General features: G+C 51.1%; 104 protein-coding genes, 1 tRNA gene and 3 pseudogenes (1 of these 108 running past the window's edge). 41 read left to right on the forward strand and 67 right to left on the reverse strand.

The genetic code is table 11. The annotated features are described in order from the left end of the window. Window positions 1–89: 89 nt before the first annotated feature. A pseudogene (locus tag IE074_RS05055) lies at window positions 90–533 on the reverse strand (tripartite tricarboxylate transporter TctB family protein); the annotation flags it as partial. A gap of 274 nt (window positions 534–807) precedes the next feature. Here IE074_RS05055 and IE074_RS05060 point away from each other — a divergent pair. Both IE074_RS05060 and IE074_RS05065 read left to right on the forward strand, forming a co-directional pair. Continuing rightward, entirely contained in the window at window positions 808–1,503 is a 696-nt protein-coding gene (locus IE074_RS05060) for a response regulator transcription factor (protein ID WP_189384356.1), read from the forward strand. 15 nt (window positions 1,504–1,518) lie between these two features. Beyond that, window positions 1,519–2,907: a HAMP domain-containing sensor histidine kinase gene (locus IE074_RS05065; protein ID WP_189384357.1), complete on the forward strand. Its 1,389-nt coding sequence runs from the start codon at window positions 1,519–1,521 to the stop codon at window positions 2,905–2,907. Window positions 2,908–3,011: 104 nt separating this feature from the next. On the opposite strand, the gene IE074_RS05070 is transcribed toward IE074_RS05065, so the two are convergent. From IE074_RS05070 to petA, 6 genes are all read right to left on the reverse strand, one after another. Then, window positions 3,012–3,087: transfer RNA gene (locus IE074_RS05070), tRNA-Thr, on the reverse strand. 89 nt (window positions 3,088–3,176) lie between these two features. Continuing rightward, on the reverse strand, window positions 3,177–3,596 hold the full coding sequence (locus IE074_RS05075) for a ClpXP protease specificity-enhancing factor (RefSeq protein ID WP_189384358.1): 420 nt from the start codon (window positions 3,594–3,596) through the stop codon (window positions 3,177–3,179). A gap of 4 nt (window positions 3,597–3,600) precedes the next feature. Then, a complete protein-coding gene (locus tag IE074_RS05080) occupies window positions 3,601–4,212 on the reverse strand; it encodes a glutathione S-transferase N-terminal domain-containing protein (RefSeq protein WP_189384359.1) in 612 nt (203 codons plus the stop codon). A gap of 138 nt (window positions 4,213–4,350) precedes the next feature. After that, on the reverse strand, window positions 4,351–5,202 hold the full coding sequence (locus tag IE074_RS05085; protein WP_189384360.1) for a cytochrome c1: 852 nt from the start codon (window positions 5,200–5,202) through the stop codon (window positions 4,351–4,353). Window positions 5,203–5,215: 13 nt separating this feature from the next. Further along, window positions 5,216–6,604 carry a cytochrome b gene (locus tag IE074_RS05090; protein ID WP_189384361.1) on the reverse strand — a complete coding sequence of 463 codons (1,389 nt, stop codon included), beginning with the start codon at window positions 6,602–6,604 and terminating at the stop codon, window positions 5,216–5,218. A 53-nt stretch (window positions 6,605–6,657) separates the two neighbouring features. Next, entirely contained in the window at window positions 6,658–7,299 is a 642-nt protein-coding gene (gene petA / locus IE074_RS05095; RefSeq protein ID WP_189384362.1) for a ubiquinol-cytochrome c reductase iron-sulfur subunit, read from the reverse strand. 123 nt (window positions 7,300–7,422) lie between these two features. Here petA and mscL point away from each other — a divergent pair, with 123 nt between their 5' ends. Beyond that, window positions 7,423–7,884: a large conductance mechanosensitive channel protein MscL gene (mscL, locus tag IE074_RS05100; RefSeq protein WP_189384363.1), complete on the forward strand. Its 462-nt coding sequence runs from the start codon at window positions 7,423–7,425 to the stop codon at window positions 7,882–7,884. 53 nt (window positions 7,885–7,937) lie between these two features. On the opposite strand, the gene IE074_RS05105 is transcribed toward mscL, so the two are convergent. Further along, window positions 7,938–8,714: a Nif3-like dinuclear metal center hexameric protein gene (locus tag IE074_RS05105; protein ID WP_189384364.1), complete on the reverse strand. Its 777-nt coding sequence runs from the start codon at window positions 8,712–8,714 to the stop codon at window positions 7,938–7,940. A 13-nt stretch (window positions 8,715–8,727) separates the two neighbouring features. Between IE074_RS05105 and IE074_RS05110 the strand changes: the two genes are divergently transcribed. Further along, window positions 8,728–9,951, forward strand: a complete 1,224-nt coding sequence (locus IE074_RS05110; protein ID WP_189384365.1) for a S1C family serine protease — start codon at window positions 8,728–8,730, stop codon at window positions 9,949–9,951. Window positions 9,952–10,031: 80 nt separating this feature from the next. Here IE074_RS05110 and tatC read toward each other — a convergent pair whose 3' ends face one another. The 22 genes from tatC to IE074_RS05220 all read right to left on the reverse strand — a co-directional run bounded on the left by tatC (window position 10,032) and on the right by IE074_RS05220 (window position 30,779). Next, entirely contained in the window at window positions 10,032–10,808 is a 777-nt protein-coding gene (tatC, locus tag IE074_RS05115; protein ID WP_189384366.1) for a twin-arginine translocase subunit TatC, read from the reverse strand. Continuing rightward, window positions 10,808–11,218, reverse strand: coding sequence for a Sec-independent protein translocase protein TatB (gene tatB, locus IE074_RS15025; RefSeq protein ID WP_189384367.1), 411 nt, complete (start codon window positions 11,216–11,218; stop codon window positions 10,808–10,810). Before tatB ends, tatC begins: the two co-directional genes overlap by 1 nt. Window positions 11,219–11,287: 69 nt before the next feature. After that, window positions 11,288–11,512 (reverse strand): Sec-independent protein translocase subunit TatA, encoded by a 225-nt coding sequence (gene tatA / locus IE074_RS05125; protein ID WP_169293169.1) that lies wholly within the window; start codon window positions 11,510–11,512, stop codon window positions 11,288–11,290. Between the two features lie 97 nt (window positions 11,513–11,609). Next, complete coding sequence (locus IE074_RS05130; protein ID WP_189384368.1) at window positions 11,610–11,963, reverse strand: phosphoribosyl-ATP diphosphatase; 354 nt, start codon at window positions 11,961–11,963, stop codon at window positions 11,610–11,612. After that, window positions 11,960–12,352: a phosphoribosyl-AMP cyclohydrolase gene (gene hisI, locus IE074_RS05135; protein WP_189384369.1), complete on the reverse strand. Its 393-nt coding sequence runs from the start codon at window positions 12,350–12,352 to the stop codon at window positions 11,960–11,962. The genes IE074_RS05130 and hisI overlap by 4 nt, the downstream gene beginning before the upstream one ends. Next, window positions 12,349–13,152: an imidazole glycerol phosphate synthase subunit HisF gene (gene hisF / locus IE074_RS05140; RefSeq protein ID WP_189384370.1), complete on the reverse strand. Its 804-nt coding sequence runs from the start codon at window positions 13,150–13,152 to the stop codon at window positions 12,349–12,351. Before hisF ends, hisI begins: the two co-directional genes overlap by 4 nt. Beyond that, a complete protein-coding gene (gene hisA / locus IE074_RS05145; protein WP_189384371.1) occupies window positions 13,149–13,898 on the reverse strand; it encodes a 1-(5-phosphoribosyl)-5-[(5-phosphoribosylamino)methylideneamino]imidazole-4-carboxamide isomerase in 750 nt (249 codons plus the stop codon). Before hisA ends, hisF begins: the two co-directional genes overlap by 4 nt. Before the next feature lie 164 nt (window positions 13,899–14,062). Continuing rightward, window positions 14,063–14,743, reverse strand: coding sequence for an imidazole glycerol phosphate synthase subunit HisH (gene hisH, locus IE074_RS05150; RefSeq protein ID WP_189384372.1), 681 nt, complete (start codon window positions 14,741–14,743; stop codon window positions 14,063–14,065). A 15-nt stretch (window positions 14,744–14,758) separates the two neighbouring features. Beyond that, window positions 14,759–15,346: an imidazoleglycerol-phosphate dehydratase HisB gene (gene hisB / locus IE074_RS05155; RefSeq protein ID WP_169293163.1), complete on the reverse strand. Its 588-nt coding sequence runs from the start codon at window positions 15,344–15,346 to the stop codon at window positions 14,759–14,761. Between the two features lie 18 nt (window positions 15,347–15,364). Beyond that, a complete protein-coding gene (gene hisD / locus IE074_RS05160; protein WP_189384373.1) occupies window positions 15,365–16,663 on the reverse strand; it encodes a histidinol dehydrogenase in 1,299 nt (432 codons plus the stop codon). A gap of 83 nt (window positions 16,664–16,746) precedes the next feature. Further along, on the reverse strand, window positions 16,747–17,412 hold the full coding sequence (gene hisG / locus IE074_RS05165; protein ID WP_189384374.1) for an ATP phosphoribosyltransferase: 666 nt from the start codon (window positions 17,410–17,412) through the stop codon (window positions 16,747–16,749). A 1-nt stretch (window position 17,413) separates the two neighbouring features. After that, on the reverse strand, window positions 17,414–18,670 hold the full coding sequence (gene murA / locus IE074_RS05170) for a UDP-N-acetylglucosamine 1-carboxyvinyltransferase (protein WP_189384375.1): 1,257 nt from the start codon (window positions 18,668–18,670) through the stop codon (window positions 17,414–17,416). Next, window positions 18,663–18,905: a BolA family protein gene (locus IE074_RS05175; protein ID WP_189384376.1), complete on the reverse strand. Its 243-nt coding sequence runs from the start codon at window positions 18,903–18,905 to the stop codon at window positions 18,663–18,665. The genes murA and IE074_RS05175 overlap by 8 nt, the downstream gene beginning before the upstream one ends. A 1-nt stretch (window position 18,906) precedes the next feature. Beyond that, entirely contained in the window at window positions 18,907–19,692 is a 786-nt protein-coding gene (locus IE074_RS05180) for an ABC transporter permease (RefSeq protein WP_189384377.1), read from the reverse strand. After that, the gene (locus IE074_RS05185) at window positions 19,692–20,477 is read right to left on the reverse strand and encodes an ABC transporter ATP-binding protein (protein ID WP_189384478.1); all 786 of its coding nucleotides are present in this window, start codon (window positions 20,475–20,477) and stop codon (window positions 19,692–19,694) included. Before IE074_RS05185 ends, IE074_RS05180 begins: the two co-directional genes overlap by 1 nt. A 63-nt stretch (window positions 20,478–20,540) precedes the next feature. Further along, window positions 20,541–21,155, reverse strand: coding sequence for an MlaC/ttg2D family ABC transporter substrate-binding protein (locus IE074_RS05190; RefSeq protein WP_189384378.1), 615 nt, complete (start codon window positions 21,153–21,155; stop codon window positions 20,541–20,543). A 209-nt stretch (window positions 21,156–21,364) separates the two neighbouring features. Then, the gene (locus tag IE074_RS05195; protein WP_189384379.1) at window positions 21,365–22,183 is read right to left on the reverse strand and encodes an MlaA family lipoprotein; all 819 of its coding nucleotides are present in this window, start codon (window positions 22,181–22,183) and stop codon (window positions 21,365–21,367) included. A gap of 73 nt (window positions 22,184–22,256) precedes the next feature. Further along, entirely contained in the window at window positions 22,257–22,733 is a 477-nt protein-coding gene (mlaD, locus tag IE074_RS05200) for an outer membrane lipid asymmetry maintenance protein MlaD (RefSeq protein ID WP_189384380.1), read from the reverse strand. A gap of 67 nt (window positions 22,734–22,800) precedes the next feature. Further along, window positions 22,801–23,577 carry a lipid asymmetry maintenance ABC transporter permease subunit MlaE gene (gene mlaE, locus IE074_RS05205; RefSeq protein WP_189384381.1) on the reverse strand — a complete coding sequence of 259 codons (777 nt, stop codon included), beginning with the start codon at window positions 23,575–23,577 and terminating at the stop codon, window positions 22,801–22,803. Continuing rightward, complete coding sequence (locus IE074_RS05210; protein WP_189384479.1) at window positions 23,574–24,410, reverse strand: ABC transporter ATP-binding protein; 837 nt, start codon at window positions 24,408–24,410, stop codon at window positions 23,574–23,576. Before IE074_RS05210 ends, mlaE begins: the two co-directional genes overlap by 4 nt. Window positions 24,411–24,548: 138 nt before the next feature. Next, window positions 24,549–26,015, reverse strand: a complete 1,467-nt coding sequence (locus IE074_RS05215; protein ID WP_189384382.1) for a glutamate synthase subunit beta — start codon at window positions 26,013–26,015, stop codon at window positions 24,549–24,551. A gap of 18 nt (window positions 26,016–26,033) precedes the next feature. After that, window positions 26,034–30,779 carry a glutamate synthase-related protein gene (locus tag IE074_RS05220; protein ID WP_189384383.1) on the reverse strand — a complete coding sequence of 1,582 codons (4,746 nt, stop codon included), beginning with the start codon at window positions 30,777–30,779 and terminating at the stop codon, window positions 26,034–26,036. A gap of 289 nt (window positions 30,780–31,068) precedes the next feature. Between IE074_RS05220 and dbpA the strand changes: the two genes are divergently transcribed. Beyond that, on the forward strand, window positions 31,069–32,448 hold the full coding sequence (gene dbpA / locus IE074_RS05225) for an ATP-dependent RNA helicase DbpA (RefSeq protein ID WP_189384384.1): 1,380 nt from the start codon (window positions 31,069–31,071) through the stop codon (window positions 32,446–32,448). 34 nt (window positions 32,449–32,482) lie between these two features. Here the strand turns inward: dbpA and glpK are convergent, their stop codons facing one another. Both glpK and IE074_RS05235 read right to left on the reverse strand, forming a co-directional pair. Beyond that, on the reverse strand, window positions 32,483–33,976 hold the full coding sequence (glpK, locus tag IE074_RS05230; protein ID WP_189384385.1) for a glycerol kinase GlpK: 1,494 nt from the start codon (window positions 33,974–33,976) through the stop codon (window positions 32,483–32,485). 95 nt (window positions 33,977–34,071) lie between these two features. Beyond that, window positions 34,072–34,773, reverse strand: coding sequence for a hypothetical protein (locus IE074_RS05235; RefSeq protein ID WP_189384386.1), 702 nt, complete (start codon window positions 34,771–34,773; stop codon window positions 34,072–34,074). A 120-nt stretch (window positions 34,774–34,893) separates the two neighbouring features. Between IE074_RS05235 and fghA the strand changes: the two genes are divergently transcribed. Both fghA and rpoH read left to right on the forward strand, forming a co-directional pair. After that, entirely contained in the window at window positions 34,894–35,733 is an 840-nt protein-coding gene (gene fghA, locus IE074_RS05240) for an S-formylglutathione hydrolase (protein ID WP_189384387.1), read from the forward strand. A gap of 142 nt (window positions 35,734–35,875) precedes the next feature. Then, on the forward strand, window positions 35,876–36,754 hold the full coding sequence (gene rpoH / locus IE074_RS05245) for an RNA polymerase sigma factor RpoH (protein ID WP_189384388.1): 879 nt from the start codon (window positions 35,876–35,878) through the stop codon (window positions 36,752–36,754). 292 nt (window positions 36,755–37,046) lie between these two features. Here rpoH and IE074_RS05250 read toward each other — a convergent pair whose 3' ends face one another. The 6 genes from IE074_RS05250 to IE074_RS05275 form a co-directional block, all read right to left on the reverse strand. Further along, window positions 37,047–37,868 (reverse strand): OmpA family protein, encoded by an 822-nt coding sequence (locus tag IE074_RS05250; protein WP_189384389.1) that lies wholly within the window; start codon window positions 37,866–37,868, stop codon window positions 37,047–37,049. 397 nt (window positions 37,869–38,265) lie between these two features. After that, the gene (locus tag IE074_RS05255) at window positions 38,266–38,892 is read right to left on the reverse strand and encodes an SCO family protein (protein ID WP_229793898.1); all 627 of its coding nucleotides are present in this window, start codon (window positions 38,890–38,892) and stop codon (window positions 38,266–38,268) included. A 16-nt stretch (window positions 38,893–38,908) separates the two neighbouring features. Further along, entirely contained in the window at window positions 38,909–39,802 is an 894-nt protein-coding gene (gene cyoE / locus IE074_RS05260; protein WP_189384390.1) for a heme o synthase, read from the reverse strand. Continuing rightward, window positions 39,799–40,815 carry a COX15/CtaA family protein gene (locus tag IE074_RS05265; RefSeq protein ID WP_189384391.1) on the reverse strand — a complete coding sequence of 339 codons (1,017 nt, stop codon included), beginning with the start codon at window positions 40,813–40,815 and terminating at the stop codon, window positions 39,799–39,801. The genes cyoE and IE074_RS05265 overlap by 4 nt, the downstream gene beginning before the upstream one ends. 3 nt (window positions 40,816–40,818) lie before the next feature. After that, on the reverse strand, window positions 40,819–41,454 hold the full coding sequence (locus IE074_RS05270; protein ID WP_189384392.1) for an SCO family protein: 636 nt from the start codon (window positions 41,452–41,454) through the stop codon (window positions 40,819–40,821). Continuing rightward, a complete protein-coding gene (locus IE074_RS05275) occupies window positions 41,447–42,232 on the reverse strand; it encodes an SURF1 family protein (RefSeq protein ID WP_189384393.1) in 786 nt (261 codons plus the stop codon). Before IE074_RS05275 ends, IE074_RS05270 begins: the two co-directional genes overlap by 8 nt. Window positions 42,233–42,260: 28 nt before the next feature. On the opposite strand from IE074_RS05275, the gene IE074_RS05280 reads away from it, so the two are divergent. Next, on the forward strand, window positions 42,261–42,464 hold the full coding sequence (locus tag IE074_RS05280; RefSeq protein WP_189384394.1) for a twin transmembrane helix small protein: 204 nt from the start codon (window positions 42,261–42,263) through the stop codon (window positions 42,462–42,464). A gap of 70 nt (window positions 42,465–42,534) precedes the next feature. Here the strand turns inward: IE074_RS05280 and IE074_RS05285 are convergent, their stop codons facing one another. From IE074_RS05285 to coxB, 5 genes and pseudogenes are all read right to left on the reverse strand, one after another. Next, a complete protein-coding gene (locus IE074_RS05285) occupies window positions 42,535–43,410 on the reverse strand; it encodes a cytochrome c oxidase subunit 3 (protein ID WP_189384395.1) in 876 nt (291 codons plus the stop codon). A 36-nt stretch (window positions 43,411–43,446) separates the two neighbouring features. Next, complete coding sequence (locus tag IE074_RS05290; protein WP_189384396.1) at window positions 43,447–43,671, reverse strand: DUF2970 domain-containing protein; 225 nt, start codon at window positions 43,669–43,671, stop codon at window positions 43,447–43,449. Window positions 43,672–43,686: 15 nt separating this feature from the next. Beyond that, complete coding sequence (locus IE074_RS14800; RefSeq protein WP_229793899.1) at window positions 43,687–43,794, reverse strand: cytochrome oxidase small assembly protein; 108 nt, start codon at window positions 43,792–43,794, stop codon at window positions 43,687–43,689. Between the two features lie 28 nt (window positions 43,795–43,822). Next, the gene (gene ctaD, locus IE074_RS05295; protein ID WP_189384397.1) at window positions 43,823–45,418 is read right to left on the reverse strand and encodes a cytochrome c oxidase subunit I; all 1,596 of its coding nucleotides are present in this window, start codon (window positions 45,416–45,418) and stop codon (window positions 43,823–43,825) included. Window positions 45,419–45,511: 93 nt separating this feature from the next. After that, window positions 45,512–46,315, reverse strand: a pseudogene (gene coxB, locus IE074_RS05300) (cytochrome c oxidase subunit II); the annotation flags it as partial. A gap of 221 nt (window positions 46,316–46,536) precedes the next feature. On the opposite strand from coxB, the gene IE074_RS05305 reads away from it, so the two are divergent. The 6 genes from IE074_RS05305 to IE074_RS05330 all read left to right on the forward strand — a co-directional run bounded on the left by IE074_RS05305 (window position 46,537) and on the right by IE074_RS05330 (window position 52,863). Beyond that, entirely contained in the window at window positions 46,537–47,352 is an 816-nt protein-coding gene (locus IE074_RS05305) for an NUDIX hydrolase (RefSeq protein ID WP_189384399.1), read from the forward strand. A gap of 19 nt (window positions 47,353–47,371) precedes the next feature. Beyond that, a complete protein-coding gene (locus IE074_RS05310) occupies window positions 47,372–48,007 on the forward strand; it encodes a PhaM family polyhydroxyalkanoate granule multifunctional regulatory protein (RefSeq protein ID WP_189384400.1) in 636 nt (211 codons plus the stop codon). A gap of 98 nt (window positions 48,008–48,105) precedes the next feature. Then, window positions 48,106–49,482 (forward strand): bifunctional UDP-N-acetylglucosamine diphosphorylase/glucosamine-1-phosphate N-acetyltransferase GlmU, encoded by a 1,377-nt coding sequence (gene glmU, locus IE074_RS05315; protein ID WP_189384401.1) that lies wholly within the window; start codon window positions 48,106–48,108, stop codon window positions 49,480–49,482. Then, on the forward strand, window positions 49,479–50,879 hold the full coding sequence (locus IE074_RS05320; RefSeq protein WP_189384402.1) for an MFS transporter: 1,401 nt from the start codon (window positions 49,479–49,481) through the stop codon (window positions 50,877–50,879). The genes glmU and IE074_RS05320 overlap by 4 nt, the downstream gene beginning before the upstream one ends. A gap of 8 nt (window positions 50,880–50,887) precedes the next feature. Further along, window positions 50,888–51,670, forward strand: a complete 783-nt coding sequence (locus IE074_RS05325) for a glycosyltransferase family 2 protein (protein ID WP_189384403.1) — start codon at window positions 50,888–50,890, stop codon at window positions 51,668–51,670. Between the two features lie 128 nt (window positions 51,671–51,798). Continuing rightward, complete coding sequence (locus IE074_RS05330) at window positions 51,799–52,863, forward strand: glycosyltransferase family 4 protein (protein ID WP_189384404.1); 1,065 nt, start codon at window positions 51,799–51,801, stop codon at window positions 52,861–52,863. On the opposite strand, the gene IE074_RS05335 is transcribed toward IE074_RS05330, so the two are convergent. Further along, window positions 52,850–53,314, reverse strand: coding sequence for an Lrp/AsnC family transcriptional regulator (locus IE074_RS05335; protein ID WP_229793900.1), 465 nt, complete (start codon window positions 53,312–53,314; stop codon window positions 52,850–52,852). The two genes, IE074_RS05330 and IE074_RS05335, sit on opposite strands and share 14 nt — an antisense overlap. A gap of 169 nt (window positions 53,315–53,483) precedes the next feature. Here IE074_RS05335 and glmS point away from each other — a divergent pair, with 169 nt between their 5' ends. From glmS to IE074_RS05355, 4 genes are all read left to right on the forward strand, one after another. After that, the gene (gene glmS, locus IE074_RS05340) at window positions 53,484–55,316 is read left to right on the forward strand and encodes a glutamine--fructose-6-phosphate transaminase (isomerizing) (protein WP_189384406.1); all 1,833 of its coding nucleotides are present in this window, start codon (window positions 53,484–53,486) and stop codon (window positions 55,314–55,316) included. A 362-nt stretch (window positions 55,317–55,678) separates the two neighbouring features. Continuing rightward, window positions 55,679–56,602, forward strand: coding sequence for a DUF4007 family protein (locus IE074_RS05345; RefSeq protein ID WP_189384407.1), 924 nt, complete (start codon window positions 55,679–55,681; stop codon window positions 56,600–56,602). Next, a complete protein-coding gene (locus IE074_RS05350) occupies window positions 56,595–59,930 on the forward strand; it encodes an ATP-binding protein (protein ID WP_189384408.1) in 3,336 nt (1,111 codons plus the stop codon). Before IE074_RS05345 ends, IE074_RS05350 begins: the two co-directional genes overlap by 8 nt. After that, the gene (locus IE074_RS05355) at window positions 59,923–60,765 is read left to right on the forward strand and encodes a phosphoadenosine phosphosulfate reductase family protein (RefSeq protein WP_189384409.1); all 843 of its coding nucleotides are present in this window, start codon (window positions 59,923–59,925) and stop codon (window positions 60,763–60,765) included. Before IE074_RS05350 ends, IE074_RS05355 begins: the two co-directional genes overlap by 8 nt. Window positions 60,766–60,769: 4 nt before the next feature. Here IE074_RS05355 and IE074_RS05360 read toward each other — a convergent pair whose 3' ends face one another. From IE074_RS05360 to IE074_RS05380, 5 genes are read right to left on the reverse strand one after another with little or no spacing between them, the layout of a single operon-like run. Next, a complete protein-coding gene (locus tag IE074_RS05360) occupies window positions 60,770–61,657 on the reverse strand; it encodes a protein kinase domain-containing protein (RefSeq protein ID WP_189384410.1) in 888 nt (295 codons plus the stop codon). Between the two features lie 18 nt (window positions 61,658–61,675). Further along, entirely contained in the window at window positions 61,676–63,025 is a 1,350-nt protein-coding gene (locus IE074_RS05365) for a DUF262 domain-containing protein (RefSeq protein ID WP_189384411.1), read from the reverse strand. Between the two features lie 25 nt (window positions 63,026–63,050). Further along, a complete protein-coding gene (locus tag IE074_RS05370) occupies window positions 63,051–68,441 on the reverse strand; it encodes an FtsK/SpoIIIE domain-containing protein (RefSeq protein WP_189384412.1) in 5,391 nt (1,796 codons plus the stop codon). Then, window positions 68,441–69,985, reverse strand: coding sequence for a hypothetical protein (locus tag IE074_RS05375; RefSeq protein ID WP_189384413.1), 1,545 nt, complete (start codon window positions 69,983–69,985; stop codon window positions 68,441–68,443). Before IE074_RS05375 ends, IE074_RS05370 begins: the two co-directional genes overlap by 1 nt. After that, window positions 69,982–71,883 carry a hypothetical protein gene (locus IE074_RS05380; protein ID WP_229793901.1) on the reverse strand — a complete coding sequence of 634 codons (1,902 nt, stop codon included), beginning with the start codon at window positions 71,881–71,883 and terminating at the stop codon, window positions 69,982–69,984. Before IE074_RS05380 ends, IE074_RS05375 begins: the two co-directional genes overlap by 4 nt. A 387-nt stretch (window positions 71,884–72,270) precedes the next feature. On the opposite strand from IE074_RS05380, the gene IE074_RS05385 reads away from it, so the two are divergent. Further along, window positions 72,271–74,292 carry a DUF8451 domain-containing protein gene (locus IE074_RS05385; RefSeq protein ID WP_189384414.1) on the forward strand — a complete coding sequence of 674 codons (2,022 nt, stop codon included), beginning with the start codon at window positions 72,271–72,273 and terminating at the stop codon, window positions 74,290–74,292. A 135-nt stretch (window positions 74,293–74,427) separates the two neighbouring features. Beyond that, window positions 74,428–75,225 carry a PhzF family phenazine biosynthesis protein gene (locus tag IE074_RS05390; RefSeq protein ID WP_189384415.1) on the forward strand — a complete coding sequence of 266 codons (798 nt, stop codon included), beginning with the start codon at window positions 74,428–74,430 and terminating at the stop codon, window positions 75,223–75,225. A gap of 86 nt (window positions 75,226–75,311) precedes the next feature. On the opposite strand, the gene IE074_RS05395 is transcribed toward IE074_RS05390, so the two are convergent. After that, entirely contained in the window at window positions 75,312–75,932 is a 621-nt protein-coding gene (locus IE074_RS05395) for an FMN-binding negative transcriptional regulator (protein WP_189384416.1), read from the reverse strand. Window positions 75,933–76,051: 119 nt separating this feature from the next. On the opposite strand from IE074_RS05395, the gene pdxR reads away from it, so the two are divergent. From pdxR to IE074_RS05415, 4 genes are all read left to right on the forward strand, one after another. Next, window positions 76,052–77,545, forward strand: a complete 1,494-nt coding sequence (gene pdxR / locus IE074_RS05400; RefSeq protein ID WP_189384417.1) for a MocR-like pyridoxine biosynthesis transcription factor PdxR — start codon at window positions 76,052–76,054, stop codon at window positions 77,543–77,545. A 170-nt stretch (window positions 77,546–77,715) separates the two neighbouring features. After that, the gene (locus tag IE074_RS05405) at window positions 77,716–78,438 is read left to right on the forward strand and encodes a tellurite resistance TerB family protein (protein ID WP_189384418.1); all 723 of its coding nucleotides are present in this window, start codon (window positions 77,716–77,718) and stop codon (window positions 78,436–78,438) included. A gap of 165 nt (window positions 78,439–78,603) precedes the next feature. After that, complete coding sequence (locus IE074_RS05410) at window positions 78,604–78,924, forward strand: helix-turn-helix domain-containing protein (protein WP_189384419.1); 321 nt, start codon at window positions 78,604–78,606, stop codon at window positions 78,922–78,924. Window positions 78,925–79,141: 217 nt separating this feature from the next. Then, the gene (locus IE074_RS05415) at window positions 79,142–80,098 is read left to right on the forward strand and encodes an arsenic resistance protein (RefSeq protein ID WP_189384482.1); all 957 of its coding nucleotides are present in this window, start codon (window positions 79,142–79,144) and stop codon (window positions 80,096–80,098) included. Window positions 80,099–80,176: 78 nt separating this feature from the next. On the opposite strand, the gene IE074_RS15030 is transcribed toward IE074_RS05415, so the two are convergent. Next, on the reverse strand, window positions 80,177–80,458 hold the full coding sequence (locus IE074_RS15030; RefSeq protein ID WP_189384420.1) for a VOC family protein: 282 nt from the start codon (window positions 80,456–80,458) through the stop codon (window positions 80,177–80,179). A 533-nt stretch (window positions 80,459–80,991) separates the two neighbouring features. Here IE074_RS15030 and IE074_RS05425 point away from each other — a divergent pair. After that, window positions 80,992–81,942 (forward strand): LysR family transcriptional regulator, encoded by a 951-nt coding sequence (locus tag IE074_RS05425; protein WP_189384421.1) that lies wholly within the window; start codon window positions 80,992–80,994, stop codon window positions 81,940–81,942. Window positions 81,943–82,328: 386 nt separating this feature from the next. Here IE074_RS05425 and IE074_RS05430 read toward each other — a convergent pair whose 3' ends face one another. The 6 genes from IE074_RS05430 to IE074_RS05455 form a co-directional block, all read right to left on the reverse strand. Next, on the reverse strand, window positions 82,329–82,664 hold the full coding sequence (locus IE074_RS05430) for a Rieske (2Fe-2S) protein (protein ID WP_189384422.1): 336 nt from the start codon (window positions 82,662–82,664) through the stop codon (window positions 82,329–82,331). Window positions 82,665–82,666: 2 nt separating this feature from the next. Further along, the gene (locus IE074_RS05435) at window positions 82,667–83,515 is read right to left on the reverse strand and encodes a dioxygenase family protein (RefSeq protein ID WP_189384483.1); all 849 of its coding nucleotides are present in this window, start codon (window positions 83,513–83,515) and stop codon (window positions 82,667–82,669) included. 90 nt (window positions 83,516–83,605) lie between these two features. Next, window positions 83,606–84,673 (reverse strand): maleylacetate reductase, encoded by a 1,068-nt coding sequence (locus tag IE074_RS05440; protein WP_189384423.1) that lies wholly within the window; start codon window positions 84,671–84,673, stop codon window positions 83,606–83,608. A 5-nt stretch (window positions 84,674–84,678) separates the two neighbouring features. Next, window positions 84,679–86,145 carry an aldehyde dehydrogenase family protein gene (locus tag IE074_RS05445; RefSeq protein WP_189384424.1) on the reverse strand — a complete coding sequence of 489 codons (1,467 nt, stop codon included), beginning with the start codon at window positions 86,143–86,145 and terminating at the stop codon, window positions 84,679–84,681. A gap of 92 nt (window positions 86,146–86,237) precedes the next feature. Continuing rightward, window positions 86,238–87,242 carry a hydroxyquinol 1,2-dioxygenase gene (locus tag IE074_RS05450; protein WP_189384425.1) on the reverse strand — a complete coding sequence of 335 codons (1,005 nt, stop codon included), beginning with the start codon at window positions 87,240–87,242 and terminating at the stop codon, window positions 86,238–86,240. A 15-nt stretch (window positions 87,243–87,257) separates the two neighbouring features. Further along, complete coding sequence (locus tag IE074_RS05455; RefSeq protein WP_229793903.1) at window positions 87,258–87,758, reverse strand: cupin domain-containing protein; 501 nt, start codon at window positions 87,756–87,758, stop codon at window positions 87,258–87,260. Window positions 87,759–88,334: 576 nt separating this feature from the next. On the opposite strand from IE074_RS05455, the gene IE074_RS05460 reads away from it, so the two are divergent. From IE074_RS05460 to IE074_RS05475, 4 genes are all read left to right on the forward strand, one after another. Beyond that, window positions 88,335–89,594: an MFS transporter gene (locus tag IE074_RS05460; protein ID WP_189384427.1), complete on the forward strand. Its 1,260-nt coding sequence runs from the start codon at window positions 88,335–88,337 to the stop codon at window positions 89,592–89,594. 120 nt (window positions 89,595–89,714) lie between these two features. Further along, window positions 89,715–90,827 (forward strand): porin, encoded by a 1,113-nt coding sequence (locus tag IE074_RS05465; protein ID WP_229793904.1) that lies wholly within the window; start codon window positions 89,715–89,717, stop codon window positions 90,825–90,827. A gap of 68 nt (window positions 90,828–90,895) precedes the next feature. Beyond that, entirely contained in the window at window positions 90,896–91,192 is a 297-nt protein-coding gene (locus IE074_RS14960; RefSeq protein WP_373297775.1) for a DUF533 domain-containing protein, read from the forward strand. Window positions 91,193–91,294: 102 nt separating this feature from the next. Continuing rightward, window positions 91,295–92,269 carry a LysR family transcriptional regulator gene (locus IE074_RS05475; protein ID WP_189384428.1) on the forward strand — a complete coding sequence of 325 codons (975 nt, stop codon included), beginning with the start codon at window positions 91,295–91,297 and terminating at the stop codon, window positions 92,267–92,269. Here the strand turns inward: IE074_RS05475 and IE074_RS05480 are convergent. From IE074_RS05480 to IE074_RS05490, 3 genes are read right to left on the reverse strand one after another with little or no spacing between them, the layout of a single operon-like run. Next, window positions 92,266–93,942 (reverse strand): thiamine pyrophosphate-binding protein, encoded by a 1,677-nt coding sequence (locus IE074_RS05480; RefSeq protein ID WP_189384429.1) that lies wholly within the window; start codon window positions 93,940–93,942, stop codon window positions 92,266–92,268. The two genes, IE074_RS05475 and IE074_RS05480, sit on opposite strands and share 4 nt — an antisense overlap. A 36-nt stretch (window positions 93,943–93,978) precedes the next feature. Beyond that, window positions 93,979–94,956, reverse strand: a complete 978-nt coding sequence (locus tag IE074_RS05485) for a Bug family tripartite tricarboxylate transporter substrate binding protein (RefSeq protein WP_189384430.1) — start codon at window positions 94,954–94,956, stop codon at window positions 93,979–93,981. 39 nt (window positions 94,957–94,995) lie between these two features. Then, complete coding sequence (locus tag IE074_RS05490) at window positions 94,996–96,438, reverse strand: aldehyde dehydrogenase family protein (protein ID WP_189384431.1); 1,443 nt, start codon at window positions 96,436–96,438, stop codon at window positions 94,996–94,998. Window positions 96,439–96,628: 190 nt separating this feature from the next. On the opposite strand from IE074_RS05490, the gene IE074_RS05495 reads away from it, so the two are divergent. Next, window positions 96,629–96,931 carry a monooxygenase gene (locus tag IE074_RS05495; RefSeq protein WP_189384432.1) on the forward strand — a complete coding sequence of 101 codons (303 nt, stop codon included), beginning with the start codon at window positions 96,629–96,631 and terminating at the stop codon, window positions 96,929–96,931. Window positions 96,932–97,015: 84 nt separating this feature from the next. On the opposite strand, the gene IE074_RS05500 is transcribed toward IE074_RS05495, so the two are convergent. Beyond that, a complete protein-coding gene (locus IE074_RS05500; RefSeq protein WP_189384433.1) occupies window positions 97,016–97,834 on the reverse strand; it encodes a siderophore-interacting protein in 819 nt (272 codons plus the stop codon). Between the two features lie 229 nt (window positions 97,835–98,063). On the opposite strand from IE074_RS05500, the gene IE074_RS05505 reads away from it, so the two are divergent. Then, on the forward strand, window positions 98,064–98,819 hold the full coding sequence (locus tag IE074_RS05505; RefSeq protein ID WP_189384434.1) for an SDR family NAD(P)-dependent oxidoreductase: 756 nt from the start codon (window positions 98,064–98,066) through the stop codon (window positions 98,817–98,819). Between the two features lie 67 nt (window positions 98,820–98,886). Here IE074_RS05505 and IE074_RS05510 read toward each other — a convergent pair whose 3' ends face one another. The 5 genes from IE074_RS05510 to IE074_RS05530 form a co-directional block, all read right to left on the reverse strand. After that, window positions 98,887–99,207 (reverse strand): DUF2149 domain-containing protein, encoded by a 321-nt coding sequence (locus IE074_RS05510; RefSeq protein WP_189384435.1) that lies wholly within the window; start codon window positions 99,205–99,207, stop codon window positions 98,887–98,889. 2 nt (window positions 99,208–99,209) lie between these two features. Further along, window positions 99,210–99,698 (reverse strand): MotA/TolQ/ExbB proton channel family protein, encoded by a 489-nt coding sequence (locus IE074_RS05515; RefSeq protein WP_189384436.1) that lies wholly within the window; start codon window positions 99,696–99,698, stop codon window positions 99,210–99,212. 17 nt (window positions 99,699–99,715) lie between these two features. Next, window positions 99,716–103,609, reverse strand: coding sequence for a cobaltochelatase subunit CobN (cobN, locus tag IE074_RS05520; RefSeq protein ID WP_189384437.1), 3,894 nt, complete (start codon window positions 103,607–103,609; stop codon window positions 99,716–99,718). Between the two features lie 4 nt (window positions 103,610–103,613). Next, a complete protein-coding gene (locus IE074_RS05525) occupies window positions 103,614–105,572 on the reverse strand; it encodes a TonB-dependent receptor domain-containing protein (RefSeq protein WP_189384438.1) in 1,959 nt (652 codons plus the stop codon). Between the two features lie 303 nt (window positions 105,573–105,875). After that, the gene (locus tag IE074_RS05530; protein ID WP_189384439.1) at window positions 105,876–106,268 is read right to left on the reverse strand and encodes a DUF2946 family protein; all 393 of its coding nucleotides are present in this window, start codon (window positions 106,266–106,268) and stop codon (window positions 105,876–105,878) included. Between the two features lie 280 nt (window positions 106,269–106,548). Here IE074_RS05530 and IE074_RS05535 point away from each other — a divergent pair, with 280 nt between their 5' ends. Further along, entirely contained in the window at window positions 106,549–106,725 is a 177-nt protein-coding gene (locus IE074_RS05535; RefSeq protein ID WP_189384440.1) for a hypothetical protein, read from the forward strand. Continuing rightward, complete coding sequence (locus IE074_RS05540; protein WP_189384486.1) at window positions 106,725–108,287, forward strand: TerC family protein; 1,563 nt, start codon at window positions 106,725–106,727, stop codon at window positions 108,285–108,287. The genes IE074_RS05535 and IE074_RS05540 overlap by 1 nt, the downstream gene beginning before the upstream one ends. Window positions 108,288–108,360: 73 nt before the next feature. Here IE074_RS05540 and IE074_RS05545 read toward each other — a convergent pair whose 3' ends face one another. Beyond that, window positions 108,361–108,948 carry an SAM-dependent methyltransferase gene (locus IE074_RS05545; RefSeq protein WP_189384441.1) on the reverse strand — a complete coding sequence of 196 codons (588 nt, stop codon included), beginning with the start codon at window positions 108,946–108,948 and terminating at the stop codon, window positions 108,361–108,363. 199 nt (window positions 108,949–109,147) lie between these two features. Between IE074_RS05545 and IE074_RS05550 the strand changes: the two genes are divergently transcribed. The 8 genes and pseudogenes from IE074_RS05550 to IE074_RS05585 all read left to right on the forward strand — a co-directional run. After that, a complete protein-coding gene (locus tag IE074_RS05550) occupies window positions 109,148–110,164 on the forward strand; it encodes a LacI family DNA-binding transcriptional regulator (RefSeq protein WP_189384487.1) in 1,017 nt (338 codons plus the stop codon). 37 nt (window positions 110,165–110,201) lie between these two features. Next, complete coding sequence (locus IE074_RS05555) at window positions 110,202–111,212, forward strand: ABC transporter substrate-binding protein (RefSeq protein WP_189384442.1); 1,011 nt, start codon at window positions 110,202–110,204, stop codon at window positions 111,210–111,212. Window positions 111,213–111,254: 42 nt separating this feature from the next. Next, window positions 111,255–111,827 (forward strand): ABC transporter permease subunit, encoded by a 573-nt coding sequence (locus IE074_RS05560; protein ID WP_373297772.1) that lies wholly within the window; start codon window positions 111,255–111,257, stop codon window positions 111,825–111,827. Further along, window positions 111,736–112,341: pseudogene (locus IE074_RS05565) on the forward strand (ABC transporter permease); the annotation flags it as partial. The gene IE074_RS05560 and the pseudogene IE074_RS05565, both read left to right, overlap by 92 nt. A gap of 50 nt (window positions 112,342–112,391) precedes the next feature. Next, complete coding sequence (locus IE074_RS05570; RefSeq protein ID WP_189384444.1) at window positions 112,392–113,447, forward strand: ABC transporter ATP-binding protein; 1,056 nt, start codon at window positions 112,392–112,394, stop codon at window positions 113,445–113,447. 14 nt (window positions 113,448–113,461) lie between these two features. After that, entirely contained in the window at window positions 113,462–114,286 is an 825-nt protein-coding gene (locus IE074_RS05575) for a phosphodiesterase (RefSeq protein WP_189384445.1), read from the forward strand. A gap of 110 nt (window positions 114,287–114,396) precedes the next feature. Beyond that, the gene (locus tag IE074_RS05580) at window positions 114,397–114,966 is read left to right on the forward strand and encodes a phosphonate degradation HD-domain oxygenase (RefSeq protein WP_189384446.1); all 570 of its coding nucleotides are present in this window, start codon (window positions 114,397–114,399) and stop codon (window positions 114,964–114,966) included. A gap of 168 nt (window positions 114,967–115,134) precedes the next feature. Continuing rightward, a protein-coding gene (locus IE074_RS05585; RefSeq protein WP_189384447.1) for a pirin family protein crosses the window boundary here: on the forward strand, window positions 115,135–115,343 show its 5' portion. The gene runs 667 nt beyond the window's last position; only the first 209 of its 876 coding nucleotides appear in the window; it begins with the start codon at window positions 115,135–115,137; its stop codon lies beyond the right edge, outside the window.

Here is a 115,343-nt window from a genome sequence, read left to right on the forward strand (position 1 = left end):
CAAACAGCCCAGGAAAGCATAAGAGAGGTTTTCCAGCGTAAAGGCCACTGAAAAGCCCAGGGACAAGTGTTCCAGCAATTCCATCATGATTATTTGCTCCCTTTAATTTTTTTAATCAGGATAACGACACCCACAATCACCGACAGGGGAATAATGATCATTGCATAGGTGGGCCATTCGGCAAAGGGAACCGGCCACAGCGGGAAGATCAGGCCCAGGCCCCTGACAAAAGCCAGCCAGGTGAAGATCACCAGGAAAATGGCATTGCCAATGGCGATTTTAAGGCTGAACTCGTGACTGGCCAGGCTGCAGAAAATAATCAGCAGCACCAGTGAGATGTACAGGCCCAGGTTGTCCAGCATGACACCGAACACCACAATCGAGCCGATGATCAGGGCAAGAATGTCGAAGTCGAATTTGCCAATATGATGGTCATCCGCTTCTTTACCACGCAGTGAGCCAATGGTGACTACACCGCCCAGCAAGGCCAGGACAACACCCAGCCAGAATGGAAAATAGCCGGGNATTGTTCTTAATTAACATGAAATCATCCTCTTTTTCTCCTTAACTGCTTTTATTCAAGCTTAATTAATCTTGCGTATACATACGCACTGCGAGATTGTAAGGGATAGCTTCCATAAATGAATGAACAAAACATTACCATTTGGTCATCTTTCAAAATAATGCCCTTAATGACGCATTATTTACATAAAGTATTGGTAAATACCCTGACTACAATTGGCTTAAGCAACTGAATTTATTGCATAATGAGCAATTATTACCACAAGTACTGATGGAGAAATGCGAATGTGGCACTGTCTGATCGTAGAAGATGACTACGAAAACGCCCGTTACATCGCCAAAGGCCTTACCGAACTGAAGCATAAAACGGTGATTTGCAACAATGGGCCCGAAGGCCTGAAAAAAGCACTCAGCGAGCAATGGGACATTATTATTCTTGACCGTATGTTGCCTGGCAATATAGATGGCTTGTCCATCCTTTCAACCCTCAGATCAACGGGAAATAAAACACCGGTTATTATTTTAAGCGCCTTGTCTGCCGTTGATGAAAAGGTCAAGGGGCTCAAATCAGGCTGTGATGACTACATGACCAAGCCGTTTTCCTTTTCAGAACTGATCGCCCGTATGGAAGCACTGATCCGCAGAACCACCAGGAACGACCAAACCGCACAACAGCTGCAGGTGGCAGACTTGAAACTGGATCTGGTCACACGCAAAGTAGATCGCTCTGGCACGCACATCAACCTGCAACCACGTGAATTCCGCCTTCTGCACCACCTGATGCTGAATGAAGGCAATGTCGTTACCCGCACCATGCTGCTTGAGGCAGTTTGGGATTACCGGTTTGACCCGCAATCCAATGTTATTGATGTACAGATCAGCCGACTGCGACGGAAAATTGACACGGGATTCACTCCTGCCCTGATTCACACCGTGCGCGGAGAAGGCTATCTATTATCCACACAAGCGCCCGATAATTAAGGCCTTCTCAATCCAATGACTGCATACATCCGATTGAAAATCCGCCAGACATGGGACTCGATTTCCTTTCGCCTGATGGTCAACTATGGCCTGCTGGCTTTTTTCTCAATTCTTGTCCTGCTGGCTTTCATCTTTCTTCAGGTCATTGGCACCCTTCACTCCCAAGCCTCCCAACAGGCCACGGCCTCCATGTCCCGCCTGGCGGGTGAATTTGTCATAGGAGGAAGGAAAGGCCTGATACAAGCCATCAACATGACCATCTCAGACCAGATTGACGGCAGTCAGGAAATTTACCTTTTGCTGGACGAAAAGGGACAAAAACTGGCCGGCAACCTGGAACAGCGCCCCAAACTGACTGAAACCAACAAAACCGAGGTGCCACTGGTACTTTATGGCAGACCTACAACTGCCCGGATGCTTGAAACCACCCTCCCAGACCAAAGCATCCTCTTGACCGGTATTGACCTTGACTCCATGAACGATACCATCCGAAAAATTGGACAAGCCTGCCTGGCCACCGTCTTTATTGCCTTTTTACTGGTCATGATTGGCGTCCATATGTTTCGCAAGGAACTGGATTACCGCGTTGGCTCAATCAGAAAAACCGCCGTTAAAATCAGTGAGGGCAATCTTTCTTCCCGAATACCACTTTCTGCCACCAAAGACGAGTTTTATTTCCTGAGCAGTGAAATCAATTCCATGCTGGACAAGATTGAATCGCTCATGACGGGTATCAGGCATGTTTCAGACACCATCGCCCACAACCTTCGTACCCCCCTAACCCGGATTCTCAATCAGTTGCGTTCGGTACAAACCCCGCAGTGCAATGAATCAGACTTGCGGGCAGTGATTGACCGCTCCATCAATGAAATAGAAAGCCTGAACAAACTATTTGAAAAACTGCTTTATCTTTCAGAAATCGAATCAGGCATCCAACGCCAACGATTCTGGCAATGCGATCTGGAAGAAATTGCGGCAACTGTCGTTGATATGTACGAAGCCTACGCTGAAGAAAAAAACCTGTTGCTAACACTTCAGTCAACCGGTCAGGCACGGGTATGGGGCGATGCAGACTTGCTGGCCAGCATGCTTTCACAACTCATTGAAAACGCCATCAAACACGCCAGGCAGGCTATTAGCGTCAAGGTCACCGCCTCGGGAAAACATATTAATCTGCTGGTCGCTGACGATGGACCCGGCATTCCTCCCGATGAATACGCCAATATTGGCCAGCATTTCCACCAACTGAATCCGGACAGCAGCGGTTTTGGGCTGGGCATGGCCAGTGTACGCGCCATTCTTGCATTACACGACGGGAAACTGGGCTTTGACGACAATCAACCAGGCTTGATTGTGAATATCCAGCTGCCCGTATTTGAAGAGCCGCCAGGCATAAGGCAATAAGCCAAAACAACAACTGATGTCGCCAAGGCAAGCCATATCAATTCAGCGAAACAAAGAGCTGAAAATAATAAAGGCCTACGTTTAAAAACGTAGGCCTTTGAATTTGGTGCCGGCTAAAGGAGTCGAACCCTCGACCTTCTGATTACAAATCAGCTGCTCTACCAACTGAGCTAAGCCGGCTAAGAAAAAGAATTATATCTGTTTTATTGCCTTATTGTCCAGAAGAAAAACTTTATTTGTTGTAAAAAAACACAACCAATAAAACCTGCTTATTTGACCACTTTCAGCCAGGGCGCTTTTCCTGCTCCGCCTGATGGTGGGTCATCATTGGAATCATCAGGAGTATCCTCTGATTCAATATCCTGATCCGGCTCATACTCTTCTGTTTCAAACTGCATCCCTTCCTGGGTTTCGCGGGCATAAATCGCAGAAACCGCACTAACCGGTACGGCAATACTGCGTGAAACCCCACTAAAGCGAGCATTGAAACTGATCCAGTCATTTTCCATAGACAGCTTACCCGTTGCCAGCGCGCCAATATTCAGGGTGATATAGCCATCACGCACAAATTCTTGGGGCACTTGGCAATATTGGTCTACCTTGACCACCAGATGCGGTGTATAACCGGAATCGGTACACCACTCATACAAGGCACGAAGCAGATAAGGTTTTGTAGAAACAGAAGTCATGATATTAACGTCGCATTACTTTTTCTGAAGGCGTCAAGGCTTCGATATAGGCTGGACGGGAGAAAATACGTTCGGCATATTTCATCAGCGGCGCAGCACTTTTGGGCAATTCTATACCATAGTGGTCAAGACGCCACAATAACGGCGCCACTGTCACGTCGAGCATGGAAAACTCTTCACCCAGCATAAAGCGGTTTTTAATCAGCAAGGGAGCCAACTGGGACAGACGATCCCTGATGGTACGGCGGGCAAGGTCAAGGCGTTTTTCGTCTGCCTGCAAGCTACGGTCTTCCAGCACCCCTACAGATACAAACAATTCTTTCTCAAAATTATGCAGGAACAGCCGGGTACGTGCACGCATGACAGGATCGGCGGGCATCAGCTGGGGATGCGGGAAGCGTTCATCAATATATTCATTGATGATATTTGACTCATAAAGAATCAGATCACGTTCAACGAGAATAGGCACTTTGCCATAAGGATTCATGACAGAAATGTCTTCTGGTTTATTAAACAAATCTATATCACGCACCTCGAAATCCATGCCTTTTTCGTACAGGACAAAGCGGCAGCGTTGCGAAAATGGACATGTTGTTCCAGAGTAAAGCACCATCATATTGTGCGGACTCCCACTGAAGAAAATAAAGAAAGGCCAGTGCCCACAAAAAGCACTGACCCTATGAAAAGGATTTTGGCAGACTGACTGATTGTACTCTATTTACAGGCAAATTATGTCCGTCTGCCCCCTAACCGCTTATTTTACATGCTTCCAGTATGTCTTGTTCAGGCGCCATGCAATCACAAAGAACAGTGCCAGGAACAGCAGAACCCAGGTTCCCAATTGCTTGCGGAACTGTTGGTCAGGTTCGGCCATCCAGCCAAGGAAGGCAGCCAGGTCAGCCATGTTGTTATCAAACTCGGCCTGCTTGGCAGGATCCAGATACTTGAGCGTTTGTTCAACAGAAGCCTGACCTTTGTAATCAGCCAAGGGCTCATCACTGACAACAGAGGTGAAACCATCTGCGTCAACCAGCGTGGTTGTCTTGAACCATTGCACCTGCCCGTCCTTTTCAACGGGATGGACAGTCACTGTGGTCAGCTCGCTGGGACCGGACTGTTGCCAGAACACATTAGGCATAGCTGCGTTGGGGAATACCAGGTTGTTCCAGCCCAAGGGACGGGTCACATCACGGTAAAACGTACGAAGGTAAGTATAAATGTAGTCGGTACCAGGCTGGCCCAGGTTGGCCGCCTTGGCACGTGCCATGACGGACAGGTCGGGTGGCGCAACACCCAGCCAGAGTTTCGCATCCTTGGGGTTCAGGGCAACGGTCATTTTGTCGCCCACTTTATTGCCCGTGAACAGGAGATTTTCTTCAATCTCTTTTTCAGTCAGGCCAAGATCCACCAGCTTGTTATAACGCATGGCATTGGCGCTATGACAGTTCAGGCAGTAGTTGACGAACAGTTTTGCACCGTTCTGCAAAGCAGCCAGATCAGTAATCCGTTCGGGGGCGCGATCCCAAGGATACCCCGCCGCGGCAGACATGGCGGGACCTGATACGGCAAACATCAATACTAACGCACCTAATAGTTTCTTAATCATGTTCATTCCTGATTTACGCATGAGGATGGAAAGTCACACGATCAGGTACCTGCTTGAATGTACCCAAACGGCTCCAGATTGGCATAAACAAGAAAAATGCCAGATAAATCAGCGTACCTACCTGTGAAATAATATTCAGTACCGGTGTTGGCGGTTGCGTACCGATGTAACCCAGAACAACGAAGTCGATCATGAAAATCACATACACCAGCTTGTGCCAGGTTGGACGATAGCGGATGGACTTAACCTTGGATTGATCCAGCCATGGCAGGAAACCCAGGATGACCACGGTACCACCCATGACCACCACACCCCAGAACTTGGCATCAAACACACGAAGTGCCACTGCAACGCCAATCAGGACAACGGGCCAGATGATTTTCCAGATCCCTTTGACATTTTTGCTCAGCAGTAGACCAACCGCAAAAATCAGCGCCAATGCAACCATGACCCATGTGAACTCGTCGGTGGTGGCACGCAGCATTGAATAGAACGGCGTGAAATACCAGACCGGTGCAATATGAAGAGGGGTCTGGAATGGATCAGCCGGCAGGAAGTTGTTGGCCTCAAGGAAATAACCGCCCATGGTTGGCGCAAAGAACATGATTGCGGCAAAAATGAACAGGAACCCAGCCACACCCATGATGTCATGGACCGAATAGTAAGGATGGAACGGAATACCATCAAGAGGACGGCCATTCGCATCTTTTTTATCTTTGATCTCGATACCGTCGGGGTTGTTTGAACCCACTTCGTGCAAGGCAATAACGTGAGCCACGATCAGGCCGATCAGCACCAGGGGAATGGCAATCACGTGGAACGCAAAGAAACGGTTCAGGGTGGCATCGGAAACCACGAAGTCACCGCGAATCCACACGGACAGTTCTGGACCAACGAAAGGAATGGCCGCAAACAGGTTAACAATAACCTGGGCACCCCAGAAAGACATTTGACCCCATGGCAACAGGTAACCGAAGAAAGCCTCTGCCATCAGGCACAGGAAAATGGCAACTCCGAAAATCCACACCAGTTCACGTGGCTTGCGGTATGAACCGTAAAGCATGCCACGCAACATGTGTAGATAGACCACGATAAAGAACATGGACGCGCCTGTTGAGTGCATATAGCGGATAATCCAGCCATAAGGCACTTCACGCATGATGTACTCGACCGAAGCAAACGCCAGGTCGGCATCGGGCTTGTAGTGCATGACCATGAAAATACCGGTCACGATTTGAATCACCAACACGAGCAATGCAAGTGAACCGAAAAAATACCAGAAATTGAAATTCTTGGGCGCATAGTATTCTGATAAATGCGCTTTCCATAGGGAGGTCAGCGGGAAACGCTTGTCTACCCACCCCAATAACCCTGTCGTTTCGACAACTTTTTCGCTAGCCATGTAGAGGCTCCTTTTCTAACTTGGCAAGATATTAAACTCAGTAACCGTAGCTACTAGCCCGCTGCTTTTTCAAGGCCAACCATAATATTATTATCATCGATGAAATAATAAGGAGGCACTTCCAGATTATCGGGCGCAGGCTGGTTTTTAAAAACCCGGCCAGCCAAATCAAAATGAGAGCCATGGCAGGGACACAAAAACCCACCTTCCCATTCTGTGGGCATGCCTGCTACGCTACCCACCGCAAAGCGTGGAGATGGTGAACAACCCAGATGCGTACAAATGCCAACGCATACAAACCACTCGGGTTTACGTGAACGATCTATGTTTTTGGCAAACGCAGGGGTAAAGCCTGGTCGATCCGAAAGGGGATCTGCCAAATAGGGATCATTGCCTTTCAGGCCCTCTATCATTTCCTGCGTACGATGCAAAATCCAGACAGGTTTGCCCTGCCATTCGACAGTAAGCATAGTGCCTGGAGCAATCGTGTTCAGGTTAACGGTAACGGGGGCACCTGCCGCCTTTGCGCGTTCTGATGGTGACATGGATGCAACAAACGGCACTGCTGTTGCAACACCGGCCACACCACCAACCGCACAGGCAGTACCCAACCAGAAACGACGTGATGGATCGGGTGGAAGGACTGCCGGCGATGCAGTTCCTTCGTTGTCATGCTGTATTGAATCCTGACTCATTATCTATCCTTATTTATACTACTAAGGTACTAAAAAAAATTACTTGAATTTATGTGTACAAAGCTTAGCAACCGCTTATTATATACTGTGTCCGCTTATGGACCGAGGAAAAAAGGATTTCTTATGAGTAAAGCTAAAGGTTTTATCAACGAATTTAAGCAATTTGCCGTCAAAGGCAACATGATTGATCTGGCTGTTGGTGTAATTATCGGCGCAGCCTTCGGCAAAATCATCGATTCGCTGGTCAGGGACGTCATGATGCCGTTCATTAACTTCATCCTGGGAGGGTCTGTTGATTTTTCCAATAAATTCATTGTCTTATCAAAACCAGAGGGCTATTCCGGGCCTGAAACCTATGTCGATATGACGAATGCAGGGGCCAATGTACTGGCTTACGGAAATTTTCTGACCATACTCATTAACTTCATCCTGCTGGCCTTTGTTGTTTTTTGTCTAGTTAAAGTCATCGCCAAAGCCCGCGCCACCATGGAGAAAGAAAAAGAAGTGCAAGCTGCTGCCGCACCCGATCCAGCCGATGTCGTCCTTTTGACAGAGATTCGTGATCTGCTTAAAAACAAAAACTGACAGCGTGCCCCCGCCCGCCTTTAGCGGTGGGGGCTGTCTTTCGGCAAGTTGTCCTAGACCGGATTGGGGATTTCAACAAAGGTTGATGCAATGCCGAACCTGTCCACCAGCGCATTTCCCAATGCCTGAATGCCGTAACGTTCGGTTGCATGATGCCCCGCAGCGATAAATGCCACGCCACTTTCCCGAGCCATGTGGTAAACAGGCTCCGAAGCCTCTCCGGTAATAAAAGCATCCACACCGGCATCAATGGCATCCTGAAACAGGCCTTGGGCCCCGCCCGTACACCATGCCACTTTCCTGATCACTTTATCAGTGTCTCCAATTAACAACGGCTCCCTTTCCAAACGTTGTGAAATTAAGACACCCAAATCAGCCAAAGTTGTTTCTCCTGTAACAACCGTGCCCAGCCAAACCAGCCCGTTCCTGCCACAGGTTTGGGGCTGATCCTCTTCGTAAAAAGGCTGCAAATCAAGCACTTTGGCCAATTGCCTGTTATTTCCCCACTCAGGATGGGCATCCAGAGGCAAATGGTAGCCAATAATATTTAAATCATGCTTGATGGCCAGGGCAATTCGCTGGTATTTAGCCCCCAGGATACGTACATCCTCATTTTTCCAAAACCATCCGTGATGCACAATAACCGCATCCGCCTGATATTCAATCGCTTTTTCAAGCAGGGCCTGCGATGCAGTTACACCTGTAATTACTTTTTTTATTACAGGCCTTCCCTGCACCTGGAGCCCATTTGGTGCATAATCTTGATATAAATGTGGTTTCAGGTTTTCATCAAGCCACTTTACCAAGTCTTGTGTAAAAATTTCACTCACTTCATTTTCCTTTATGCATCGCTATTGGTTAATTTTCTCTCAAACCGTAACTGTTTTTCTCGCAATTCTGTTTACGGTCACTACATTGCGACCTGACTGGCTTGATTTCAAAAAGCAGCCGGCCATACCCGCTTCCGTGCCTACTGCTACGGCCAAAATAGAACCAGCGGAACCCCCCAAAGAAACAGAAACCAAAGCCGAAAAAACAAAAGAGCCGGAAAAACTTATTACTATTATTACATCGTATGCCGGTGCGGTTAAGGTTGCCGCTCCTTCTGTGGTGAATATTTACACCAGCAAGAACATCGAGTCCCCTTTCAAGAACCTGCCCGATGTGCCTGCCCTGCGTCCTTTTATCCAGGAGCAGAAGGAAAACATGCAAATGCTCAATAACACCACCAGTCTGGGGTCTGGCGTTATTGCGTCAGCAGAAGGCTATATCCTGACCAATTACCATGTTGTTGAAGCGGCCGATTCGATTGAGGTTGCCCTGACGGATGGCCGCAGATCCAATGCCCGCCTGATTGGTGCCGACCCCGATACCGACCTGGCTGTCCTGAAAATTGATTTGACCGATCTGGTAGCCATTCATCCTGACAACAAGCAACTTAACGTGGGCGATGTCGTCCTGGCCATTGGCAACCCGTTTGGTGTAGGGCAAACCACAACCATGGGTATTATCTCGGCACTGGGCCGTACCGGTCTGGGCATCAACACCTACGAAAACTTTATCCAGACCGATGCCGCCATCAACCCGGGCAATTCGGGTGGCGCACTTATTAATGTGAACGGTGACCTGATTGGTATTAATACCGCCATTTACTCCGAATCCGAAGCGGGTGGATCTTTGGGCATCGGATTTGCCACACCGGCCCATACCGCCCTCAAAATCATGCAGGAAATCATTGAAACCGGAACCGTTTCGCGTGGGTGGCTGGGCATTGAACCACAGGACATTACCAGCGACCTTGCCAAGGCCTTCAACCTGGACAGCACTAAAGGAATTATTATTGCATCACTGGTTCCCAATGGTCCGGCAGGTCAGGCAGGCCTGCTGGTTGGAGATATCCTGCTGGGCATGAATGACAAGGAAATTATTGATACCGACCAGATGCTCAATGAAATTGCCGGTTACCCACCCAAAACCCAGGTAAAATTCAAGATCTTACGCTCGGGCAAGGCACAGGATGTAACGGTCACTCTGGGACAGCGCCCGGGAACAACCACAAAAAAATAAACCTTATGCAACTGACGCAAGGCAATTTCCGGCTCAGGCCTGTGCCAGTGCACAACACGCTGAAACCGGGAATATCCCGCTTAACGGTCAGTTTCCTCAGTGACCGCATTACCTGGCTTGATAAAACGCGCCACCAGCAAACCCAGTTCATATAACAGGCATAAGGGAATGGCCAGCAACAATTGGCTGAGCACATCAGGGGGAGTAACAATAGCGGCAATCACAAAAGCGCCCACAATCACATAACCCCTGGCCGCCTTCAGCTTTTCAAGAGTCATCATGCCGGTACTTACCAGAACCAACACCACGATAGGCACCTCGAAAGTGATGCCAAATGCAATGAACATGGTCATTACAAAGCTCAGATAGGCCTCGATGTCAGGTGCAAAATTGATGGACTGGGGCGAGACCATGGAGATGAAATGAAAAACAGTATGGAAAACAATGAAATAGCAAAACGCCATACCGACTATAAAAAGCAAGGTACTGGAAACCACCAAAGGTATGGCCAGACGCTTCTCATGTTGATACAGACCCGGCGCAATGAAAGCCCAGGCCTGATACAGCACGTAAGGCAGCGCCAGCACAAAAGAGAACAACAAGGTAACTTTCAGGGGCACCAGAAAAGGCGTAATGACCCCCGTGGCGATCATTTTGTTGCCATCAGGCAGGGTTTGAATCATGGGTTGCGCGATGAAATCGTAAATGGCGCCGGTGCCGGGATAAATACACAGAATGGCAAAAACCCCCAACACGGCCACAACAGCGTGAATCAGACGCGAACGCAATTCTATCAAATGCGAGAAAAAGCTTTCTTCTTTCTCGCCATTTTTTTCATTATGTGATGAGTTCTGCATTAGACCTGAGTTCCTGAACCGTTTTTATTATCGGGTTTATGACTGTCATTGACGGGTTCGTTAGCTTCGGGAGCGTCTTTTTTTTCAGGTGACAGGGTTTGCTTGACCTGGTTGCCCGCACTGGTTAATTCCTGCCCAAGCTGCTCCACCGGATTACGTAAGGATTTTGCGGTATCCTCGAATGAGCTTTTCATGTCCTGAAGCGAGGACTGCATATCATTTTTGATCTGGCTGATTTCCTGAATATCGACTTCACGCTGGATATCGCTTTTAACGTCATTGACATAACGCTGCGCCCGGCCAACAAGATGACCGACCGTGCGGGCCACTTTAGGCAGGCGCTCAGGGCCAATGACAATTAAGGCAACCATGCCAATGACAAACAGCTCACCGAAACTTAAACCAAACATAAATACGCTTTAAAAAAACAGAACCTTTTTACCGGCAAGCATGCCAGAATAAAAGGGATCTGCTGGACCTCAGGAATCCGATTTTTCTTTTGCCTGCACATCAATGGTTTCTGTGCCTGCCTGTTTTTTTTCAGTTGTTTCAGTGCCTTCCGAAGTGGCGTCGTTCATGCCCTTCTTGAAACCTTTTACAGCCCCCCCCAGATCTTCACCAATATTGCGAATTTTCTTTGTGCCAAAAACCAGTGCAACAATAACCAGAACAATCAGCCAGTGCCAAATACTTAAACTGCCCATAAAACCAACTCCTAAAATGACAATTCAGAACCAATTTGTACTATATCAGGAAGTTCCTGCAATGTTCATACTGAATTGTGCCAAAAATATATTAAATTCAAGATTGTGGCCGGTTGGCCTTTTCAACCAGGCCGGACAGGCCTTCCCTGCGCGCCAATTCGGCCAATACATCCTCGGGGCGTAAACCGTAATAGGTCAACGCCACCAGGCAATGAAACCAGAGATCAGCGGTTTCTGCAATGATATGATCATTTTGGCCATCTTTTGAGGCCATTACCAGCTCGGTGGCTTCCTCGCCAATTTTTTTCAGAAAACTGTCGGGGCCTTTGGCAAACAGCTTGGCTGCATACGAAGTGGCCGGATCACCGCCATTGGCAGGCAACCGGGTTTGCAATATATCGGCCAAACGACCAAGTACCGCAGACAATTCAATACTGGACTCTGTGCTCATTTGTACATATGCTCCGGATCTTGCAAAACCTCATCGGTAATGTCCCATTGGGCGCGATTGTCATTGCCATTCAGCAAGCGGAAAAAACAGCTTTCCCTGCCAGTATGGCAGGCCACCCCCCCATTCTGCTCAATTTTAAGCAGCACTACATCGGCATCACAGTCGAGACGAACTTCATGAACATACTGGGTATTGCCCGACTCTTCTCCCTTGCGCCATAACTTCTGACGCGAACGGGACCAGTAAACGCCTTTGCGGGTAGCCACGGTTTCCTGCAATGATTCGCGATTCATCCAGGCAACCATGAGAATACGGCCGGTTTTCCAGTCCTGCGCAATGGCAGGAATGAGACCTGCCTCATCAAACTTCACTTCATCAAGCCAGCTCATGCAATTTCCCGAACATTAATGCCCTGTTGAGCCATAAACGCCTTGGCCTGTGCAATCGTGTATTCTCCGTAGTGGAAAATACTGGCTGCCAGCACGGCACTGGCCCGGCCTTTGGTAACACCATCACACAGGTGCTGCAAATTACCCACGCCACCCGAGGCAATCACAGGAACTGACACGGCATCGGAAACCGCACGGGTCAGTTCAAGATCAAACCCCGATTTGGTACCATCACGATCCATGCTGGTCAACAAAAGTTCGCCAGCCCCGTAACGGGCCATGCGCATGGCCCATTCAACCGCATCAATGCCGGTCGCTTTGCGGCCACCATGAGTGAAAACTTCCCAGCGATCGGGCTCGCCTTCGGCAGAAACCTTGCGGGCGTCAATCGCCACCACAATACATTGCGAACCGTAATAATCGGCGCTTTCCCGCACCAACTCAGGATTAGCCACTGCGGCACTGTTGATGGACACCTTGTCGGCGCCGGCATTGAGCAAGCGCTGAATATCGGCCACTGCGCGAACGCCACCACCCACCGTCAGGGGAATGAAGACCTGGGACGCCACCTGCTCGATGATTGGCAGGATGAGATCCCTTCCGTCACTGGTAGCCGTGATATCAAGGAAAGTCAATTCATCGGCACCCTGCTCGTTATAACGGCGGGCAATTTCAACCGGATCTCCGGCATCACGCAATTCGACGAAATTAACACCTTTGACCACCCGGCCTGCCGTCACATCAAGACAGGGAATAATACGTTTGGTCAGTGTGGAATCGGCATTGGCAACAGGGCTCAATTTTCTTCCCCGTTCAGTTCATCGGCCAGCGTCTGGGCTTCCTGGAAATCAAGCGTGCCCTCATAAATACTGCGTCCCAGAATAACGCCTTCAATCCCTTCATCCTCTACATCACAAAGGGCTTCGATATCTTTAAGGTTGGTCACACCACCTGAGGCAATCACCGGAATCTTCACGGCTTGCGACAAACGTACTGTCGCTTCAATGTTTACACCGGTTAACATGCCATCGCGGCCGATATCAGTATAAATAATGGATTCAACCCCGTAGTCTTCAAACTTGCGGCCAAGATCAATCACATCGTGCTTGGTGAGCTTGCTCCAGCCATCGGTGGCGACTTTGCCATCCTTGGCGTCGAGACCAACAATGACATGACCCGAAAAAGCGGTGCAGGCATCCTGCAGGAAACCCGGGTTTTTGACCGCTGCCGTGCCAATAATGACATATTGGATACCCAGATCAAGGTAGTGTTCGATCGTATCCAGATCCCGGATACCTCCACCAATCTGCACAGGAATTTCGTCTCCCACCTCTTTCAGGATTGCCTGAATGGCCGCCTCGTTTTTAGGCTTGCCAGCAATTGCGCCGTTAAGGTCCACCAGATGCAGCCGACGTGCGCCCTGGTCTAACCATTTACGGGCCATTGCCTGAGGATCCTGGGAAAAAATAGTCGCGTCTTTCAGGTCACCCTGACGCAAGCGGACACATTGTCCGTCTTTTAAATCAATGGCTGGTATGAGCAGCATAGTGTTATATTAATGAGTAAGATAATTGGAAAAACAAAACAGAATGAGCAAAACCCGTAGTAGCGGACTTGTCATTCCCCGTAATAACTCTTTGTTGACAGTATCTTTGTTATTTGAGTCCCGCAACCGTATTTATAACGCATTTTCAGCATTTAGTCCTGCAACTAAATGTCCCACTCAACAAAATTCCGATACAGCCGCAAGCCATGCCCGGCACTTTTTTCAGGGTGAAACTGTACGGCAAAAATATTATCCCTGGCAACCGCACAGGCAAATACTTGTCCGTATAGCGCGGTACCTACAGTCAGACTGTCATTATCAGGCACAACAAAATAACTGTGCACAAAATAAAAATAAGCCTCATCGGGAATACCTTGCCAAACCGGATGAGCACGGGTTTGCTTGACCCGACTCCAGCCCATATGAGGCACCTTGAGCTTTTCGTTTTCGTGCGTGATGGCGGCAAGTGGTGTATTTTCAGGTGCGGTCGTGGCGTAGCGCTGGCCCTGGAATCGTTTTACGATACCCGGAAAAATACCCAGGCAAGCGGCGTTGCCTTCTTCACTACGTTCAAACAACATTTGCTCGCCTACGCAAACGCCCAGCAAAGGTTTGCTGGCCGCCGCTTCCAGTACGGCATCACTGAGCCCGGACTGCGCCAGATTGCGCATGCAATCGGGCATCGCACCCTGACCGGGAAACACGATTCGGTCAGCCGATTTGATGCCTGCGACATCAGAGGCCAGATAAACATTGGCATGCGGAGCCGCATGCATTAATGCGCGGGCAACCGAATGCAGGTTGCCCATGCCATAATCCACAATTGCAATAGATGGGGATTTCATTTAAGTATGAAGCCTTTACAGGACGCCTTTGGTGGATGGAACAACTCCTGCATTGCGTGGATCTTCGGTTAGCGCCATGCGAAGCGCGCGGCCAAACGCCTTGAAGACGGTCTCAGCCTGGTGGTGGGCATTAAAGCCCCGCAGGTTGTCGATATGCAGGGTGACCAATGCATGGTTGACAAAACCCTGAAAAAATTCACGGGTCAGGTCAACATCAAAACGGCCAATATGGGAACGGGTGAAAGGAATATTGTATTCCAGGCCGGGACGACCTGAGAAATCAATCACCACCCGCGACAGGGCCTCATCAAGGGGCACATAGGCATGACCATAGCGTAAAATGCCTTTTTTGTCGCCCACTGCCTTGGCAAAAGCCTGCCCCAGGGAAATGCCCACGTCTTCTACGGTATGATGGTCGTCAATGTGCAGGTCGCCATCACAGGTAATATCGATATCAATCAAGCCATGACGAACGATCTGGTCGAGCATGTGATCAAGAAACGGCACGCCGGTATTCAGTGACTGTTTACCGGTACCATCAAGATTGATGGCAACCTTGATCTTGGTTTCATTGGTATTCCTAACTATTTCTGCTGTACGCATATTCATCTCATTAAATCTTTAATCTAAACGGTAACGGGCGCTTTCGGCATGTGCCTGCAAGCCTTCCCCGAAGGCCAGGGTTGCAGCGATCTTACCCAGGGTTTGCGCACCCTCACGTGATACCTCGATCAGGCTGGAGCGTTTCTGGAAATCATATACGCCCAATGGTGAGGAGAACCGTGCGGTACGGGAGGTTGGCAACACGTGGTTGGGGCCGGCGCAATAGTCACCCAGAGACTCAGAACTGTAACGCCCCATGAAAATCGCGCCTGCATGACGGATTTTCTCAGCCCATGCCGCGGCGTTTTCGGTAGAAATCTCAAGGTGTTCGGGTGCTATCTCATTGGCGATTTCACAAGCCTGCTCAAGGTCACGTACTTTAATCAATGCCCCCCTATTGGCCAGACTGGTCCGGATAATATCGGCACGCGGCATGTTCGGCAATTGCCGCCCAATAGACGCATAAACCTCGTCCAGATAGGCGGCATCGGGACACAACAAGATGGCCTGTGCCAGCTCGTCGTGCTCTGCCTGGGAGAACAGGTCCATGGCAATCCAGTCGGCGGGAGTGGTACCATCGCAAATAACCAGGATTTCGCTGGGACCGGCAACCATATCAATGCCTACCGTTCCAAAAACCCGTCGTTTGGCAGAGGCCACATAGGCGTTGCCAGGCCCCACGATTTTATCCACCCCGGCGATTGACTGTGTGCCATAAGCCAGTGCTCCAACGGCCTGCGCACCGCCAATGGCGATTACCCGGTCAACCCCGGCAACGGCAGCGGCCGCCAGCACAATGGCGTTACGGCTGCCCCCCGGAGTAGGTGTCACCATGACCACCTCTGGCACACCGGCCACTTTGGCCGGCAAGGCATTCATCAATACCGAGGAAGGATAAGCCGCCTTGCCACCCGGCACATATAAACCGACACGATCCATGGGCGTTACTTTTTGGCCCAACAAGGTACCATCGGCTTCCGTATAAGTCCAGGAAGCTGTTTTTTGTTTTTCATGATAGGCGCGAACCCTGTCTGCCGCATTTTCAAGGGCCTTGCGTTGTTCAGCAGGCAAGGCATTCAGGGCAGCCACACAGTCGGCAAGCGGAATTTCCAGTTCATGGATATGGTTTGCCTTTACATGATCAAAGCGTTGCGTGTACTCAAGAACAGCCTCATCACCACGCTGGCGTACATCGCCCAGGATTTTCGCAACCGACTGCTCGATTTGCTCATCTTGAGAGGCGTCAAAAGCAAGCAGGGTTTTCAACTGCTGGCCAAAATCTGCATCATTGGCATCTAACCGGTTTATTAAAGACATATCACTCTTTGCAAAAATAGTAAAAAACGGCCCGCCTGTAAGGCCCAACCAGAGCCCTTTTGCCAAAGGCCGTAAACACCGCTTTAAACGGCCGCCTTTTGGAATGCGTCCAGTATGGGCATCAGGCGTGATGTCCTGGTTTTCAATGCCGCCTGGTTGACAATAAGGCGTGAGGAAACCGGCATGACATCTTCAACCGGCACCAGGTTATTGGCACGTAACGTACCTCCCGTGGACACCACATCGACTATGGCATCAGCCAATCCTACCAAGGGCGCCAACTCCATTGAACCATACAACTTAATGATATCAACATATACCCCTTTCTTGGCGAAATGTTCCCGCGCCACATTGACATACTTGGTTGCCACTCGCAGGCGCGCACCCTTTTTGACAGCCTCTTCGTAATCAAAGCCCTCGCGCACCGCCACCGCCAAACGGCATTTGGCGATATTCAGGTCAATGGGTTGATACAGCCCACCGGGCTGCTCCTGTACATATTCATACAGGACATCGCGACCGGCAATACCGAAATCGGCCGCGCCGTACTGCACATAAGTGGGGACATCCGAGGCCCTTACAATAAGCAAACGCAACCGGGGATCACTGGTTGGGAGAATCAACTTGCGCGAGGACTCGGGACTTTCACTGACTGAAATCCCGGCAGCCTCGAGCAAAGGCATGGTTTCTTCAAAAATGCGCCCTTTGGAAAGCGCCATTGTCAGCATTTCATTATCTTCGTTAGACATATTACCCACGCAGTCGTTCAATTTGAGCTCCCAGCCCTTTCAGTTTTACTTCCATTTGCTCATAGCCACGATCAAGATGGTAAATCCGGTCGATGATGGTTTCACCACTGGCTGCCAAAGCGGCAATCACCAGACTGGCCGATGCACGCAAATCGGTTGCCATCACTTTGGCGCCAAACAATTGCGATACGCCATTAACCACGGCAGTATGGCCATCCAGCTCAATGTCGGCCCCCATACGGATCAGCTCGGGCACATGCATGAAGCGGTTTTCAAAAATATTTTCTACAATAACGGCAGTTCCATTCGCAATCGTATCAAGCGCCATGATCTGGGCCTGCATATCGGTGGGAAAACCCGGATGCTCAAAAGTCTTGATCCCTACCGCACGGGGCCTGCCACTCATTGAGGCCCGAATCCAGTCGGGACCGGTTTCCAGATCAAGACCCGATTCTTCAAGTTTATCCAGAATAGCACCCATGGTTGCAGGGGCCGCATTGCGCAACAGGATATCCCCCCCCGTGGCACCAACCGCGCACAGGAAAGTCCCCGCTTCGATACGATCGGGAACCACCCGATAGTCGGCGCCATGCAACTGTTCCACACCTTCAATAACGATTCTGTCAGTGCCGTGTCCGCTGATTTTGGCCCCCATGGCAATCAGCAACTCGGCCAAATCGACTACTTCGGGTTCACGTGCCGCGTTTTCAAGAATGGTGGTGCCTTTGGCCAACGCCGCAGACATAAGGAACTGTTCGGTGCCGCCAACGGTGACCATATCGGTATGAATGGAAGCGCCCTGCAGCCTTGAAGCCTTGGCCAGGACAAAACCATGCTCGACACGGATATCGGCCCCAAGGGTGGCCAGCCCCTTGATATGCTGGTCGACCGGCCGTTGCCCAATGGCACAGCCCCCCGGCAAACTGACCTTGGCCTGGCCAAAACGCGCCAGCAAGGGACCCAGTACCAAAATGGAGGCGCGCATGGTTTTCACCAGCTCATAAGGCGCTTCATAACTGTTAATCTGGTTAGCCTGCAGTTGCACCACACCTTCTTCCAGCCACTGGATGTTCACCCCAAGCTGCCCCAATACCTTCAGCGTGGTATGAATATCATTCAAGGCCGGCACATTGCGCAGAACAACCGGCTCGGCCGTTAGCAACGTTGCGCATAAAATAGGCAGGGCGGCGTTCTTGGCGCCTGATATGGTCACCTCTCCGGAAAGACGGTTACCACCGGTAATGCGCAATTTATCCATTCACTTTATACTCTTCAGGGGTTAGCGTTTTCATTGACAAGGCATGAATTTCCGCCTTCATTTTATCTCCCAATGCGGCGTACACCAGCTGGTGCCGGGCAATCAGGCGTTTTCCTTCAAAGGCATCACTAACGATGATGGCCTCGAAATGGGAACCGTCGCCCACCACTTCTATGTGTTCACAGGCCAGGTTGGAAGCGATGTATTCACGAATCTGTTCAGGAGTGGGTAACATTTTAGGTCCTAAGTTTGTAGCCGCTTGCCAGCAATTTTAATGCCAGCAATGAGGCCAGTATGAAAAAACAAAATACGACAGAAAAACTGTGCCAGACCGAAACATCGGAGATACCGAAGAATCCGTAGCGAAAGCCGTCTATCATGTAGAACACCGGGTTCCAGTGCGACACAGCCTGCCAGAATGACGGCAGGGAATGAATGGAATAAAACACGCCCGACAGGAAGGTGGCAGGCATGATCAGGAAATTCTGGAACACGGCCAACTGGTCAAATTTCTCGGACCAAAGCCCCGCAATCAGGCCCAGACAGGCAAAAACACCACAGGCCATTACGGCAAAAAGCACGATCCAGAAAGGCTGGACGGGCCATAATGGCATGAACAGCAACGCCACAACCCAAATACCGGCACCCACGCAAATTCCCCGCACAATGGCCGCCAGCACGTAGGCACCAAAAATTTCCAGATAAGACAGCGGCGGCAGGAGCACAAATACAAGATTACCAGTAATACGGCTTTGGATAAGCGATGACGAAGGATTGGCAAACGCGTTTTGCATCATGCTCATCATCATGAGACCCGGCATTAAAAATGACACATACGACAGGGTGCCATACACCTGAACGCGTCCTTCAAGGACCTGGGCAAAAACCAGCAAATACAGCAAGGCGGTCATGACCGGTGCCGCCACGGTCTGAAGGGATACTTTCCAGAAACGCAGCAACTCCTTGCGCAGCAAGGTGGGAAAACCAGAGCCAAATTTGATATTTTGTTGTAAAGGATTCATTACGCTGCCTGTTCACTTCCAGTATGCATGATTTGCACAAAAGTTTCCTCAAGATCTTCGCTGCCAAACTTGGCCATCAGGGCCTGAGTGGTATCAAGGGCAATCATTTTGCCTTTTCTGAGAAAAGCAATACGGCCACACAGCGTTTGTGCCTCTTCAAGGTAATGGGTCGTTAACAATATGGTGTGGCCTTCTTTATTCAATCTGGAAATGAAATCCCAAAGGCTGCGCCGCAAATCAACGTCAACCCCTGCCGTGGGTTCATCCAGGATAATGACAGGTGGACGATGCACCAGGGCCTGGGCAACCAGCACGCGGCGTTTCATGCCGCCTGACAAGGCACGCATATTGGCATCGGCCTTGTCGGACAAGCCCAGATTCATGAGAATTTCGTCGATCCAGTCATCGTTATTTCGCAAGCCGTAATAGCCTGATTGATTACGCAGGGTTTCACGGACGGTAAAGAACGGATCATAGACCAATTCCTGGGGAACAACGCCCAAAGAACGCCGTGCATTTTTATAATCGGCAACCACATCGTAACCACAGATACTGGCCTTGCCATTGCTGGGGCGCGACAAACCGGCCAAAATGGAAATGAGCGATGTTTTACCGGCACCATTGGGACCAAGCAGGCCAAAAAATTCTCCGGGCTCGATGTTAAGGCTGATATCATTGAGTGCCTGAAACCCCTTGCGGGCAGGCGAGGCAGAGAGAAACCTTTGCCCCAGGGAAGGGGCAGGCGCATAGATTTTGGAAATATTTTCTATTTTAACGGCTGACATATTCATATAAAAAAAGGCCTGCTTCCGACACGAAACAGACCCTTGATTATAGCCGTTTACATGTTACTTTCGTTGATTTAACGCTTTTATCAGGCCATCAATACCATTTTGCGCAATCTGTGCAGAGAACTGGTTACGGTAATTCTGGATTAACCATATACCTTCAACACTGAAGTCATAGACCTGCCAGCCATTTGCCGCTTTTGACAGCCGGTAGTCAACAGAGACAGGACCGGAGTCTGCAAGAATATTCGAACGAACGACCACATCATTGGCGTCGGGATTGCCGCGAAAAGGAAGGATTTCAATTTTCGTATTTGGTGACACCTGTTTGAACGCACCGCTATAAGTACGTATCAGCGTACTTTTGAAAGCGTCGACCAGACCTGATTTCTGCTCGGGTGTTGCCTGCCTCCAGGGCTGGCCGGTGGCCAGGCGGGTGGTTTTCTGAAAATCGATATGCGGCATCAACTTCTGATTGACAATCTCGTTGATGGCATTGATATTGCCACTGCGTGCCGCATTGCTTTGCTTGACAGCATCAAGGGTTTGGTTGGCAATTTGCTCAACAAATTGCGTTGGGCTTTGCGCCGCCTGGGCCGTGCCAAGCAAGCCGGCCGATACGAAAGCCATGGCGGCAAAACGCCGGGCCAACAGAAACACGGATTGGAGCTTCATGATTTCTCCTGAATATTCACAAAAACAAAATAATAAATAATTAAACGAACGCTTGAATGTAATGTAAACACAAACCAACCCCCAATACATTAAGTAAATTAAGGATTTGTCAGAAAGCGTTAACAGATGGGGGCAAACTGAAATCAACTGAAAAACCTCTATCTCAAGAAGAGGTTTTTCAGGCTTTGAGATTTTACGCTACCAACCGCTTATTCGCCGGGATCGTCGTACTGTGGTACTGATATGTCCGTACTCGCCTGTTCGGGATCATCGTAATCGGGAACCGACAAATCGCCCGCCGCGCTGTCCTGCACTTCAGGGCGCAACTTGCTTTCAAGCAGGGCCTTGCGATTTTGCCTGTAGGCGTCACGCACAAACGAGTATTTATCCAGGGCAACATCCTCGGCCAGCTCATCGGCATCAAGCAGGTTGCTACGTCCATCAATTACTTTAAGGCCCATAATGGCATTACGCACGGACACGTCATTGATTGCGCCGGGCGAGGCATAGACGGCAGTACCCCCGGCAACATCACCGACAAGCCCGATACCATCACGCACGGAGCTTGGTCCAAAGAAAGGCAATACGACATAAGGACCGTTACCAACACCCCATACGCCCAGCGTGGTACCAAAATCATTGGGAATTTTGTGGGCGCCATTCATGGTGGCCACATCTATACAACCGCCAACACCCATGGTGGAATTGAACAAAACACGTCCGAAGGTATTGATTGAGTCGAGCGCCCTGCCCTGCAACATGCTGTTAATAGCCGACCAGACATCACCCAGGTTTCCAAAAATATTCCGCACACAGGTGCGCACCGGACTGGGCATAACCGCCTTGTAACCGGTTGCCACCGGTTTGAGCAAGGCTTTGTCAACAGTCTCGTTGAACTCAAACATGCTACGGTTATAACTTTCCAGGGAGTCTTCGGGGCTGGGGTTTGGCACCGAGGCACACCCGCTTACCAGAAACCCGACACTGGCCAGACCCAAGGTTTTTCTGACAGTTTTTTTGTTAATCATGATTTTCTCTTATGAGCGTCTTGGCATTTAAAAATTTAACACAACCATTCCGGCACTGAACATCTGCCTGATATTACTGTCCATTTCCCGAGGAACCTTCCTTCTCAGCACTTGAGAACAGGAATTTACTGATTAATTCCTCAAGCACAACCGCACCCTGTGTGAACATGATTTCACTGCCATTGACCAAGTTGCTTTCTTCCGCCCCAGGTGTCAGGCCGATATATTGCTCTCCCAGCAGGCCCGCCGTCATGATAGAGGCGGATGAATCCAGGGGGAACTGGTAACGGGTTTCAAGACTTAACTCTACCACAGCCTTAAACTCCCGATTATCAAATTGAATATTTTTTACCCGGCCCACCACTACACCATTGCTTTTAACAGCGGCCCGGGTCTTGAGGGCGCCAACGTTATCAAATTTGGCGCTCACGGTATAGGTGGGCTCAAAGCTGAAAGAGCTTAAATTACCCGCCCTTAATGCCATGAACATAAGCGCCACGGCACCCAGCAACACAAACAAACCCACCAGAAAATCGGTTTTCTTACTCATTGTCATTCATCCTGGTATCAGACACGGCCAGCAAGCCGGCCTGCCCGATACATATTTCACTCATTGATTAAAACATTACTGCCGTTAACAGGAAATCAAGCCCCAAAACCGCCAGGGAGCTTCTGACCACCGTTCTTGTTGTCGCCCTGGAAACCCCTTCGGGTGTCGGCTTGGCATACCATCCTTCAAACAGGGCAATCAGCATCACGGCAAAACCAAACACCACACTTTTAATCAGGCCGTTACCCACATCGGAAAAAACATCCACCCCGTTTTGCATTTGTGCCCAAAACGAGCCTGCATCGACATTGATCATGAGGACACCCACCACCCAGCCACCAATAATACCCACGGCAGAAAAAATGGCCCCCAGTACCGGCATGGCAATCACTCCCCCCCACAGGCGCGGGGCCAGAATCCGGCGCAAAGGGCTGATACCCATGACATCAATGGCAGCCAGCTGTTCTCCAGCCTTCATCAGACCAATTTCAGCGGTAATGGAAGTACCCGCCCTGCCGGCAAACAGCAAGGCCGTGACCACCGGACCCAGTTCACGCACCAGGCTAAGGGCCACCAATAAGCCCAGGGCTTCTTCGGACCCATACATGGACAGGGTGTTATACCCCTGCAAGCCCAGGACAAAACCCACAAAAAGTCCCGACACGGCAATAATCAGCAAGGAGTGATTGCCAATAAAATGCACCTGATCGATAACCAGTCGCGGACGACGCAGCACAATTCCTGATTTACAGAAGAGCTCCCAGGTAAATTTGCTGAAAACACCCAGGCCACTGATGACATTAATGATAAATGCCCCCAAGGCACTGATACTATTGAAAATCATAAGCCCTCTTTGCGTTTTGACAACCAGCTGGAAAACGCTGGCGTATCCGGATATTCAAAAACCACCGGGCCTTGGGGCGAACCATGAAGAAACTGTTTTACATAGGCGTCTTCCGTTGCGCGCAAGTCTTCTGGCGTACCGGACGCCAGCAATTTACCATGCCCGACCATGTATACCTGATCAACGATTTGAAAAGACTCGTCGATATCATGGGTAATAAGCACCGAAGCGCAGCCAAGGCGGTCGCTGAGATTACGGATCAACTGGGCCGTCATGCCAAGCGAGATTGGATCCAGCCCGGCAAAAGGTTCGTCATAGAGTACCAATTCGGGCTCGAGCACGATTGCGCGGGCTAACGCGACACGCCGCGCCATGCCACCGGAAATTTCTGAAACGGCCAAATGAGCTGCCGCTTTCAAGCCAACCGCATCCAGCTTGTCCAGCACCTTCTCAAGGATTACCGCCTCGCTGTCTTTAGTGAGCTCACGCAAGGGAAAAGCCACGTTATCGAATACATTCAAATCGGTAAACAATGCCCCCTGCTGGAACAGAACGCCCATGCGCTGACGGATATTACGCAGGATATTTGGACTGACACTGGCCAGATTCTGGCCAAAGGCGGTCACGACCCCTTTTTGGGCAATGAGCTGGCCAATGGCAGCCCGCAACAAGGTTGTCTTACCTGAACCGGAGCCACCTATCAGCGCGACAACCTGCCCCTTTTTCACCTGCAAATTGAGGTTGTCAAGTATCACCCGTTCTCCGTAGCCCAGCGACACGTCGGAAAATCGCAGAATGATATCTGAATCGGAAAGATGATCGTTCAACGGGATAACCCTTAAAAATTCAAAAAAGAACCATTGTAGCTGATCAAAGTTTACGCCACATCAACTTATGCCAAAAAAAGAAAACCCCGAAACATCACTTCCGGGGCCTCTGTTGTATCTTGGGGAAATTTGCCAAACAATTGATTATCTTGGTAAAACAGTCTCCCCCATTAAATACTGGTCTACCGCACGGGCACATTGCCGCCCTTCACGAATGGCCCACACCACCAGGGACTGGCCACGACGCATGTCACCCGCAGCAAAAACCTTGTCGACATTGGTACGATAGTCTTCGGTATTGGCGCGGATATTGCCGCGCGCATCCCTATCCAATCCAAAAGCATCCAGCACAGCTGGCACTGGCGCCACAAAACCCATGGCCAGCAACACCAGATCCGCTTTCAGCTCAAACCCGGACCCCTCAATTTCAGCCATTTTCATCTGCCCGGTCGCTTCATCGCGCAACCACTCAACGCGGGCCGCCACCAGTTTTTCAACCTTGCCTTTTTCACCCTGAAACGATTTGGTCACAATGGCCCAATCCCGCTGGCAGCCCTCTTCATGGGAAGAGGAAGTCCGCAATCTGGCCGGCCAATACGGCCAGGTCAGTTCGCGGTTTTCCTCGTCGGGCAATTTGGACATCAATTCGATCTGGGTAACCGATGCCGCCCCCTGGCGGTTACTGGTACCCACACAGTCCGAACCGGTGTCGCCACCGCCAATCACCACCACATGCTTGCCCTTGGCCACAATTTGACCGGTTAAGCGATGACCGGAATTGACCTTGTTTTGCTGGCGCAGAAAGTCCATGGCAAAATGCACCCCATTAAGCTCCCTGCCGGGGACCGGCAAATCACGGGGGATCTCAGCGCCTCCGGCCATGACAATCGCATCAAACTCTTTTTGCAGTTCTTCGGCGCCAATAATCGTCAACCCGTCTTCCACTTTATCACTCGGGGCACCTATATAGGTAGAGGCGCGAAACTCTACCCCCTCGGCCTCCATTTGAGTCATACGCCGGTCAATCAGGCTTTTATCCAGTTTGAAATCGGGAATACCATAACGCAGCAAACCACCAATCCGGTTACTCTTTTCAAAGACCGTCACGCTGTGGCCGGCCCGACTCAATTGCTGGGCCGCAGCCAGACCAGCCGGCCCGGACCCCACAATCGCCACCCGTTTACCGGTTTTTTTAGCCGGAGGCTGGGGTACTACCCATCCCTTTTCCCATCCTTTATCAATAATGGCATGCTCGATAGACTTGATACCCACTGCGTCACTATTGATATTCAGGGTACAGGCAGCCTCACAGGGGGCCGGGCAAATGCGTCCGGTAAATTCCGGAAAATTATTAGTGGAATGCAGCGTGGCCAAAGCCTGTTTCCATTCTTGCCGGTAGACCAGATCATTCCAGTCAGGAATAATATTATTGACAGGGCAACCATTAGTACAGAAAGGGACTCCGCAATCCATGCAACGCGCACCCTGTTGCTGCGCCTGCTTGTCATCCAGTGCCAGCACGAACTCCCGGTAATGCTTGATCCGCGTACTGGCAGACTCATACGACTCGCTGATTCTTTCAAATTCCAGAAAACCTGTTGTTTTTCCCATGATTTTTCCTAATAACCCTTAAGCCACTTTCTGGCTGGCTTGTTCTGATTGCCACATTTCCGACAGCGCCCGACGATACTCAACCGGCATCACCTTTACAAACTGGCCACGCGATACATCCCAATTGCTGAGCAGGTCGCGGGCACGGAAACTGCCTGTCAGACGAAAATGCTCTTCAACCAGATAACGCACAATGGCTTCATCAGTTTGCCGGGTATCACCACGCTTGGCGGTATGCCAGCGTTCAATCCGGGCTTCTTTTTCCTGCTCTGCATGGGGCACCACCCTTTCCAGCTCAACCATGCTCAGGTTACAGCGCTGCCTGAACCTGCCCTCGGGATCCCATACATAGGCAACACCTCCCGACATGCCGGCAGCAAAGTTGCGCCCGGTCTCTCCGAGCACTACCACGGTACCGCCTGTCATATATTCACAGCCATGATCTCCGGTACCCTCAACCACTGCTGCAGCGCCTGAATTGCGGACGGCGAAACGCTCGCCGGCAACGCCATTGAAATAGGCCTCACCACCCAGTGCACCGTACAGCACGGTATTGCCTACAATAATATGTTCGGGGCCATAACCCCTGAAGTCATTCGGTGAACGGATGGAAATCCGTCCGCCCGACAGTCCTTTACCCACATAATCATTGGCTTCGCCCACCAGTTCAAAGCTGATGCCATGCGCCAGAAAGGCACCAAAACTTTGGCCGGCCACACCATTGAACTGAATATGAATGGTGTCGTCTGGCAGGCCTTCATGACCATATTTTCTGGCCACTACACCTGACAGCATGGCGCCCACCGTACGATTGCGGTTACGCACAGGAATAATGAAAGATACTTTCTCGCCCCGTTCAATCGCACTCTTGCTACGCTCAATCAATTGCTTGTCCAGGGCATTCTCAAGACCATGATCCTGTTCTTCAGTATGATATTTACCCGTTTCGGTTTCAGGCTGGTAAAACACACGGGAAAAATCCAGTCCCTTGGCTTTCCAGTGTGTCACGCCGGCTCGCATGTCCAGCAGCTCCACACGCCCCACCAGATCGTCAAACTTGCGAATACCCAGCTGGGCCATGATCTCCCTGACTTCCTCAGCCACGAAGAAGAAGTAATTCACCACATGCTCCGGCTTGCCCTGGAATTTCTGGCGCAGCACAGGATCCTGGGTTGCCACGCCAACCGGACACGTATTCAAGTGACACTTGCGCATCATGATGCAACCTTCCACCACCAGGGGCGCGGTGGCAAAACCGAACTCATCCGCCCCCAACAGGGCACCAATCACCACATCGCGACCGGTTTTCATTTGGCCATCGGCCTGCACCCGTACCCGGCTGCGCAGCTTGTTCAGCACCAGGGTTTGCTGGGTTTCAGACAGACCAAGCTCCCACGGTGTGCCGGCATGCTTGATAGAGGCAATGGGCGAGGCGCCGGTTCCGCCATCATGACCGGCAATCACAATATGATCGGACTTGGCTTTGGCCACACCGGCAGCCACCGTACCCACACCCACCTCGGAAACCAGTTTGGTGGAAACGGAAGCGTCCGGGTTCACATTTTTCAGATCATGAATCAGCTGGGCCAGATCCTCGATAGAGTAAATGTCATGGTGTGGCGGTGGCGAAATCAGCCCCACGCCCGGTACTGAATAACGCAGTTTGGCAATATATTCGGATACTTTATGGCCTGGGAGCTGCCCGCCCTCGCCGGGTTTGGCCCCTTGGGCCATTTTGATCTGGATCTGGTCGGCACTGCTTAAATACTCGGCACTGACACCAAAACGGCCAGAAGCCACCTGCTTGATTTTTGAACGCAGCGAATCCCCTTTACGCAGCGGAACCTCGGCAACAATTCGCTCTGCACCCAGCACCGATGCCAGGGTATCGCCGGTCTTGATATCGCTTTTACCACTTTGCATTTCCGCACGGTAGCGCAATTCATCCTCGCCGCCCTCACCGGTATTGGACTTGCCGCCAATCCGGTTCATGGCCACCGCCAGCACGGCATGCGCCTCGGTAGAGATAGAGCCCAGTGACATGGCACCGGTGGCAAAACGCTTTACAATCTCCTTGGCAGGCTCAACCTCTTCCAGCGCAATCGCCCTGGAAGGATCCACTTTAAATTCAAACAATCCACGAAGGGTCATGTGACGGCGCGACTGGTCGTTGATCAGCTGGGCATACTCTTTGTAGGTACGGTAATTATTGGCGCGGGTGGCATGTTGCAACTTCGCGATCGAATCGGGCGTCCACATATGCTCTTCACCACGGATACGGAATGCGTAATCACCCCCGGCATCCAGCTCATTGGCCAATACCGGATCATTGCCAAAAGCCTGCCGATGCAGTCGAAAGGCTTCCTCAGCCACCTCAAAAATGCCCAGCCCCTCTATATTGCAGGGTGTACCGGTAAAGTACTTGCGGACAAGGTCGCTTTTCAGGCCAACCGCCTCGAAAATCTGTGCCCCGGTATAAGACATATAGGTTGAAATGCCCATTTTGGACATGACCTTGTTCAGGCCCTTACCAACCGCCTTGACATAATTTTTAACGGCTTTGTCACCGCCCATTGTGGCCAGGGTTTCCATGGCCAGATAGGGATATACCGCCTCGGCGCCATAGCCGCCCAACAGGGCAAAATGATGCACCTCACGGGCTGAACCGGTTTCCACCACCAGCCCCGTATTGGTCCGCAGGCCAGAACGGATAAGGTGTTGGTGAATGGCTGAGGTGGCCAGCAGGGCCGGAATGGCCACATGCCCGCTATCAACCTTGCGGTCTGAAACAATCAGGATGTTAAAGCCGCTTCTGACCGCATCCACGGCACTGGCACACAGGGCGGCAATACAGGCTTCAATCCCTTCCGTACCCCAGCTTGCCGGGTAGGTGATATCCAGCTCGTGGCACCGGAATTTATTATCGGTATAACGCTCGATTTCACGCAGGCGAGACATGCCCACGCTGTCCAGCACGGGCTGGGAGACTTCAACCCGCTGTGGCGGATTGACGTTATTGATATCCAGCAGATTGGGTTTGGGACCAATAAAGGAAACCAGCGACATCACCAGTTGTTCACGGATCGGATCAATCGGCGGGTTGGTCACCTGCGCAAACAGCTGGCGAAAATAATTATAGAAAGATTTCGAACGGCTGGACAGCACGGCCAGTGGCGCATCATTACCCATTGAGCCAATCGCCTCTTCACCATTTTTACCCATGGGCTCAAGAATAAACCTGATGTCTTCCTGGGTCCAGCCAAAAGCCTGCTGGCGATCCAGCAACGAGGCATGGCTCATGTAATCGGCGGCGTGTACCGTATCTGTGGCCGGCAAGTCGTCCAGGCGTACGCGCAACCGCTCGATCCACTGCCTGTAGGGACGGTTATTGGCCAATTGGGACTTGATTTCCTCATCATCAATAATGCGCCCCTGGTCCAGATCTATCAGCAACATTTTTCCGGGCTGCAAACGCCATTTTTTCACAATCCGATGCTCTGGTATGGTCAGGGTACCGGCCTCTGAAGCCAGAATGACCATATTGTCATCGGTAATCAGGTAACGGGCCGGACGCAGACCATTGCGGTCCAGCGTTGCGCCAATCTGGCGGCCATCGGTAAATGCCACGGCAGCAGGACCATCCCAGGGCTCCATTTTGGCAGCATTGTATTCATAGAAAGCACGGCGGTTGGCATCCATGTCGGTATGCTGCTCCCAGGCTTCGGGAATCATCATCATCATGGCATGGGCCAGCGAGTAACCCGATGTGACCAGCAATTCCAGGCAATTGTCAAAGGTGGCCGTATCAGACTGTCCCTCATAAACAATCGGATAGAGTTTTTGCAGGTCACTGCCCAGCACTGCGGACTCCATCATGCCCTCACGGGCACGCAGCCAGTTGAAGTTACCCTTGACCGTATTGATCTCTCCGTTATGCGCAATCATGCGATAAGGGTGTGCCAATGGCCAGGCCGGAAAGGTATTGGTGGAAAACCGCTGGTGCACCATGGCCAGGGCGGAAACGGTACGCGTATCAGCCAAGTCTCGGTAATAAGTACCCACTTGGTCGGCCAGCAACAATCCTTTATAAACTACGGTACGAACCGACGCGGATGGCACAAAATACTCGGTGCTGTGGGCCAGATTCATGGCCTGAATGGCATGACTGGCGGTTTTTCGAATCACATACAATTTTCTTTCCAGCGCATCGGGCACCATCACATCGGGGCCGCGGCCGATAAACAGCTGGCGGATAACCGGCTCGCAATCACGTACCGCCGGTGACATGGGCATTTCACTGTCTACCGGCACATCGCGCCAGCCCAAGAGAACTTGCCCTTCATCGCGCACCGCCCGTTCCAGCTCTTTTTCACAAGCCAGCCGGGAAGCGGTTTCTTTTGGCAAAAAAACCATGGCCACGCCATACTCGCCTTCAGGAGGCAGCGTGACGCCCTGGCGTGCCATTTCATCCCGGTACAGGGCATCGGGAATCTGGATCAGGATACCGGCTCCATCACCCATTAATTTATCAGCACCCACCGCGCCACGGTGGTCCAGGTTCTCAAGGATTTTCAGGCCTTGCTGGACAATGGCATGGCTTTTTTGTCCCTTGATATTGGCCACAAACCCGACACCACAGGCATCATGTTCGTTGTGCCTGTCATACAGGCCCTGGGATCGGGGCTGCCGATGCGGCAATAAACCAATGGCAGAGGCATCAACAGACGCCTCTGTCACAATATCTTTGTTAATCAGGGTAGACATACATGCTCCGCAATGGGTTCGGGCTAAACAAGGTTCTTTTCAGCTTTCAAGAATAAAGACAAAATCTTTATGACGCAATAAAAATAAAAGGGGTCAAACCCTATTTTTTTTATAATTATTTTTATTGAAAATAAATAAGGGACAGATCAATTAAGATTCTGTTTTTATTGAAAATAAGCCTATTTTGACCCAACATTAAAATTTCTATTTTTCAAAAACAACCCAGATCAGACAGCGATTACGTTTACAATTCTGTTTTATTTATCCCACCTGAATACAACACCCTGCCATGACCGCCACCTCTTTTTCCTCCCTGCCCCTTTCAGCCGAACAACAACATAATCTGTCGGCATTGGGCTACGCCACCATGACACCCATACAGGCAGAAAGCCTGCCCCTGATCCTGGCTGGCCGGGACGTTCTGGCCCAGGCCCAAACCGGCAGTGGCAAAACCCTGGCTTTCGGTTTGGGTATCATGCAAAAAATCAACCCGGCCTTTTTTGGCATCCAGGGATTGGTCCTGTGTCCTACCCGGGAGCTGGCTGACCAGGTTTCCCGGGAGCTGCGAAAACTGGCCCGGGCATTAGGCAATATCAAAATCCTGACCCTGTGTGGTGGTGCAGCCTTGCGCCCCCAAATAGAATCGCTTTCGCATGGCGCACATATTGTGGTGGGTACCCCCGGGCGCATCCTGGATTTGCAGGAACGTGGACAACTGGAGCTGAGCACGGTTAAAACACTGGTGTTTGATGAAGCCGATCGCATGATTGATATGGGTTTTTATGATGATATTTGTGCCATTACCCGCGCCTGCCCGCTCAAACGCCAAACCCTGATGTTTTCAGCCACTTATCCTGCCCCTATCCTGCAGGACTGTGAGGGCTTCATGATCAATCCTGAAAAAGTCCAGGTTGAATCCTTGCCCAGCCAGAGCCAGATTGAGCAGATTTTTTATGAAATCGATCCCGGACAGCGTTTTGCGGCAACCGCTACCCTGCTTAACCATTTCCGTCCGGTATCCACCCTGGCATTTTGCAACACCAAGGCGCAATGCGAGGCACTGGCCGAAGACCTGCAGCAGCGTGGCATCCGGGCACTTGTCTTGCATGGCGACCTGGAGCAACGCGACCGTGAAGATGTGCTGGTCCAATTTATCAACCAGAGCTGTTCGGTACTGGTTGCCACCGATGTGGCCGCCCGCGGCCTGGACATCCAAACCCTTGACGCTGTGATCAACGTGGATATTTCTCCCAATGCAGAGACGCATATTCACCGCATTGGACGTACGGGCAGAAGCGAGGCCAGGGGACTGGCCCTGACCCTGTGCAGCCAGGCAGAAAAATTCAGGGCGGAACGCATTGAAAAAGCACTGGATACCACCCTGGAATGGCAGGATTTACCCGTGGTTAAAGATAATACCCGTTCTTTGCAAGCACCCATGAAAACCATTTGCCTGCGGGCCGGAAAAAAAGACAAGATCCGCCCCGGCGACCTGCTGGGCGCCTTAACCAAAGACATTGGCCTGCAAGCCAGCCAGGTGGGTAAAATCAATATTTATGATTTTGTTGCTTTTGTGGCCATTGAACGCAAGGTCGCCAATGACACGATTACCAAGCTTCGTGAACGCACCATCAAGGGCAAGCAGTTGCAAATGCGGTTCATGGAATAAGGGTCTCGCGCAAAGCACTGCCAGACTGCGGCGATCATGTCGCCATGGTCTGGCGAACGGCCCGGTTCCAGTTTTCCATTAAGCGGGCGGCCTCATCCCGCCCGATATTGGGCTCAAAACAACGCTCTTCACGCCATAATGAAGAAAGTTCCGCGGTACCCGACCACACCCCTTCCTGCAAACCGGCCAGATAAGCCGCACCCAGGGCAGTGGTTTCAATCATTTGGGGACGGACCACCGGAATCCCCAGCAAATCGGCCTGAAACTGCATTAAGGCATCATTCACGCAAGCGCCACCATCGACCCGCAGCTCCTGCAAGGCCACGCCATTGCCTGCCTCGGCCTCGCGACTCATGGCATCCAGCAAGGCGGCGCTTTGGAAGGCAATGCTTTCGACCGCAGCCCTGGCAATATGCGCTGCTGTTGTGCCACGGGTAAGGCCGGTAAGGGTTCCGCGAGCATTGGCATCCCAATACGGTGCGCCCAGTCCCGTAAAGGCCGGTACAAAAAACACGCCCCCGCTATCGGCCACCGACTCGGCCAAAGACTGCACCTGGGCACTTTGGCTAATAATGCCCAAGCCATCACGCAACCATTGCACTACGGCCCCGCCCACAAACACGCTGCCTTCCAGGGCATACTCAAGCGCGCCTCCTTGTTGGGCCACCCGGGTTGTTAACAAGCCATTTTCTGAAACACTAAAATGTCCACCCGCATGCAATAAGGCAAAGCAGCCGGTGCCATACGTATTCTTGGCCATTCCGGGCTTGAAGCAGGCCTGGCCAAATAGCGCACTTTGCTGATCCCCCGCCACACCACCCACTGGTATGGCATGCCCGACAATGGTTTCATCAATCTGGCCATAGCAGGCACTTGAAGGCAGTACCTCGGGCAACATATTGGCCGGAATGCCGAATAAATCCAGCAACTCGGGATCCCAGCGGTTTTCCCGGATATTGAACAGCAGGGTGCGCGATGCATTGCTGACATCGGTCGCATGCACCCGGCCTTTGCTTAACTGCCATAACAGCCAGCTATCCACTGTCCCAAAGGCCAATTCCCCCTGCTCGGCCAGCTTACGGGCATTGGGGACGCTTTCAAGAATCCAGCTCAATTTGGTGGCCGAAAAATAAGCATCCAGTTTCAGGCCCGTGCGTTCCTGGATAAACGGCTCAAGCCCCTTTTCCCTTAAGGTGCGGCACAGGGCTTCACCGCGCCGGTCTTGCCAGACAATGGCCCGAAACAAGGGCTGCCCGGTTTTACGGTGCCATACCAAGGTGGTTTCCCGTTGGTTGGTAATACCCACTGCCGCTATACGGTTTGGACTGATTCCTGACTGGTGAATAACGTCTCGCAAGGTGGCCAGCTGTGATTGCCAGATTTCCTGCGGCTCATGCTCCACCCAGCCCGATTGCGGATAATACTGGGGGAACTCCCGCTGCGCCATGGCAACAATATTGGCCTGCCGGTCAAACAGGATACTGCGCGAACTTGAGGTTCCCTGATCAAGGGCCAATAAATAGTCCATACCCATCCTTTTCATTTTTATCTCTGGACAGTATATCTATTTTCAATATTAAGCGTAAACAGGACGATAAATAAGAGCAAGCAATGAACAGGCGTTTACCTGGTTTCGGACTCAGGCTGGATTTTTCTTGGGCGGCCGCGCTTACCGGGGCTGACCCGCCGGCTGGCACTGCCTGACAGCGACTGCAGGAATGACTCGCTGCCCAGTGCCCATTGACCCGCCAAGGCGTCAGCAATCCTGTTGCTCTCGTTCATGGACAAGCCGTGGTGAAACATTTCCCGGTACCGGGCCTGGCGGTCAAATGGCGTATTGCCGGTCTGCCAATAATCCTCATGGTCTGTCAGCCAGGCAACTGAACCCAGACTGGCACCGGTATGAATACCCGCCGAGGACCAGGGCCACAATTCGGGCGCGTCCATGCCTTTCTCGCGACAGGTAAAGGACTCCAGCCAGACCATGGCCGGCAGCACCCATTGTCCAGGCTCAAGCAGTGCCGAACGGTATCGACCCTGAAAAACGGGTCCGGATCGCAACGATGCCGCCAGATTTCGGCCCAACGACTGCATGACACGGGAAATGCCTTGTCCGTTTTCAGGTGTTGCCAGCAACAGGATGCTGTCATCAACCAGGGTCCACCCATGCAAGGCAACCTTATGCACATAAACCATATCGGCCAGCCAGGCCTGGACCTGACTCATGAGCTTGCCAGCATCGGGGGCTGTATTGAAAGAATGAACAAGCCTTGCATGAACCAATTGTGCTATGCGAGGGGCATACAGGCGGGGAAGTCGGGCCATGGCAGTTCAATCAAAGAATAGACAAGACAAATTGTAGCGAAAAACCGGCTCCTCTACAGGTACAATCTTTGTGTCTAAGTTAACTTGTTTTTATTCCACCCATTTTCTGAGGTCAACGACATGAATCTTGAAATGATCAGCGAACATGCCTGTTTTGACGGGGTACAGCGTTTTTACCGGCACCAGTCCAGTGAAATCGGCCTGCCCATGCGCTTTTCCGTATTTATACCCCGCCAGGCCGAAAATGGCGCCTTGCCTGCCCTGTTTTACCTGGCCGGCCTGACCTGCACCGAAGAAACCTTCATGATCAAAGGTGGCGCACAGCGTTACGCAGCCGAACACGGCATCATGCTGATTGCCCCGGACACCAGCCCGAGAGGGGCTGGTATAGAGGGAGAAGACGAGCACTGGGATTTTGGCACCGGGGCCGGTTTTTATCTGGATGCAACCGAGCCCGGCTGGAATAAAAACTACCGGATGTACAGCTACATTACCCAAGAGCTTTATGCCATTGCGCAGACCCTGGGTGCAGCCAAAGGCCGGATTGGCATTTTCGGGCATTCCATGGGTGGTCATGGCGCCCTGGTACTGGCACTTAAAAACCCACAACTGTTCAAATCCGTCTCCGCTTTTGCACCGGTTGCCGCACCCGTCAAATGTCCTTGGGGACAAAAAGCCTTTTCCCGCTATTTGGGCAATGACAAGACCCGGTGGGAAGCCTATGACGCATCCTGCCTGATGCAAACCCTGCACAACCCTTTTCCACAAGGCATCCTGGTCGATCAGGGACTGAAAGACAGTTTCCTGCAAGAACAGTTGTACCCCGACGCGTTTGAAGCGGCATGCGAACAGGCCAATCAGCCACTGGTATTGCGTCGCCACGAGCAATATGACCACGGTTATTATTTCATTTCAACCTTCATGGAAGACCATATCCGCTTTCATGCCGGGCGTCTTTAAGGCGGATTATCTGCCCGAAAACGGTCATCAGCATCTTGAAACGGGAACTTTTTCCTGATTTCGGTATCTCATTAGCACTCTTTTCAATTGAGTGCTAATATATACAAGGAAAATATTATTTCAACGGAGTCAAACAAAACCTATGTCAAATCAAGCGCTTGCACTGTCAAATCCCAATGTAGCGATGGCCATCTCCAATCCTGGGGCATTAGGCACCATAGAGGCATACATTAGTGCAGTGAACCGTTTACCTCTTCTGTCCGCAGAACAGGAAAAGAATTTGGCTGAGCAGCTGCAAAAAGAAGGCAACCTGGATGCAGCGCGTGACCTGATCATGTCGCACCTTCGTCTGGTAGTGTCTATTTCCCGCCAGTATCTGGGCTATGGCCTGCCCCATGCCGACCTTATACAAGAGGGTAATATCGGCCTGATGAAAGCAGTCAAGCGTTTTGATGTTTCCCGTGGCGTGCGCCTGGTTTCCTTTGCCGTTCATTGGATCAAGGCAGAAATCCATGAATACATCATTCGCAACTGGCGCATGGTAAAAATTGCCACCACCAAAGCCCAACGCAAGCTGTTTTTCAATTTGCGCAGCATGCGTCCCGATGGCCAAACCCTTGACCCGGAGCACATTGAAGGTATTGCTGCCAAGCTGAATGTCCGCCCCGAGGATGTGAGCGAAATGGAAGTCCGCCTTTCGGGCCGCGATATGTCTTTTGAATCACAAACCGATGATGAGGACGAGTTCGCTCCCATTTCTTACCTGTCAGACGAGGGCGATCACGAACCCACCACTGTGATTGAAAAAAATGCCTACGATACCCTGCAAAGCTCAGGTATTACCCAGGCACTTTCACTGCTTGATGACCGTGCCCGCCGTATTATTGAGGCCCGCTGGCTACAAGATGAGGGCGGCGCCACTTTACATGAACTGGCTGACGAATTTGGCGTGTCTGCCGAACGTATCCGGCAAATTGAAGCGGCATCCCTGAAAAAAATGCGCAAGGCATTAAGCGATTGATTTCCTGCTGTTTACGGCTTATTTAACGTCATTTTTGTCTAAAAAATGACGTTTTGTTTTAGGGTCCTGGTGCTGTTTCAGACGTTTTTGTAACCCACTGAAACAATTTGACTGAAATTCAATTGAACTATTGCGTAAACCGCAAGACTAACAGGTCATGAGTCCTGGCAATATCTGCGCAATGCAGGCTGGGGCTTGACATCCGTTTCTGCTTCTCCTCTTTCCCCCTCCCCTTTGAGACGGATGATTCAGGCACTTCATAATATGAAGTGCCTTTTTTTATGGTACGAACTTAATCCTGGCTGCCCTCAAGATTGACCAGCACTTCAACCCTGCGGTTAGGGGCCAGACAAGCGATCAGTTCCTTGCGGTTGCCAAGCTTTTCACATTGAACCAGCGGCTGCGACTCACCCTGCCCCTGCACGGTGATAAAGGAAGCCGGCACACCATTGGACACTAAATACCTGGCCACACTATTTGCACGCTTTTCTGACAAAGTCTGGTTATAGGCCTCTGGACCCAAGCGATCGGTATGTCCGATAATCAGCACCGATTTGACGCCTGGCTGATTACGGATTTCCTGGCTTAAGGCTTCCAGACGCAATTTACCCCGTTGCTGCAAATCATTGATGCCAGCACCATTAAATGCAAACAGACCGTCAGCCTCAAGCGTGACTTTTCGTGCCTGCTCAACCACTTTTTCAGGGGCTTCTGTGGTGCAGGCATCATCGGGACCTACCGGTTTCCAATAAAAACTGCGCGCCAGCATATCCTTGTCGAACAATATCTTGTATTGGCAGGAAGATACGTTGTTCGTCCCTTTTCCGGGGGTATTCAGATAAAACAGGAAATCCCATTCACGCGGCGCAAAACCTTCTGAAAAATGAGGGCGACCCAGCAAATAATAAAGCTGGTCTTTAGTGACGCCTGGGCGCACCAGATTAAGATTTTCGGGGTTGGGTGCTATTCCCCTTCCATGATCGTAAGTAATACTACGGATATCTGGAAAAACCGGGTTATCGGTTGTGCCGTTGGGCTTGACATTGCTGAGTGACCCACAGGCACTCAGGGAAAGGCCCGCCAACGCTGCCATAATTACTCTGGGGAAATTCATCTTACTCCAACCAATTTTGCCTAAAACAAATTCAGACCATGAATTCGTATAATAATTATAAAAATCTCTTGTCATGAACGACCAAACACATGCCGAGTGTTATTTAAACAAACGAAAGCAAGCCAGCCAAGACAGAAAGCCAATCCTTCAAATAAATGCATGCATTTTAATCATTAATCGTAAATTTTTGTTTCAAACAAACAACATAATTCTTAATAAACAACAATTAAATAACAAATAAAAATATTAAGATACGTTATGAAAATAATATGTTGCCAATCACATGCCCATCAGAATTTTGGATCATTAAACCCAAGCGGCCACTCAGCCTTGCCTGCACCCTAAATAAAAAATCCGGCATTAAGCCGGATGTTGAAGATAAAGCGTTATAAACGACTCAAAACAAACTTTTGATATCCTTTTCCATATCTTCAACAGGCGTGCCCGGCTTGAAAAGAATACGGGATTCACCTTTTTTATCAAGAACATACAAACTGGAACTGTGTTCCATTGAATAAGTACCGTTGGTATGGGCCACTTTCTTGTAAAAGGCCTTGAAGGACTTGGCCAATTGGGCGATTTGCTCGGGTGTGCCGGTAATCGCATTGAAACGCTCATCGAAAGCGGACACATAAGCCTTGAGCATTTCCGGAGTATCACGTTCGGGATCTATACTGACCATCACCACCTGCACCTGGGCCGCTTCTTCCGGCGTGAATTTTGTCATGAGCTGCGACAGTTCCGCCATGGCTGTGGGGCAGACATCTGGGCATTGGGTAAACCCAAAGAAAACCACAACCACCTTATCCTTGTAATCCTTGAAAGAAACCGGATTGCCATCCTGGTTAATGCCACCGACATTTTTACCAAAACCGGTGCCGGTAATATCCGAACCGATAAAGGCAATTGGCTGGGTAGCTACCGCTTCAAACACTTCCTGCTTGCAGGCGGACAAGCCAAATGCCATGGAAAACGCCAATCCCACACTGACTGCCAGCTTTCTGGCCTTATATGATTTTTTCATTACTAAACACCTACCATCACATCAGAATCATTATCCAGTGATCCACCAGCAAAGCGCCAAACAGCAGCGCAAGATAGAGAATCGAAAACCGGAACGTTTTTCGTGCCAGTTCATCACTGTAAACCCTATACAGGCTTAATGCATGCCTGATAAACCAGCCACCCAAAAAAAGGGCCGCCGCCAGATAAAACAGGCCACTCATGCGAATAATAAAGGGCATGAGCGTTACCACCACAAGCATGAAGGTATATAAAAGAATATGCAAGCGGGTAAAAGCATTGCCGTGCGTTATGGGCAACATGGGCAAACCGGACTTCTGGTAGTCATGGCTGCGATACAGCGCCAGCGCCCAGAAATGCGGAGGTGTCCAGGCAAAAATAATAAGCACCAGCAACCACGCCTCTGCCGGAACCGAGCCTGCCACAGCAGCCCAGCCCAACGCTGGCGGCATTGCACCTGACAAACCGCCAATAACTATATTCTGGGGGGTAAGCGGTTTCAATACAATAGTATAGATCAAGGCATAGCCAATAAATGTCGCAAATGTCAGCCACATGGTCAGGGGATTGACGAACCAGTACAGCACCAGCATGCCCAGGCCTCCCACCATGCCTGACATAAGGATGACCTGCAGCGAGGTGATGGTACCTTGTGCCGTTGCGCGGCGCCGGGTCCTTAACATGCGGGCATCAATTTCCTGCTCGATCAGACAATTAATGGCAAAAGCGGCTGCGGCCAGCAGCCAGATCCCTATGGTCCCTGCCACCACCACGCTGGCCGGTGGCAGCCCGTTTGATGCCAGGAACATGCCAATGACGGCACAGAAAACGGCCAGCTGGGTTACCCTGGGTTTGGTCAGCACCCAATACTGTTGAAAAAAACCTGTTTGCGGCGTCAAGGCTATCGTCATGGCAATACCTTATAGTCAGTTCCTGCGCGATTCAATCGCACAAGTATCGTTACCGCCGCAATCACCAATCCTGCGGCGCCACCATTATGCAAAACGGCAATGAGTAATGGCCATTGAAAAAATATCGTGCTCAGTCCGGTTAAAACCTGAATCAATAATAACAAAACCAGCCATTGTGCGGGAGCGCGTAAACCCTGCTCTTTTCGCAGGCGCAAGGCAATGGCAAACAAAAACACAAAGACAAAAATGGCGAAATTACGATGTACCCAATGAATGGCGGTCAGCGCCTGTTGCGAAATAATTTCCCCGCTGGATGATTCACCCAGACCACGAAAAACCGAATACCCGCCAGCAAAATCCATTTCAGGAATCCACTGTCCATGGCAGGTGGGAAAATCCATACAGGCCAGAGCGGCATAATTGGTACTGACCCAGCCCCCCAACACAATTTGCACAAACAATATGACCAGGCCCAAGAACATCCAGGGTTGATAAAATGCCACACCGGCAGGGACAGGCACATGTGCCTTTTCACGGGCGGCAAGCCAGCTCATGAGTGCCAGCAGCAGCATGCCCCCCAACAGATGAGCCGTCACGATCACTGGCATTAATTTATGCGTAACGGTCCAGGCACCAAAAGCACCCTGCAGGCAAACCGCAACCAGGCAAAAAGTGGCAAGCCCCGCCGAGCGACCAATCTGGCTACGGTAACGCCATGCCATGAACACAATGGCAATAATCAGCATGCCCAGCACGCTACCCCAATAGCGGTGAATCATTTCAATCCATGCCTTTGACATGGAAACCGGCCCGTACGGCTGCTGCACCAAGGCCTCGGCAATCTGTCCCGATGCACCAAACGGCGTGAGTTTGCCATAACAGCCCGGCCAGTCAGGGCAACCCAGGCCTGAATCGGTAAGACGCACGAAAGCGCCAAACATAATCAGGTCCAGGGTAAAAAACCAGGTCAGGAAAACAAGCCGGCGATAAATGGAGCGAACCCGGGCTGCCATCACTTACCCAATCACGGAAACGTGCAACAACTTGGCAATATCGTTACGAAACCGGACAGGATCGGTTTCCTGGCCGGGGTAATACATGATCAAATTGCCAAGCGGATCAATAATCCACAGATATTTATCCATTTCCCGCTCCAGGGCAGCCGCATCTGCCAGAACATCCGGGCCCAATAAAAAAGCACCCAACGCAAGCGGATCTGCCCGTAACATCAAGGTCCCTTTATACGCGTCCAGCACCTTTTGCGGTATGGCCTCGTTATCAGTCACAAACCATACGCGCACCAGGCGCTCCACATTCTTGCCCTGGCTGGCATGGGCATTGCGGGTATAATGCAATTTGGTGGCACAAGAATCAGGACAGCCCCCCCCATCGGCACTCACCAACACCCAGCGCCCTTTCAGGGAGTTCAAGTCAAACGGCTTGCCATCAAGCGTGCTTAATGGCAACCGGGCAGACGCTGGCATCGTGCGCTGCGGAATCACAAAAGAACCATAATTGGTTGCTCCGGCAGGCCTTAAGGCTGGCACATAATAAAGCAAAGCTGCCGCCACCAGCGGAATAATGCAACTCAGCAGTATCAGGTACAAAGGCACCAGGGAGCGTTTTTTCATCTCCAATACTTCACTATTCATGTTGACTCCTTGATTTCCCGTGTCGCGCCATCCTGTATCCTACAAATAGCATGGCAAGCAGCGCTATCAGGGCAAACCCAAACCATTGCATGGCATAAGCCGTATTTTTATGATAATCAACAGGCGGTGTTGCCCAATCGCGGGTCAATCCGTCCTCTGTCCCACTCATTTGCCGGACTACCACCGGCAAAAAAACCAGTCCGCTTGCCTGCTCCATGTTATTCAATTCAAGATTTTGCACCTGGGGCAAATCCGGTCCCGGCAAAGGCAGGCGGGCAGGCAATTGCGCCTGTTTTTCACCCGATAAAGACCTGAGCTCAAGCAGCCTTGGCACATGCTCCAACAGCTGCCCCTGAATAGTAACGGTAACCGCCGCTAACGGAAAATCGGGCAAGGGGGCCGGAGCAATGCGTCGCTCAAACCAGCCGCGCAAAACCAAAACGGCTTTATGATGGGGCGCATGCCCCAGCAACAGGGGCGTTGCCAGCCAATAACCCGGCCTGCCCTGATGATTACGGTTTAGCAACACACTGAACTGCGGTTGCCATACACCGGTCACGCTAACCGTTCGCCATTCCCGCCATTCACTTTCAGGTGTATCATCTTGAAGTAACAAGGTGGAAAGCTGTTGCCCATGTTCGATATTGGCCTGAATGGCCCGTCGCTCACTGGCACGCTGCAATTGCCATTGACCCAGTAAAATAAAAATCACCAGCAGCATTGCCAAAAGCACTAAGGCAAGCCAGTACTTTATCTTTACGGGTTGACTGTGTTTCATTCGGTTTTTCCCATCGGGGGCGTCAATCATGCATGTATTCATCGGGGTGGCCTTCCTTGCCATTATCGCCAGTCTGGCACTTGCTTTTTTCTATTTAATGCGGGACAAGGGAACCAGCAACAAAACCGTCAACGCCCTGACCCTGCGCGTAGGCCTTTCGATTGCCCTGCTGGCCTTTGTCCTGTTTGCCAACTACATGGGCTGGATTCACAGCACGGGGTTCAGGCCATAGCCACCCCCCGCTTCACCTTAACGAAAAAAGGCCGGATCAGACCGGCCCTTTTTGCAGGGTTGCCGGTTGCTCAAAACCAATATACAAACAAATACAGTCCCAGCCAGACCACATCAACAAAGTGCCAGTACCAGGCTGCCCCTTCAAAACCAAAGTGGTGATCGGCCGTAAAATGTCCTCTGATCAGGCGCAGCAAAATAATGGTCAGGATGGTGGCGCCCAGCAATACGTGAAAACCGTGAAATCCGGTTAACATGAAAAACAGTGAGCCATAAATACCAGAATCAAAACGCAGGTTCAGGTCGGAATAGGCATGCATATACTCAACAGCCTGCAGATACAGGAAGGTAAAACCCAGGGCAACCGTCAGAAACAGCCAGAAAATACTGCTGCCCCGCTTGCTGGCCCGCAAGGCATGATGGGAAAGGGTTAGCGTAAGCCCCGACGTTAACAGTAAAACCGTATTAATGGTGGGCAGCCAGAAAGGCCCGATAATTTCAAAATGCTGAACAATCCCTGCCGGTCCGAAATTGGGCCATTGACCCGAAAAACCCGGCCACAGCATTAACTGGTGGTCCAGATTACTTAGCCAGGGAGTGGTTACTTCCCGGGCATACCAAAGCGCGCCAAAAAAAGCCGCGAAGAACATGACCTCGGAAAAAATAAACCAACCCATCCCCCAACGATAGGAATCATCAATACGCTTGCTGTTAAGCCCGCTCTCGGACTCCCGAATGGCATCACCAAACCAGAAAAACAGCATGATAAACAATGACAGCAAACCCACCAGAAAAACCCAGTTCCCGTAAGGAACACGGTTAACCCAGGCTACCGCCCCAATCAGCATAATCAAAATGGCAAAACTGGTTCTGACCGGATGGCCCGAAAAGGAAGGCACATAATAATATGGTGCCTCTTTGCCATTAACGGAGTGACTTGCACCCATAGCTTTCTCCTTTGGTACAAATACGTTTACTTGGAATCAGGCCAACCCTGAAATAGCCCAGCGAGCAACCATCACCAATATAAAAATAAATATAAGAACCCCGATAATGCCAGCCAGAATAATATGCACCGGATTGAGCTTTGAAATGTCTTCCTGATAACTGGCGCCTTTGCGAATGCCCAGAAAAGCCCACAATATGGCCTTCAGGGTCTGGAAAAAATTCAGTTTTCGCTGTGCCAGCTCTTTAATATCGTCACTCATTCATGTGCCCTTTGATCAAACAATCTTCAGGCCTTTGCCTATTGTCCAGAGGAACAGGAACAGCACCACGACTGCCAATATGAGGCCTGCCCTTCTGTTTTTGCTGCGTTGCTCGGGTGTCATTGTTTATACCTGCTGATAAAAAATTCGTTTACTTCACTTCCGGTGGTGTCTCGAAGGTATGGAATGGCAAGGGGGATGGCAGTGTCCACTCAAGCCCCTCGGCGCCTTCCCAGACCTGTGCGGTCGCCCTCTGTCCCTTGCCACGGAACGTCTTGATGATGATATACAGGAACAGCAACTGCGAGAACCCAAACCAGAAGGCCCCAATTGTGGCGATCTGGTGGAAGTCGGTAAACTGCGTTGCGTAATCCACATAACGGCGGGGCATGCCAGCCAGACCCAAAAAGTGCATCGGGAAAAAGGTCAGGTTAAAAGACAGCATGGTTGACCAAAAATGAATCTTGCCCAGCTTCTCGTCATACATGTACCCCGTCCATTTTGGCAGCCAGTAATAGGTGCCTGAAAACAGCGCAAAGAGGGATCCGGCCACCAGCACATAATGGAAATGCGCCACCACGTAATATGTATCATGGACGGCAATATCAATGGGGGCCACCGCCACAATCAGGCCGGTAAAGCCGCCAATGGTAAACACGAAAATAAAACCGATTGAAAACAGCATGGGCGTTTCAAAGCTTAATGAACCGCGCCACATGGTGGCCACCCAGTTGAACACCTTTACCCCGGTCGGAATGGAAATCAGCATGGTGGCATACATGAAATACAGTTGTCCGGTTACCGGCATGCCCGTTGCAAACATGTGGTGTGCCCACACAATGAATGACAGGATGGCAATTGCCGAGGTCGCATACACCATGGACGCATAGCCAAACAGTTTTTTGCGCGAAAAGGTGGGAATGACAGCCGAAACAATACCAAAGGCCGGCAGAATCATGATGTAGACTTCAGGATGCCCAAAGAACCAGAATACATGCTGGTACAACACCGGGTCTCCTCCGGCCGCCGCATTAAAAAACCCGGTCCCGAAATGACGGTCGGTCAGCAGCATGGTCACTGCCGCCGCCAGCACAGGCATCACGGCAATCAGCAGATAAGCGGTAATCAGCCAGGTCCAGCAAAACAACGGCATTTTCATTAATGTCATGCCTGGCGCCCGCATATTCAGCACCGTTACAATGATATTGATCGCCCCCATGATGGAAGAGGCACCCAGGATATGGATGGCGAAAATGGCCATATCCATACCCGGCCCCATTTGCAGGGACAAGGGTGCATACATTGTCCAACCTGCCGCAGTGGCGCCGCCTGGCACAAAGAATGAGGCGGTTAACAAAAGGCCACCCACCGGCAACAGCCAGAAACTGAAATTGTTCATGCGGGCAAAAGCCATGTCCGATGCACCAATCTGCAACGGAATCATGTAGTTGGCAAAACCCACCAACGCCGGCATGATCGCCCCGAAAATCATGATCAGGCCATGCATGGTGGTGAACTGGTTAAACAGATCCGGCTGGAAGAACTGTACACCCGGCTCAAACAGCTCAATCCGTATCAACAACGCCAGGGTGCCGCCCTCCAGCAAGGCAATAAACGAAAAGATCAGGTACATCAAGCCAATATCTTTATGATTGGTGGCAAAAAGCCACCGGCGCCAGCCACTGGGCTTGGCATGGTGATCATCGTGAACGAGATCCTGGGCGTGACCGACTGCTACGCTAGTCATGTTGTCCTCCTTACCTGCATAGTCCCGGCCTATAGCATTGACCGGTTAAATAAGTATCTGAATGAATCCGGGTGTTTTTTATTTTGATGCAAGCTTCTTGCGCTCTTTCGACCAGGACGCAAAATCTTCTTCGGACACAACGCGCACGACAATCGGCATGAAGGCGTGGTTTTGCCCACACAATTCGGCACACTGTCCACGAAACGTTCCGGTCCTGTCGGCCCGGAACCACGTATCCCGCAAAAAGCCCGGAATAGCATCCTGCTTGACACCCAGTTCGGGTACATACCATGAATGGATGACGTCAGAGGCCGTCAGGACCAGTCGCACCTTTTTACCCACAGGCACCACCATTTCCTGATCCACCTCCATCAGGTAAGTATTTGATTTTTCCACATTGCCCATAATTTGATCGACAGGCGTGGACAGGTTCGACAGAAAATTGACCCCTTTGGCAGGGCCATCAAGATACTCATAACCCCATTTCCACTGATACCCCGTTGCCTTGATCGTCAGATCGGCGCTGGATGTGTCTTTCATGGCAACCACCGTTTTGGTGGCAGGCAATGCCATGGCGATCACAATAATGAAAGGAATGACCGTCCACGCCACTTCAACACCCAAATGCTCGTGAAAGACGGACGCCTTGTGACCCTTTGACTTCCGGTGGGCCCAGATGGAATAGAACATGACCCCGAATACGCCGACAAAAATAATCGTGCAAATAATCAGCATCATCCAATGCAGCCAATAAATATCGGCGGCAATTTCAGTTACCCCGGGAGTCAGATTAACCTGTGCAACCCTGGGCCCCCCTGGCATGTCTCCTGTTTGGGCGAATACCGTCGTACTGCCAATGAATACGGTAATGCCTAGCAACCCTCTCAACTTTTTCATGTTGACCTCTTGCTGTTGCACCCAAATATCATTTTTTATTACTATCTACTACACTGAATATTCAGGTACAGATTTATTATTTAGTGGCACAAATTTTATCTACAACGTATTGATTTACATCATAGTGCATTCATTTAACCATATAAACACAGATTAAAGTTACTGTATCTAAAACATAAAGGCTACAATCGTTGCATGTTTGATACGTAACTCATACTAATTTGAAGCAATTAACTGAACTTTATCAAGGCCTACTGCAAGAAATACAGGAATTCCCTCATAGACATTCCCTACCTTTGCTTATTGCCGGAAAATCGGCGGGTTTTATTACTGCCCAGGCACAAAACGCCTTGCGTAATCACCCGCAGGTTTACCAGACCTCCACCGGGTTCCATATTGCCAGTGCGGGCATTTCCAGAACAGAATTGGATAGCATTTTGGCCAGTATCGCCACTTGCCTGCACCAGGCCAACTGTGCCAGGGCCTGGCGTAATGAACTGCTTAATGTCTATGCCGAAGGACAGGTTATCGGTGTCATGGAACGGGCGGCCATGCGACCGCTTGGCCTGTTAACCCGCGCCGTGCATTTAAATGCCTGGACCCCCGACCTGAAGCTTTACCTGGCAAAACGCGCATCCACCAAAGCCACCGACCCGGGCATGTGGGACACTTTGGTCGGAGGCCTGGCCAACGGCATTGAAGATCTGGAGCAGGCGCTTTTACGCGAAAGTGATGAAGAAGCCGGACTGGATGAGCCCGATTTGCAAATCCGCACACCATTACGTACTATTTTACAAATGCATCGTCGTTTGCCCGAAGGCTATCAGGTTGAGGATATCATGGTGAGTGACTGCATTATCCTGCCACAAACCCAGCCTGCCAACCGTGATGGTGAAGTCTCTGAAATCAGGATATTTGAGCAGGAAGAAGTTTTGGACATGATTACCCGCCGGGTAATCACGGTTGAAGCGGCCATAGTCCTTCTTGACGGGCTGATCAACCAACCCGCCAGACAACTGTTGCACCAACTGCCTTAACTCACAAAGGAGATCACTCATGAGTTCACAAAACACCAACCCTTTTGTTCTTCCCGGTCTTGGGCAGGATGGCATCACAGCAGGCAACCCCCTTATCAGCAGTATGGAAATGATGGGCAAGGCATGGCAGGCATTTGCCCAAACCGGCACCCCTTCCGCTTTTCCCATGGCAAGCACCACGCTTAACCCCGAGGAACTGGATAAACGCATCCAGGAATTGAAAACCGTTGAAAACTGGTTGAAGCTTAACCTTTCAATGCTCTCCAGCACTATTCAGGGCATGGAAATCCAGCGTGCCAGCATTGCCACCATGCATTCATTTGTCAACGCAGTCGCCGAGCAGCATAAAGGCCAGGCCACGCTGGATGAAGTCCTGGGCCTGAAACCCAAGACAACAGATGATGCAGCGGCCAGCCAGACGGCAAGTGCCACCACAGGTAGTGACGCCTTAAGCTCGGCCGCCGGTGCCTGGTGGAATATGCTGCAAAACCAGTTCAACCAACTGGCCCAGGCAACCGCTGCCACCTTGCAGGCAGCCCCTGAAAGCAGCGCAGAAACCCAGCCTGAAACAAACACCCGGCCAACTGCCGCCCCTGCCAAAACCAGCACCAGAAAAACCACCACCCAAAAAACCACAACACCTGCAAAAAAATGATCCGGCCTGCCGGAAACCGCACTTTCAAGCCGCGGTTTCCGGTTAAAGTAAGCAATAATTCGGTACTCATTATTCACAACGCCTCACTACACATTATTATGTCACTCAATATCGTCATTCTTGCCGCCGGCATGGGCAAACGCATGCAGTCGGACTTACCCAAAGTTTTACATACACTGGCCGGCAAACCCATGCTTGCGCATGTCATTGAGAGTGCGCTGCAACTGGAACCTAGCCGCATTACCGTTGTGGTGGGTCATGGCGCCGAAGCCGTCAAAGCCGGTTTTGCCCATATACCGGGCATCGAGTTTGCACTTCAGCAACCCCAGCAAGGTACGGGTCACGCTGTTCAGCAGGCCGTGCCCTTCCTGACAGGTGGCCAAGACCCTGAAGACACCACGCTTGTTTTGTATGGTGATGTACCGCTGGTTCAGGCACAAACCCTGCAACGCCTGCTGCAAGCCCGTGGGCAAGGAGTTGCGGTATTAACTGAAACCCTGTCAGACCCCAGTGGCTATGGCCGCATTATTCGTAACGATGACGGCAATGTGATAAGGATTGTTGAACACAAGGATGCCAACGAAGCGGAACGCGCGGTCACTGAAGTCAATACCGGCATCCTTGCCGCACCCACCGGTTTACTCAAAAACTGGCTGGGCCGCATTAACAACAACAACGCACAGGGCGAGTACTACCTTACCGATGTGATTGCCCTGGCCGTCCAGGATGGCATCACCGTTGGTGCCGCCCAACCCGACTTCTCATGGGAAACCCTGGGCGTCAACAGCCGTATCCAGCAAGCACAACTGGAACGTGCGTGGCAGGCTGAACAGGCCAAACGCCTGCTGGAAGCCGGTGTCACCCTGGCAGATCCGGCGCGCTTCGATTTGCGTGGCAGCCTGAAATGCGGCCGGGATGTTTTTATTGATGCAGGATGCATCTTTGAAGGTAATGTTGAACTGGCCGACGGTGTACGCATTGGCCCGCATTGCGTTTTACGTGATGTCAAACTTGGCGCCGGAACCCGGGTTGAAGCGTTCAGCCATCTGCAGGAAGCCGAAGCGGCAGAACAGGCCGTGATTGGCCCTTATGCCCGTCTTCGCCCTGGCTCCAGGCTGGGCGCCCACTCGCATGTCGGCAACTTTGTGGAACTGAAAAAAACCACCCTGGGGGCCTACAGCAAGGCCAATCATCTTAGCTACTTGGGTGATGCCCAAATCGGGCAACGCGTTAATATTGGCGCAGGCACCATTACATGCAACTACGATGGGGTTAACAAATTCCAGACTATTATCGAAGATGACGTCTTCATTGGTTCTGACACACAATTGGTGGCACCGGTAACCGTCCATAAGGGCGCAACACTGGCCGCGGGCACTACTCTGGTCAAGGAAGCTCCCGCCGGTACCCTGACATTAACCGCCAAAAAACAGGAAAGCCGACAAAACTGGAAACGTCCCGATAAAAAAGCATGAATGCCAACGAGCCGGTAACACCGGCCTCCCCCTCATCGGCTCCAAAGCCTTGCGGTTTGCCTGCGCCGGCCCGTTACTGGGCCGCGCTGGGCGTCTTGCTTGCGATCAGCATTACCGTACTTGACGCAGGCATTGCCAATATCGCACTGCCAACCATCGCCAATGATTTGGGTATTCGGCCATCCACGTCCATCTGGATTGTGAATGCCTATACCATTTCCATCATTGCAACACTGCTACCCTTTTCAGCCGTCGCCGAGCGCATCGGTTTTACCTTGATGTACCGGATAGGCATCTCCGTCTTCATTGCCGGTGCCATTATTTGCTCAATGGCAGATTCCCTTGGCCTGTTATTGCTTGGCCGAATCATACAGGGCATGGGCTCTTCCTCAGTCATGTGCCTGTTTGGCGGCATGGTGCGCAATATTTACCCACCCCATAAACTGGCTGCCGGTATCAGCCTGAATGCCATGACGGTGGGTTTAATGGCAGTTTTAAGTCCGTCAATAGGGGCCTTTATCATCACCATCGCCCCCTGGAAGTGGATTTTCATTTTTACCATTCCATTTTGCCTCGTGGCACTGTACGCGGCACGTTTTTTACCGCTCATCCCTAAAATCTCCGCGCCTTTCGACTATATCAGTGCCGTCCTGAACATGCTTACTTTTGGCTTGTTTATCTGGGCACTTGATGAATCGGGAAATAAACCCGTTATTGCCGGCACAGGCTTACTGCTGTCGCTGTTTTTTGCCATTTTACTTATCCGTCGCTCGGCACCGCAAACCGCTCCACTGGTACCTATTGACCTGTTCCGTATTCCTACGTTCCGCTATGCCATTATGATATCGGCCCTTACTTTCATGGCGGCCACTTCTGCCATGCTGGCCCTGCCGTTTTATTTTCAGAATGTATTGGGACTGCCCCTTGCCACCGTCGGCATTTTGTTCAGCACCTGGCCCATTGGCAGCATTGTGATTGCTCCCCTGGCGGCACGTCTTTCCGCCCGTTTCCCGGCGTCATTGCTATCCGGAATTGGGGCCGCCATCATGTTTATGGGGCTTGGCGGTCTGCTTTTGCTACCCAATCCAAGCCCGTTGACCCTTATCAGCCTATACATGTTCCTGACCGGCATGGGTTTCGGTTTCTTCCAGACGCCCAATAACAAGGCCATGCTGCTATCCACACCCATCCACCGCAGCAGTGCCACCGGTGGGGCCCAGGCAACCACCCGCCTTTTTGGTCAGGGCGTTGGTGCGGCAATCGTTGCCTTATGTTTTTCCGTCAGCCAGAATGAGGGCGCCATTTATGCGCTGGCCGCATCTGTGGTCGTTACCATCATCGCGGTTCTTATCAACCTGATACGTTATTTCAAAAAGCTGGATACCGCTGTTATTTGAATTCAACCATGACCACTCAAAAAACCACCTTGGCGGTTGCCCTGATTGTCAAGAACGAAGCCCGCATGCTGACCGCATGCCTGGACTCGGTCAAGGACATTGCCAATGAAATCATCATTCTTGATTCAGGCAGCTCCGATGACACCGAGGCCATTGCCCGCCGTTACACCGACAAATTTTATGTAAATACCGAATGGCCGGGCTTTGGCCGCCAGCGCCAGCTTGCCCAGCAGTACGTGACGGCCGACTGGATACTGTGGATTGATGCCGATGAACAGCTCACCCCGGAACTGGCTGCCAGTATCCGGGAAGTGCTGGCCAACCCACCCCAAAACACCATTTTTGAAGTGGCACGGCTAAGTTGGGCTTTTGGGCAGTTCATTCATCACAGTGGCTGGTATCCCGGCTATGTCGAGCGTTTCTACCCCACTGCCCTGACCCGCTTTGATGAGGCCCTGGTTCATGAAAACGTCATTATTCCGCCTGGGGCAAAAGTCAAACGGCTTAAAGGCGACCTGCTGCATTACACCTACAACAATCTGCACGAATATCTGATTAAATCTGCCAACTATGCCGAAGCCTGGGCTGAACAGCGCTTTCGCAAAGGCAAGAAAAACAGCCTGGCCTCGGTCATGATGCATTCAATTGGCCGCTTTTTCAGGACTTACTTTATCAAGCGCGGCTTTCTGGACGGCAAGGCCGGTTTGTTACTTGCGGTACTGTCAGTACAGTCCGTCTTTAACAAGCATGCCATTTTATGGCTGAAAAACCGGGAAATAAACAGGAAATAATCGCTTAAGCCATTCTTTTCTTTTCACGCCATAAAAACCCGGCATTAACCCTGAATGACGGGAAGATACAGCCCATGTAATTGAATAAACAAGGGCCTTGCACACTTGGTTTTACCCTGGAGTCATTAATGAAAATCCTGCAGATGAACTTTGAAAAAGGCTGGCGAGGCGGTGAACGCCAGACTTTGCTTTGCATGCAGGAGTTCCGCAAGGCCGGGCATGAAGTGGCACTGCTCACCAGAGCCAATAACGAACTGTCAAAGCGGGCTCTTGCCGCAGACTTCACGGTACATACCTTACAAAAAAGCTGGCAACAACTTCCCTTTTTAATCCGCCACGCCAAGCAGTTCGATATTATCCATTCCCAAACCGCCAATACATTAACCTGGGCCGTACTGGCGCGGTTTTTTTCAACTACTAAAGTCGTCTTCACGCGGCGCACCGCCTTTGCTGTCGCTCCAAAAAAAGAACGCATGACGGCTTTCAAATGGAAAAAAGCCGACTTGTTCGTGGCCATCGCACAGGCAGCGGCACAGGAACCACGCAGGCTGGGCATTGAGCCGATTATCATACCCAGTGCCATCCAGCCTCCACGCATCAATCTCCAGCGGGCCGAAGCACTGCACAACGACTTCAAACTTAAATCAAATAAAATACTGGGCACCGCAGCTGCCTTCACGCGAGAAAAAGACCCGCTCACCCTGATTCGGGCTGTCGCTGACTTACACAAGCTGCGCCAGGACTTTGTGTTCATTCATTTTGGCGCTGATGGTGACCAAACACCTGCTGCGAAGGCCCTGATTCAGCAACTGAACCTGGAAAACGTCTATTTACTGGCCGGCTTTCGTGAACAGGTTGAAGATTACTACAGCCTGCTGAATGTCTTTGTCATGAGCAGCTGCCAGGAGGCGCTGGGCAGCAGCGTACTGGACGCTTTCCTGCAGCATGTGCCGGTTGTTTCCACCAATGCCGGTGGCCTGAAAGAAGTACTGGCCGATGGCCGGGGCATTCTGTGTGATGTGGGTGACAACAAGGCGCTGGCCGAAGGCATGAACACCCTTCTGGATCACCCTGAAGAGGCCGCCAGCATGGCAGAAAAAGCCTATGCCTATGTGATTGACGAACATAATGCAGAAAAAATGGGGCAGCGTTACCTGCAGGCTTATGAAAAACTGCTGGCTAAAGATCGTTAATATACGTTTCAAACTTGCTGCGATGTACGGAAAAAAACGTACGGACATTGCGAACGTTTTTCCGGGCCGTAAACAAACGATGCACCAGTTCATGATAGGCCGGCATATCGGCCACCTGGATCACCAGGATAAAATCCGGCCCCGTTGAGACGCGGTAACATTGTAAAACAGCGGTTTCCCCATTCACCTCTTTCTCAAAAGCCGTATTGGCTTCCGCCGTCTGGACATCCAGGCTCACCTCAACAATTGCCATCAGGGTACTGCCCGTTTTTTGCGGGTCAACAATGGCTACCTGCTTCTGGATCACCCCATTTTCCTGCAAGCTTCGCACACGCCGTAAACAGGTAGGGGCGGAGGCATGCACTTTTTCCGCCAGCTCCTGGTTGGTTAAAGAACTGTCTCTTTGCAATTGCTGCAATATGCGTTTGTCCAATTCATCCAGTTCAAACATAATCATTCCTTAATTTGAAATTAAATTCCATATTTATTTATTAAATGAAATTATATTACCACCAATCCATTAATTGAAATATTCAGTTATTAATCTATTAATTTAGAAATTTAATTTCTTTCAATACAGTGCAGAATACTGTTTTTACTTACCCAAACGGAGTTTTCACATGTGTGGAATCGTTGGTGCTGTTGCGCAAAGAGATATTACCCCTGTCCTGGTTGAAGGCCTTAAGCGCCTGGAATACCGCGGCTACGACTCATGCGGTGTGGCCCTGCATATTGATGGCCAATTGCGGCGCACCCGCAGCACCCAGCGTGTTGCCGAACTGGAAATGCAAATCAGGGAAGACCATTTAAGCGGTTATACGGGCATTGCCCACACGCGCTGGGCCACCCACGGTGCCCCGGCCACCCACAACGCCCACCCGCATTTTTCAGGACAGGACAAAGGCGAGCCCCGCATTGCCCTGGTGCACAACGGCATTATTGAAAACCACGACGAACTGCGTGAAGAACTGAAAGCCCTGGGCTACACCTTTGAAAGCCAGACCGATACCGAGGTCATTGCCCACCTGATTGACCACCTGTATAACGGTGACCTTTTTGAAACCCTGCAACAGGCCGTGCAGCGCCTGACCGGTGCCTATGCCCTGGCCATTTTCTGCCGTGATGAACCTCATCGCATCGTAGGCGCCCGTCAAGGCTCCCCTCTTATCGTGGGCCTTGGTCACAATGAAAACTTCCTGGCCTCGGATGCCCTGGCACTGGCAGGCACCACCGACCAGATCATTTACCTGGAAGACGGTGATGTCATCGACCTGCAACTGTCCAAGGTGTGGATTGTGGATGCCAGCGGCAAACCCGTTGAACGCAAGGTGCACACGGTTCATGCCCATACCGGTGCCGCTGAACTGGGTCCTTACCGCCACTATATGCAAAAAGAAATTTTTGAACAGCCCCGTGCCGTGGGCGATACCCTGCAGGATATTGACAGCATCACCCCCGAGCTGTTCGGCAATGAAGCCTACCGGATTTTCAATGACATTGACAATGTCCTGATACTGGCCTGCGGCACCAGCTCTTACGCCGGCATGACCGCCAAGTACTGGATAGAATCCATTGCCAAAATCCCGGTCAATGTGGAAATTGCCAGCGAATACCGTTACCGTGACAGCGTGCCCAACCCCAAAACCCTGGTCGTTACCATTTCCCAATCAGGAGAAACCGCCGACACCCTGGCCGCCCTGAAACACGCCCGTTCACTGGGCATGGAAAATACCTTAACCATCTGCAACGTGCAAACCAGCGCCATGGTACGTGAATGCAAGCTGAATTTCATCACCCGCGCGGGCGTTGAAATTGGCGTGGCCTCTACCAAAGCCTTTACCACCCAGCTGGTGGGCCTGTTCCTGCTGACCCTGGCCCTGGCCCAGGTAAAAGGCCGCATTAGCGAAGAAAAAGAAGCTGATTACCTGAAACAGCTGCGCCACCTGCCCACCGCCATCAGTGCCGTGCTGGCACTGGAACCGCAAATCATGGCCTGGGCCGACCGCTTCGCCAGCAAGGAAAACGCCCTGTTCCTGGGCCGGGGCATGCACTACCCCATCGCCCTTGAAGGTGCTTTAAAATTAAAGGAAATCAGCTATATTCATGCCGAAGCTTACCCGGCCGGTGAACTGAAACACGGCCCGCTAGCCCTGGTTACCGAGCACATGCCAGTGGTCACCATTGCCCCCAAAGACGAGCTGCTTGAAAAACTCAAGTCCAACATGCAGGAAGTGCGCGCCCGGGGAGGCGAACTGTATGTGTTTGCCGATAATGACTCCAGAATCGTGAACAGTGAAGGCATGCATGTGATTCGCATGCCAGAGCATTATGGAAAACTGTCACCGATTCTGCATACCATTCCGCTGCAGTTGCTGTCGTATCATACGGCTTGCGTAAGGGGTACGGATGTGGATAAGCCACGGAATTTGGCCAAGAGCGTAACGGTGGAGTAAGGCGACATCAACTCGCCCACAATTACCGTAGGCGGACAATTAAGTCTTAAACCAGACAAAATAGTTGTAAATTGAAGTTGGTCCAGTTCTGATGACTAGAGCAAAATCCGCTTTCTCTGAAGTACAAATTGCCCGTCGCATAAAGAGGATGCGACCAAGGGTATCCTGATAGGCCAATGCTACGTGACATAGTTACAGTACATGTGCATCTGCTAAAAATCCATACGGGCGATACGGGCGATACCGCCGAACTTCACGCAATCTGTTTCTTCTGCTAATATGTTTACTGTATTTATATACAGCAAACATAAAGGGACGATGAACTGGTGAAATCCACCAGTTCATGCTAAACTTACAAAATCATGAAAAATACCTACCCTACCCCTAAGAAAGGGACCTCCGTTCATTTCTCAGGCCACGAAACATTTCCTTTGCGTCAAATGTGGCTGAAGAAGCTATTCGAGCAAGCAGTTGATGGTGGTCTAATTAAGAAGTCGTCATTGACAGATGCAAAAGCAATCGCAGAGTTTGGCGTAGGCAAAAACATGGTGGCCTCAATTCGCCATTGGGGTTTGGCTTGCGGCATTATGGTCGAAAATGGCGACAGTTTTCGTATTCGAAACCTCGCTAAGGAAATATTGAGTGATGGAGGTCTCGACCCCTATGCAGAAAACCCTTCGACAGCATGGCTCGCACACTGGCAATTAGCCTGTGAGGGCACTCGCTCAACGACTTGGTATTGGCTGTTTAACCATGTCACAGCACCGACTTTCACACGCTTAGAGCTTGAAGAACCTTTGGCTCTTTATGCACACAAACACAACCCGAAACATAGGCTATCAGCATCCACGATTTCCCGCGATTTGGAGACCTGCCTTCGTAGTTACGCGCCACGCTCCGCAGATGGATCCCCTGAGGATTTCGCCGAACCGCTTTTGGGTGAACTAGGCTTGCTACAAGAAGTTCATAAAGGCCAATACGCTTTTCGCCGCGGCCCTAAAGCTTCTTTGCACGACGGCATCTTTGCCTATGCGCTTGTTGACTTTTGGGATCGCACCGCAGAAGGACAAAGTTCGTTAGCCTTCGAGCAGATTGCCTATGGAGAGGGAGCACCCGGGCGAGTTTTTAAACTTGATGAAGAATCGGTAGCACAACGCTTAATTTCCCTCTCTGACTTTACGAAATGCAAGCTCGAGTGGACAGACTCTGCTGGTCTTCGCCAAGTCCATCGTAGGAAGTTTTCTCCAGAGGACAAGAAGGATCTGATTAGGCGGGCCTATGACTAACGAGACACAGCAGACTCTGTCTGACATTGTTCAGATTTCCCATCAATACCAACGATCAATTCGTATCGATACCGATATCGGCCGTGCAGATGCCTTCTCTGGATATATCTGTCATGCAACCGCAGCAGCGGTACTTGATGGTATGTCCAACCAGCTCACACATACCAATCAGCGCTGTTTCACTTGGACCGGCCCGTTCGGCGGTGGCAAAAGTTCTCTAGCAGTCACATTAGCGAGTGCCTTAAACTCAGACAGAAGCCTCCGAGATAAAGCCCGTAAAGCGCTGCATCTGAACTCACACCCCACTTTCGATCAAGCATTCCCCGTCCGGAAAGGGTGGTTACTCGTTCCAGCGGTAGGTCGCCGTGGAAGCATCATAGCAGAACTGCATGCGTCACTTCGTCGCGCACAGGGCAAGACCGTAGACGGTCGCAGCAAACTAAATGCTCAAACGCTGATCAACGATCTCCTTAAGGAGGCAAAGAGCCGTCCGCACGACGGTACTTTGGTCATTATTGACGAGATGGGTAAGTTTCTAGAAGCATCTGCTTTAGGTTCCGGAGACGATGTCTACTTCTTCCAAGAACTCGCTGAGGCAGCCGCGCGATCCGAAGGAAGACTGGTAGTCATCGGGGTACTCCACCAATCCTTTGCCCAATATGCAACACGTCTGGGGATCGATACCCGAGACGACTGGGCTAAGGTTCAAGGTCGATACGTCGACTTACCATTCGTGGCCGCTAGCGACGAGGTTGTGGAGCTCATCGGTCGTGCAATCGAAGTAAAAGAGCGCCCGCCGTGGATGCAAAAAGCTTCCAAAGACATCGCCGATGCCATCCGAAAACGTCGCCCTGCTGTAGGGAATAATTTTGCGGCTAGTCTAGAACGCTGCTGGCCACTGCACCCCGCCATGGCTGCCCTACTAGGCCCAATTTCCAAGCGACAATTCGGCCAGAACGAGCGCAGCACCTTTGGTTTTCTCTCATCGGTCGAGCCTCACGGTTTCCGTACCTACCTGAATTCGACGCTTAGAAATGAAGCGACCTGGTATCGCCCAAACGATTACTGGGACTATCTGCGCTCAAACTTGGAGCCGGCAATCCTTGCCTCAGCTGACGGACACCGCTGGTCACAAGCCGTCGAAGCTGTAGAAAGAGCCGAAGCAAAAACCGGTGATGCCCTTCTCGTGGCGATACTTAAGAACATCGCAGTCATCGATCTATTCCGTAACGGGTCTGGTCTTGCTGCCGACGATACAGTCATCGAGTCGCTCTTCTACCCCCGACAATCATCAGAGATCAAAGCGGCACTCAAAAAGCTTAGTTCGCTAAAGGTGGCGCTCTTCAAGAACTACACTGGCGCTTGGTCGGTGTTCGAGGGCAGCGACTTCGACATCGACGCCGCGATAGCCCAAGCACTGGCTACATCACCTGGTATAGACTATTCGCGACTATCTCAACTCATGGGCCTTCATCCCGTGGTGGCCAAACGTCACTATCACGAAACGGGATCTATGCGCTGGATGGAATTATCACTGTGCAGCATCGAACAAGCTGAAAAGATCACCGCGAACTTTCAGCCGAGGAAAGGAGAGTTTGGAGCCTTCATCCTTGCACTTCCAGACAAGGGAATGAGCCTGAAGGCAGCGACTCTTCGAGCAGCAAAATGCTCGAAAATCCGGCCGTGGCCAGTGATTGTAGGGATCCCCACCAATCATGCCCGCATCACTGAACTTTCTGCAGAGCTTGTGGCTCTGGAACAGGTTAAGGATCGTCACGAACTCTCCGGTGACCCTGTTGCTCGTCGTGAAGTCTATGCGCGCCTGACTGCAACACGGGCCGATCTGGAAGACCAACTCCAAGCTGCGGTGGCTCGCGCAAAGTGGCATAAAGGCGAGCATCAAATTGTTGAATCTGGAGAAAAACTCTCTCCAGAAGCCTCACTGCTTGCCGACGACTTGTACTGCGATTCGGCACCTGTGTGGAGCGAGCTGGTCAACCGCGACAGCATATCCAGCAACAGCGTTAAAGCGCGGCGGGATCTTCTGCACGCGATGATCAATGCGGAGGGTCTGGAAGCGTTGGGGTTCGAAGGATTCCCTGCCGAGCGTGGCCTCTATGAAACATTACTCAGACACACAGAACTACATCGCCTAGATAGCTCTGGCGCGTGGAGATGCCTGCCTCCCGGCGACGGATTCGCTACAAAATTCGAGCCCTTATGGGATACCACACGCGCTCTTTTCTCGAATTCCGATGTGCGCGTCGGCGCTCATGAAATCTATGCTCTGTGGAGTAAGCCTCCATTTGGTATGAAACGGGGTATCCAACCCGTAATGCTCACCGCATTTCTGCTGGCACACAAAGCCAACATCGCCATCTACAAGGACGGAATGTTTGTTCCGAGACTTACTGATTTCGATATCGACGAATGTCTACAAGACCCTGATCGCTTTTCGCTGCGCTGGGTAGCCATCGATGAGGACAAGAATCTTATCCTAGAGGGCATCGCGACACTTCTGGCTGAAATTGGTGAAAATGCCGGCGCCGCCGACCCGCTTGAGGCTGCTCGGGGCCTTGTCGCTATGGTTTTCAATCTGCCTGAATGGGCTCGTCGGACCTCTAGGTTAGGGCAAACAGCCAAAGACATGCGTGACATGCTCTTGAAGGCTAGCGATCCCCACAAGGTATTATTCGTCGATCTTGCATCACTGCTGGGCGCTACTGACGGAGACGCCTACGTGACGGCTCTACGCGCCCCATTGCAAGAGCTTGCACATGCGTACGGCAAAATGCTGGCAGAAGTCGAAACAAAGATGCTCGAGGCCCTCGATGCAAGCCGAGATGACCTGGAGGCACTGAGGGAGCGTGCGCAATCTGTTGCAGGCATCTCTGGAGATCTGCAATTGGACAGCTTTGCGACCCGCCTGACTAACTTCGACGGTACAAGAGCCTCACTAGAGGGAATCCTTAGCCTCGCAGCCGAACGCCCTCCTCGTGACTGGGTAGATCGACACATAGACGCTGCAGTTCTAGAACTGACCAAGTTCGCTCGCCGCTTTCGAGAAGCTGAGGCATTCGTGTCTGTCCAGGGTCGCACTGCGCACAGTGAAGCCATTGCTATCGTCATTGGAACCGGCGCCAGCACTCGGACCGTGTCACGCTCATTTGCAATTTCGGATCGACACCGTGAAACGGTGGAGACGAAAGTTAGTGAAATTACTTTAATACTTGAAAGCCAAGGCCTGGAAGCTGACGTTTTGCTGGCTATCCTTGCAAAAGTCAGCATGAAGCTGGCGTCGATTAACAGTGGAGATATGAATGGCTGACCGACACGTTTTGGGTATTTCTGGCGGAAAAGATAGTGCGGCACTGGCTATCTATATGCGTGAACACCATCCCGAACTAGACATAGACTACTTCTTCACCGACACTGGAGAAGAGCTACCTGAAGTCTATGAGTTTCTTGGAAAACTCGAGGGTCGGCTTGGTAAACCCATACTTCGGCTGAATCCCGGCCGAGATTTTCGCTTCTGGTTGCGTCAATATAACCACTTCCTTCCTAGTCCAAACACACGATGGTGCACCCGGCAACTGAAGCTTGCTCCTTTTGAAAGCTGGGTAAGGCCAATGCTAGCAGCCGGTGACACGGTCACGTCCTATGTCGCCATCCGTGCCGATGAGGACTACCGAGAGGGTTATTCGTCCAAAGCCGACAATCTATTCGTGAAGCTGCCCTTCCGTGAAGCCGGTATCGACAAGGTCGGCGTGATCGACATTTTAGAGAACTCTGGCGTTGGCTACCCTAAGTATTATGAATGGCGCTCACGTAGCGGCTGCACCTTCTGCTTCTTCCAGCAAAAGATTGAATGGGTAAGGCTTCGCGAACAGCATCCTGAGGCCTACGAGGCAGCCAAAGCCTTGGAAAAGGATGCCCTTGATCACGGCTCCCCATTCACTTGGTCTAAGGGGGAGTCTTTGTCTGACATGGAGAAACCGGAGCGTGTAGCAGCAATTCAAGCAGAGTATGAGGTTCGCCGAGCCCGCGTACGCAAGAACATCCCCATCAATCCACTACGCCCTGTAAAGACTGGCCCAGATGACATCGACGATATCTACGGGGTTGATGAAGGCAATGGTTCCTGCGCCGTTTGCCATAAGTAGATGCCTACCGAATGATCGCAGTCTCCAACGCGACACTGAATTCTGCGCTAGTCTGGTAACGGTTCTGATTGTTGTGCAGTAGAGCCCTTTCCATTACTGGGTAGAGCTCCGCAGGGCCTCGCCAATCGGTTTCTCGAACGATGCCAGTCGGATGTCTGCCGCAGGTCGCATACCAAAAGACGGATGCCAACTGGAACACATCCGATGTTTGACCGATCGCATCAAGGCAGCCTAGGTTCTTGTTGAACGCCTCCGGCGACATCCACTGCGCAGGGCCGATCCTTTCGTCGACGCGTGACAGGTCGGGGCCGCCTTCATGCAGATCGCAGAGGCCAAAGTCGCTGATGACCCATGCGCTGCCAACAACCAAGATGTTTTCGGGCTTGATATCACGGTGCAGGGCCTTCTCATTGATCTTCACCAACGCTTTGGAAAGCCCCAGAAACTGCGCCAGGTAGGTTGCGGGTGGGATTTTCTGCGGCGTCTTCGCGTGCTTCCCCAAATCCTCGGAAGCCCTCATTAGGATAACAAAAGGCAACTCCTCGTCTCTGCCTTGCCGCTGCACCACGCCCCGGACGTTCCTCTTACTCCGATCGGTCCGGGCACCTGTCGCGACACCAGTCGCGATAAAGCGAATGATGTGCGGGTCGTCAAAGTCGCGAAGCAGCTCGACTTCGCGATGAAACCGCTCGCGACGGCGCTGGTGCAGCTCCAGTTGGAATTTGACGGCGTAGCTGTCACCTGAGAGCTTCTCGTTGCATTCATGGACCACGGCATTGCCGCCAGCCGCGATCCGCTCGCCGACAATGTAGACCTTTCCATCGTCTCCCATTATATGGTCGTTGATGGAGTAACTGCGCTTTAGATTGCGAAAAATTTGAACTTGGCTCATGACTGGGCCTCATTCGACTTAGTGATCTCCATCGGAATCCCCATCTTCGTGGCCGTAGTCGTCTTCGACCACTCCCGGAATCTCAGCCCCTTCGATGATAGCCGCCGCATCCACGTCGTCTTTGCACATAGAATGTGCCCACTTGGCGTTCGAAAGCTGGAACACCGAGCTCCCTGCCGGCCAATAAAGAATCAACCTGCCCAAGTTCATCTCACCTTCGTCATAGCCACCGTCAAAGCCTTCCGCAGATGAGCAGCCATCGCCATTGAAGCTCGAATTGAGGGCAAACCAAATGTCTCTCGCCGTCTCCGACACGATATCGCGTTGCTCCTTATCGTCGATAGAGCCAGCATAGGAACCACGCAGGATCGCCCGAATGAACGCCATGCGCCAACTCCGGCTGGACGCAGAGTTTGCCTGGGAGACGCAGTAGACCGCATATTTGCTAAGAATAGGCACTTCCGATGTGGGAGCAATGAGGTTGTCTAACAGCGTCAAGTCCTTTCGCAAGAAGCTCAAGTCCGCCGGCAACGCCAGTCCGCTGCGCTTGAGTTCCAAGACCGCGAAAAAGAACGAGTAGAAATCCGCCTTCTGCTTCCAACGTGTTTTCTTCATCGGGTAGGTCGAATCGAAGATTTCCGCGATGTCCGCAATAACCTTCTCAAATTCAGCGCACGTCGCGGCGGACTCCGCCACAGGCCAGGCAGCATAGTCGCGGCAACACTCGTCGATGGCATCCTTCTTGTCGCTGATGCCTCGAAGCTGCGCGGCCAGCAACTCACTCACGTATTCAACATCAAGAGAACGCCTACGTGCCGTAGCATTGAAAAGGCCCATGTCGTCGAGCGCGTCGAGGCTGGCCAGCCCCTCGGAAATTTTCAAGAACTCGCCTGGGAAATCTGCTTTGCGAAGCTCTTGTCTGTTGAGCGGTACTAGGTATTTGTTGACGCGCGAGTAGACCTCCCGCAGCTCCTCGGGAGGTAGCCCCGAAGCCTCATTGAAGTCGATTGAGTAAAGCAGGAATTCGTCGCGAACCTCCTCTGGCAACTCCGAGAACTTCTTGCCGTCATAGGGTCCACTATATGGGCCCTTCAACTCAAAGTCATCATTCAAGAACGTCAAAATCGTCGTAATCCGCTGCTGGCCGTCGATCACGCTGCGATACGTCCTCATATCCTTGATGGCCTTGGACACAAAGATCTTTGGCATCGGGATGTCATTAAGTATGCTGTCAATCAACATCACTCGCGCCGCATCGCCCCAAACCTCGCGTCGCTGATAGTCAGGCTGCAACAGCAGTGTTCCATTGTTATTCCACTCTCGAATATCAGCAATGGTATGAGGACTAGATTGCCATTTTTTTGCCATGGGTATCTCTCAGATTAAATTCTGGTTATTGGCTATCGGTGCGGATAGCGGCCACAGCAGCCTCAATATCCTGATCCGATAGGAATGGAGCTTGCGCAAAGACCAGGCCATGCTCACCATTGAGCTTGGCTGCTAGGTGTCCTCGGCCAAGCAACAGCTCAGCGCCTGCCCGATCGAGCGCGATCTTGGATGTCGCTTCGCTAGACACCTTCAAGATCAGTCGGTTGCCCAGATTCTCGCGCAACTGCATGGGCATCACATCCTTGTCAGGTCGCTGAGCCGCAAAGATCAAATGGATTCCGGCTGCACGTGCTTTCACACCAAGGCGCTGTACTGCCGCCCCAACCGCGCCTTTGTAAGCGTCGTCAAGCATCCAATCGGCGAACTCGTCGTGAACCAAGAATATCATCGGCAAACGATCCTCGGCTGCAACCTTGGAGTTGTAAGTCGGCAAGTCGCGAGCTCTTGCCTTCGCGAACGCACGGTAGCGAGCCTCCATTTCCTGGACTAACGCCTCCAACACCTCTCCAGCTTTTTCCTTGGTAGTGACAATCTCGTCGCGCATGTGCGGCAAATCGGCCAAAGGGGCATAATCAACACCCATTTTTGGATCAATCAAGATAAGCTGCGCCAGATCTTTGGGGTTTGTAGCAGCGATGTCCAACAGCAAGGCCTGTATCAGCACCGACTTGCCACTACCCGTCGCACCAGCCACCAGAGAATGGGGTTCGTGAGATGAGAGTCCGCCGAACTCAGCGCCAAGATTCAGATACAACAGCGCCCCATTGATCTCTTGAACACCCAAAAGAAAGGACGTATTGATGCCTGCAACGTTGCGGTTGAGCTCGCGACGGGCCCACAGTTCCCAAAGTGAAACAGCCTGGCGCTTAGAACCTGCGACTGTCACCACAATTTCGCCGGGTTTAGGTTGAACCGTGACGAGGTTGATCGCATGCGTGGTCAGGAGTTGGGTGCGCTTGTTCTCGATGTCTTCGACTCGCAGCCGATCAGATCCAGCCAGCCGCACTAGACAGCCGTTGGGGGTCAACCGCGTACCTATTACCGCCGCTTGTAGCCCATAGCTGTTGAGCGCAGCCTTGAGTTTCTTGGTAGTTTCCTGGGCCCACTCATCTCGCTCTGAATCGGACTGCCAAACGCCAGCCGACTTGGACGCAACCAGCGCAGCAAAAGCAGAGTCTACGTTTACGACCGGAGTGGGTGCTGTGCTTGGGGTAGCCAGATCAGCTTCAGCTGTGGATGCGTTCGACTCAGGAGCCAAAGAGTCTTGCGTCGAAACATCGACACCATCTGGGGCGTGAGAGCTAGTCTCTTCTGCAACAGATTCCTCACCGGCATCATTGGCAAGCTGCCCTATGGCGGCAAGCCATGGAACGCGAGCCGCTGGCTTCTTGAATATATGATCTGACCATGGCTCGTAGGCACCTAGGGTTGATCGTACGTCAAGGCTACCCGAACCTTTGGCATAAGCTTCAACGAGCTTCTTGAGCTCTGGTCTGTCAAAGACCTCCTGCCAAGCTTTAACGCCATTCTCGTCCAAGAGGAGTTCTTGGTCGGAGGACGACCCCGCACCTGCGTCCGATGTGTGAACATAAACCTGAGAGTAGCCGCGTAGCGAAATTTCCACATCGCCTTCACGCAACTTTGAACGCACACGCTCCATCAAACCAGTCATCCCCGGGGGAATATCAGCATCAATCAGCATGTCTGCCAAGCGAGCGAGCCACACATCACGATCGAGACGTCCCGGGTCGCCAAAAAGCGCCTCTCGAAACAAGCCCAGAGTCGTCAGCAGTTGGTCTCGCGAGCTACGTCGCGCCACAGCTAGGCCATCGACTCCAACATATTTCGATTCAACGATCGAGATGACAACCCGAACTCCTTCGTCCTTCTCCTCAACATTGAGAGCAAGGATGTCCGCAATTCGACTTTCTGGCTGGGAAAGCCAGCTCGCATAGTCGTCAAGTAAGAAATAGGCAGTTAAAGCAGGACCTCCGCCAACGAGCTTCCTGAACTCCTCCGATAACAGATGACGGCTGAGCACCAAGCCAATCATCTCGCCAGCGGATACACCTCGTTTGGCCGCACGCAGCACGATATCACCAGAGACCGAAAGCGCATCTCGCTTTGCCTTGTCCGCGACCTCGTTGACTTCATCTTGAGTCAGCTGGAGCTTGAGTTCGTCAAGCCGACGGCGAACCAGCACCCCAAGCAAGCGCAACTCTGACGTGGAACTCACAATCATATTGCGGCCATTGGTAGAGCCGCGGCGATACCTGACAACAGTAATGTTGTTGTGCTGGAGTTGACGCTTGTCTAAAAGTTCGTCATATGTCGCGACCCACTCTGCGAGGTCGTGCGCATCCCTGATCAGCGCAGCTAGATCTTGGCTTTGCAATGAAATGCGCCTGGCAGGCAGGAATCGCTTGTCGGGAACCGCATCGGTCTGGTTGCAAACAGCCGCCACGGCAGTCACATAAGTCCAACCCGACGCCGTTTGCCAGGGGCAAGTCAAAAATGTGGTCGACTTCAGTTCATCTTCACCCGACACGCTTCGATAGGACCACCGAGAAGGCGCATGTTCCAGGCTCGGACGATCGTTAGTCCAAGCAACTGGCAACCACTCCTCCTTGGCCGAGCGAGCAACTACGTCATGCAAGAAGGCAACATCGAAGACTTTAAAACCCTGAGCATTCTCGCTGGGAGTAGCAGCGATCGGCGTAACCGAGATGCGCAGCTTTGAGATGAAATTATCACTAGTTTCGCTGACGACAGGAAGATCAGGATCATCACCGGCTTTATTCACTAGCTCACCGTAGACACTACGGAGTTTCGCTTGATCTGTATGCCGAACCGACACGCTGCATTGGAGCTTGCCATCCTCCTGGATTGAGGAAAGCTCGCGTACCGTAGCGAGAGGCAACTCGGCAGCATCGGCGTTATAAAGGACGACGCTGAGGTTAGATGCCTCGTGAGGTTGTAGGCTGACGTATCGCTCCAAGAGTTCCCGCGCTTGCTTAGCCGCAGCAGCCGGATCCACGTCGGTCATTGCCTCTTCATCGCCACGAATCGGTGCTTCCAGGAGACTGTAACCATTGACCGTGCTGCTTTCGCTGACCAACTTTGGGGAACCGCCCTTATTGAGAACAGCAATTTCCGGATAGAACGGATGCGCAATTTCATCGGAGAGTTCACGCATGAAGATCTCGCGATCCCCATAGAGAATGCTATCGCTGGAGAGTAAATGGGTAGCAAAACCCGCCACACGTCGGGATTTCACGGCCAACGCCTTCATACGCTCAGGGTGCCAAGGCGGAACAATCAACGCCGGGTTATCACCAATCACTCGTGCCGTGCCAATTGACAAGACTTCGGACACTAGACGCGAACGGCATACATCTCCACGGGCATGAGCCATAAGCGTGTTCAACAAGGCACTGAAGGACTCTGCTTGACGCATGACTGCCTCGCCATGTAACCCAGTGGATACGAAGTCCTCCATCGCTTTGATGTAGTCTTCCTCGAACGTATCCCACGCCGCCCGGATCTCATCGCGTTGATCAGGTGTTAGCCGACCCTCTTCCGCAAGACCTTTGATGCGGTTCTTGACCTCTTGACGGAAACTACGGAGCTTATTGACCGCAGGAACCAAAGATCCAGCATCGGTGGAATATGTAGCTTCTAACGTTCCCGTGTCGAACAGCGACACATTTTGTACGCCTCCCTTTTTACTAGCCAACCGACGCGGAACTTCGGTACAACCAACCGCCCCCCTCTCCAATAGGCGATGCATATCAGCAACCATCGATAGACCTATCGATGTAGGCTTAAAGCTCCACAAGAGTTGAGTCTTACTGATTTTGGTCTCATTGCCGCCGACCACTTTTAGCAGTTCAACATCGAACTTGATCTGCAAAGCCTGGCGCGAGAGTGAGGTATTATTTTTAAATTTCTTGTTGCGACTCTCAGCTATCTCTCGCTCTCTAGCAATATATTTTTCAAAGTCGAACAAGGGATCAGGAAGATCTGCTGTAGTCATCCGTGTGACCTTCCAGTCCACCTTGGTCCCCATTAAATCCCGCAGCCCTCTATACATCGCAGAAAAGAAGCAGCCGACATCATGATTGAAGCGCTCACGCCATTCAGTCCTTCCCTTGTTGACGGTAAATCGGAGGATTCGCTCTCCATCAACCTCCTCCAAGCCAGCATGCAAGTTATTCACAATTCGCGCAAATCCATCGAAGAAATCACTGCATTCGATAGGCTTACCGAACAGCGCCTTTTCCCAGCGGGAAAGCAGTTTAGTGTCGCGCTCCAAGAGTCGACGATGCGTGGCGAAGAACTCTTCGTCTTCTGGGGTGAAATCAGCGCGTCGCTCACGCGACTTCAAATCATCAAGAAGCTTTCTCCCCTCCGGCTGTAGCGCATCTTCTTCATCACAGTCGTGCTCGAAAAAACGTAGCGTCATCTCAGCCAAGCCCTGCTGCCTCTCCTTTGGCTTATCGAAGGCCAAGTAGACTCCATCAGACTCCCATTCGAATTGAGCCAATGATGCCTCAGCCCCTTGATCACCCACCGGCGCCAAGGCGAAAGCCTGTAATGCCTGAAGAGCGCCATCTGATATTTCATGAGCGTTAGCCTTGATGCGTTCGAGTAGCTCCTCGGCGTCAAGCGGCTGACCATTCTGGCGAAGCTTTTTGAGCAGTGGCGCACGTTGAGCAAACAACTTTTCGAAGGCTTTTTTCCATGGGACGCGTGTCGTTCCAAATGTCCTTGCATTGGAGAAGTACCCACTATCCCTGGGCAACCCAACCTTGCACAACGCATAGCCAACTGCATCGCGAATCGGAAGGCCTAGAGCAGAGATTGCCGAGGCAATCTCTGAGCAAAACTCACCCAATTGAACAAGTGAAAGTTCCGAAGAGCTGAGCAGACCACCGATTGCAGCACTAAAAGTCGTACGATCGTCCACCACAGGAGAAAGACCACCTACGTGCAAGGCCGCATCCACCCATGGTTGAGGGTCAGCTCGCATCTCCTTTGCTCCGATTGTCATGACATGCGCAAGCGTGTCAGAGAGATTGTGCTCGCTACCGCTAGCGGTAAGGATAGCGTCCTTCTCCGTCACTGCGTTGTTGCGCACGTAGCCAGCGTTATGCGAAATGAGACAATCCGCAGGCAGACCTTGGCCTTCGACCAATGCCGCCGGAATCATCATCTCAACACGCGCCACGATATCCGGATTCGCGAGGATTGCTCTCACCACTGCCGCGATTTGACTGGGCGAGAGCTTATCAAGTCGAAAAAGTGCTGCGGAATCCCCGGGCTGACCAAGGTTTGACATGCGTTTGGCAAGAATGTCTGCACCAACACGTCCGATAATGCGATCGGTTAGCATCAGACACTTCCCTTAAACACGAACGGATTTTCAACAAACGAACAAGAGTCAGACAACCTTCTAACCAAACCTAGACCTACGAGCCTTGCTTCCAGATTGTCTCGGTTCTCACTCAGCTCCTCTTGATCTACCTGCTTCGCATTGATGAGACGTCCACCCTCGGCATCCCCAATCACCAAGCCATAGCGCTGCTTAGCCTTTGCCAAAAACTCGTCAAACTGCATGCTATCGTCGACGATAGTCACGACGATTGACTTCAACAGGCGGTCATTGGGTGCGTAGCGCGTGCGCCGAGAAAGCCGACGCGAACTTAGGCCAATTGCCCGTGACCATGCGGCATGAATCTTGCTCACATGCTGATCATGACGAGCAAGTGCTCGCTCAACGAGTTTGTCCACGAGAGCATCCGGGCTCTTCCCTGAACTATCTTCGTCATCACCGTCGACTGCAGGCCATTGGAAACGCTCACGCATGAGCTTCACACGCTCGGCGTCAGGAAAGTCGCTCGACATGGCATCCGCCCAAGCATCCTCCTGTCGGATAGACTCGACGTAGGCACGCACCGCCTTGGCAGGTAGGCCTTGGTTGTACTGGTAGCTGTCACCGGAAAGGGCTCGGACCTTGGTGCGCTCCTTAGAAACAATCTCGCAAACAATTTCGACAGGCTCATCATCACCCGAAACACGCTTGGCCCTCTCAAGAAAGTAAAGGAGCATGTTTAAGCCCGAGATCGTAATCAAGTGCTCCATAGCGTCATAGATCGGCATATCTCGGTCGAGAACAGATAGCCAGTCTTCGCATATCAGATCAAAACGAGCGTTCGACACCTCAGGAAGGTAGCCTGATTGCCGAGCATCACCTGCATATTGCGGTGCCCCTTGGAGAGCCTTAACTAATCGGTTCAGCGGCGCATCATGATCAAAAAGGCGTTTGGAAAGGATATCCCCAAGTTCCGTACCACGCTTTGCACGTGTCAACATTAAGTAAAGGAGTTCTCCGGTACGTGCAAAAAAACGCCGGTCATTACTCATATTCCCCTTGGCGTCAATCTGTAAATCCTCATACAGAGCGTCTGGACCAAAGGGGAATACAAACTTCGAACTCCAACGCTTGTTACTCCGTGACTCAAACGAAGACGCTCTTAGAAACTCAATCGTTTTCGCAAAGTCATCAAAATTTGAAAACGATTGCCGTAAATAAACCATGTCGTCGTCGCCATTACCCGTTTTCCCTTGGTCAAATTTTTCGAACCACTGGCGCCATTTCTCCTCGTCAGGCAATGCGCTGTCCGAGATGGATTCGATATAGGGATTATTAAAAAGCAACCCACGCAGACGAATTTGTCTTTGCGGCCAAAACTTGAATGCGCCATCAAGCCCTTCATGCGGGCGCAATGGCTTGTCCAAATTGGATCCCAACGCACCCAAGAACTCAAGAACCGTTAGATGTGGGAGCTGTTCGTCATGAAGACGATGCCCCCATATATTCTCGTCAACGCAAAAGTCGACATTACGAATTTCCGGTCGTTTATAAATTCCACTCATACCAAGGCCTTCACAATCACAGGGTGGGATGAACCTCTTCCTGACGCATCAATATCAATGAAACTCAACGCCAAGGTGGTATCTTGTCCTCCTACTTCGTCATCATCAAACCTCGTCTTGCGCACGCTTTCAGCCTTGCGTAACAACTTGGCCTTAAATGCCAGGAGATCTTCAAGGCATTCGTTGGAGAAACTGGCTGGAAGCGCACCTTCCGCAACTCGCGCAAGAAACTCATATCGGATAGGCGTGAGATCGAAGGGGACAACGTGACCAGGCCAGGGCAAAAGAGATACCTCGAGCTGTGGACGCCCCGTTTCTTCATCAAACTTGATAGCCATGCCAACACCTCCTTGACGGCGAGAAGGAGTCTCATGCTCGCATAGAACGCTCACACGGCTCTGAGTGAAGCCACCAGAACTAGCGATAAAAATCCGATCGACATTTTCCAAAAGCAATCCGGTAAGTATGCGGTTAAGCCCTTTAGTAATGCGCCCTCGTGTTGTTTCGCTGATAGCCGATTTAGTCTGGGTAGACTGAATCAGATTCAGATAGTCCCCAGCAAAGCGAAATGCCGTCATAGCCCACCTAGCGTAGCCAGGCTCCTCCTCCGGCAGCGTGAAATAGAGCCTACGCCGCTGTGCTTCCAGTAGTTCTACAAACTCGGTTGCTCCATCCTCAATTCGTATATTTTCGTAACCTTCTAGGTACGAATCTTGAGCTGCAAGAAACTCAACTGTCGCACCATAAGTAGGATCGATGGCCACAAGTCGCTTAAAATCAGCACGTAGCTTGATATCGTCATTACCATAGACCAACAATCCGTCGGCAACGTTCGTGGTCTCTTCACCAACTCCAAAACTTGCCATAGCCTTAAACACCGGACGACCAGAAACTCGACGTTTCGGCAAATTCGCCCCAAATGCATTGGCATAGATACTCGCCTTCCAAAGACTACCGTTTTCCTGGATCTTCGGTACATCGGCACAGACCATCAAATTTTCTTTGACCATCTTGGCGTCGGAGTACCCCAAAATTATATTCGAGCACAAGGCCAACAGATCACGAATCGGCAAATGCAAACCATTAAAACGAGCGATCTCCAGCAAGTCCCCAAGACGACGAGCAAGCTGCCCATCGTCTGCTTCGCCTAACAAACGACGGCGGTTTTCATCAATAGGACAGGTCTTCCCGTCATCCTTTAAGGCACAACGTGAACAATTAGCCCATTCTGAATGCCCTGCCACTGCTTTGGCAACTTCATCAAATGTCTTACGGTTAGTTGTGCGGCTAAGGTCAAACACTGAAAGCCTGTCGGGAGCTGGGCCCGCTTGTAAAAAACATTCTTGGAGAGGCTTACGAAGAGGATGCACGCGGCCTTGACGTTTTTCTAGGTCACGAAGACGGTCCAGAAGCTGACCATGATTAGCAGCCAGAATTACAACTTCAGAGTCATCACCCTCGAGAACAGATTTCTCGAGTCGAGAGAGAGGTAGGTCGCTTTCATCTCCGTTAAACTCTGAAAGGTCTTTGATAAAAACAGCCAGACGACCATCTGCCAATCGATGCTCCTTAACGTTGCCTTTGTCTGACCAAACCTTGGCATCCCCTCCGATACGAGTCCACAAGGCTCGGCAGTGGTAAGTTTTTCCATCGCCGGCAGTGCCTGCAATCAACAAAGAGCCTGGCACCTTAGACTCGATGTGCGCTGCCATGGCCTCAAGCTGTGGCGTCAACAACTGAATCGGCCGAACTTTTGCCCTACTAAGCGCATCTGACACATGTTCATCAAACATTGTCAGATTGTTCGGAGTTGGGCCATAACTCCGTAGAAAACGAACCCAAGAGCTTGATGGGAACACCCCTCTTTCCGTACGTTTTTTTAGGGCAGCATAAATCAAGCCTACTCTCCAATAATAGTGTCTAACGAGCCGACCTCCCAAACATAAACCCACAACATTTGGTAAGGTAGTGTATTACAGTGTAGCATTTTAACTCCAAATAGATCCAATGCCCTAGGGAACTGGCCTCGACCGATAACGCGAAAAGTGCTTCACAACGGTTGCGTTAGAAGGTAATTTCTCTGACCATAAAGCTAAACACCAAACTCACCGGCTATGATACGATCTTTGCACTACAAATTTTTACATTCAAACAAGCGTTATCATGATCGAAAACATAAAAAACAACTTGTGGACTACGACTGACAAGCAAGCAAATATTGACAAACGGATTGATGGTGACCTACCTCCTTATCTAATCTTCGGTCAGCTTCGTGGAGCATCCTGATGTTCGATCTGCAAACCCTTGATGACTTGAGTCTGCTCGCAGAAACACATGAACTGGAATGCAAACTGGCGCGAGGCCAGAATGGTCAAGGCGAAGTCCCAAAAGATTTCTGGCCCACCTACTCAGCCATGGCAAATGCTCATGGAGGCGTTGTACTGCTTGGCATAAGCGAGAAGAACGGCAAGTTCTCAATAGAAGGTATTGCCAACCCAAACAAAATACGTACCGACCTGTTCAATACACTGAACAACCCAGGAAAAGTCAGCTGCAACTTGCTTTCTGACACCGATGTACAGACGCTGACACTGAATGGGCGGACAATTCTGGCCGTAATCATTCCACAGGCAATACGCAAGCAGCGTCCTGTCTTTCTGAACAATCAACCTTTTGTCCATACATACAAACGGCTAAATGATGGTGATCGACTCTGTAGCGAAGAAACTGTCAGGCGAATGTTTGCCGAGCAGGTAGAAGATGAGCGCGACATTCGTATTCTGCCGCACTTCGGTATGGATGATATTGATATGGAGAGCTTGCACATTTACCGTCAAATGCTTAAGGATGAAAAACCCGGACACCCCTACCTTGAGCAGGATGATTTTTCCTTTCTACAAAATCTGCGCGGCTGGCGCCGTGATCGCACCACAGGTAAAGAAGGACTGACACTGGCTGGGCTGCTGATGTTTGGCCGCTGGTCGTCTATTCAGGAAGTGTTACCGTATTATTTCCTGGACTATCAGGAACAGCCAGAAGCCAAAACGGAATTGCGCTGGGTTGATCGCTTAGTGCCTGACGGCACATGGTCAGGCAACCTGTTTGATTTTTATCGGCGTGTATACCGAAAACTGATCGCAGAACTCAAAGTTCCATTCAGTGTAAAAGACGGTCAACGCAAAGAGGATACACCCGTTCATGTCGCCTTGCGTGAAGCGTTGGTTAATACATTAGTACACGCTGACTACACCGGGCGGTTATCGGTTCTTGTGGTAAAGCGGCCCAATATGTTTGGGTTTCGTAACCCCGGAGGTCTGCGTCTGCCCATAGAGCAGGTCATTCGTGGCGGCGAAAGCGACTGCCGCAACCGCACTTTGCACCAGATGTTTCTGCTAATAGGCCTTGGCGAGCGCGGAGGCTCAGGCATACCCAAAATTTTCAGTGGATGGCAGAGTCAACATTGGCGTCAACCCTTGTTGCGCGAAAAAGACCTGCCCGAGCAGACCTTGCTGGAATTGCACATGCTTGATTTACTGCCTGAATCTGTACTGAATACATTAAGAGGCTTGTTTGGCACCGACTTTGACCACGTAGACGCCTTAGGTAGAACCATTCTCTCTACAGCAATGATCGAAGGTGTTGTTAGCCACAGTCGCATTACCGAGATATGTGCCGACCATCCTCATGATGTAAGCCTAATGCTGGCCAAACTGGAACGAGAAGGCATGTTGCAGTCTCAAGGCAGATCCCGTGGCAAGGTATATTACCTGCCAGGATCTGTCCCGGTTTCACCGGAGCAGGTATTTACTTCTGCCATTAGCTCCGGTAGTAACGAGGCCAGCTCCGGTAGTAACGAGGCCAGCTCCGGTAGTAACGAGGCCAGCTCCGGTAGTAACGAGGCCAGCTCCGGTAGTAACGAGACAACAAAGATCCTCCCGATAATAACAGGAACAGAGCTGCTTCATCGTAATGAGCAGGGTTGCCTGATTTCCCCATTGTTGGATGCTCCCATCATCGACTCACTGGCAGCGTTATCGCCCAGCCTGCGCGATGATTTACTGCTACGTGCCGCTTTACCCCGAGCCAAGGCTCGCTTGGACAAGGAAAATATGGCTAACGCAATCCTTGCCATTTGTGAAGGACGCTACGTTCGTCTAAGTGTTCTGGCGGAATTGCTGCAACGTGATGCCGATGGCCTGCGCAAGATACACTTGGACGCGCTGGTAAAGAGCCAACGCATCAGGCGTGCTTTTCCCAGTACACCCACCCACGAAATGCAATCTTATTGCGCAGCGAAAAGTCCATGACTTAAGGCGTGGAGAGGTGACAAAAAAACTGGACACGATTATTAACGATTTTGCCCATCAAGCCCATGCAACGGCAAGAAGGCATGCATATTACTGTATCCCTATCTACCTAGCCGATTCACACAGGACAATCAAATGAAACTTGAAATTAACGTCATTGACGCCTTTACTGATACTCTTTTCAAAGGGAATCCAGCGGCAGTAATTATCACGGATAGCTGGTTATCTGAAGACTTAATGCAATCCATTGCGGCAGAGAATAATTTATCCGAGACGGCTTTTTTGGTTTCAGATAAAGGAACCACCTACCATATCCGCTGGTTCTCTCCAATGACTGAAATTGCTTTTTGTGGTCATGCCACATTGGCGTCTGCTTTTGTCCTGTTTACCAAGAACGCTCAGCTGAAAAGCATTCATTTTTCAGCTAAAGCCGTTGGTGATTTTACGGTTGTAAAAACGGATTCTGGCAAAATCCAAATGGATTTCCCCAATACCAAGCCTGAAAAAATAGACGCTATACCGAATAGTTTATTGTCCGGGCTTTCCATTCAACCGCTGGAGGTTTATCGGAATGCCCAGGCGTATTTTGTACTTTACGGTTCTGAGTCTGATGTTTTGTCGGTGACACGTAATAATGAAATACTGAGGCAGCTTAAACCTTTGGATGTTGTCGTCACATGCAAGTCTGAGTCAAAAGACCATGATTTCATTTCAAGGTATTTTTGGCCGGCAAATGGTGGGGATGAAGACCCTGTGACCGGTTCTATTCACACCGGTCTGGCGCCATTTTGGGCTGAACGGTTGAATAAAAACGAACTGGTGGCTTACCAGGCTTCAAAGCGCGGCGGCGTGCTTCAATGCGTGGTATCACAAGACCGGGTATTGATTTCCGGCAATGCAGTTCAGTACTTGAAAGGCAGTATCGTGGTTTAGCCCATCATCATACTTGTTAAGCATGAACCAACGTCTCACATGAATGGCAAAGATGACGACCGTAACGCTGCACATAACAGATGACCCTATTCATGCGCCATCAAGGCCACCATGGCAGGGCATCCACCCTCTGCCCTCAGTCCGTCAATAATTCCCTGGCGGTCTGCTAAAAGTCGATTTTGACTGATCTTCCACTTTCCCTCAATGGCGCGAATGGGAATCTCGATGCCAACAATACCCTTGAGCTGTGCTTCAGTGAAGTCTTCGGGGGCATCGGAAACTTTCCACGAATGCTCCCGCTCACGCTCAAGATTGCCCGTTAGTTGTTCAAGCTGGGCAAGAATCCAACCGGCATCAGCAATGACCCGGGCTTTCCCTCTGACCTGAACCATCACAAAATTCCAAGTGGGCACCACTTTCCCGTGCGCTGCCTTGGATGGATACCACGATGGTGTCACATAACATTCTGGTCCCTGAAAGACAACCAAGGTCTCGGCTCCTTCGCGCAGCTCATCAAGCTGCTTGTTTCCCCGGGCAAGATGGGCGCGCAGTATGCCATAGTCCCCACCCTCGTGAAGTGAAAATGGAATTAAATTGGCCATCAGGCCGCCACTGCCAGAGGTGACCAGGGTCGCCAGCGGATGGGCGGATATCAAGCCATGGAGAATCTCCATACGCTCTTCTCGAAATAAGCTTGGACAATGCATCTTGATTCCTTTTTATAGGTTAATCAGTCTATTTTTACACTTGACTGGCCTATAATTAAGTACCAGATAATGAATAATTTACCAAGCCAGTTTGTAGCGTGTGCCCAAAGGAAAACCAAATGGCAAAACGTCAGCTCATCATTGAAATTCCCGCTCTGGGATTCATCGACCGTAGCAAGGGAGGTATCGGCCAACAACTTACCGCCTCACTTCGCAGGGCTATTTCGGCGGGCGAACTAAAGGCCGGTGAACGCCTGCCTTCCACTCGTGCATTGGCAGATTCACTGGGTCTGTCACGCGGAACGATAGCTGAAGCCTATGAGCAGCTTCGGGCTGAAGGATTACTGGAAACTCAAGCCAGCGCCTGCACACGCGTTGCCTCCGGACTGCAGGAATGGAGCACAACTTCGCAGAGTCCCCTTAACAGGCAGGCAGAACAAGCGCCGTTACTCCCCGTGTCGGCAGCCAGTTATGCCGCCATAGCAGACCAGCTGACGCCTCTGCCACCGGTTCCATTTTCAGTCGCCGTCCCAGAAGGGAAGGTGGCGATGGACGATCATTGGCGCAGGCTGGGCAATCGCGTTCGCGCTTCTCAAGTAGCTGCTCCGTCTGGCTATGCTGATCCACAAGGCCTGCTTGCCTTAAGAAAAGCGATAGCCAATTATTTGCGACGGGCGCGTGCCGTAAATTGTGGTCCCGAAAACATCATTATTACCGAAGGTACCCAGCAAGGCCTCTACCTGGCCAGCAAAGTCTTGCTAGCTCCAGATGACGCGGCATGGGCTGAAGACCCCGCTTATCCCGGGCTGACCTCTGTCCTGAAAGACCGTGGTGTCCAAGTTCACCGAATACCCGTGGATACCCAGGGGATGGACATTGCTAGCGCGTTGGAAGCATGCCCTGGGGCCCGTGCTGCATTTGTTACCCCGTCACACCAATACCCCCTCGGGATGCCAATGAGCATGTCGCGACGCCTTGCGCTTATCGATTGGGCCCGGCAACATAGTAGCTGGATTGTTGAAGACGATTACGACAGCGAGTTGCGTTATACCGGACAACCCTTTCCTGCCATGCAGGGCCTGGATCGTAATCGGGTAATTTACCTGGGCACGTTCAGCAAAGTGCTGGCTCCCTCGCTGCGCCTCGGGTACATTGTGGCTCCTGAGTGTCTACTCAAATCTTTCATAGGGGCTCGTGCCCTGCTGGGTCGAAGCTCACCATTAACGGAACAGCACGTTGTCGCAGCCTACATGCAGGAGGGTTACTTTGACACGCATATCAGGCGAATTCGGGCAATCTACGGAGAGCGCCGCCAAGTGTTGATTGATGCACTTCACCGGGAGTTACCCGAGTTAAAAGTTCAACCTGCCGACCAAGGCATGCATATCGTTGTCTGGCTTCCTGAAGGGCAGGATGATGTAACCATTGCATCGGTAGCAAGCATGGCCGGTATCTCTGTGCGCGCCCTCTCACCAATGGGTTCAGGCAATCTACCGCTTTCAGGACTCATGCTTGGGTTTGGCGGCTTTACTAATGCACAATTACTAAGCGCAGTGAAAAAATTGCGTCAAGTTTTAAAGATGACAGGCAAGCCGGCGCAACGCTGTACCTAAACGTATTTTTAACTACTGGCTACCTAATACTGTAGCCGCGTTCAAACAAAAACAATTTTCTACATTATAAGGCACTATTTACCAAATACCTTCATCGGCAAGCCCCTTTTCATTGAACCAATTAAACTATTCACTATCCAATCCTGACCAGTATTAATCAAGAGCACTCTATGTCCATACAAAACGTTTTACAGCAATTAATGCAATCAGCACAGGGGTTAATGTCTGAACAAAAGACAAACCAAACCCGGTCGGCAGACAGTAAAAACCCGTCATCGGGCCTGAAAAGCTTTGCCGGAGGTGCACTTACCGGCAGCGCGTTGGCCTTACTAATGGGCAATAAAAAATTCAGGAAAATCGGCGGCAAGGTTGCCACCTATGGGGGTGTGGCCGCACTGGGCGCTCTTGCCTATCATGCTTACGGCCAATGGAAAGAAAACCAGAACCAGGCACCTCAACCGGCCAGTCAGCCAGTTGCCACACCGGCACAGATTGCGTATGACACCCGGGCATTCAGCCAGCAGCCCGTTGCCGAACTGGAAAAACACAGCAAACTGGTTTTGACCGCGATGATTTCCGCCGCCAAAGCCGATGGGCATATCAATGCCGACGAACAGCGCTTGCTGGAAGCCGAGTTTGACCGCCTGGATGCCTCACCAGATGAACACGCCTGGATTCGCGCCCAGCTTGACGGCCCAGCCGACCCTGCGGCAGTTGCCAAACAAGTAGAATCACCCGAACAAGCAGCCGAGGTCTATATGGCCAGCGTACTTGTTAACGGTGCCGACAGTTTCATGGAGCGGGCTTATTTAAATGAACTGGCGAACCAGCTAGGCCTGGAGGAAAGTTTAAAAACCCATTTGGAGAGTTCGGCCTTAAGTATTCAGCAATAATCAATCCCTGCACTCAAGGATATCCATTCAGAATGAGATGGATGATTTTAAAACCATAACCCATATCAAGAGTCGTAAAGCAGAAGACCAAACCAATACTCGTTTATTAATCATTGTTATAACAATGATATAATACTATTATTGTTTATATTTCAGTAATTAAATATGGCTTCGCGATTCTACCCCCTCCCTATCGAGGTTAACCAAACCCTGGTCGAACTGGGCCAGAGGGTCGCTTTGCGCCGGCGCCTGGCGGACATGACTCAAGCCGAATTGGCCGAACAGGTAGGTTTGGGCATTTCCACCATCACCGCGATCGAACGCGGTGAGCAAGGCACCTCTATTGGCGCCATTGGGCGGGTGCTTTGGGGCTTGGACATTCTTTCCGATCTGGATTCTATTGCCATATTGCGGGCTGATGAACCGCTTCTTCTGGATCGCATTGATGAAATTCCAAAACGCATCAGGAAGCGGAGAAAAAAATGAGTTCAAAAACCAAACCTGTTTGGTTCGACTGCCCCCGATACCGCTTTTGAGTCAGCAAAAAATGCAAAACTCTCTAAACGGCATCGTCAAAGTCCTCGCCATTAATCAACGCCTCTCAATATGGCAATTGCATGCACTACCCGCGATAACATGCTGCATTTTCTACAAAATGCATTGATCGTTCGAAGGTTAAACACAATTTCAACCGAACAATATGATAAAAAGCTTAAAAGGCGTGCTTGAAGCCCGACAAGTCCCCATTTACTTCCTGGCGATTATTGGCGGCGCGGTGCTGGGGCTGGTCACTCCCTGGACCAGTAATTTTGAGAGCGTGATCAATCCCGCTTTGGCGGTCATGCTTTTTGCCACCTTCCTGCAGGTGCCACTGGCAGAAATAGCGGCGGCATTGCGTAACCTTCGCTTTATCGGCGCTCTCGTTTTTGCAAACTTCATAGCAATGCCCATCATCGCTGCAGGCCTTATCCAGTTTCTGCCTGCAGATCCCATGCTTCGTCTGGGTGTCTTGTTCGTTTTGCTTACGCCCTGCATTGATTACGTTATTACCTTCACCCACCTGGGCAAGGGCAATGCCCGCCTGTTGCTGGCCATGACACCCGTACTGCTGGCTTTGCAAATGCTGCTTCTGCCGGTTTACCTGAATCTCATGCTGGGCGGCAAGGTATCGGATATGGTAGAAGCAGAGCCGTTCCTGCATGCCTTCATTTGGCTGATTGCCGTGCCTTTGGCCCTGGCCGCAACGCTGCAGGTTCTGGTTTCCCGCAATGAAAAAATCGCGAAAGCGGGGACTGTGCTTGATCTTCTGCCCGTTCCTGCCACTGCCTTGGTTCTGTTCATTGTATTGGCATCCGTCATGCCGCAAATTGGCCTGGCCCAAAATGCGGCATTGCATGCGGCACCGGTTTATATCGCTTTCGCGCTTATCGCGCCATTCATCGGAAAACTAGCCGCAAACCTTATGCGTCTTGATGCACTATCCGCCAGGGCGGTTTCATTTTCGGCCTCTTACCGGAATTCGCTGGTTATTTTACCCTTGGCTTTTGCGGTGCCAGGCGGCGTTCCTTTACTGCCAGCCGTCATCCTGACACAAACCATCGTAGAGCTGTGCTTTCTGCCTGTGTATATTCGTCTGGTTCCGCGGCTGTCCAAAGAATAGTCCAGGTACGGTTTTACTAAAAAAAAGGCCGCATAAGTGGCCATTTTCAACTCACATTACAAAACACGTTTGCAAAACTTAACGTGAATATCCCGTTGCGGCACCAAACACTCTCTCGCGCCGGGACCAGTCATAGGTTTTTTCCCAAACCTCCAGGACCGACATGGCCTCTTCGCGGAATACCTTGTCCTGCTCCGGGGTTGCCGTATGCACGCCCAATTCCAGACGATGGCCTGAAGGATCAAAGAAGTAAATTGACAGCAAGAAATCGTCATGATTGACCGGCCCGATTACCGACACGTCTTTTGCCTCAAGATCTGCCTTGGCTTTCAGCCAGCAACCAACCAGTCGCCAAGCCAATGGAAACATCCGTGCCGGCCAATATACAGTCGGATACGGATGTTGCTTGCTTCCAAAAGGAATTAACCCAATATATAAAAAATGCAATCAGGTTCTATCCCAATGGTGCCGGCACGCCCGTTATGGGATACTCAACCAAATTACGCATACAATCTCCCACGATCTGCATAAATTTGTGGAGAAGGCACCACGAGTGCTAATACTTCAATTGATGAGTGAAATACCTGATCCAGGACAAGCAAGTTAAAGAACCGCACATCCATCAGCCAATCTGTAAGATTAGCCATGTTATGCCGTTATTATTGGAACATGATCCAAAAAAATACAAACGCATCTACCATGTCAATCATGGATAGCCAAATTGAAGGACTGCCACCGTATAAATGGCAGCTACTGATAGCATAAATTGAAACGCTTGCAAAATTCATTGGGTCTCAAGGAATATTTACTGTTCGTATACATTCCAATAAATAAACTTTAAAAACACTCTCATTATTTCAAAGTGTTCAAATATTAATTATATAAAACGTAACATGGATAAATTACAATGCATGGAAGCTTTTGTGCGGGTCGCACAAAGTGGCAGTTTTATTCAGGCCGCAGAACAGCTCGGTGTCACCCGTTCTGTTATCAGCACCCGCATTCAACAACTGGAAAAGTTTATTAACGCACCGTTGTTTCATCGTAGCACCCGCTCAGTGCGCCTCTCGGACATCGGTGAAAAATATTACCCTGAATGTGTTGAATTGGTCAGCCGTTTTCAGCAATTGGCCGATGAAATGTCGCATGCCAAAAATGATTTGCATGGCCGGCTCCGAATTTATATGGCACCCGGTTTTGCCTTGAGTTATTTCAGTAAACTGTTATCGCAATTCACTGCCCAGTACACAGATATCGAATTGGATATTGTCGTTTATGACAAAATCATTGACCCGATTTCATCGGGTTTTGATATTGTATTTCAGATATTTCCATCCAAAGGTGACAGTCTGATTGAACGAAAGATTTTTAATGTCAACCGGGTCATGTGTGCCTCCCCGGCGTTTATTGCCAAACATGGACAACCTCGCCAACCGAATCGACTAAAGCAGTTTGATCTGGGTTTTTATTCTGGTTATCCAGAGAGAAATAAACTCAAGTTTATGATCAATGAAAAATTTCAGGAATTTTCAATATACGCCAGGATTTCCTCAACTTCGATTCATTTGCTCCATGATTTTGCGCTTACCGATGGCGGTATTGTGTGCCTGCCAACGCTTGTCGCCAGAGAAAGCCTGCTAGAGAAAAAACTGATTCCAATTTTGGTGAACTACCCGATGCCAAACTACAGTTTAAGAGCCGTATTTCCACCGAACTCACGTAACCTTACCAAAATTCGTATTATGATAGATTTTTTGGTACAAAAAATTAATACCCTGCCTGAATGGGATGAACAATTAATTGAAAAAGGGTATTTATCACCAATAGTTAAATCTTTTCAATAATCAGTACAGGCCCATGTTTTACACTAATACAGGACACAAACCATAATAACCTGTTTATGCCCCTGTTTGCTTTACTATACAAGCAGCAAAACTTCAAACACAATGTTCTTTCATTTAGAAAAATCCCGATCTTCCAAACTCAATATAATAAAGACGCGATTAATCACAAGGAGTCAAAGGCATGGATAACATGGGTGCGTGAATTAGAAAAACAACGCTTTAACTTTTTAGTTAATAAAAAACATGATCAATTTGCCAGACTGTGTAACAAAGACTTGCGATATGTGCATACGAGCGGAACAGTTGATGATGTATCAGGCAACGCCATTTAATTGAACCGGTACAACTGCATCGTTAACAGGCAAAACGTTGGTGCTGTTGCTACGCTAACGTTTCAGATAAACAATCCCCTCTTTCACTTCAACCTGTACCGCAGTCAAAGAATGTCCCTTGCAGGGGCCATCCACACATTCTCCAGTCGTAATATCGAACATGGCAGAATGATGTGCGCACATAATCTGCCTGTTTTTATAAGTATTAAATACACCGGTTTTATAGTCCAGCTGTACTGAATAATGCGGGCAGATATTTTCATAAGCATAAACCCCATCCTGCCCTTGAATCACCACGATACTTTTGTTTGCATCTTCTGGATGTTCTACCCGAACGCAAAGCTTCTCCTGAAAATCAGCTTGTTCACAAAGTTTAATCAACGTAACCATGTTTAAACCCCTGAAAGAATAAAGTCATATTCGATCAAGTCATAATCACAATCCAAGCCATATAACGCCTGACTTTGCACATCAGCCTGTTTAGATACATGAGAGACAATTAAACGATCTTTCACGCCAAATACCGCATCATTTTGCAGATACTTATCATTTTCCAGAAAAAGATGCGTTACCAAGGGTTGATAACCTTCGGCAACAATCTTGAAATGAATATGGGCAGGCCGCCAAAAGCTGCGTTTGGCATAGTTTAAAAGCTGTCCTACTGTGCCATCGGAAGGAATTTGATAACTGACCGGCAACATGGATTTAACTGCATAAGCGCCATCGTCCTGGCTAACAAACACACCACGCAGATTATCAATTTGCTGTTCAGTATCCTGTCCCGAATACATGCCATTATTTGCAGTTTGCCAAATATCAATATAAGCATTGGCAATGGCTTCACCCTGGATATTACGGATATTGCCTTTAATGAGTAATGGCCGATGTTGCCCGCCTTCAACTACAATGCTGTCCGCAAACTGGCGAAGCGGCATATTTTCGATAAAAAAAGGCCCGAATACGGTAGATGGTGTTTGGGCTTCACTTTTCTGATGATTGATCTCATCCACCAGCATGGAAATACCCAACACATCAGAGAGCAAGATATATTCTTGCCGTTGCTCATGGCAAAGTTGACCGGTTTTAGTTAAAAACTGAATGGCTTGCAACCACTCTGCTTCAGTTAATTGCACTTCGTTGATATACTCATGCAACTTTTTCACTAGTGCACCAATTAAGGTACGGTGGCGCGCGTTATCAATACGCTGAAAGCTTTGAATAGCTTGGGTTGTTACGCTCATGATCAATTCCTTTTTGCAACATGAGTCACCCATCCGTAGCAAGTTCAATGCTACGGTCAGGTCTGTTTTAATGATGCAGTCCGATCTATCCTAAACCGGTGGCAAGCCCTGATATGCTTTAGACAAGAGGTCACGTAACTCGTCATAATCATAACCGCGCGGGTTGTAATAGGGACTGTCACAAATGATCTGCGCCACTTTTTCAGGACCATGCTCTGGCAGGCCAATATCTTTGAGTGCCAGTGGGATATTTAACGATTGATTTAAACGGTAAATCGCCAAACCGATCTCTTCACGACTGGCTACGCCCAACGCACCCGCCAGAAGATCCATCGCTTCAATATCGGCATTACGGTTGTAATGCACTGAATAAGCCAAGGTAATGGCATGTGCCTGTGCATGTGGCAAATTAAATGTACCGCCCAGGGTATGACAGATTTTATGGTGAATCGCCATACCGACAGAGCCCAGGCAAATGCCCGCCAGCCATGCGCCATAAGTGGCGTTTTGCCGTGCCTCAAGATCTTGCGGGTTTTGCACAATTGCCGGTAACGCAACGTTAAGTGCCCGAATCGAATCAACCGCCATTAAACTGATGATTGGATTTTTATCCTGTGCATACAATGCTTCCACCGCATGTGCCATCGCATTCATACCGGAACATGCTGAAATATCCGCAGGCAAGGTCACACTTAGTTCAGGGTCATAAATTACTACTTTAGGCAAAACATGAATGCTCTTGCCGGTGGTTTTCAGATTATTTTCAGTCAAACCATAAACCGTGGTCATTTCACTGCCAGCATACGTGGTCGGAATGGCCACAATAGGTGTGTGAGTTTTCAAGGCAATAGCCTTGGCCAAACCAATAGTAGAGCCTCCACCCAATGCTAAACAGCAATCAATATTATTGGCCTGGACATATTCAACCGCTTTATTCGCCACCTCAACCGGAACATGCATGACCGCATGTGGATAAACACCTGCTGAAATGCTTTCAAGTTGCTCTGCCAATTTTTGCCCTGCACCTTCTTGTTCTGGTGTCGTCAACACCAAAACTCTCTGGTAACCGTGTTGCGTCAAAATCTCTTTGACTCCTTTGGATTTGCCATTACCAAAGTACACATCCAGTGGCAATGCCTTATAATGGAAATCGTTCACGCCACTTATCCTCGCTGAAAGTGCGCAGGAACATTCGCATCAACATTAACCCAAATCGACTTGGCTTCTGTATAGTCATGAATGGCTTCAAAGCCCATTTCACGTCCATAGCCAGACTTGCCTACCCCCCCAAACGGGCTGCCAGGATTAACCCGTTTATAGCTATTAATCCAGCACATTCCAGTCCTGATCTGTCGGGCAAACAGATGCGCACGCTGCAGGTTTTGGGTCCATAAACCACTACCCAAGCCATACTCGGTACAATTGGCAATTTCAAGTGCTTCGGCATCGGTTTTAAAACGAAGTACGGTTACAAAAGGCCCAAACACTTCTTCCTGCGCAACGCGATCCATCGGTTTGGCCTCCACCACCGTTGGTAAAACATAGTAGCCATTTCTCAGCTGCGGGTCTTCTGGCACCTTACCGCCTGATAATATTTTTGCACCCTGTTCTTTGGCAATATCAACATAAGACAACACTTTATCCCGGTGTGCCTCTGAAGTTAATGGCCCCATTTCGGTATCCGGATTAAGCGGGTCACCCAAACGGATTGATTCTGCCAGCTTAATAAATTTTTCCAGGAACTCGTCAGCAATGGCTTCATGGAGCACCAAACGCGAACCGGCAATGCATGCTTGCCCCTGATTATGAAAAATTGCCCATGCTGCACCATTGACTGCTGCATCAATGTTGGCATCATCAAACACAATATTGGCACCTTTACCACCCAGCTCAAGCTGCACGCGTTTTAAATTGCCGGCCGATGAATGGACAATACTCTGACCGGTCAAGGTTGAGCCGGTAAAGGCTATCTTGCCGACATCTTCATGCTCGGCCAACCGTTGGCCTGCAGTCTTCCCATAGCCCACCACCACGTTGACCACGCCATCAGGGAAACCTGCCTTTTTAATCAACTCGGCAATTTTCAACGTCGATAACGGGGTCAATTCTGATGGCTTCATCACCACAGTATTACCTGCAGCCAATGCCGGACCAAGTTTCCAGCTGGTGAACATCAGCGGGAAATTCCAGGGTACGATCTGCCCAACCACCCCAATCGGTTCACGCACAACATAGTTCAGAAAACCTTGTTCAACAGGAATGACTGAACCTTCTATTTTGTCGGCAATCCCGCCAAAATAACGGAAACATACTGCAGTACGTGGCACATCCAACCGACGTGAATCACGAATAGGATGCCCGGTATCCAATGACTCAAGCTGAGCCAGCTCTTCCAGGTTTTCCTCAATCAAATCCGCCAGTTTCAATAATAACCTGCCACGTTCTGCCGCCGGTGTAGCCGCCCATGAGGGAAAAGCACGTTTTGCCGCTGCCACCGCAATATCCACATCCTCCGCTTCGGCCGCCGCAACTTTGGTGATCAACTCACCATTCGATGGATTAAGTACATCAATCGTACCGCCATTTTTTGCTGGCACGAACTGGCCATTAATAAATAACTGAGTATTCATAATTTAAATTATTTAACCTAAAATATAGTTTTAATCTAAAATGTAGCCGGAGGCTGTAAACATCGATGATGCGACAGCCTCAAGCTTAATGCTTAGAACTTAACTGGATACGGTGACAATTCACCTGATGCATAGCGCTCTGGTAGATTTGGTGTGGCATTTTCCCAAACCAACAACATGGAACGCTTGGTTGAATAGCCTTGATGACGAATATTGGCAGGCATGGCGCAAATATCACCGGCTTTATTGATAACTCTTGCAACCGGACGGCCATCGTCCTTATCCGCTATATCCCAAGTGATTTCATCTGATAATTGCAAGAACCATTCAACACGATCATTACCATGAAAAATAGGCAAGATATATTCTTCAGTAGTTGGGCAAAATAAACTTTGTTTACAAACCGAAGTAACTGATGGATTCCATGTCACATCCGAACGTGACAAATATTTAAACAAGTTAAAGCCACTTAGCTGGCCTTCAAAACCCGGTTCGCAATAAATCAGCGGCTCATCTTGCGGAACATCTTCAAAATGACGGTTAACTGGCAGATCATCACGTAGCGGTGAATCATCAGGCAAACCTGGCATACGTTTAGTCGCAATACGATAACGATCTATCGCCTCAGGATTACTGCCAAATTTGCGTCCAAAGGCCGAACCAGTTTCTTCCGGTGCAGCAAACGGATCAAAACCTTCATTAACCCAGTCATGCAAAATCGCCTTGAAAGTAGCCATAATCAGCGGCGTTTCAAAATTCTCAACATAGTCAACACCAGCTTCTTTTAATACGCCATTAAACGTACCTGCATACAAATCCACATTACCATAATGGTTTTGTGTGCCAATGACATCGTCAAAGTTCACCCAACCATAGAAAAAGCCCCATGCCACGTCACGCATCAAAGCGCGCAAGAAGGCATCAACGGACATTAAATGGGAATGTTCCTGCCCTTTGGCTTCCCAGGTTACTTTCGCAAAATATTCGTCACGACTGAATGTAAACCCGCCCAGCTGAAATGCTGAATAACCTGTAATTTCATTACGACCTGTAATAATTACGCCATCTTCTACAAATTTTTTTTGAATCGCATTCATTTCATCCCTCCTTGATTACTTAAAGCAAATCTCATTCCATTTTTCTACCGATAATGGGCCTTTAATGGTTTGAACCAGCATTACCGATTTTTTTGATGCCTCAAAACGATAGGCAGAACCAACTGGCAAAATCGCTTGATGACCCTGTTTCAACAAGGCATAACCCATCGGAATACCTGCTGGTTGTTCTCCTGCCAAATGCGTACCTTCCTGATTTTCTGGCACCACCGCTTGATCCAGTTTAAGAAAATCAACCCGGACTTCACCATCCATAACAATCACAAATTCATCATGTGATGCGGTATACCAGGCAGACTGCCCTTCAGCGAGAACTGACTCAATGACAAATTTCAAATTCATGCCAACAACTGTTTTTTCATACGGTTTGGCCTGCGACGCAACTTCAAATATATTTGAAAATGCATAATTGCTAGCGTCACCCTGAATGATTTGAATTGAACCTTTTTCGTAATTTTCCAAACTGCCGAGTTTTGTAGTATAAGCACTCATTTCCATATTCCTCCTTACTTAAATTGCATTGATATGTGATGTTATTTCGACACTTTCAAAGTACACCAACCACCCCCCCCAAGACAATCAAGAAAGCAGCAACATAAGTGTTTGCAATATTCGAACAATTTCAATAAAAATCAATAAAATCAAATACTTAAAAAAACAAAAATAATAAAACCAATCTGTCTTTATTTTTTATCACATTGACAGCTTTCACCGTTTTGCACTTGAATAAGGCCTGTTCAGATAATGAACAAAACTATAAAAACGATGAAAACAAAATGATTCTTAAAATCTGCGGAGACACTTTATGAATAAGCCAACTGTTTTGAGCAGTACGATTTTGGCAATGCCACTTGCCCATCTTGCTCAGGCTGCTATGGCCAACTTAATCACCTGAAACTAAAAACCTTATTTGTGCCGCCCGGAAATCCGTTCCGGCTGGTATAGCGAAAACCACAAACCATTTACGCCAAAGACAACGACTTGCCACTTTGACTTAATGGAACTGAAAACGGACAACCACCTTAATCAATTGGGCCAACCGTCTTTCTACAATTTATTCAAAAGGATATGGAGATGAATCTAAAAAAATGGGATACTTCCTACGAATGGAAGATCGTACTACTCTTAACTCTCGGCTTTAGTCTGGTAGGTTTAGACCGCTGGATTATTGCACCACTGCTGCCGTCCATCATGAAAGACCTGTCCTTAAGCTACCAGGATGTCGGGCTGATATTTGGCGCACTTGGTATCACATGGGGCATATTCGCTATCTTTGCAGGCAGTCTTTCTGACAGGATTGGGCATCGTAAAATCCTGATATTTTCACTAATACTCTTCTCACTGGCCTCCGGTTTATCTGGTTCAGCCATGGGCCTTACCAGCCTGATCTTGATTCGCGCACTGATGGGTGTATCTGAAGGGGCATTTTGCCCTACCAGTTTTGCAGCAACCGCTGTGGCAGCAAAACCTTCACGTCGTGGTGCTTTGCAAGGCCTGCAACAAAGCGGTTTTGCCTTATTTGGATTAGGCTTGGGGCCAATTATTGCCACACAGCTACTTTTAATTTTACCGTCATGGCGTGAGGTATTCTGGATAGTTGCTATCCCTGGCTTTATACTGGCTGTTTTCCTCTTCTTTGTTTTACGCGAACCGTTACAAACACAAGGGGGACAACTGCTGATCGCAGAAAAACAAGCAACCGCTCAAGTACGTGTTAATTGGCTTGATTTACTTAAAACCAAAAATATCCTGTTAAGTATGATTGGTTTATTTTGCACGATGTCTTGTGTATTTGTCATTAGTGCAATGGTTCCTTTATATCTTGAAAACTTCTTGAAACTCACCTCTCAAGATATGGGAATTGTTGTATCGGCAATTGGTTTTGGCGGCTTCGCAGGACAGTTTATTGTTCCTGCTTTATCAGATTGGATCGGCCGTCGTCTTTCCGCTATTTTAGGATTCTTGGGCTCTGCCATTTTTATTTATCTTTTTGCCAACGCTCCAGCATCTGTACCTGTATTATTCGGATTGCTTTTTATACTTTCATTCTTTAGCTTAGGTTTAATAGCCTTATTATCCGGGCCAATAGCAGCGGAATCTGCACCTGCAGGATTGGTAGCATCCGCAATTGGGTTGGTTGTTGGTGCCGGGGAAATTTTTGGTGGTGGCGTTGCGCCCGTATTGTCTGGCATGATTGCTGAAAACTATGGTATTCAGAATATTTTCTACTTAAGTCTGGTTGGCACCATTATTGGTATGTTCATTAGTTTCTTTATTAAAGAAACCGCACCTCGAAAAACTCAAATATCACAACTCAGTACAGCCGCAGTTTAATCAAAATACCGTGTAAAACAGAGGGCATTCTGTTGCCTTCTGTTTTGCACAAGATAACCGAAACAAATAAAAAATTTAATTAAATCAAAATATTATTGATTATTCAAAAAGGAAAGTGGTATGGAGAAGAAGTTGGTTATGGCAGGTTTGGCATGTTGTCTGGCCGGAGGAATGGCACATGCTGAAACAGAAAAAAAAGATAGCGTTCAAATTTATGGTTTGCTGGATATAGGCGTTTCCTATATTTCAAACCAGGGAGATGACCGTCGCCTTAGAACCGATTCAGGTATATATACACCGTCATTTATTGGTTTCAAAGGCACTGAGCATTTAAGTGATGGCACAAAAGTCATATTTGACTTGCAAAGCCAATTTGATATTCATGAAGGTAGAACAATTCCCGGGCATGGCCTTTTTGGCCGTACCGCATTGGTGGGCTTGGAAAATGATGAATATGGCCGCCTGACGTTGGGCAACCAGTTTGATTTCATGTGGGATTCCCTGACCATTGCCAGAAATGCAGCCGGAATCAGTGTAGGCGGACTATATACCTTCAGGCAAGGTCCATTTTCGGGATTGGGAATTCCTTTTAATGCAACGGGCGGATCCGATTGGGATAGAACCGCCGGTGAACAGGTACATAATTCTGTCAAGTATAGAACACCGGATTTTGGCGGTTTTACGGCAGGTGCGCAGTATGGTTTCGGGTCAGCGCCCAATCGTTCAACCAAAGACAGGACCTTAAGTTTTGGCATGAACTATAAATCAGGGAAGTTTGGCGCGGGTGCTGCCTATACCGAAGTGAAATATGGCGTAAACGCCGCCATGGAACCGGTGCAAACACCGATACGGACATGGGGTGTTGGCATGCACTATGAATTTGAGGCAGTAACAGCCATTGCCCTGTTTACCAAAACCAGCAACCGTTCCAACAAGGCTTCTGTTTATGCGGCCGAAATTGGCGGCAGGTGGCAAATTGACCCGAAATGGGCATTGGGGGCCAGTTATCATTACATGAAAGGCAATGCCCAATTAAATAAAAATCACGCGCATCAAACTAACTCGACGCTGTCGTACTCATTGTCTAAACGTACCATTGTTTATGCACAGCAAATTTACCAAAGAACCAATAAAAACGCTCGGGCAAGTATTAATGGTTTATTCGGTCCCAACGATGCCTCTTCCAGCAGAAACCAGGCTATTACCCGAATTGGTATCCAGACTGTATTTTAATAACTCAAAGGCAGGTTCTTCTTTGAAGGGCCTGATCCCTGACCAGAAGAGCTCACAAGCCAGCTTCCATCTCAAACAGCTCGTCTGGCCTTAAAGGTTTTGCCGGTGGCGCACTTACCGGCGGGGCACTGGCCTTATTAATGGGCAACAAGAAATTCAGGAAAATCGGTGGCAAGGTGGCTACCTATGGCGGAGTGGCCGCTTTAGGGGCTGCGGCTTACCATGCTTATGGTCAGTGGAAAGAAAATAAAACCCAACCACAGCAAACGTCCAGCCAGCCCGATGAGCACGCCTGGATTCGTGCCCAGCCGACCCGGCCGCCGTTGCCAAACAAGTGGAAACACCCGAACTGGTACGCCAGCTAGGCCTGGACGAAAGCCTGAAAACCCATTTGGAAAATTCGGCCTTAAGCATGCAGCAGTAATCAAGCACTGCGCTCAAGGATAGGCTTCTGCTAAAATCTCCCCATGAATTCCGATGATTTGGCACTATTCGCAGCGGTTGTGCAAGCAGGCAGCATCTCCCGTGCGGCAATTGAAAAAGGGATGGACCAGTCTACCGTCAGCCGACGGGTAAACATGCTGGAGTCCGAGGTAGGAGGCCGCCTGTTCCATCGCAGTGGCCGTGGTGTGATGCTCACTGAACGCGGGCAGCAATTAATGGTTTATGCGCAAACCATTTCCAGCACCCTTGAAACTGCCATGCGGGCCATGCAAAAAGGTACGGCAACCGGGCCCGCCAGGCTGCGCATAGGTGCCCAGCCGACGATTGCCAGGATGACATTCGGCAAGCTTTACCATGCTTTCAGGGGCCGTTATCCCAATACCCAAATTCGTTTCATAGAAGGGTTGGCCAACCAGCTGTTAAGCAACCTGAATGATGGCGAGATTGACCTGCTGTTACTGTATCGTCCTGAACACGCCGGTGCCTTGTCTTATGACCCTTTGCTGCATGAAGGCATCTGGCTGATCACCCCGCCTGATTTCACGCTTCCTGTCGCCAATAGCATCCCGGTCAGCCAGCTGGCTGACATCCCCCTTATCCTGCCCAGCACCCATCATGGCATACGTCTCATGGCCGAAACCGTAGCGGCACGACATGGTTTCAGCCTGAAACTGGCCCTGGAATGCGATGGCTCCACCACCATGACCAAACAACTGGTGATGGATGGCTGTGGATGCACCATCCTGCCACTGGCAGCGGTGATTGAGGATGTGAATGCCGGCCGGCTGAAAACCTACCGTCTTACCGAACCGGGCATCAGCCGTTGCGTGGCGCTGTTAATGGGTAAAACCCCAAGAGAGTCGTCAGAAACCTGGCAAATCAACCAGATCATCAAGGAAACCGTGATTGATCTGGTTCAGAATAGACTTTGGCCGGACACAGAGCTTGATGCCGCTTTACAATCCGGGCATCAACCCGGCGTACCGCCCTCCATTTAAACAGACGCCAGGCGCAACTGCGGGTTAATCTGTGCCGGGTCAGTACACAGTTCCAGCAAGGCGGGCTTGCCTGAAGCCAGGGCACGTTCAAAAGCGGCCGGGAAGTCTGTGGTTTCCTGTACCCGTTCGGCATAGGCCCCAAAAGCATGGGCAAACGTCACGAAATCCGGATTAGACAGCGCTGTACCAGATACCCGGCCAGGATACTCCCTCTCCTGGTGCATGCGTATAGTGCCGAACATGCCATTATTTACCACAATCACCACCACTGGCGCGCCAAACTGCATGGCAGTGGCCAGTTCTTGCGGATACATCATGAAGCAGCCATCACCGGCAAAACAGACCACGGTTTTTTCCGGTGCATGCAGCTTGGCCGCAATCGCTGCCGGCAAACCGTAGCCCATGGCCCCATTGGTGGGTGCCAGTTCCGTGGCGGGCTGGCGGTAACGGAAAAAGCGGTGCACCCAGACGGTATAGTTGCCTGCGCCATTGGCGATAATCGCATCATCGGGCAGCACATTATTCAAATGCGCTACCACTGCCCCCATATCCACCCCCTTGTAATCCGCTACGGGTGCAAGCGGAGTAGAGTGCGCGATGTAATCGGCACGGGCTGCCTCTGTCCAGGCACGCCAGGCGGGTTCAGCCTGCGGTTTCAAACCGGCTAACGCCGCAGCAGCGGCAGGCATGCTGGTATTGATAGGCAAATGGGCCACAAAGACACGGTTAAGCTCTGCCGGATCAACATGCAAATGAACCAATGTCTGACCGGGGCCGGGCGATGTCACCAGGCTATACCCGGCAGTAGGTGTATCCGTCAGGCGAGAACCCAGCACCAGCAACAGATCGGCCTGCTTTACGCATTCAGCCAGCTGTGGCGATGTGCCCAAGCCCAACTGCCCCACATAATGCGCATCACGGTTATCAAACAGATCCTGCCGGCGAAACGAAGCTGTAACCGGTAAATTATAAGTATGAACAAAACGGGCAAGATCACGGGTGGCATTTTCCGTCCAGCCCGTACCACCCACCACCAGCAAGGGTTTCTTTGCCTGTTCCAATAAACGGGCCAGTTCGTCAAGGTCGTGTTGTGCAGGTGCCGCCTGGCTGATACGCACAGGAGGGGCATCTGCCACGGCAGCGGCATTGAAAAGAATGTCTTCCGGCAAGGCCACCACCACCGGCCCGGGCCGACCGGACATGGCAACACTGAAAGCACGCGACACTACTTCGGGAATGCGTTCAATATCTTCAATCTCGGTAGCCCATTTTGCCAGGCTGCCAAACACCTGGCGGTAATCTACTTCCTGAAAACCCTCACGCTCTTTCATGGTGGTTTCAACCTGTCCCACGAACAGAATCATGGGGGTCGAGTCCTGTTTGGCGGTATGCACACCATTACTGGCATGGGTCGCACCCGGCCCACGGGTCACAAAAGCAATGCCTGGCCTGCCGGTTAATTTGCCATAGGCATCGGCCATATTGGAAGCGGCACCTTCATGGCGGGTCACGATGGTGCGGATTTGCGTGGCATCATGCAGGGCATCAAGTACCGGCAGGAAACTTTCTCCGGGCACACAGTACACGGTATCAACCTGGTTGTGGCGCAGTGCATCAACCAGAATCTGGCCGCCATTGCGGGAAGCGGTATCAAGTGTTTGGGCAGTCGTCATTTTATTTATCTACTTCAATCATTTACGGGAAACTCGTCAATCGAGTCTGGTGTTGGTGGCTTGCACAAGGTCTTTCCATTTAATGGCTTCCTGTTTCACAAAAGCCGCAAAATTTTCTGGCGTATCACCTACCGGCCGGGAACCGGTTTCATCAAGAATGCGCTTATACTCACTGGTTTGCATGAAATCAAGCGTGGCCTTGTTAAGCGTGTTCACAACCTCGGCAGGCGTATTGGCAGGAGCGAACAGGCCATACCAGGCCGATGCTTCCACACCCGGCAAACCGGCTTCGGCAAAGGTAGGAACCTCAGGCAATAATGGCGAGCGTTCGGGGCTGGAAATCGCGATAGGCCGTACCTTGCCAGCTTTAATGTGTGGCACGATAGCAATGGTGCTGTCAAACATCATTGGCACGTGTCCGCCCAGCAGATCGGTAATCGCCGGTGCGGTACCCTTGTAAGGCACATGCACCATATCCAGTTTGGCCGTCATTCTGAAAAGCTCGCCGGTCAGGTGCTGGGTCGTACCATTGCCCGCAGATGCCCATTGAAAATCACCTTTCTTTTCTTTAATGTATGCCAGCAACTCCTGCAGGTTATTCACCGGAACGGAAGGATTCACCACCAGCACCAGCGGTACCTGCAGCAGATTGCTAATTGGCGTGAAGTCCTTTTCCGCGTCATAGGGCATTTTTGCGTAAATATAGGGATTAATCACAAAAGGCCCGCTGGATGACAGCAGTAAAGTATGTCCATCCGGTTTGGCCTTGGCAACCATATTACTGCCGATATTGCCGCCCGCACCGGCACGGTTGTCAATGACCACAGACTGGCCCAGCATCTTCTGCAAATGCGCGGCCAAAGGACGGGCACCAATATCCGAAGGACCACCGGGCGGCCATGGCACAACCATCGTTACGGCATGAGAGGGGTACGTATCGGCGCTGGCGGTATTGCTTAAAACGGCACCTGCCATGCAAGTTGCCGCCAATAAAATTTTCCATTTTTTATGCATTGTCTTCTCCTTGAATCAAATTTTTATAAAGCATGCCAATCAGGCATTCACATAGGCGGTTTTCACGGTGGTGTAGAACTCGGCGGCATACCTGCCCTGTTCACGTGGCCCATAGCTGGAGCCCTTGCGGCCGCCAAAAGGAACGTGATAATCCACCCCTGCCGTAGCCAGATTCACCATGACCATACCGGCCTGTGCGTGACGTTTGAAATGCGTTGCCAATTTCAGTGAAGTGGTAACGATCCCGGCACACAGCCCAAACTGGGTATCGTTAGCCAGTTCCAGTGCGTGTTCATAATCATTGGCACGAATCACCGCAGCAACCGGCCCGAAGATTTCTTCCCGCGCAATGCGCATAGTGTTGTCCGCATCCACAAACAAGGCGGGTGACAGGTAGAAACCATCATGCTGGCGTTGCAAACGCTCGCCGCCATGGAGCAATCGCGCTCCTTCTTCCACGCCAATATTGATATAAGACAGATCGGTTTCCAGTTGATTCTGATCGACTACAGGGCCAATATCGGTGCCTGTGGCCAGGGCATCGCCCACTTTCACGGCAGACAAGCGTGCCTGCATGGCCTGAACAAAACGGTCATGAATACCGGGCGTGACAATCAGCCGTGAAGAAGCCGTACAACGCTGGCCGGTAGAGAAATAGGAACCCTGGATCGCGCACTCAACGGCAACATCCAGATCGGCATCGTCAGTAATCACCAATGGGTTCTTCCCTCCCATTTCCAGCTGCACTTTACCCATGCGCGCCACGACCTTGGCAGCAATAGATTGCCCTGTTGCAACCGACCCGGTAAAGGACACCCCATCAACCTCCCGGCTAGTCACGATTTCCTCGCCAACGACCGAGCCGCGCCCCATTACCAGATTAAGCACCCCGGCAGGCAAACCCGCCCTTACCAGAATATCCACCAAAGCCCATGCACTCGCTGGCACCAGCTCGGCCGGTTTGAACACCACCGTATTGCCGTATGCCAGGGCAGGCGCAATCTTCCATGCCGGTATGGCAATGGGAAAATTCCATGGCGTGATAATGCCAATAACCCCCAGCGGCTCACGGGTAATTTCGACGTCTACACCCGCTCGTACCGAAGGCAGTTTCTCACCTGCCATGCGCAAAACCTCTCCGGCAAAAAAGCCGAATATTTGCCCGGCTCGAGCAACTTCGCCAATGGCTTCGGGTAATGTTTTACCTTCTTCGCGTGCCAGCAATTGCCCCAGCTCATCCTTGCGCGCCAGAATTTCTGCTGATGCACGGGCAAGAATATTGGAACGTTCCTGCATGGGGAACATGGCCCAGGCGGGAAAGGCATCCCTGGCAGCCTGGATGGCAGCTTTCGTCTGCCCCAGATCCGCCTGGCTGAATTCGCCGACGATGTCGTTAATATTGGAGGGATTACGGTTAGTACTGACTGATTCGGCGCTCACCCACTGACCACCGATGTAATTCTTGAATAATTGTGTACGCATATGGATCCGATAATTTGAAACCGGACTACGGGTGAAAAAATGCCACCGCAGCCTTATGGTTTTGCAGTATATGGCATGCCAATGCATCCACCCATGCATCTGCTACATACCAGCTTTGCATCCCATTGGAGGAAGCGGTTTCAGGTAGTACACTATTGCTTTCCACCACTCACTACGGAATCATGAAACCATGAGACACCTGCTTCAAGTTGACTTCCCCTACACCGGCCCCTGGGGCCAGGAAATGAGCAAAATAATGAATGACCTGGCCCAGTCCATTGCGCAAGAACCCGGTCTGATCTGGAAAATATGGACAGAAAATGAAAGTGCCAATGAGGCCGGCGGCATTTACCTGTTTCAGGACAAACCCAGTGCCCAAGCCTATCTGGACATGCACACCGCTCGTTTAAAAGGATTTGGCATTCCCCATGTGAACGGAAAAATATTCGCTGTGAATGATGATTTGTCCAGAATTGACAATGCACCGCTTTAACTGCAGTCTGTAAGACAAGACCCTTACACTATTAATGATTTTATACAAACACGGCTGGATTTGATTCCCCCAGCCGCTTTTATGTCACTCAAAATTCGTATGCGTGGCAACCTGTGATTTACGCCAGTAACTACTGGCACGAATACGCTTTTTATCAATTTTGAACTGATCAATCATGTATTCACGCAAGGCCTTAATATCGCTGTACTCGCCTGCCGCCCATACATAGCCTTCTCCGGCAGGCAAAACAATATCGCCCAAACAGGCAGCCAGCAGTTCAGCTTCATTTTTATTGGCAAAATCACTGTCTTGCTGTACCCAGCGAACCTCAAAATCGCATTGGCCCTGCAACGGTATTTTACTGTCCTCACTGGCAATCTTGATAATAACCATCGCCTTGCACGACGCCGGCAATTCTTCAAGCCTGCGCGCAATCGCCGGAATGGCGGTTTCATCACCCATCAGCAAGTGCCAGTCAAAACCGGCAGGAATCACAAATGAACCGCGCGGCCCGGCCACGCCCAGGTAATGCCCCTCCTCTGCCTGGCTTGCCCAGCGGGTGGCCGGCCCTTCATGGTTTAACACGAAGTCAATATCCAATTCGTTGGTGTCGGGATTATAGCGGCGTGGTGTATAGTCGCGGGTAAGCGGCTTGGGGCGATTTGGCGCAAATTCCATCCCTTTTTCCCCCAACACCGGCATATGGGGCTTTTCACCGGGGGAGTCGGGCAAAAATAATTTAATATGATCCTCAAAAGAGGCGGAAAGAAAACCGTTCAAGTCATCACCACTTAAGGTGATGCGACGTATTGACGGGCTTAACGAAGTAATTCGTTTAACTTGCAGCAAACGCATTTTAATGGGGTGTTGCTGCTTCTGTGTATCAAGGGTAATTTCTGTCATTTACAATCTCATTCAGTAGCCCGTATAGGGTTATTTACTATTGTCAACTGATAATATATCACAAATGAGAATCATTATTAATTAATCCCTTGAAAAAACAAGGTGTTAAAAAGTACCTTCACGCTTGCCTGCCAAATACCGAAGGCTATTTTTCTTCCTGAAAAACGCATCGTTTATACTTAAATAATACTGTCAACCAGACAGTTCTTTCATTTAATGGAGATTTGCAATGAGTTATAACCGTTTCACCAATAAAGCAGTCATTGTTACCGGTGCAGCCAGTGGCCTGGGCGAATCTGCCGCCATGGCTTTTGCGGCTGAAGGTGCAAAAGTGATTGTTTCCGATATTTCCATCGAACAAGGGCAGGCCGTGGTTAACAAAATCACCGCCCAGGGTGGGCAGGCTTTTTTTGTCAAGGCCGATGTTTCCAATGAAGAGGAAGTCAAGAACCTGTTTGAGCAAGCGGTGGAACAATACGGCAAGGTGGATGTCATTTTTGCCAATGCCGGCATCAATATCGAAGCCAATGTCGATGAACTGGACAGCAAAGACTGGCAGAGAATTATCGACATCAACCTGAATGGTGTTTTTTACTGCGATAAATATGCCGTCCAGCAATTTAAAAAACAGGGCACGGGCGGTGCCATTGTCAACAATGGGTCTATCCACAGCATGGTAGCCCGCGACAAACTAACCGCCTACTCTGCCGCTAAAGGGGGCGTCAAAATGCTCACCCAAATGGTAGGCACCTCTCATGCCAAGGAAGGTATCCGCTGCAACATGGTTTGCCCCGGGTATATCAACACCCCCTTAACCGAAACCATTACACCGGAAATCCGTGCCGGTATTGCCGCCCTGCACCCGATTGGCCGCATGGGTGAACCCAAAGAAGTGTCTGCCGCCGTTTTGTTCCTGGCCAGTGACGATGCCTCTTTCATTACCGGCACCAGCCTGCTGGTTGATGGCGGCTACACCGCCGTTTAACGGCCTGTTTTATAAGCATTGCTTGCCCGGTAACGGGCAAGCAATGCTTTCCAACAACAAGGTGCCCTTACTGGGCAACAGCCGTTTCGGGCACATAAATCATGCGCCCGTCATCCAGCCGGTAGGTAATGCCGGCCTTGATGCCCTGCCCCTGCCCGATTTCACCATTAGACTCATAACGGGTCAGCTCTTCACCCTCTTTAATGGTCATGGTCATATTGGCCTTGCCGGGGTTTTCAATCACAATCACATCCTGGGCGGCGTACGGATTAAGCGGGTTAAGGGCAACCACCACCATTAAAATCCCTATCACCACCAGAAACAGGTCAATCATGTTAACCACCGAAAGGATGGGATCATCTGCATCATCAGATTCCAGAAATCGCATGTTCAGGCCTCCTGTGCCACAAGCAAGCCCTGGCGTTCCAGCTCACGCAGTTCCTGCAACAGCCAGCGTCGCCGTACCGTCAAGATGGAAAACGTAACGCTGGCCGCAATCAATGCCAGAATAACCGCTGAAAAAGCCGTGACCAGGTTCTCGCCCACACCAGCCGCATTGCCCCCGCCAAGCGCCAGCAAGGCCGGGCCCATGGGTATCATGGTGGCAATCAAACCCAGCATGGGTGCCGTGCGCGATACAATACGCAACAGCTCCAGGCGGTGCATAATCCATAGTTCCAAGTCATCGGCAGTGCCGCCATGCCTGGCATGCTGCTGGTGCAGCACCGATTGCGCGCGTTGCTGGCGCCGTTGCCACCACTCAACGGCAAAACCGCCCAGCGAGGCAAAGGAATACAACAGGCAAAGCAAAATCATTACAAGTACGGGTGCAAGGAAAAGCCCGGCAAGTTCATACAGGCCCGATTCAAGAAAGTTCATTTAATACTCCAAAAAAATTATGCGTGTGCAGACCTTGTATGGGCCCCACGCCATTGACGCAGCGCGCCATACAAAGTGGCGACACCCAGCAGGGAAAGTGAAAAAAACAGCATCCAGGGAAACGATGGCGGCGCCGTTTCCACGGGTTGCATAACCTGGCCACTGACCGCGGACGGTGCCTGTACCAGGGGATCAGCAGAAGAAGCGGGCTCAGGTGTTGCGGCACCTGCTTGTGCAGTCGCTTGCGCAAGGCCAAACCCTTGGGCCATGTCCGCCACAAAAGCCTGTGTCAGCGGATCTCCGGCCGTGGCATTGAACTGCTGCGCCAGTTCCTGCCAGCGCCCGGCCAGCGCCTGCCGGGTGGCTTCGGGCGCATCCCAATAGCCTTTGCGTATGGCTTCGGCCATGCGTTCCAGCAACTGCGCCTGGGCGGTGGGGTTGTGCTGCTCAAACCATTCATTCGTACCCAATTGACGGGTATCTTCAATATAAGTGTCGAAGATGGCCTGCCATTGATCGGACCTCACGGTACCGGGGTCTACGGCCTGCCAGCCGAACAGGTTATTAACCGTATCCACAACTTCCAGCGTGCCGGCATAACCTTCATTTTGCATGCCCTGTATCCAGTGCGGGTTCAGGTATCTGACCCGCATCTCATTGGACAAAAACGCTTGCATGGAAGTGGTCTTGGGTTCTTTTTGGCGCAAATCAGAGATATACAGCAGTGGGCTTTTGCCATCCAGATGCCGGATCGCCACCGACAGCCCACCCAGAAATTCGAATGGATGATCGGTGGAAAGCACGCCATGTATATTTGAGGTACGTGACATGACCGCTGCATCGGTGCCCCGCAACTGGGCCGCCAGCAGGTTGGCCGAAGAGGGCTTGGTAGCCCAGCCTTCACTGCCATAGGCATACTGCATGCGATTCAGGAACTGCCCGGCCAGGGCGGCATCCCCTTCCCACTGGGTGGATTGCTGCATCATGCCGGGCAGACCAGTGCCGTAATTGCCCGGTGCACTGCTGAAAATCCGGTAGCGGGCAGCCTGCGTTGCCTCGTCTGCCGACATGCCCGATGCCAGCAGTTCGGCCGTGATCCGCTTTGTATTGGACGCAACCGGATTAACCGGTTCATCCAGGTCCGCAAGCTGGTTCATGGCCTCGGCAAGCAAGCGCATAAAACCGTCATACTGATCCCGGTACACCCCCGTTGTCTGGATGACAACGTCAATACGCGGCCTGCCCAGGGTAGCGGCAGGAATAATTTCCAGACGGGAAACCCGGCCATTGCGCGCCCATACCGGTTTGAGGCCCAGTGCGTGCAGGATCTGCCCTTCGGTAATGCCTTGATGACGCACCGCTTCGCCCGCCCACAGGCTGAATGCCAGGCGTTGGGGCCAGGCGCCCTGATGCTCACTGCGATAAGTATCCACCAGTTGCATCAATGCCGTGCCACCGCTTTCATAAGCGGCAGGCGTGGGCAATTTATCGGGCTCCAGCGCATACAGGTTACGGCCGCCGGCCAAACCGGGACTGCGTATGGGATCGCCCCCCGGCCCCGGCAACACGAAACCGCCCGACAAGCCGCTTAATAACGCTTCCATCTCGCCGGTATCAGCCAGGCCCGCGTCCAGCTCTTGGGCACGCCGCAGATGCGCCTGAAGTTCAGGCACAGCCGTGGCAATATCTTCACCCTCACGCAGGTAACGGTTCAGGGTTTGATAAGGAACACTGCTTTGCAGCTTCGTGAAATCTTCCGCAAACACCCCATCCGGCAAACCCAGCGCCTCATAAAAAGGCTGGCCCAGCTGTTGCATCACCACGGAAAGCCGGTGCTCCGGCGCAGAAGGCTGGCCAAAACGATGCAACCCCAGTGGCATGGCGGTTTGGGCCAGCGACTGCAAATGATCGTGCAAAACCTGCAGAAAACCCGAAAAATCATCACGCGCCTGACTTTCCTGCCAGCCCAAGTCCTGAATCATGCTGGAATCGCGCGTGGCGGCCAGGATTTTTTCCATGACCGCCTGCTGCACGGCACCTTCGTCCAGCTGCTCATACTCTTCTATTAGTGTAAACATATCGCGCAGTTCGTCATAAAGTCCTGCCGATGCGAAAGGCGGCGTTTGATGACTGATGGAAACCGCCCTGCCCCGGCGTCGTGTCTGCAGCGCCTCGCCGACGTTATCCTGGATATAGGGATAGAAAACGGGCAAATCTCCCAATGCCAGAAAGGGATAGTCACTCATGGAAAGCCCCCTGTCCTTGCCAGGCAACCATTCCTGGGTGCCATGGGTACCCAGATGGATCAGGGCGTTGGCACCAAACGCTTCGCGCACCCACAAATAAGCCGCCATGTACAAATGATCAGGAGCCATCGACTCATCGTGGTAATTGCCACCCATTTCCGCAGCTCTGGGCATTTGTGGCATGACAACCAGATTGCCCGACTTCATTCTGGGAATAACGAACGCGGGCACGCCATCCACCGTGTGTACCGCCCAATGGTCTGCCGGATTCCCCCAGACAGCCATGCCTTCGCGTGGCCCGGGAGGCAATTTGTCCAGCCATGCCTGGTATTGCGAAACCGGCAGCGCCGCCGCCAGGCCCCGGGCCAGCAGATCTTCTGGCGGGCTGCTTCGGTACAGCATGGACAGCATGGCCTGGCCCTTTTCGATCATGTCTGCTTCGCTGATGGGGTCAATGTCATAGCCGGCCCGGTTCAGCACCCGGGTCATGTTTTCAATGCTGGCCGGCACGTTTAAGTGCGAAGCACCGAAATTGCGCTCACCGGCCGGATAATTCCAGAACATCAGTGCCAGCTGCCTGCCGCTGGCAGGCTTGCGACGTAACTCCATCAACTTGCGCAATTTATCCAGCAAACCGTCCACCTGTTCGGCCATGGGCACCGCCGCTCCGTCCTGCAGGGCAGACAGCACCATCGGGTCGCTCATGCCCCAGGTTTCTGGAATGGCCATAAAAATCGGCACAACCCTTTGCGCCACACCACTGGGCGCTGCCAGCCATTGGGCCTGATCGCCCTCACGATAGGTCAGGGTCTGGATCACGGGGATACCCAATTGCGCCAGTTCGGCAGCGCGCTCGGTGCTATTCTGCGTCATGCGCAGGTTGACCATCGCATCGGCACCGGCCGGCTTGACAACCTTCGTCAACGCCTTGGGATCACTGCTGTCATACCAGAAGGCAAGCGGCAAGATGTTTCTGGCTTCGGCGGCGGTAATCAGGGCATCAATAAGCTGCGTCTGCATGTCACTGACCACGCCATTGTGAATCAGGAAGGCAACGTGGCCAACGGGCTGGGGCATGCGTGCCCGGGCCCAGGCCAGGTAAGGCTCAAGCGACTCGAATACCTGCGGGGCGGCCGGATGATAAAACCCGGTCTCAGGCACCGGTTCGGCAGCCGGCAGCGAGGCAATGGAACGGCCTTCGGCAAGGTCTTTGGCGGCCTGGAAAAACAGCCCGTAATTGCCGGTACCGCCGTTGGTGTAATAGCTGGACAGTTGCCGGGCCTGTTCGGCCGTCATGCCACCAAAGTCTTCAACACGGCTGCCAACCCTAAGCCAGGGGATATTCCCCTGCCGCAGGTTTTCACCGATCACACCATCCACTTCGGCACGGGCACTGGGCCGTGGCGTATCCAGCACCACCAGGCTGGCGCCCTGCAACCAATGCCCGGCGGGTGCACCTATCGTGCCAACATCCACGTGTTCAAGCCGGACACCCGCACGTTCGGCAATCGGTGCCAGCACATGGAATTTTGCCGGCAGCACCGAACGGTTGGTGACGACTTTGACAAGCGGTGCCGAAGCATCAACGGCAGGTTGAGCCTGTACAAACCCGGAAACACCCAGGCACCACAACAGCATCCATAGATTAAGAATGAGCTTTCGCATATGCTTAAAACCTCATTTCCATGCCAACGAACAAACGACGCCCTTCATCACTGAACACATAGTCTGCAGACTCATCGGCCAGACGCTTGTCGGTAAGGTTTTCGATACCCGCACGCAAGGTCACATGACGGTTGACATCGTAACTGCCATACAGGGAGAGGATTGAATAGGCCGGCTGGTAGCCAGATCCTGAAGTCGTTCGTTGTGAACCAACATACTGCCACCTGAGGCTGGCATCCCAGTCATCTGCCGGCTGCCAGTTCAATGTGGCATTGGCGGTATGTCGAGGGCGGTCAGTCAGACGCGTTTTGCCGGTACGGTCCACGGCGTCCAGATAGGTATAGTTGGCATTCAACTGGAGCTGCCAGGGCAGTTCCACCCCAAAGCCCAGTTCCAGGCCGCTAATGCGGGCCTTGTTGATGTTAATGTACTCGTACGTTTTGGTCCTGCCGCTACACCCGGAAACACAGTGGCTGTCAATCAGGTCATCAACCTGGTTCAGGAACAGCATGGCATTGGCTTGCCAGCTTTCTGCGTTATAGTCAAAACCCGCTTCATACGACACCGAGGTCTCGGGTTTCAGGTCCGGGTTGCCGAAAATTTCCGAGCCTCGACCCCATGTACCGCGATAACCGGGTGACAGCTGTTTAAGCGTGGGAGCACGGAAACCCTTGCCCACACCCCCCTTGAAAACAAGTTCATCATTGAAATGATACAACACATAGGCACGCGGACTGGTCTGCCAGCCATAGTTGGGATGGTGGTCGAAACGGCTGCCAAACAGCAACTCCCAGTTTTCTCCAAGTATCATTTCATCCTGCAGGAAGAAAGCCTTGTGGGAGGCATTTTCCCGACCGGACGCATTCACGGTGGGATCTTCCAGGATTTCCTTGCGCAATTCACCACCCAGCGTGACGGTATGCCCTGATAATGGCTCAAAGCTGATCATGCCACTGGCAACCTTATCGGTAAACTGGTGCGGGCCGGTGCTGCCACCGTCTGTCCGGTCATTGACACGCTTGAGGTTGGAGCGGTACAGCTTGACTTCACTTTCCCCCCAATCCCAGTCTCCGGAGTGTGACAGGGAAAGGCGCTGCCGGTGGATATTGTCGTCTGAACGGTAAGTGGTACTGTTGCGCCAACGATCTTCTTTGCCGACACTCATGGAGGCGTCCAGGCGCTGTCTGTCATCGGGCGTCCAGGTTAAACCCACCGTGCCCAACAGGTCTTTCCGGTACCCCATGGAGGTTTCATGAAAAGCCGTGGGCATTGCGCTTTGGGGAGTATATAAGGCTTGCGTGTGTTGATATTGCCCGGACACCGTCAGGCCAAGCACGTCCTGAATTAATGGGCCCGACACGTAGGCACCCAGACGATGACGGTCGCCGCCCCGACTGGTGCGGGGAAAAACGCCATCGGCAGAAAAAACACTGACCCACTCATCGGTGGCACGTCGTGATATCACGTTGACAACACCGCCCAGCGCCTCTGAACCGTAAAGCGAAGACATGGGACCACGGACAATTTCAATACGTTCAATGGCTTCCGCAGGCATCCAGCCGTGCTCAAAATCCGAACCGAAAATAAGGGGACCCGACTGGTTGATACGCATGCCGTCATACAAGACCAGGGTATGGTCTGTTTTCATGCCGCGAATTGAAATACCCTTGCCATTAATACCCACACTACTTAACGTAACACCGGGAGACCCCTCTACCGCCTGGGCCACATCATAAATCGGCCGGCGACCCAGCTCCTCGCCGCTTAACACCGTGACACTGGCGGGCGCATCTTCCAACAAGCGTTCGCTTGCCGATGCCGTTACCACAATGGGATCCAATTGAGTGACACTGGCAGCGCTGGTATTGGTCCAGACTGTACCCAATAAGGCACCGGCCACCGTAGGGAAAGCCAGTGCTGACAGGCGAAAACGTGATAGGAAAACAAGATTAAAATATGTCATTTGTGAATTTATATATCTATTTATGTTTATAGGTAACAAAGCACGGACGCAAACTGACTGTGACGCCGGACGTTACCAGAGTCTGTAATAGACGATTGTTACCGATGGATTGACCGATTCACCGATTGCCGGAAAGATTTAATGCCTGGGCGCAGGCCTGATATTTAAATCAGACGCAAGAAAAGGCAATAGCACAACCGGCCTGACGCTGTCGCGTAAGCGGGAATGGAAAATAAACACAAAAAAACCTCGGAAAACGATCGTCAAGGCATGATTGAGGCAAACACAATCACTGGCAAAAAGTTAACCGAGGCTTAAAGGAGGGGCGCGGGAGCCCAGCGGCGGGCCCAGGGCGGGCAAAGGAGGGAGTGCTTCATTGCCATGCAGCAATGGGGCAGGACGTTGCGTAACGAACGTCACCAAGGCAGGCGCTTGCGATGCGGGGATTAATATTTGCGATGCAAGCAGGCAAAATGAGCAATTCTGATTGTCAAAATAATCGCCTGACGATGGTTCGACTGGCTGCCCGTTTGCATCCACCAGTATGGTGCTGGTACCCGCAGCGGTACAGATGGTAATGGAAAACCTTCCGTCGCGGGCACCGGAAAAGTCGGGCATATAGCCGACAGGAATCAGCGCCCGGCACAGGAACGACAAAACTGTCAGGCAAAAAAGAATTTGCCAGAAGCGTGTCATCTTGTATCGAGGTGGATCCTGAAGGATTTGCATAGCCCGCAACTATATCATATTCGCCGCCTCGCCCCAACGTTGAAATCATGTCCGGCATGAGCTGCATCACTGATTTTGCATCACCAATCTGACCGGTCTACTGCGTTTAAAAACAAACAGGAAACCTCTCAATATGTCATGTTTGTATCTTGTAATTGTCATATTCACGTGCTAGGATCACCCAACAACACAATAACATATCGTTCCAGCCACCTATTGTTTATCTTATTTCAATTGAAACCACTTTATGGCTTCTGACACGGAACCACCCAGTACGGTGCTGGCCCACGCCAGCCAAACTTCGATTGTCTTTTGCACTGCATACCCCGTTACGCCCTATAGCCCGCTTCGGATTCATCCATCCCGGGCCAATGTCACTGTACGCCTGTTTGCCTTGCCACGCCTTTACCCGAAAACACAATGATTGAACTACTCATGGACCCCGCCGCCTGGATAGGTCTTGCAACGCTTGTCGTTCTGGAAATCGTCCTTGGCATCGACAACCTCATTTTCATCGCCATATTGGTTGAAAAACTGCCGCCTCACCAGCGGGACAGGGCCCGTGTCATCGGCCTTGGACTGGCGTTACTCATGCGACTGGGCCTGCTTTCAGTCATTTCCTGGATCGTCACGCTAACCACCCCCCTGTTCAGTCTCTTCGGACATGGTTTTTCAGGCCGCAGCCTGATATTGCTGGTCGGGGGACTATTCCTGCTTTTCAAGGCCACCACGGAACTTCACGAACGGCTTGAAGGCGTCTCTCACAAAGGGTCTGCCTCGGGCGGTTATGCCAGCTTTGGCGTCGTTGTCACACAAATTGTGGTGCTGGATGCCGTTTTTTCCCTGGATGCGGTCATCACGGCTGTTGGCATGGTAGACCAGTTGCCGGTCATGATGGCGGCGGTCATCATCTCCATCGGTGTCATGCTGGTCGCTTCCAAGCCGCTGACACGCTTCGTGAACGCACACCCCACCGTTGTCGTGCTGTGCCTGAGCTTCCTGCTCATGATCGGCCTGAGCCTGTTCGCTGAAGGCCTGGGCTTTCATCTGCCCAAAGGTTATTTGTATGCAGCCATTGGTTTTTCTATCATGATTGAGGCCCTGAATCAAATTGCCCGACGCAATATTGTCCGGGAACAGGCCCGTTTCCCCATGCGTGAGCGCACTTCAAAGGCGGTTCTTCGCCTGCTGGGTGGACGCCAGTCACAAGAGGAACACATCGGAGAGCTGGCCAATACGCCCGAATCCATGCTACCCGCCACCTTTGCACCTGAAGAACGCAGTATGGTCAGTGGTGTGCTGACGCTGGCCGAACGCAACGTGCGCTCCATCATGACGCACCGCTCCGATATCTCATGGGTGAATCTGGATGAAGATCCTGAAAAAATCCGTAAAAAACTGCTTGAAGTGCCTCATGGTTATTTCCCGGTCTGCCGCGGCTCGATGGATAATGTTGTTGGGGTGGCCCGCGTGAAAGACCTGCTTGGTGACCTGATCCGAGATGGAAAAATAGATGAAAAAAACAGCCTGCGTACCCCGATTTACGTACCGGAGTCCATTACTGCGATCAACCTGATCGAAACCTTGCGTCGGGCCAGCGGACAAATCGTTCTGGTCAGTGACGAGTTCGGTGAGCTCCTGGGCGTGGTCTCTCCCATTGACATCCTTGAGGCGATTGCCGGTGAGTTTCCCGATGAAGACGAAACCATGGAAATACAGGCCACCGGACCAGGACAATGGACAGTGGCGGGCAGTGCAGACCTTCATCAACTGGAGATTGCACTTCAAACAGAAGGACTGGTTAGCGTTGAAGGCGACTACGCGTCCCTGGGCGGTTATATGATCAGCCGATTTGGTCGCCTGCCCGTGGAGGGCGAAACCCTGATCCATGAGCAGTTTGAGTTACGGGTGGCAAGCATCGAAGAACAACGCATTGGAACCGTTCATATACGCAGGCTCGAGCATACCGGCCCAATCGAAACCTGACTGGTTCATGATGGACCAGGGGATTTGGTACCCCAAAAACATATTGGGCCCAATAAAGCCGGCCATACAATGGCTATGCTTTTTTCCTGCCAATAAACTGAATCACCGAAGCCAGTCCGGTATGTAACTGGCCCTCCTGCACCTCCCGTTCCAACACTCGCAAAAGAACAGGTTCATAATTGGCAAAATCCTGTTCAATCTTGGCCTTGCTCATTAACATATCCAGGTCTTTGGGCCCCCCGGTCTTGCGGGGCAGCTGCTCTTCGGTATAGGCCTCCAGCAGGAAAATACCGCCCGGCTTCAGGCTTTTTTCCACCAATGGATAAAGCCGTCGCCTGATACTGCCAGGCAAGTGGGCAAAAATGGATACAACCGCAGCATAATGATTTTCCTGTGGTTCAAACTCGGCCAGATCAGCCACTTCCGTCTGAATTTTCACCCCTTTTTTACCGGCAAGTGCCTGCGCTTTGTCAAGCCCGACATCTGAGCTGTCCACACCAAGCACCTCAAGGCCCAACGAGGCCAGAAAAACGGCATTCCTGCCCTCTCCTTCTGCCAGCGACAAAACCGGCCCTTTCAACATGGCCGCGTGCTCCGCCAGAAAAGCATTCGGTTCCGTGCCATACATATACTCTTCACTGGCATAACGTTCATTCCACATGGATCTTTCCCTTAATAAGCTAAAAATCTGTATTGACGTAGAGTAACTGAATACAGCTTGGTTCATCGCCATTTTTTTATTTCGGTAATAACAGCAAGGCTGTCATACCAATGTAATAGGCTGCACATAGAATGAAATCGTTTTCTGAAAACGATTTCATTCAATCAACCTGTCAACCATGAAGCAACGTAGCGACCGTATTTCCATTCTGGACATTGCCACCCGTGCCGGCGTGTCACCCGCAACCGTTTCACGGGTTTTCAATTCACCCGAACAGGTCAGTGAAACCACCCGGGAACAAGTTCTGCATGTCGCCCGGGAACATGGCTACCGCCCAAATGCTTCAGCAAGAACCTTACGCACACAACGCAGCCGGGTTCTGGGAGTGGTGTTGCCAACCCTGAACAACCCCGTCTTCACGGAATGCCTGCAAGGCATTGCGCAAGCGACAGCCACACATGGCTACGCCATCATGCCGGCCACAACAGAATATAAAGTCAACCACGAAATGGAGGCCGTAGCACAGTTGCAGGCCTTTGGCGTGGATGGCGTGATTCTGGTAGTTTCAGATGCCCAATCCTCAAAGGCTCTTGAACGGCTGAAAACCAGCAAAACCCCCTATACGCTGATATACAACCGCCACCCCGATCATCCCTGTGTATCGGTTGAAGGTGAGTTGGCCGTCCATGAACTGGTCCAGAAAATGGTTCATCTTGGTCACACCCGTATTGCAATGGTGTGCGGACAATTAAAAACTTCTGATCGGGCACAACAACGTTATGCCGGTTTTGTGTCAGGCATGAGACAGGCAAGACTTGAGGCCGCCGAATTGATAGAGGTTCCCTTTGTGGAAACCGCTATTGAACAAATTTCAGTTTCCCTGAAAAAGGATAATCGTCCTACCGCCCTGATCTGCTCCAACGACCTGCTGGCCATACGCGCCATTCGTGCCGCACACCAGTGTGGCCTGCGTGTTCCCCAGGATATCAGCGTAACCGGTTTTGATGGTATACAGCTTGGCCAAGACCTGACGCCCGCCCTGTCCACCATCTCACAACCCAACTACGAAATGGGACGCCAAAGTGTCCTGTTGCTTGTAAAGGCCATTAATGAAAGCAGAGTTCCCGAATCGCGGGAAAGCCTCACGCTGGCCTGTCAGTTTCAATGGGGTGAATCCTGCGCGCAGGCCCCTGCTCCACACTGCGCCAATACGTAACATACCTGTTAACTTCCCACTCAACTTGGAGATTACGATGTCCAGTCTTTTAAAACGTTTCGCACAAGCCAGCGTACTTGCGCTTGGATTTACGGCTTCTGCGGCATCAGCACAAACCGCCATCTGTTACAACTGCCCGACAGAATGGGCCGATTGGGGTACCCAGCTCAAGGTCATCAAGGAAAAAACCGGCATTGCCATTCCGCCTGACAACAAAAACTCCGGGCAATCACTGGCACAACTGGTGGCAGAAAAATCCAATCCGGTTGCCGATATCACCTATCTGGGCATTTCATTTGCCGTACAGGCGCAAAAAGAAGGCGTGCTGGACACTTACAAGCCGCTCAACTGGGAAGACATCCCGTCAGACCTGAAAGACCCTGATGGCCACTGGTTTACCACCCATTCCGGCACCATGGGCTTCATGGTCAATGTGGATGCCTTGGATGGCAAACCCATTCCCCAGTCATGGCAAGATCTGCTCAAACCCGAATACAAGGGTCTGGTTGGCTATCTTGACCCCTCTTCCGCTTTTGTCGGTTATGTCGGTGCGGTCGCTGTCAACGAAGCACTGGGCGGTTCACTGGAAGATTTCTCGCCTGGCATCAATTACTTCAAATCCCTGCAAGCCAATGAACCCATTGTTCCCAAGCAGACATCCTATGCGCGCCTGCTTTCCGGTGAAATCGGCATTCTTCTGGATTATGACTTCAATGCCTACCGCGCAAAATACAAAGACCAGGCCAATGTGGAATTTGTGATTCCCGCAGAAGGCACGGTTGCCGTTCCCTACGTCATGGGCCTGGTTGCCAATGCACCGCATGCCGACAACGGACGCAAGGCCCTTGATTTTGTCATGTCCGACGAAGGCCAGGCCATCTGGGCCCGTGCTTTCCTTCGCCCGGTACGTGCGCAAGCGATGCCCAAAGATGTGGAAGCCAAGTTTCTGCCCGCCGCCGACTATTCCCGCGTCAAAGCCATTGACTATGGCCGCATGGCCGACGTGCAGCGCGATTTTTCCGACCGCTACATGAAAGAAGTGCGTTAATAACACAAACATGAATAACCATATATCGACATAAGGGATGAAATGAACCGGGAAACCACACTGCCAGGCCACGAGCCAGCTTCAAGGCACCACAATCCTTTACTGCTTGCCTGCCTTGCGCCCGCTACGGCATTCTTTACCGCATTCTGGTTATTGCCGGCAGTACTGCTGGTGGCATTGCCTGCAGAAAAAGGATGGCAGACTTATTTCCTGGTGTTAACCGATTCACGATATATGTGGAGCATGATCAATACCACGCTGTTGTCACTGGTCACCACGATAACCACCCTGCTGGTTGGTGGCGCAGTGGGCATTTATCTGGCACGCCGGCGCTTTGCCGGCCGCCAGGTACTGCTTTCCCTGTTAACGGCCCCCCTGGCCTTTCCCGGGGTCATTATTGGTTTCTTCATTATTTTACTGGGCGCATCGCGATGGGACATTACCCGAGACGTCTGGTTGCCACAGCTGGCACCCACCACGGTAGCCTGCGGCGCAATTGTCTTTGCCACCGCCATGGGTGCAATCCGTATTGCTGGCTTTGGCATGTGTTGCCTGTACGCTGGTGCTCGGCGTGCCCTGTGCTTATGCCCTGGCACGCAGCCAATCACGCTTTAGCCGTGCCTTTGAGGAAACCCTGATGCTGCCTGTAGCCATACCTGGTCTGGCAACTGCACTGGCACTCATTCTTGCCTATGGCAACGTCAATTTTCTGCGCCAAAGCTATGGTTTTATCCTGATAGGACATATCCTGTTTACCCTGCCCTTCATGGTTAGAACCGTCTGTTCGGCGTTCCAGCGACCCGACCTGCTGGCCATTGAAGAAGCTGCCCGTACGCTGGGGGCTTCATTCACCCAGCGCTTTCTGGGTGTACTGGTACCCGCCATCTTTCCATCCATTCTGGCCGGCATACTCATGGTCTTCACCCTCTCGATTGGCGAGTTTAACCTCACATGGATGTTGCACACACCCCTGACAAGAACCCTTCCAGTGGGCCTGGCAGACAGTTATGCGTCGATGAGAATTGAAGTGGGCTCGGCCTACACGCTTATTTTCATCCTGGTCATCCTGCCTATCCTCTGGGTGCTGCAAGGCGTTGCAAACTGGGTCCAAAATCGCTACGGCAACTGAAGCCATTGACTGTCCGCCACACTGAAAGCCGGCACCAACCGGAGAATTAAATGAATATTGAAAAAACCCGTATTGACATTATTGACTGCGCCAAAACCTACCCTGACGGCACACGGGGCCTAAAACCGGTCAACCTGACTATCAACCCGGGCGAAGTCATCGCCTTGCTGGGGCCATCAGGTTGTGGCAAGACAACATTACTGCGCCTGCTGGCCGGACTGGAAACCGCCAATAGTGGCAGTAAAATCCTGTTTGCCAACCGTGACGTTACCCAATTGCCGGTTGAAAAACGTGACATTGGCATGGTATTCCAAAGCTATGCCCTATTTCCCCAAATGTCAGTGGAAACCAATATCGCCTATGGCCTAAGAGTTCGGGGTGTGCCAGCAGATGTGCAGCGCCAGACTGTAGGGGAACTGATTGATCTGGTTCACCTGAATGGTCTGGAAAAAAAACGTCCCAGTGAATTGTCAGGTGGCCAGCGCCAGCGGGTGGCCCTGGCACGAGCTGTCGCAGTCAAGCCGCAAGTCCTGTTGCTGGACGAACCCCTGGCAGCCCTGGACGCCAAGCTAAAGGAATCGCTGCGTGATGAGCTGGCCGATTTGCTGCGCAGACTGGGCATTACCGCCGTACATGTTACCCACGACCAGCAGGAAGCCTTGGCTATTGCCGATCGCCTGGCCATTATGTGTGCCGGTGAAATCATCCAGGTTGGTGATGGGGAATCATTGTATCGCAAACAGGCACATCCTTTTGTGGCGCAATTCCTGGGCCGGGTCAACCGGATTGAACGTGATGAAAACGCCATCATTCACGGACTGATTTCATTTGGTGATGTGGCGCTTTCCTGCCCCGATCATTTAAAATCACAAACTGCCGTGTTGCTGCGCCCTGAAGATGTCAAACTTGTCCCTGCCATTGAAGGCCTGCCACAGGTCACCATAGAGCGACGGGCATTCCTGGGCGATCGGATACAGTTGCAATTGAAAACCCATAATCAACAGGTTTTAATGGCAGAACAGCCTGGCGATACCGTTTTCAGGGTTGGTGAAACCCTCAGTCTTCATATCGATACCATCCGTCTCATGCCTGCCAATAACCATTAAACAAACGTTAAACCATGACAATCATTGCCCAACTGACCGACCTTCATATTCGCGAACCCCAAAAGCTGGCTTACGGCCGTCTGGACACCGCCCCTTACCTGCGCACCTGTGTTGAGTCGGTACTGGCATTGCGCCAGCAGCCTGATGCGGTTGTACTGACCGGTGACCTGACCGATTTCGGCCGCCCGGCTGAATACGCCCATTTGCGTGCCCTGCTTGCGCCCCTGGACATGCCTGTCTATTTTCTGCCCGGCAACCACGACGACAGGCAGAACCTGCGTGCCGCTTTTCCCGAACATGACTACATGCAAAACGGCGAATTTATCCAGTACGCAGTGGATATTGGTGAACTGCGCCTGGTTGCGCTTGACACCGTTATCCCGCAGCAAAGCGGGGGAGAACTGTGCAAGGCACGACTGCAATGGTTACAAGAAACTTTGGAAGCCAGTGAAGGCCAACCGGTTGTCATTGCCATGCATCACCCGCCCTTCCGGACACTGATCGGACATATGGATAAAATTGGATTACAAACCGGGTCAAACGAGCTGGCAGCGATAGTATCGCAATACAACAACATCGAACGCATCATTTGCGGCCACCTGCATCGCGTTATTGATGTACGCTTTGGTGGAACAATAGCCTCTACGGCCCCTGCGCCCGCTCATCAGGTCACCCTGGATCTGGATGACAATGCCGAATCCACCTGGATACTAGAGCCCCCGGGATTCCGTTTACATGCCTGGGATGCACAAAACAGGGTCTTGGTATCACACTTGGCCGCATCCGGAAAGTTTGAAGGGCCCTATCTGTTTCATGAAGACGGAGTATTAATCGATTGATAACCTTTCATGCCATTTTTGTCAGGCCTGCCAATGAAGCTCAGGCTGTCATGCTATCGTAACCGACCAAGGCTAGGCTTCATCCTTTTAACCATAAACAGCTACCTGACATGAACCTTTCTCTTGATGATATTCAATCCCTGTTTGAAAAACACGGTGCCTCGCTTTACGGTGGCGAAGCCGTTACCCAACTGGAACATGCCTTGCAAACAGCGGCATTGGCTGAATCGGAAGGGGCACCCCATTCCCTGATTGCCGCTGCCCTTTTACATGACCTGGGCCATATCATTCAGGCACAGCAGGAAAGCACCGGGCCTGACCAGGAAACAGACCACCGTCACCAGGTGTTTGTCCTTCCATTTCTGCAGGAAAGCCTGCCTGCGGCCGTACTTGAACCCATCCGCATGCATGTCGATGCAAAACGCTGTCTGTGCGCTATTGATGAGACCTATTTTTCCACTCTGTCACCAGCATCAGTGCACAGTCTTGAATTGCAGGGCGGGATATTCAGTGAAGACCAGGTTGAAACATTCATGCAACAACCCTATGCCGTTGATGCCATACGGTTGCGCCGCTGGGATGATTTGGCCAAAGTGCCTGGACAACCCACGCCTGACCTTGCTCATTTTCTGACCATTGTAGCCAACATTCAGGAAATACACACCCTGGAAAAACAGTGATATTGCCCGCCCAGGCAGTCATTGTTCCCTTGGTGAAACAATGTGACCCATTTTGCCGGTTTTTCAGTACCGGTGTCTTGTGTATAGTGGAATAATACGATTAATCCCCCCATTTCCGGTATTGCAAGCAGCATGCTGCAGATGAAGCATACCGGCAAGGAGCAAAACATGAACACCAGCCACAGCACCGTTACCCACCCTCGTGGGGTAGAGCATATTATTGCCGGCCAGCCCACCTCTGATGGTGCGGGCGTTAAACTGACCCGGGTTCTAACCCAAAACCTGCAACGCCGCCTTGACCCATTCCTGATGCTGGACAACTTTGGCAGCGATAAGGCCGATGACTACATTGCCGGTTTCCCAGACCATCCTCACCG

Source organism: Advenella faeciporci, assembly GCF_014652395.1.
GTDB lineage: Bacteria > Pseudomonadota > Gammaproteobacteria > Burkholderiales > Burkholderiaceae_B > Advenella > Advenella faeciporci.

What these genes read in the sequence shown, in the direction of transcription:
- IE074_RS05395 (WP_189384416.1), bottom strand. Translation starts at nt 75,932, where the DNA reads ATGCATTGTCCAAGCTTATTTCGAGAAGAGCGTATGGAGATTCTCCAT.
- IE074_RS05175 (WP_189384376.1), bottom strand. Translation starts at nt 18,905, where the DNA reads ATGTTACCCACTCCTGAACAGATTCGTGAATACATCGCTTCCAACCTG.
- cyoE (WP_189384390.1), bottom strand. Translation starts at nt 39,802, where the DNA reads ATGACGATAGCCTTGACGCCGCAAACAGGTTTTTTTCAACAGTATTGG.
- IE074_RS05220 (WP_189384383.1), bottom strand. Translation starts at nt 30,779, where the DNA reads ATGTCTACCCTGATTAACAAAGATATTGTGACAGAGGCGTCTGTTGAT.
- IE074_RS05510 (WP_189384435.1), bottom strand. Translation starts at nt 99,207, where the DNA reads ATGCGATTTCTGGAATCTGATGATGCAGATGATCCCATCCTTTCGGTG.
- IE074_RS05355 (WP_189384409.1), top strand. Translation starts at nt 59,923, where the DNA reads ATGGCTGACCGACACGTTTTGGGTATTTCTGGCGGAAAAGATAGTGCG.
- hisA (WP_189384371.1), bottom strand. Translation starts at nt 13,898, where the DNA reads ATGCTGCTCATACCAGCCATTGATTTAAAAGACGGACAATGTGTCCGC.
- rpoH (WP_189384388.1), top strand. Translation starts at nt 35,876, where the DNA reads ATGTCAAATCAAGCGCTTGCACTGTCAAATCCCAATGTAGCGATGGCC.
- mscL (WP_189384363.1), top strand. Translation starts at nt 7,423, where the DNA reads ATGAGTAAAGCTAAAGGTTTTATCAACGAATTTAAGCAATTTGCCGTC.
- IE074_RS05290 (WP_189384396.1), bottom strand. Translation starts at nt 43,671, where the DNA reads ATGAGTGACGATATTAAAGAGCTGGCACAGCGAAAACTGAATTTTTTC.
- IE074_RS05255 (WP_229793898.1), bottom strand. Translation starts at nt 38,892, where the DNA reads ATGAAAAAATCATATAAGGCCAGAAAGCTGGCAGTCAGTGTGGGATTG.
- IE074_RS05460 (WP_189384427.1), top strand. Translation starts at nt 88,335, where the DNA reads ATGAATCTAAAAAAATGGGATACTTCCTACGAATGGAAGATCGTACTA.
- IE074_RS05445 (WP_189384424.1), bottom strand. Translation starts at nt 86,145, where the DNA reads ATGAATACTCAGTTATTTATTAATGGCCAGTTCGTGCCAGCAAAAAAT.
- hisG (WP_189384374.1), bottom strand. Translation starts at nt 17,412, where the DNA reads ATGTCTAACGAAGATAATGAAATGCTGACAATGGCGCTTTCCAAAGGG.
- IE074_RS05515 (WP_189384436.1), bottom strand. Translation starts at nt 99,698, where the DNA reads ATGAACTTTCTTGAATCGGGCCTGTATGAACTTGCCGGGCTTTTCCTT.
- IE074_RS05235 (WP_189384386.1), bottom strand. Translation starts at nt 34,773, where the DNA reads ATGGCCCGACTTCCCCGCCTGTATGCCCCTCGCATAGCACAATTGGTT.
- cobN (WP_189384437.1), bottom strand. Translation starts at nt 103,609, where the DNA reads ATGCGAAAGCTCATTCTTAATCTATGGATGCTGTTGTGGTGCCTGGGT.
- IE074_RS05320 (WP_189384402.1), top strand. Translation starts at nt 49,479, where the DNA reads ATGAATGCCAACGAGCCGGTAACACCGGCCTCCCCCTCATCGGCTCCA.
- IE074_RS05060 (WP_189384356.1), top strand. Translation starts at nt 808, where the DNA reads ATGTGGCACTGTCTGATCGTAGAAGATGACTACGAAAACGCCCGTTAC.
- IE074_RS05555 (WP_189384442.1), top strand. Translation starts at nt 110,202, where the DNA reads ATGTCCAGTCTTTTAAAACGTTTCGCACAAGCCAGCGTACTTGCGCTT.
- IE074_RS05265 (WP_189384391.1), bottom strand. Translation starts at nt 40,815, where the DNA reads ATGGCAGCCCGGGTTCGCTCCATTTATCGCCGGCTTGTTTTCCTGACC.
- hisI (WP_189384369.1), bottom strand. Translation starts at nt 12,352, where the DNA reads ATGAGCTGGCTTGATGAAGTGAAGTTTGATGAGGCAGGTCTCATTCCT.
- IE074_RS05335 (WP_229793900.1), bottom strand. Translation starts at nt 53,314, where the DNA reads ATGTTTGAACTGGATGAATTGGACAAACGCATATTGCAGCAATTGCAA.
- IE074_RS05250 (WP_189384389.1), bottom strand. Translation starts at nt 37,868, where the DNA reads ATGAATTTCCCCAGAGTAATTATGGCAGCGTTGGCGGGCCTTTCCCTG.
- tatB (WP_189384367.1), bottom strand. Translation starts at nt 11,218, where the DNA reads ATGTTTGGTTTAAGTTTCGGTGAGCTGTTTGTCATTGGCATGGTTGCC.
- IE074_RS05090 (WP_189384361.1), bottom strand. Translation starts at nt 6,604, where the DNA reads ATGGCTAGCGAAAAAGTTGTCGAAACGACAGGGTTATTGGGGTGGGTA.
- glmS (WP_189384406.1), top strand. Translation starts at nt 53,484, where the DNA reads ATGTGTGGAATCGTTGGTGCTGTTGCGCAAAGAGATATTACCCCTGTC.
- IE074_RS05195 (WP_189384379.1), bottom strand. Translation starts at nt 22,183, where the DNA reads ATGATTAACAAAAAAACTGTCAGAAAAACCTTGGGTCTGGCCAGTGTC.
- IE074_RS05390 (WP_189384415.1), top strand. Translation starts at nt 74,428, where the DNA reads ATGAAACTTGAAATTAACGTCATTGACGCCTTTACTGATACTCTTTTC.
- IE074_RS14800 (WP_229793899.1), bottom strand. Translation starts at nt 43,794, where the DNA reads ATGACACCCGAGCAACGCAGCAAAAACAGAAGGGCAGGCCTCATATTG.
- tatC (WP_189384366.1), bottom strand. Translation starts at nt 10,808, where the DNA reads ATGCAGAACTCATCACATAATGAAAAAAATGGCGAGAAAGAAGAAAGC.
- IE074_RS05325 (WP_189384403.1), top strand. Translation starts at nt 50,888, where the DNA reads ATGACCACTCAAAAAACCACCTTGGCGGTTGCCCTGATTGTCAAGAAC.
- IE074_RS05490 (WP_189384431.1), bottom strand. Translation starts at nt 96,438, where the DNA reads ATGCGTACACAATTATTCAAGAATTACATCGGTGGTCAGTGGGTGAGC.
- hisB (WP_169293163.1), bottom strand. Translation starts at nt 15,346, where the DNA reads ATGCGTACAGCAGAAATAGTTAGGAATACCAATGAAACCAAGATCAAG.
- IE074_RS05580 (WP_189384446.1), top strand. Translation starts at nt 114,397, where the DNA reads ATGAACCTTTCTCTTGATGATATTCAATCCCTGTTTGAAAAACACGGT.
- IE074_RS05430 (WP_189384422.1), bottom strand. Translation starts at nt 82,664, where the DNA reads ATGGTTACGTTGATTAAACTTTGTGAACAAGCTGATTTTCAGGAGAAG.
- mlaD (WP_189384380.1), bottom strand. Translation starts at nt 22,733, where the DNA reads ATGAGTAAGAAAACCGATTTTCTGGTGGGTTTGTTTGTGTTGCTGGGT.
- IE074_RS05575 (WP_189384445.1), top strand. Translation starts at nt 113,462, where the DNA reads ATGACAATCATTGCCCAACTGACCGACCTTCATATTCGCGAACCCCAA.
- IE074_RS05065 (WP_189384357.1), top strand. Translation starts at nt 1,519, where the DNA reads ATGACTGCATACATCCGATTGAAAATCCGCCAGACATGGGACTCGATT.
- IE074_RS05190 (WP_189384378.1), bottom strand. Translation starts at nt 21,155, where the DNA reads ATGAAGCTCCAATCCGTGTTTCTGTTGGCCCGGCGTTTTGCCGCCATG.
- IE074_RS05535 (WP_189384440.1), top strand. Translation starts at nt 106,549, where the DNA reads ATGGCTTCTGACACGGAACCACCCAGTACGGTGCTGGCCCACGCCAGC.
- IE074_RS05130 (WP_189384368.1), bottom strand. Translation starts at nt 11,963, where the DNA reads ATGAGCACAGAGTCCAGTATTGAATTGTCTGCGGTACTTGGTCGTTTG.
- IE074_RS05350 (WP_189384408.1), top strand. Translation starts at nt 56,595, where the DNA reads ATGACTAACGAGACACAGCAGACTCTGTCTGACATTGTTCAGATTTCC.
- IE074_RS05410 (WP_189384419.1), top strand. Translation starts at nt 78,604, where the DNA reads ATGGCTTCGCGATTCTACCCCCTCCCTATCGAGGTTAACCAAACCCTG.
- IE074_RS05365 (WP_189384411.1), bottom strand. Translation starts at nt 63,025, where the DNA reads ATGGCAAAAAAATGGCAATCTAGTCCTCATACCATTGCTGATATTCGA.
- IE074_RS05360 (WP_189384410.1), bottom strand. Translation starts at nt 61,657, where the DNA reads ATGAGCCAAGTTCAAATTTTTCGCAATCTAAAGCGCAGTTACTCCATC.
- IE074_RS05215 (WP_189384382.1), bottom strand. Translation starts at nt 26,015, where the DNA reads ATGGGAAAAACAACAGGTTTTCTGGAATTTGAAAGAATCAGCGAGTCG.
- IE074_RS05425 (WP_189384421.1), top strand. Translation starts at nt 80,992, where the DNA reads ATGGATAAATTACAATGCATGGAAGCTTTTGTGCGGGTCGCACAAAGT.
- IE074_RS05500 (WP_189384433.1), bottom strand. Translation starts at nt 97,834, where the DNA reads ATGACAGAAATTACCCTTGATACACAGAAGCAGCAACACCCCATTAAA.
- IE074_RS05560 (WP_373297772.1), top strand. Translation starts at nt 111,255, where the DNA reads ATGAACCGGGAAACCACACTGCCAGGCCACGAGCCAGCTTCAAGGCAC.
- IE074_RS05280 (WP_189384394.1), top strand. Translation starts at nt 42,261, where the DNA reads ATGCATGTATTCATCGGGGTGGCCTTCCTTGCCATTATCGCCAGTCTG.
- IE074_RS05485 (WP_189384430.1), bottom strand. Translation starts at nt 94,956, where the DNA reads ATGCATAAAAAATGGAAAATTTTATTGGCGGCAACTTGCATGGCAGGT.
- dbpA (WP_189384384.1), top strand. Translation starts at nt 31,069, where the DNA reads ATGACCGCCACCTCTTTTTCCTCCCTGCCCCTTTCAGCCGAACAACAA.
- IE074_RS05530 (WP_189384439.1), bottom strand. Translation starts at nt 106,268, where the DNA reads ATGACACGCTTCTGGCAAATTCTTTTTTGCCTGACAGTTTTGTCGTTC.
- IE074_RS05110 (WP_189384365.1), top strand. Translation starts at nt 8,728, where the DNA reads ATGCATCGCTATTGGTTAATTTTCTCTCAAACCGTAACTGTTTTTCTC.
- hisD (WP_189384373.1), bottom strand. Translation starts at nt 16,663, where the DNA reads ATGTCTTTAATAAACCGGTTAGATGCCAATGATGCAGATTTTGGCCAG.
- IE074_RS05505 (WP_189384434.1), top strand. Translation starts at nt 98,064, where the DNA reads ATGAGTTATAACCGTTTCACCAATAAAGCAGTCATTGTTACCGGTGCA.
- IE074_RS05075 (WP_189384358.1), bottom strand. Translation starts at nt 3,596, where the DNA reads ATGACTTCTGTTTCTACAAAACCTTATCTGCTTCGTGCCTTGTATGAG.
- IE074_RS05435 (WP_189384483.1), bottom strand. Translation starts at nt 83,515, where the DNA reads ATGAGCGTAACAACCCAAGCTATTCAAAGCTTTCAGCGTATTGATAAC.
- IE074_RS05310 (WP_189384400.1), top strand. Translation starts at nt 47,372, where the DNA reads ATGAGTTCACAAAACACCAACCCTTTTGTTCTTCCCGGTCTTGGGCAG.
- glmU (WP_189384401.1), top strand. Translation starts at nt 48,106, where the DNA reads ATGTCACTCAATATCGTCATTCTTGCCGCCGGCATGGGCAAACGCATG.
- IE074_RS05475 (WP_189384428.1), top strand. Translation starts at nt 91,295, where the DNA reads ATGAATTCCGATGATTTGGCACTATTCGCAGCGGTTGTGCAAGCAGGC.
- IE074_RS05270 (WP_189384392.1), bottom strand. Translation starts at nt 41,454, where the DNA reads ATGAATAGTGAAGTATTGGAGATGAAAAAACGCTCCCTGGTGCCTTTG.
- IE074_RS05180 (WP_189384377.1), bottom strand. Translation starts at nt 19,692, where the DNA reads ATGAATCCTTTACAACAAAATATCAAATTTGGCTCTGGTTTTCCCACC.
- IE074_RS05405 (WP_189384418.1), top strand. Translation starts at nt 77,716, where the DNA reads ATGTCCATACAAAACGTTTTACAGCAATTAATGCAATCAGCACAGGGG.
- IE074_RS05480 (WP_189384429.1), bottom strand. Translation starts at nt 93,942, where the DNA reads ATGACGACTGCCCAAACACTTGATACCGCTTCCCGCAATGGCGGCCAG.
- tatA (WP_169293169.1), bottom strand. Translation starts at nt 11,512, where the DNA reads ATGGGCAGTTTAAGTATTTGGCACTGGCTGATTGTTCTGGTTATTGTT.
- pdxR (WP_189384417.1), top strand. Translation starts at nt 76,052, where the DNA reads ATGGCAAAACGTCAGCTCATCATTGAAATTCCCGCTCTGGGATTCATC.
- glpK (WP_189384385.1), bottom strand. Translation starts at nt 33,976, where the DNA reads ATGGACTATTTATTGGCCCTTGATCAGGGAACCTCAAGTTCGCGCAGT.
- IE074_RS05465 (WP_229793904.1), top strand. Translation starts at nt 89,715, where the DNA reads ATGGAGAAGAAGTTGGTTATGGCAGGTTTGGCATGTTGTCTGGCCGGA.
- hisH (WP_189384372.1), bottom strand. Translation starts at nt 14,743, where the DNA reads ATGAAATCCCCATCTATTGCAATTGTGGATTATGGCATGGGCAACCTG.
- IE074_RS05545 (WP_189384441.1), bottom strand. Translation starts at nt 108,948, where the DNA reads ATGTGGAATGAACGTTATGCCAGTGAAGAGTATATGTATGGCACGGAA.
- IE074_RS05495 (WP_189384432.1), top strand. Translation starts at nt 96,629, where the DNA reads ATGAGACACCTGCTTCAAGTTGACTTCCCCTACACCGGCCCCTGGGGC.
- murA (WP_189384375.1), bottom strand. Translation starts at nt 18,670, where the DNA reads ATGGATAAATTGCGCATTACCGGTGGTAACCGTCTTTCCGGAGAGGTG.
- IE074_RS05455 (WP_229793903.1), bottom strand. Translation starts at nt 87,758, where the DNA reads ATGGAAATGAGTGCTTATACTACAAAACTCGGCAGTTTGGAAAATTAC.
- IE074_RS05285 (WP_189384395.1), bottom strand. Translation starts at nt 43,410, where the DNA reads ATGGGTGCAAGTCACTCCGTTAATGGCAAAGAGGCACCATATTATTAT.
- IE074_RS05080 (WP_189384359.1), bottom strand. Translation starts at nt 4,212, where the DNA reads ATGATGGTGCTTTACTCTGGAACAACATGTCCATTTTCGCAACGCTGC.
- IE074_RS05570 (WP_189384444.1), top strand. Translation starts at nt 112,392, where the DNA reads ATGAATATTGAAAAAACCCGTATTGACATTATTGACTGCGCCAAAACC.
- IE074_RS05275 (WP_189384393.1), bottom strand. Translation starts at nt 42,232, where the DNA reads ATGAAACACAGTCAACCCGTAAAGATAAAGTACTGGCTTGCCTTAGTG.
- petA (WP_189384362.1), bottom strand. Translation starts at nt 7,299, where the DNA reads ATGAGTCAGGATTCAATACAGCATGACAACGAAGGAACTGCATCGCCG.
- ctaD (WP_189384397.1), bottom strand. Translation starts at nt 45,418, where the DNA reads ATGACTAGCGTAGCAGTCGGTCACGCCCAGGATCTCGTTCACGATGAT.
- IE074_RS05330 (WP_189384404.1), top strand. Translation starts at nt 51,799, where the DNA reads ATGAAAATCCTGCAGATGAACTTTGAAAAAGGCTGGCGAGGCGGTGAA.
- fghA (WP_189384387.1), top strand. Translation starts at nt 34,894, where the DNA reads ATGAATCTTGAAATGATCAGCGAACATGCCTGTTTTGACGGGGTACAG.
- IE074_RS05345 (WP_189384407.1), top strand. Translation starts at nt 55,679, where the DNA reads ATGAAAAATACCTACCCTACCCCTAAGAAAGGGACCTCCGTTCATTTC.
- IE074_RS05450 (WP_189384425.1), bottom strand. Translation starts at nt 87,242, where the DNA reads ATGAATGCGATTCAAAAAAAATTTGTAGAAGATGGCGTAATTATTACA.
- mlaE (WP_189384381.1), bottom strand. Translation starts at nt 23,577, where the DNA reads ATGATTTTCAATAGTATCAGTGCCTTGGGGGCATTTATCATTAATGTC.
- IE074_RS05370 (WP_189384412.1), bottom strand. Translation starts at nt 68,441, where the DNA reads ATGCTAACCGATCGCATTATCGGACGTGTTGGTGCAGACATTCTTGCC.
- IE074_RS05525 (WP_189384438.1), bottom strand. Translation starts at nt 105,572, where the DNA reads ATGACATATTTTAATCTTGTTTTCCTATCACGTTTTCGCCTGTCAGCA.
- IE074_RS05385 (WP_189384414.1), top strand. Translation starts at nt 72,271, where the DNA reads ATGTTCGATCTGCAAACCCTTGATGACTTGAGTCTGCTCGCAGAAACA.
- IE074_RS05185 (WP_189384478.1), bottom strand. Translation starts at nt 20,477, where the DNA reads ATGTCAGCCGTTAAAATAGAAAATATTTCCAAAATCTATGCGCCTGCC.
- IE074_RS05085 (WP_189384360.1), bottom strand. Translation starts at nt 5,202, where the DNA reads ATGATTAAGAAACTATTAGGTGCGTTAGTATTGATGTTTGCCGTATCA.
- IE074_RS05375 (WP_189384413.1), bottom strand. Translation starts at nt 69,985, where the DNA reads ATGAGTGGAATTTATAAACGACCGGAAATTCGTAATGTCGACTTTTGC.